The sequence below is a fragment of the Bacillus sp. ILBB4 genome (genome assembly GCF_035064545.1).
GTDB lineage: Bacteria > Bacillota > Bacilli > Bacillales > Bacillaceae_H > Priestia.
This window is the reverse complement of the sequence record NZ_JAIQVD010000003.1, coordinates 338144-449751: the sequence shown is the minus strand read 5'-3', so window position 1 is coordinate 449751 and position 111608 is coordinate 338144. Positions and strand designations below refer to the sequence as shown.

Annotated in this window: 135 protein-coding genes and 3 pseudogenes (1 of these 138 cut by a window edge); 51 read left to right on the top strand and 87 right to left on the bottom strand. The window is 38.6% G+C overall.

Annotated features, from left to right (window positions below; genetic code table 11):
- The first annotated feature begins 117 nt into the window (after positions 1 to 117).
- Entirely contained in the window at positions 118 to 951 is an 834-nt protein-coding gene (locus LAV82_RS14490) for an STAS domain-containing protein (RefSeq protein WP_029322709.1), read from the top strand.
- Between the two features lie 36 nt (positions 952 to 987).
- Here the strand turns inward: LAV82_RS14490 and LAV82_RS14485 are convergent, their stop codons facing one another.
- The 3 genes from LAV82_RS14485 to LAV82_RS14475 all read right to left on the bottom strand — a co-directional run bounded on the left by LAV82_RS14485 (position 988) and on the right by LAV82_RS14475 (position 2985).
- Positions 988 to 1464, bottom strand: a complete 477-nt coding sequence (locus LAV82_RS14485) for a hypothetical protein (protein WP_057273501.1) — start codon at positions 1462 to 1464, stop codon at positions 988 to 990.
- 137 nt (positions 1465 to 1601) lie between these two features.
- Positions 1602 to 2078, bottom strand: coding sequence for a hypothetical protein (locus tag LAV82_RS14480; protein WP_013057760.1), 477 nt, complete (start codon positions 2076 to 2078; stop codon positions 1602 to 1604).
- Positions 2079 to 2220: 142 nt separating this feature from the next.
- Positions 2221 to 2985 (bottom strand): GNAT family N-acetyltransferase, encoded by a 765-nt coding sequence (locus LAV82_RS14475; protein WP_211077886.1) that lies wholly within the window; start codon positions 2983 to 2985, stop codon positions 2221 to 2223.
- Positions 2986 to 3183: 198 nt separating this feature from the next.
- On the opposite strand from LAV82_RS14475, the gene LAV82_RS14470 reads away from it, so the two are divergent.
- Both LAV82_RS14470 and LAV82_RS14465 read left to right on the top strand, forming a co-directional pair.
- The gene (locus LAV82_RS14470; RefSeq protein WP_499716316.1) at positions 3184 to 3447 is read left to right on the top strand and encodes a GlsB/YeaQ/YmgE family stress response membrane protein; all 264 of its coding nucleotides are present in this window, start codon (positions 3184 to 3186) and stop codon (positions 3445 to 3447) included.
- A 157-nt stretch (positions 3448 to 3604) separates the two neighbouring features.
- Positions 3605 to 3790, top strand: coding sequence for an aspartyl-phosphate phosphatase Spo0E family protein (locus LAV82_RS14465; protein ID WP_013057763.1), 186 nt, complete (start codon positions 3605 to 3607; stop codon positions 3788 to 3790).
- A 43-nt stretch (positions 3791 to 3833) separates the two neighbouring features.
- Here LAV82_RS14465 and LAV82_RS14460 read toward each other — a convergent pair whose 3' ends face one another.
- Entirely contained in the window at positions 3834 to 4649 is an 816-nt protein-coding gene (locus tag LAV82_RS14460) for an STAS domain-containing protein (protein WP_013057764.1), read from the bottom strand.
- 349 nt (positions 4650 to 4998) lie between these two features.
- On the opposite strand from LAV82_RS14460, the gene LAV82_RS14455 reads away from it, so the two are divergent.
- The gene (locus tag LAV82_RS14455) at positions 4999 to 5268 is read left to right on the top strand and encodes a GlsB/YeaQ/YmgE family stress response membrane protein (protein WP_013057765.1); all 270 of its coding nucleotides are present in this window, start codon (positions 4999 to 5001) and stop codon (positions 5266 to 5268) included.
- 281 nt (positions 5269 to 5549) lie between these two features.
- Here LAV82_RS14455 and LAV82_RS14450 read toward each other — a convergent pair whose 3' ends face one another.
- The 4 genes from LAV82_RS14450 to LAV82_RS14435 form a co-directional block, all read right to left on the bottom strand.
- Positions 5550 to 5966: a YhfM domain-containing protein gene (locus LAV82_RS14450; protein ID WP_013057766.1), complete on the bottom strand. Its 417-nt coding sequence runs from the start codon at positions 5964 to 5966 to the stop codon at positions 5550 to 5552.
- Between the two features lie 161 nt (positions 5967 to 6127).
- A complete protein-coding gene (locus LAV82_RS14445; RefSeq protein WP_013057767.1) occupies positions 6128 to 6292 on the bottom strand; it encodes a hypothetical protein in 165 nt (54 codons plus the stop codon).
- A 12-nt stretch (positions 6293 to 6304) separates the two neighbouring features.
- Positions 6305 to 6886 carry an ATP-dependent Clp endopeptidase proteolytic subunit ClpP gene (gene clpP / locus LAV82_RS14440; RefSeq protein ID WP_013057768.1) on the bottom strand — a complete coding sequence of 194 codons (582 nt, stop codon included), beginning with the start codon at positions 6884 to 6886 and terminating at the stop codon, positions 6305 to 6307.
- A gap of 427 nt (positions 6887 to 7313) precedes the next feature.
- Positions 7314 to 7736 (bottom strand): MerR family transcriptional regulator, encoded by a 423-nt coding sequence (locus tag LAV82_RS14435; protein ID WP_013057769.1) that lies wholly within the window; start codon positions 7734 to 7736, stop codon positions 7314 to 7316.
- 248 nt (positions 7737 to 7984) lie between these two features.
- Here LAV82_RS14435 and LAV82_RS14430 point away from each other — a divergent pair, with 248 nt between their 5' ends.
- Positions 7985 to 8428, top strand: coding sequence for an HIT family protein (locus LAV82_RS14430; RefSeq protein WP_499716315.1), 444 nt, complete (start codon positions 7985 to 7987; stop codon positions 8426 to 8428).
- Between the two features lie 31 nt (positions 8429 to 8459).
- Here the strand turns inward: LAV82_RS14430 and aspA are convergent, their stop codons facing one another.
- The gene (gene aspA / locus LAV82_RS14425) at positions 8460 to 9890 is read right to left on the bottom strand and encodes an aspartate ammonia-lyase (protein ID WP_013057771.1); all 1431 of its coding nucleotides are present in this window, start codon (positions 9888 to 9890) and stop codon (positions 8460 to 8462) included.
- Positions 9891 to 9909: 19 nt separating this feature from the next.
- Complete coding sequence (locus LAV82_RS14420; RefSeq protein ID WP_013057772.1) at positions 9910 to 10893, bottom strand: asparaginase; 984 nt, start codon at positions 10891 to 10893, stop codon at positions 9910 to 9912.
- 267 nt (positions 10894 to 11160) lie between these two features.
- On the opposite strand from LAV82_RS14420, the gene LAV82_RS14415 reads away from it, so the two are divergent.
- Complete coding sequence (locus LAV82_RS14415; RefSeq protein WP_211077884.1) at positions 11161 to 11517, top strand: helix-turn-helix domain-containing protein; 357 nt, start codon at positions 11161 to 11163, stop codon at positions 11515 to 11517.
- Between the two features lie 23 nt (positions 11518 to 11540).
- Here the strand turns inward: LAV82_RS14415 and LAV82_RS14410 are convergent, their stop codons facing one another.
- The 3 genes from LAV82_RS14410 to LAV82_RS14400 all read right to left on the bottom strand — a co-directional run bounded on the left by LAV82_RS14410 (position 11541) and on the right by LAV82_RS14400 (position 14027).
- Entirely contained in the window at positions 11541 to 11933 is a 393-nt protein-coding gene (locus LAV82_RS14410; protein ID WP_499716314.1) for a hypothetical protein, read from the bottom strand.
- A 146-nt stretch (positions 11934 to 12079) separates the two neighbouring features.
- A complete protein-coding gene (locus LAV82_RS14405) occupies positions 12080 to 12250 on the bottom strand; it encodes a hypothetical protein (protein ID WP_013057775.1) in 171 nt (56 codons plus the stop codon).
- Positions 12251 to 12536: 286 nt separating this feature from the next.
- Entirely contained in the window at positions 12537 to 14027 is a 1491-nt protein-coding gene (locus tag LAV82_RS14400; protein WP_499716313.1) for an MFS transporter, read from the bottom strand.
- Between the two features lie 294 nt (positions 14028 to 14321).
- Between LAV82_RS14400 and LAV82_RS14395 the strand changes: the two genes are divergently transcribed.
- The 5 genes from LAV82_RS14395 (at position 14322) to aimA (LAV82_RS14375) (ending at position 18310) form a co-directional block, all read left to right on the top strand.
- A complete protein-coding gene (locus LAV82_RS14395) occupies positions 14322 to 14636 on the top strand; it encodes an ArsR/SmtB family transcription factor (RefSeq protein ID WP_499716312.1) in 315 nt (104 codons plus the stop codon).
- A 70-nt stretch (positions 14637 to 14706) separates the two neighbouring features.
- Positions 14707 to 15135: a DMT family transporter gene (locus LAV82_RS14390; RefSeq protein WP_028409192.1), complete on the top strand. Its 429-nt coding sequence runs from the start codon at positions 14707 to 14709 to the stop codon at positions 15133 to 15135.
- Between the two features lie 12 nt (positions 15136 to 15147).
- On the top strand, positions 15148 to 15597 hold the full coding sequence (locus tag LAV82_RS14385; protein WP_499716311.1) for a DMT family transporter: 450 nt from the start codon (positions 15148 to 15150) through the stop codon (positions 15595 to 15597).
- Positions 15598 to 15838: 241 nt separating this feature from the next.
- The gene (locus LAV82_RS14380; protein WP_014459377.1) at positions 15839 to 16294 is read left to right on the top strand and encodes a hypothetical protein; all 456 of its coding nucleotides are present in this window, start codon (positions 15839 to 15841) and stop codon (positions 16292 to 16294) included.
- A 393-nt stretch (positions 16295 to 16687) separates the two neighbouring features.
- Positions 16688 to 18310, top strand: a complete 1623-nt coding sequence (aimA, locus tag LAV82_RS14375; protein ID WP_499716310.1) for a glutamate/serine transporter AimA — start codon at positions 16688 to 16690, stop codon at positions 18308 to 18310.
- Positions 18311 to 18340: 30 nt separating this feature from the next.
- Here the strand turns inward: aimA (LAV82_RS14375) and LAV82_RS14370 are convergent, their stop codons facing one another.
- The 6 genes from LAV82_RS14370 to LAV82_RS14345 form a co-directional block, all read right to left on the bottom strand.
- Complete coding sequence (locus LAV82_RS14370; RefSeq protein WP_029322721.1) at positions 18341 to 18760, bottom strand: Rrf2 family transcriptional regulator; 420 nt, start codon at positions 18758 to 18760, stop codon at positions 18341 to 18343.
- Between the two features lie 99 nt (positions 18761 to 18859).
- Complete coding sequence (locus LAV82_RS14365; protein WP_029322723.1) at positions 18860 to 19504, bottom strand: hypothetical protein; 645 nt, start codon at positions 19502 to 19504, stop codon at positions 18860 to 18862.
- Between the two features lie 192 nt (positions 19505 to 19696).
- On the bottom strand, positions 19697 to 20062 hold the full coding sequence (locus LAV82_RS14360; RefSeq protein ID WP_013057784.1) for a hypothetical protein: 366 nt from the start codon (positions 20060 to 20062) through the stop codon (positions 19697 to 19699).
- Positions 20059 to 20364 carry an antibiotic biosynthesis monooxygenase family protein gene (locus tag LAV82_RS14355; protein ID WP_013057785.1) on the bottom strand — a complete coding sequence of 102 codons (306 nt, stop codon included), beginning with the start codon at positions 20362 to 20364 and terminating at the stop codon, positions 20059 to 20061. The genes LAV82_RS14360 and LAV82_RS14355 overlap by 4 nt, the downstream gene beginning before the upstream one ends.
- Before the next feature lie 164 nt (positions 20365 to 20528).
- A complete protein-coding gene (gene ystJ, locus LAV82_RS14350) occupies positions 20529 to 21761 on the bottom strand; it encodes an NADP-dependent malic enzyme (RefSeq protein ID WP_013057787.1) in 1233 nt (410 codons plus the stop codon).
- 258 nt (positions 21762 to 22019) lie between these two features.
- On the bottom strand, positions 22020 to 22817 hold the full coding sequence (locus tag LAV82_RS14345; protein WP_029322726.1) for an AAC(3) family N-acetyltransferase: 798 nt from the start codon (positions 22815 to 22817) through the stop codon (positions 22020 to 22022).
- 317 nt (positions 22818 to 23134) lie between these two features.
- On the opposite strand from LAV82_RS14345, the gene LAV82_RS14340 reads away from it, so the two are divergent.
- Both LAV82_RS14340 and LAV82_RS14335 read left to right on the top strand, forming a co-directional pair.
- Positions 23135 to 24139, top strand: coding sequence for a DUF3231 family protein (locus tag LAV82_RS14340; RefSeq protein ID WP_013057789.1), 1005 nt, complete (start codon positions 23135 to 23137; stop codon positions 24137 to 24139).
- 236 nt (positions 24140 to 24375) lie between these two features.
- Positions 24376 to 24906, top strand: coding sequence for a GNAT family N-acetyltransferase (locus LAV82_RS14335; protein ID WP_116327015.1), 531 nt, complete (start codon positions 24376 to 24378; stop codon positions 24904 to 24906).
- A 40-nt stretch (positions 24907 to 24946) separates the two neighbouring features.
- Here the strand turns inward: LAV82_RS14335 and LAV82_RS14330 are convergent, their stop codons facing one another.
- Positions 24947 to 25696: an SDR family NAD(P)-dependent oxidoreductase gene (locus LAV82_RS14330; RefSeq protein WP_499716309.1), complete on the bottom strand. Its 750-nt coding sequence runs from the start codon at positions 25694 to 25696 to the stop codon at positions 24947 to 24949.
- Positions 25697 to 25895: 199 nt separating this feature from the next.
- Between LAV82_RS14330 and LAV82_RS14325 the strand changes: the two genes are divergently transcribed.
- A complete protein-coding gene (locus tag LAV82_RS14325; protein WP_029322730.1) occupies positions 25896 to 26162 on the top strand; it encodes a hypothetical protein in 267 nt (88 codons plus the stop codon).
- 51 nt (positions 26163 to 26213) lie between these two features.
- Here the strand turns inward: LAV82_RS14325 and cysI are convergent, their stop codons facing one another.
- Positions 26214 to 27935 carry an assimilatory sulfite reductase (NADPH) hemoprotein subunit gene (gene cysI / locus LAV82_RS14320; RefSeq protein WP_013057793.1) on the bottom strand — a complete coding sequence of 574 codons (1722 nt, stop codon included), beginning with the start codon at positions 27933 to 27935 and terminating at the stop codon, positions 26214 to 26216.
- A gap of 22 nt (positions 27936 to 27957) precedes the next feature.
- A complete protein-coding gene (locus tag LAV82_RS14315) occupies positions 27958 to 29766 on the bottom strand; it encodes an assimilatory sulfite reductase (NADPH) flavoprotein subunit (RefSeq protein ID WP_499716307.1) in 1809 nt (602 codons plus the stop codon).
- Between the two features lie 618 nt (positions 29767 to 30384).
- Here LAV82_RS14315 and LAV82_RS14310 point away from each other — a divergent pair.
- Both LAV82_RS14310 and LAV82_RS14305 read left to right on the top strand, forming a co-directional pair.
- Positions 30385 to 30567 carry a YolD-like family protein gene (locus LAV82_RS14310; RefSeq protein ID WP_013057795.1) on the top strand — a complete coding sequence of 61 codons (183 nt, stop codon included), beginning with the start codon at positions 30385 to 30387 and terminating at the stop codon, positions 30565 to 30567.
- Between the two features lie 25 nt (positions 30568 to 30592).
- Positions 30593 to 30745, top strand: a complete 153-nt coding sequence (locus LAV82_RS14305) for a hypothetical protein (RefSeq protein ID WP_013057796.1) — start codon at positions 30593 to 30595, stop codon at positions 30743 to 30745.
- 34 nt (positions 30746 to 30779) lie between these two features.
- On the opposite strand, the gene LAV82_RS14300 is transcribed toward LAV82_RS14305, so the two are convergent.
- Together LAV82_RS14300 and LAV82_RS14295 are read right to left on the bottom strand one after the other, a co-directional pair.
- Positions 30780 to 32387, bottom strand: coding sequence for an MDR family MFS transporter (locus LAV82_RS14300; RefSeq protein ID WP_013057797.1), 1608 nt, complete (start codon positions 32385 to 32387; stop codon positions 30780 to 30782).
- Between the two features lie 22 nt (positions 32388 to 32409).
- Positions 32410 to 32862, bottom strand: a complete 453-nt coding sequence (locus tag LAV82_RS14295) for a MarR family winged helix-turn-helix transcriptional regulator (RefSeq protein ID WP_211077871.1) — start codon at positions 32860 to 32862, stop codon at positions 32410 to 32412.
- Positions 32863 to 33020: 158 nt separating this feature from the next.
- Here LAV82_RS14295 and LAV82_RS14290 point away from each other — a divergent pair, with 158 nt between their 5' ends.
- A complete protein-coding gene (locus tag LAV82_RS14290) occupies positions 33021 to 33770 on the top strand; it encodes a MerR family transcriptional regulator (RefSeq protein WP_029322737.1) in 750 nt (249 codons plus the stop codon).
- 252 nt (positions 33771 to 34022) lie between these two features.
- Here LAV82_RS14290 and LAV82_RS14285 read toward each other — a convergent pair whose 3' ends face one another.
- The 4 genes from LAV82_RS14285 to LAV82_RS14270 all read right to left on the bottom strand — a co-directional run bounded on the left by LAV82_RS14285 (position 34023) and on the right by LAV82_RS14270 (position 35563).
- Complete coding sequence (locus tag LAV82_RS14285; protein WP_211077869.1) at positions 34023 to 34556, bottom strand: GNAT family N-acetyltransferase; 534 nt, start codon at positions 34554 to 34556, stop codon at positions 34023 to 34025.
- A gap of 44 nt (positions 34557 to 34600) precedes the next feature.
- Positions 34601 to 34972 (bottom strand): hypothetical protein, encoded by a 372-nt coding sequence (locus LAV82_RS14280; protein ID WP_013057801.1) that lies wholly within the window; start codon positions 34970 to 34972, stop codon positions 34601 to 34603.
- A 42-nt stretch (positions 34973 to 35014) separates the two neighbouring features.
- A complete protein-coding gene (locus LAV82_RS14275) occupies positions 35015 to 35206 on the bottom strand; it encodes a hypothetical protein (RefSeq protein WP_098248097.1) in 192 nt (63 codons plus the stop codon).
- A gap of 84 nt (positions 35207 to 35290) precedes the next feature.
- Positions 35291 to 35563 carry a hypothetical protein gene (locus LAV82_RS14270; protein ID WP_013057803.1) on the bottom strand — a complete coding sequence of 91 codons (273 nt, stop codon included), beginning with the start codon at positions 35561 to 35563 and terminating at the stop codon, positions 35291 to 35293.
- 220 nt (positions 35564 to 35783) lie between these two features.
- On the opposite strand from LAV82_RS14270, the gene LAV82_RS14265 reads away from it, so the two are divergent.
- Together LAV82_RS14265 and LAV82_RS14260 are read left to right on the top strand one after the other, a co-directional pair.
- Complete coding sequence (locus tag LAV82_RS14265) at positions 35784 to 36017, top strand: hypothetical protein (RefSeq protein WP_013057804.1); 234 nt, start codon at positions 35784 to 35786, stop codon at positions 36015 to 36017.
- Between the two features lie 15 nt (positions 36018 to 36032).
- Positions 36033 to 37142, top strand: a complete 1110-nt coding sequence (locus LAV82_RS14260) for a GerAB/ArcD/ProY family transporter (protein ID WP_499716306.1) — start codon at positions 36033 to 36035, stop codon at positions 37140 to 37142.
- A gap of 20 nt (positions 37143 to 37162) precedes the next feature.
- Here LAV82_RS14260 and LAV82_RS14255 read toward each other — a convergent pair whose 3' ends face one another.
- Positions 37163 to 37879 (bottom strand): CPBP family intramembrane glutamic endopeptidase, encoded by a 717-nt coding sequence (locus tag LAV82_RS14255; protein WP_499716304.1) that lies wholly within the window; start codon positions 37877 to 37879, stop codon positions 37163 to 37165.
- Between the two features lie 219 nt (positions 37880 to 38098).
- Here LAV82_RS14255 and LAV82_RS14250 point away from each other — a divergent pair, with 219 nt between their 5' ends.
- Complete coding sequence (locus tag LAV82_RS14250; protein WP_211077868.1) at positions 38099 to 39286, top strand: macrolide family glycosyltransferase; 1188 nt, start codon at positions 38099 to 38101, stop codon at positions 39284 to 39286.
- A gap of 128 nt (positions 39287 to 39414) precedes the next feature.
- Here LAV82_RS14250 and LAV82_RS14245 read toward each other — a convergent pair.
- A pseudogene (locus LAV82_RS14245) lies at positions 39415 to 39519 on the bottom strand (DUF6584 family protein); the annotation flags it as partial.
- Between the two features lie 94 nt (positions 39520 to 39613).
- Here LAV82_RS14245 and LAV82_RS14240 point away from each other — a divergent pair.
- A complete protein-coding gene (locus tag LAV82_RS14240) occupies positions 39614 to 39892 on the top strand; it encodes an RNA polymerase sigma factor (RefSeq protein WP_499716303.1) in 279 nt (92 codons plus the stop codon).
- A 21-nt stretch (positions 39893 to 39913) separates the two neighbouring features.
- Here the strand turns inward: LAV82_RS14240 and LAV82_RS14235 are convergent, their stop codons facing one another.
- Entirely contained in the window at positions 39914 to 40231 is a 318-nt protein-coding gene (locus LAV82_RS14235; protein ID WP_013057808.1) for a hypothetical protein, read from the bottom strand.
- Positions 40232 to 40437: 206 nt separating this feature from the next.
- Between LAV82_RS14235 and LAV82_RS14230 the strand changes: the two genes are divergently transcribed.
- The gene (locus LAV82_RS14230; protein ID WP_013057809.1) at positions 40438 to 40557 is read left to right on the top strand and encodes a DUF4023 domain-containing protein; all 120 of its coding nucleotides are present in this window, start codon (positions 40438 to 40440) and stop codon (positions 40555 to 40557) included.
- Between the two features lie 173 nt (positions 40558 to 40730).
- A pseudogene (locus LAV82_RS14225) lies at positions 40731 to 41771 on the top strand (alkene reductase); the annotation flags it as partial.
- Positions 41772 to 41800: 29 nt separating this feature from the next.
- Here LAV82_RS14225 and LAV82_RS14220 read toward each other — a convergent pair.
- From LAV82_RS14220 to LAV82_RS14205, 4 genes are all read right to left on the bottom strand, one after another.
- Positions 41801 to 42523: a GDSL-type esterase/lipase family protein gene (locus LAV82_RS14220; protein ID WP_499716301.1), complete on the bottom strand. Its 723-nt coding sequence runs from the start codon at positions 42521 to 42523 to the stop codon at positions 41801 to 41803.
- A 245-nt stretch (positions 42524 to 42768) separates the two neighbouring features.
- A complete protein-coding gene (locus LAV82_RS14215) occupies positions 42769 to 45807 on the bottom strand; it encodes an efflux RND transporter permease subunit (protein ID WP_499716300.1) in 3039 nt (1012 codons plus the stop codon).
- A gap of 150 nt (positions 45808 to 45957) precedes the next feature.
- Entirely contained in the window at positions 45958 to 46377 is a 420-nt protein-coding gene (locus tag LAV82_RS14210) for a DUF6188 family protein (RefSeq protein ID WP_499716299.1), read from the bottom strand.
- A 33-nt stretch (positions 46378 to 46410) separates the two neighbouring features.
- Positions 46411 to 46986, bottom strand: coding sequence for a TetR/AcrR family transcriptional regulator (locus LAV82_RS14205; protein ID WP_499716298.1), 576 nt, complete (start codon positions 46984 to 46986; stop codon positions 46411 to 46413).
- Between the two features lie 260 nt (positions 46987 to 47246).
- On the opposite strand from LAV82_RS14205, the gene LAV82_RS14200 reads away from it, so the two are divergent.
- Positions 47247 to 47540, top strand: a complete 294-nt coding sequence (locus tag LAV82_RS14200; RefSeq protein ID WP_013083888.1) for a DUF3817 domain-containing protein — start codon at positions 47247 to 47249, stop codon at positions 47538 to 47540.
- 47 nt (positions 47541 to 47587) lie between these two features.
- On the opposite strand, the gene LAV82_RS14195 is transcribed toward LAV82_RS14200, so the two are convergent.
- Together LAV82_RS14195 and hutI are read right to left on the bottom strand one after the other, a co-directional pair.
- The gene (locus LAV82_RS14195; protein WP_029322762.1) at positions 47588 to 47962 is read right to left on the bottom strand and encodes a DUF7674 family protein; all 375 of its coding nucleotides are present in this window, start codon (positions 47960 to 47962) and stop codon (positions 47588 to 47590) included.
- 75 nt (positions 47963 to 48037) lie between these two features.
- A complete protein-coding gene (hutI, locus tag LAV82_RS14190; RefSeq protein WP_029322765.1) occupies positions 48038 to 49315 on the bottom strand; it encodes an imidazolonepropionase in 1278 nt (425 codons plus the stop codon).
- A gap of 413 nt (positions 49316 to 49728) precedes the next feature.
- On the opposite strand from hutI, the gene LAV82_RS14185 reads away from it, so the two are divergent.
- The gene (locus LAV82_RS14185) at positions 49729 to 49992 is read left to right on the top strand and encodes a hypothetical protein (protein ID WP_013057818.1); all 264 of its coding nucleotides are present in this window, start codon (positions 49729 to 49731) and stop codon (positions 49990 to 49992) included.
- A 31-nt stretch (positions 49993 to 50023) separates the two neighbouring features.
- Here LAV82_RS14185 and LAV82_RS14180 read toward each other — a convergent pair whose 3' ends face one another.
- From LAV82_RS14180 to LAV82_RS14170, 3 genes are all read right to left on the bottom strand, one after another.
- The gene (locus tag LAV82_RS14180) at positions 50024 to 50854 is read right to left on the bottom strand and encodes an LCP family protein (protein ID WP_029322768.1); all 831 of its coding nucleotides are present in this window, start codon (positions 50852 to 50854) and stop codon (positions 50024 to 50026) included.
- Positions 50855 to 50987: 133 nt separating this feature from the next.
- Positions 50988 to 51530 carry a GNAT family N-acetyltransferase gene (locus LAV82_RS14175; protein ID WP_211077862.1) on the bottom strand — a complete coding sequence of 181 codons (543 nt, stop codon included), beginning with the start codon at positions 51528 to 51530 and terminating at the stop codon, positions 50988 to 50990.
- A 101-nt stretch (positions 51531 to 51631) separates the two neighbouring features.
- Complete coding sequence (locus tag LAV82_RS14170; RefSeq protein ID WP_013057821.1) at positions 51632 to 52045, bottom strand: hypothetical protein; 414 nt, start codon at positions 52043 to 52045, stop codon at positions 51632 to 51634.
- 185 nt (positions 52046 to 52230) lie between these two features.
- Between LAV82_RS14170 and LAV82_RS14165 the strand changes: the two genes are divergently transcribed.
- Both LAV82_RS14165 and LAV82_RS14160 read left to right on the top strand, forming a co-directional pair.
- The gene (locus LAV82_RS14165; protein ID WP_025751115.1) at positions 52231 to 53010 is read left to right on the top strand and encodes an undecaprenyl-diphosphate phosphatase; all 780 of its coding nucleotides are present in this window, start codon (positions 52231 to 52233) and stop codon (positions 53008 to 53010) included.
- Position 53011: 1 nt separating this feature from the next.
- Positions 53012 to 53350 (top strand): hypothetical protein, encoded by a 339-nt coding sequence (locus LAV82_RS14160; protein WP_013057823.1) that lies wholly within the window; start codon positions 53012 to 53014, stop codon positions 53348 to 53350.
- 29 nt (positions 53351 to 53379) lie between these two features.
- Here LAV82_RS14160 and qoxD read toward each other — a convergent pair whose 3' ends face one another.
- From qoxD to LAV82_RS14130, 6 genes are all read right to left on the bottom strand, one after another.
- Positions 53380 to 53688 carry a cytochrome aa3 quinol oxidase subunit IV gene (gene qoxD / locus LAV82_RS14155; protein WP_013057824.1) on the bottom strand — a complete coding sequence of 103 codons (309 nt, stop codon included), beginning with the start codon at positions 53686 to 53688 and terminating at the stop codon, positions 53380 to 53382.
- A gap of 3 nt (positions 53689 to 53691) precedes the next feature.
- Positions 53692 to 54300 carry a cytochrome aa3 quinol oxidase subunit III gene (gene qoxC, locus LAV82_RS14150; RefSeq protein ID WP_013057825.1) on the bottom strand — a complete coding sequence of 203 codons (609 nt, stop codon included), beginning with the start codon at positions 54298 to 54300 and terminating at the stop codon, positions 53692 to 53694.
- Positions 54300 to 56243: a cytochrome aa3 quinol oxidase subunit I gene (gene qoxB / locus LAV82_RS14145; RefSeq protein ID WP_013083896.1), complete on the bottom strand. Its 1944-nt coding sequence runs from the start codon at positions 56241 to 56243 to the stop codon at positions 54300 to 54302. Before qoxB ends, qoxC begins: the two co-directional genes overlap by 1 nt.
- A 46-nt stretch (positions 56244 to 56289) precedes the next feature.
- Entirely contained in the window at positions 56290 to 57243 is a 954-nt protein-coding gene (gene qoxA / locus LAV82_RS14140) for a cytochrome aa3 quinol oxidase subunit II (RefSeq protein WP_013057827.1), read from the bottom strand.
- Positions 57244 to 57809: 566 nt separating this feature from the next.
- A complete protein-coding gene (locus LAV82_RS14135) occupies positions 57810 to 58388 on the bottom strand; it encodes a hypothetical protein (protein WP_013057828.1) in 579 nt (192 codons plus the stop codon).
- A gap of 307 nt (positions 58389 to 58695) precedes the next feature.
- Positions 58696 to 59043, bottom strand: a complete 348-nt coding sequence (locus LAV82_RS14130) for a rhodanese-like domain-containing protein (protein WP_013057829.1) — start codon at positions 59041 to 59043, stop codon at positions 58696 to 58698.
- 386 nt (positions 59044 to 59429) lie between these two features.
- On the opposite strand from LAV82_RS14130, the gene LAV82_RS14125 reads away from it, so the two are divergent.
- Positions 59430 to 59891, top strand: coding sequence for a hypothetical protein (locus tag LAV82_RS14125; protein ID WP_029322774.1), 462 nt, complete (start codon positions 59430 to 59432; stop codon positions 59889 to 59891).
- 57 nt (positions 59892 to 59948) lie between these two features.
- Here LAV82_RS14125 and LAV82_RS14120 read toward each other — a convergent pair whose 3' ends face one another.
- Positions 59949 to 60101, bottom strand: coding sequence for a hypothetical protein (locus tag LAV82_RS14120; RefSeq protein WP_013057831.1), 153 nt, complete (start codon positions 60099 to 60101; stop codon positions 59949 to 59951).
- 507 nt (positions 60102 to 60608) lie between these two features.
- Here LAV82_RS14120 and LAV82_RS14115 point away from each other — a divergent pair.
- The 6 genes from LAV82_RS14115 (at position 60609) to LAV82_RS14090 (ending at position 66080) form a co-directional block, all read left to right on the top strand.
- A complete protein-coding gene (locus LAV82_RS14115; protein WP_244856568.1) occupies positions 60609 to 61037 on the top strand; it encodes a PAS domain-containing protein in 429 nt (142 codons plus the stop codon).
- Between the two features lie 284 nt (positions 61038 to 61321).
- On the top strand, positions 61322 to 61681 hold the full coding sequence (locus LAV82_RS14110; RefSeq protein ID WP_013057833.1) for an ArsR/SmtB family transcription factor: 360 nt from the start codon (positions 61322 to 61324) through the stop codon (positions 61679 to 61681).
- Between the two features lie 31 nt (positions 61682 to 61712).
- A complete protein-coding gene (locus LAV82_RS14105; protein ID WP_499716297.1) occupies positions 61713 to 64274 on the top strand; it encodes a heavy metal translocating P-type ATPase in 2562 nt (853 codons plus the stop codon).
- A 58-nt stretch (positions 64275 to 64332) separates the two neighbouring features.
- Positions 64333 to 64953: a class I SAM-dependent methyltransferase gene (locus tag LAV82_RS14100; protein ID WP_499716296.1), complete on the top strand. Its 621-nt coding sequence runs from the start codon at positions 64333 to 64335 to the stop codon at positions 64951 to 64953.
- A gap of 80 nt (positions 64954 to 65033) precedes the next feature.
- On the top strand, positions 65034 to 65540 hold the full coding sequence (locus tag LAV82_RS14095; RefSeq protein ID WP_211077854.1) for a PCYCGC motif-containing (lipo)protein: 507 nt from the start codon (positions 65034 to 65036) through the stop codon (positions 65538 to 65540).
- Positions 65541 to 65762: 222 nt separating this feature from the next.
- Positions 65763 to 66080: a DUF3243 domain-containing protein gene (locus LAV82_RS14090; protein ID WP_013083905.1), complete on the top strand. Its 318-nt coding sequence runs from the start codon at positions 65763 to 65765 to the stop codon at positions 66078 to 66080.
- 47 nt (positions 66081 to 66127) lie between these two features.
- Here the strand turns inward: LAV82_RS14090 and LAV82_RS14085 are convergent, their stop codons facing one another.
- The 6 genes and pseudogenes from LAV82_RS14085 to LAV82_RS14060 all read right to left on the bottom strand — a co-directional run bounded on the left by LAV82_RS14085 (position 66128) and on the right by LAV82_RS14060 (position 71117).
- Complete coding sequence (locus LAV82_RS14085; protein WP_116299138.1) at positions 66128 to 66973, bottom strand: N-acetylmuramoyl-L-alanine amidase family protein; 846 nt, start codon at positions 66971 to 66973, stop codon at positions 66128 to 66130.
- Between the two features lie 227 nt (positions 66974 to 67200).
- On the bottom strand, positions 67201 to 67323 hold the full coding sequence (locus LAV82_RS14080; protein WP_274609572.1) for a hypothetical protein: 123 nt from the start codon (positions 67321 to 67323) through the stop codon (positions 67201 to 67203).
- A gap of 153 nt (positions 67324 to 67476) precedes the next feature.
- Positions 67477 to 68100 (bottom strand): LysE family translocator, encoded by a 624-nt coding sequence (locus LAV82_RS14075; RefSeq protein WP_013057840.1) that lies wholly within the window; start codon positions 68098 to 68100, stop codon positions 67477 to 67479.
- Between the two features lie 115 nt (positions 68101 to 68215).
- Positions 68216 to 68396, bottom strand: a pseudogene (locus LAV82_RS14070) (hypothetical protein).
- A gap of 137 nt (positions 68397 to 68533) precedes the next feature.
- A complete protein-coding gene (gene aimA, locus LAV82_RS14065; protein ID WP_013083908.1) occupies positions 68534 to 70177 on the bottom strand; it encodes a glutamate/serine transporter AimA in 1644 nt (547 codons plus the stop codon).
- A 382-nt stretch (positions 70178 to 70559) separates the two neighbouring features.
- Entirely contained in the window at positions 70560 to 71117 is a 558-nt protein-coding gene (locus LAV82_RS14060) for a thioredoxin family protein (RefSeq protein WP_211077850.1), read from the bottom strand.
- 349 nt (positions 71118 to 71466) lie between these two features.
- Between LAV82_RS14060 and LAV82_RS14055 the strand changes: the two genes are divergently transcribed.
- The 3 genes from LAV82_RS14055 (at position 71467) to srtD (ending at position 73802) form a co-directional block, all read left to right on the top strand.
- Positions 71467 to 71598, top strand: coding sequence for a hypothetical protein (locus tag LAV82_RS14055; RefSeq protein ID WP_013057845.1), 132 nt, complete (start codon positions 71467 to 71469; stop codon positions 71596 to 71598).
- Positions 71599 to 71941: 343 nt separating this feature from the next.
- Positions 71942 to 73075 (top strand): processed acidic surface protein, encoded by a 1134-nt coding sequence (locus LAV82_RS14050; protein WP_433781022.1) that lies wholly within the window; start codon positions 71942 to 71944, stop codon positions 73073 to 73075.
- A gap of 1 nt (position 73076) precedes the next feature.
- Positions 73077 to 73802, top strand: coding sequence for a class D sortase, LPxTATN-specific (gene srtD / locus LAV82_RS14045; RefSeq protein ID WP_499716295.1), 726 nt, complete (start codon positions 73077 to 73079; stop codon positions 73800 to 73802).
- A gap of 29 nt (positions 73803 to 73831) precedes the next feature.
- Here the strand turns inward: srtD and LAV82_RS14040 are convergent, their stop codons facing one another.
- Complete coding sequence (locus tag LAV82_RS14040) at positions 73832 to 74623, bottom strand: sulfite exporter TauE/SafE family protein (protein WP_013057848.1); 792 nt, start codon at positions 74621 to 74623, stop codon at positions 73832 to 73834.
- 312 nt (positions 74624 to 74935) lie between these two features.
- Here LAV82_RS14040 and LAV82_RS14035 point away from each other — a divergent pair, with 312 nt between their 5' ends.
- On the top strand, positions 74936 to 75505 hold the full coding sequence (locus LAV82_RS14035) for a GNAT family N-acetyltransferase (protein WP_013057849.1): 570 nt from the start codon (positions 74936 to 74938) through the stop codon (positions 75503 to 75505).
- A 208-nt stretch (positions 75506 to 75713) separates the two neighbouring features.
- Here the strand turns inward: LAV82_RS14035 and LAV82_RS14030 are convergent, their stop codons facing one another.
- Positions 75714 to 76538 carry a 5'-nucleotidase, lipoprotein e(P4) family gene (locus tag LAV82_RS14030; protein WP_499716294.1) on the bottom strand — a complete coding sequence of 275 codons (825 nt, stop codon included), beginning with the start codon at positions 76536 to 76538 and terminating at the stop codon, positions 75714 to 75716.
- A gap of 416 nt (positions 76539 to 76954) precedes the next feature.
- Here LAV82_RS14030 and LAV82_RS14025 point away from each other — a divergent pair, with 416 nt between their 5' ends.
- Entirely contained in the window at positions 76955 to 77587 is a 633-nt protein-coding gene (locus LAV82_RS14025; protein ID WP_013057851.1) for a YitT family protein, read from the top strand.
- Between the two features lie 40 nt (positions 77588 to 77627).
- On the opposite strand, the gene curA is transcribed toward LAV82_RS14025, so the two are convergent.
- Positions 77628 to 78626, bottom strand: a complete 999-nt coding sequence (gene curA, locus LAV82_RS14020; RefSeq protein WP_499716293.1) for an NADPH-dependent curcumin/dihydrocurcumin reductase — start codon at positions 78624 to 78626, stop codon at positions 77628 to 77630.
- Between the two features lie 128 nt (positions 78627 to 78754).
- Between curA and LAV82_RS14015 the strand changes: the two genes are divergently transcribed.
- The gene (locus LAV82_RS14015; protein ID WP_013057853.1) at positions 78755 to 78982 is read left to right on the top strand and encodes a hypothetical protein; all 228 of its coding nucleotides are present in this window, start codon (positions 78755 to 78757) and stop codon (positions 78980 to 78982) included.
- Between the two features lie 90 nt (positions 78983 to 79072).
- On the opposite strand, the gene LAV82_RS14010 is transcribed toward LAV82_RS14015, so the two are convergent.
- A complete protein-coding gene (locus LAV82_RS14010) occupies positions 79073 to 79507 on the bottom strand; it encodes a hypothetical protein (protein WP_499716292.1) in 435 nt (144 codons plus the stop codon).
- Positions 79508 to 79751: 244 nt separating this feature from the next.
- On the opposite strand from LAV82_RS14010, the gene LAV82_RS14005 reads away from it, so the two are divergent.
- Complete coding sequence (locus tag LAV82_RS14005) at positions 79752 to 80210, top strand: GyrI-like domain-containing protein (protein WP_499716291.1); 459 nt, start codon at positions 79752 to 79754, stop codon at positions 80208 to 80210.
- Positions 80211 to 80238: 28 nt separating this feature from the next.
- Here LAV82_RS14005 and LAV82_RS14000 read toward each other — a convergent pair whose 3' ends face one another.
- Both LAV82_RS14000 and LAV82_RS13995 read right to left on the bottom strand, forming a co-directional pair.
- Positions 80239 to 80712: a YwmA family protein gene (locus LAV82_RS14000; protein ID WP_013057856.1), complete on the bottom strand. Its 474-nt coding sequence runs from the start codon at positions 80710 to 80712 to the stop codon at positions 80239 to 80241.
- A 98-nt stretch (positions 80713 to 80810) separates the two neighbouring features.
- Positions 80811 to 80936 carry a hypothetical protein gene (locus LAV82_RS13995; protein ID WP_013057857.1) on the bottom strand — a complete coding sequence of 42 codons (126 nt, stop codon included), beginning with the start codon at positions 80934 to 80936 and terminating at the stop codon, positions 80811 to 80813.
- A 301-nt stretch (positions 80937 to 81237) separates the two neighbouring features.
- Between LAV82_RS13995 and LAV82_RS13990 the strand changes: the two genes are divergently transcribed.
- Positions 81238 to 82122: a YitT family protein gene (locus LAV82_RS13990; protein ID WP_013057858.1), complete on the top strand. Its 885-nt coding sequence runs from the start codon at positions 81238 to 81240 to the stop codon at positions 82120 to 82122.
- A gap of 39 nt (positions 82123 to 82161) precedes the next feature.
- Here LAV82_RS13990 and LAV82_RS13985 read toward each other — a convergent pair whose 3' ends face one another.
- The 9 genes from LAV82_RS13985 to LAV82_RS13945 form a co-directional block, all read right to left on the bottom strand.
- A complete protein-coding gene (locus LAV82_RS13985) occupies positions 82162 to 82920 on the bottom strand; it encodes a cytochrome c oxidase assembly protein (protein ID WP_499716289.1) in 759 nt (252 codons plus the stop codon).
- A complete protein-coding gene (locus tag LAV82_RS13980) occupies positions 82913 to 83395 on the bottom strand; it encodes a DUF2243 domain-containing protein (RefSeq protein ID WP_499716288.1) in 483 nt (160 codons plus the stop codon). Before LAV82_RS13980 ends, LAV82_RS13985 begins: the two co-directional genes overlap by 8 nt.
- Positions 83396 to 84472: 1077 nt before the next feature.
- On the bottom strand, positions 84473 to 84883 hold the full coding sequence (locus LAV82_RS13975; RefSeq protein ID WP_013057862.1) for a disulfide oxidoreductase: 411 nt from the start codon (positions 84881 to 84883) through the stop codon (positions 84473 to 84475).
- Positions 84883 to 85590 (bottom strand): DsbA family protein, encoded by a 708-nt coding sequence (locus tag LAV82_RS13970; protein ID WP_013057863.1) that lies wholly within the window; start codon positions 85588 to 85590, stop codon positions 84883 to 84885. The genes LAV82_RS13975 and LAV82_RS13970 overlap by 1 nt, the downstream gene beginning before the upstream one ends.
- A 45-nt stretch (positions 85591 to 85635) precedes the next feature.
- The gene (locus LAV82_RS13965) at positions 85636 to 86487 is read right to left on the bottom strand and encodes a M56 family metallopeptidase (RefSeq protein ID WP_013083927.1); all 852 of its coding nucleotides are present in this window, start codon (positions 86485 to 86487) and stop codon (positions 85636 to 85638) included.
- Positions 86488 to 86490: 3 nt separating this feature from the next.
- Positions 86491 to 86904 (bottom strand): BlaI/MecI/CopY family transcriptional regulator, encoded by a 414-nt coding sequence (locus tag LAV82_RS13960; RefSeq protein WP_013057865.1) that lies wholly within the window; start codon positions 86902 to 86904, stop codon positions 86491 to 86493.
- Positions 86905 to 86988: 84 nt separating this feature from the next.
- Positions 86989 to 87126 (bottom strand): YvrJ family protein, encoded by a 138-nt coding sequence (locus tag LAV82_RS13955; RefSeq protein WP_013057866.1) that lies wholly within the window; start codon positions 87124 to 87126, stop codon positions 86989 to 86991.
- 55 nt (positions 87127 to 87181) lie between these two features.
- A complete protein-coding gene (locus tag LAV82_RS13950) occupies positions 87182 to 87394 on the bottom strand; it encodes a DUF2922 domain-containing protein (protein ID WP_211077842.1) in 213 nt (70 codons plus the stop codon).
- Between the two features lie 15 nt (positions 87395 to 87409).
- Entirely contained in the window at positions 87410 to 87628 is a 219-nt protein-coding gene (locus LAV82_RS13945) for a DUF1659 domain-containing protein (protein ID WP_013057868.1), read from the bottom strand.
- Between the two features lie 118 nt (positions 87629 to 87746).
- On the opposite strand from LAV82_RS13945, the gene LAV82_RS13940 reads away from it, so the two are divergent.
- Positions 87747 to 88190 (top strand): hypothetical protein, encoded by a 444-nt coding sequence (locus LAV82_RS13940; protein WP_097812218.1) that lies wholly within the window; start codon positions 87747 to 87749, stop codon positions 88188 to 88190.
- 38 nt (positions 88191 to 88228) lie between these two features.
- Here LAV82_RS13940 and LAV82_RS13935 read toward each other — a convergent pair whose 3' ends face one another.
- The gene (locus tag LAV82_RS13935; protein ID WP_013057870.1) at positions 88229 to 88375 is read right to left on the bottom strand and encodes a hypothetical protein; all 147 of its coding nucleotides are present in this window, start codon (positions 88373 to 88375) and stop codon (positions 88229 to 88231) included.
- Positions 88376 to 88532: 157 nt separating this feature from the next.
- On the bottom strand, positions 88533 to 89855 hold the full coding sequence (locus tag LAV82_RS13930) for an AlbA family DNA-binding domain-containing protein (protein ID WP_499716286.1): 1323 nt from the start codon (positions 89853 to 89855) through the stop codon (positions 88533 to 88535).
- Positions 89856 to 90003: 148 nt separating this feature from the next.
- Between LAV82_RS13930 and LAV82_RS13925 the strand changes: the two genes are divergently transcribed.
- Complete coding sequence (locus LAV82_RS13925) at positions 90004 to 90558, top strand: HAD-IIIA family hydrolase (RefSeq protein ID WP_035439049.1); 555 nt, start codon at positions 90004 to 90006, stop codon at positions 90556 to 90558.
- Here the strand turns inward: LAV82_RS13925 and LAV82_RS13920 are convergent.
- Positions 90509 to 91084, bottom strand: a complete 576-nt coding sequence (locus LAV82_RS13920; protein ID WP_013057873.1) for a poly-gamma-glutamate hydrolase family protein — start codon at positions 91082 to 91084, stop codon at positions 90509 to 90511. The genes LAV82_RS13925 and LAV82_RS13920 overlap by 50 nt on opposite strands.
- Before the next feature lie 221 nt (positions 91085 to 91305).
- Here LAV82_RS13920 and LAV82_RS13915 point away from each other — a divergent pair, with 221 nt between their 5' ends.
- Positions 91306 to 91839, top strand: a complete 534-nt coding sequence (locus LAV82_RS13915) for a TetR/AcrR family transcriptional regulator (RefSeq protein ID WP_013057874.1) — start codon at positions 91306 to 91308, stop codon at positions 91837 to 91839.
- Positions 91836 to 92162, top strand: coding sequence for a DMT family transporter (locus LAV82_RS13910; protein WP_013057875.1), 327 nt, complete (start codon positions 91836 to 91838; stop codon positions 92160 to 92162). Before LAV82_RS13915 ends, LAV82_RS13910 begins: the two co-directional genes overlap by 4 nt.
- A 97-nt stretch (positions 92163 to 92259) precedes the next feature.
- Here the strand turns inward: LAV82_RS13910 and LAV82_RS13905 are convergent, their stop codons facing one another.
- Entirely contained in the window at positions 92260 to 93837 is a 1578-nt protein-coding gene (locus tag LAV82_RS13905) for a peptide chain release factor 3 (protein WP_013057876.1), read from the bottom strand.
- A gap of 242 nt (positions 93838 to 94079) precedes the next feature.
- Positions 94080 to 94277, bottom strand: coding sequence for a cold-shock protein CspD (gene cspD / locus LAV82_RS13900; RefSeq protein WP_013057877.1), 198 nt, complete (start codon positions 94275 to 94277; stop codon positions 94080 to 94082).
- Between the two features lie 327 nt (positions 94278 to 94604).
- On the opposite strand from cspD, the gene LAV82_RS13895 reads away from it, so the two are divergent.
- Positions 94605 to 95327 (top strand): DUF421 domain-containing protein, encoded by a 723-nt coding sequence (locus LAV82_RS13895; protein ID WP_231101754.1) that lies wholly within the window; start codon positions 94605 to 94607, stop codon positions 95325 to 95327.
- 302 nt (positions 95328 to 95629) lie between these two features.
- Here the strand turns inward: LAV82_RS13895 and LAV82_RS13890 are convergent, their stop codons facing one another.
- Positions 95630 to 97117 (bottom strand): hypothetical protein, encoded by a 1488-nt coding sequence (locus LAV82_RS13890; RefSeq protein WP_211077836.1) that lies wholly within the window; start codon positions 97115 to 97117, stop codon positions 95630 to 95632.
- 92 nt (positions 97118 to 97209) lie between these two features.
- Positions 97210 to 97386 (bottom strand): hypothetical protein, encoded by a 177-nt coding sequence (locus LAV82_RS13885; RefSeq protein WP_016764823.1) that lies wholly within the window; start codon positions 97384 to 97386, stop codon positions 97210 to 97212.
- 266 nt (positions 97387 to 97652) lie between these two features.
- Between LAV82_RS13885 and LAV82_RS13880 the strand changes: the two genes are divergently transcribed.
- The 3 genes from LAV82_RS13880 to LAV82_RS13870 all read left to right on the top strand — a co-directional run bounded on the left by LAV82_RS13880 (position 97653) and on the right by LAV82_RS13870 (position 99894).
- Positions 97653 to 98267, top strand: a complete 615-nt coding sequence (locus tag LAV82_RS13880) for an NAD(P)-dependent oxidoreductase (RefSeq protein ID WP_013057881.1) — start codon at positions 97653 to 97655, stop codon at positions 98265 to 98267.
- 22 nt (positions 98268 to 98289) lie between these two features.
- Positions 98290 to 98538, top strand: a complete 249-nt coding sequence (locus tag LAV82_RS13875) for a hypothetical protein (protein WP_029322842.1) — start codon at positions 98290 to 98292, stop codon at positions 98536 to 98538.
- A 276-nt stretch (positions 98539 to 98814) separates the two neighbouring features.
- Positions 98815 to 99894: a PrsW family intramembrane metalloprotease gene (locus LAV82_RS13870; RefSeq protein WP_013057883.1), complete on the top strand. Its 1080-nt coding sequence runs from the start codon at positions 98815 to 98817 to the stop codon at positions 99892 to 99894.
- 468 nt (positions 99895 to 100362) lie between these two features.
- Here the strand turns inward: LAV82_RS13870 and LAV82_RS13865 are convergent, their stop codons facing one another.
- The 8 genes from LAV82_RS13865 to LAV82_RS13830 form a co-directional block, all read right to left on the bottom strand.
- The gene (locus tag LAV82_RS13865) at positions 100363 to 100503 is read right to left on the bottom strand and encodes a hypothetical protein (RefSeq protein WP_013057884.1); all 141 of its coding nucleotides are present in this window, start codon (positions 100501 to 100503) and stop codon (positions 100363 to 100365) included.
- A 255-nt stretch (positions 100504 to 100758) separates the two neighbouring features.
- On the bottom strand, positions 100759 to 101613 hold the full coding sequence (locus tag LAV82_RS13860; protein ID WP_211077833.1) for a manganese catalase family protein: 855 nt from the start codon (positions 101611 to 101613) through the stop codon (positions 100759 to 100761).
- A gap of 272 nt (positions 101614 to 101885) precedes the next feature.
- Positions 101886 to 102728, bottom strand: a complete 843-nt coding sequence (locus LAV82_RS13855; RefSeq protein WP_499716285.1) for a manganese catalase — start codon at positions 102726 to 102728, stop codon at positions 101886 to 101888.
- Between the two features lie 543 nt (positions 102729 to 103271).
- Entirely contained in the window at positions 103272 to 104228 is a 957-nt protein-coding gene (locus tag LAV82_RS13850) for a siderophore ABC transporter substrate-binding protein (protein WP_057235103.1), read from the bottom strand.
- Positions 104229 to 104251: 23 nt separating this feature from the next.
- On the bottom strand, positions 104252 to 105010 hold the full coding sequence (locus LAV82_RS13845; protein WP_499716284.1) for an iron ABC transporter ATP-binding protein: 759 nt from the start codon (positions 105008 to 105010) through the stop codon (positions 104252 to 104254).
- The gene (locus tag LAV82_RS13840) at positions 105004 to 105951 is read right to left on the bottom strand and encodes an iron chelate uptake ABC transporter family permease subunit (protein ID WP_057273536.1); all 948 of its coding nucleotides are present in this window, start codon (positions 105949 to 105951) and stop codon (positions 105004 to 105006) included. The genes LAV82_RS13845 and LAV82_RS13840 overlap by 7 nt, the downstream gene beginning before the upstream one ends.
- The gene (locus LAV82_RS13835; protein WP_013057891.1) at positions 105944 to 106894 is read right to left on the bottom strand and encodes an ABC transporter permease; all 951 of its coding nucleotides are present in this window, start codon (positions 106892 to 106894) and stop codon (positions 105944 to 105946) included. Before LAV82_RS13835 ends, LAV82_RS13840 begins: the two co-directional genes overlap by 8 nt.
- Before the next feature lie 318 nt (positions 106895 to 107212).
- Complete coding sequence (locus LAV82_RS13830; RefSeq protein WP_013057892.1) at positions 107213 to 108019, bottom strand: cell wall hydrolase; 807 nt, start codon at positions 108017 to 108019, stop codon at positions 107213 to 107215.
- Positions 108020 to 108381: 362 nt separating this feature from the next.
- Between LAV82_RS13830 and LAV82_RS13825 the strand changes: the two genes are divergently transcribed.
- The gene (locus LAV82_RS13825) at positions 108382 to 108636 is read left to right on the top strand and encodes a hypothetical protein (RefSeq protein WP_013057893.1); all 255 of its coding nucleotides are present in this window, start codon (positions 108382 to 108384) and stop codon (positions 108634 to 108636) included.
- Between the two features lie 81 nt (positions 108637 to 108717).
- Here the strand turns inward: LAV82_RS13825 and LAV82_RS13820 are convergent, their stop codons facing one another.
- The 4 genes from LAV82_RS13820 to LAV82_RS13805 all read right to left on the bottom strand — a co-directional run.
- Positions 108718 to 108882, bottom strand: a complete 165-nt coding sequence (locus LAV82_RS13820) for a hypothetical protein (protein ID WP_013057894.1) — start codon at positions 108880 to 108882, stop codon at positions 108718 to 108720.
- A 317-nt stretch (positions 108883 to 109199) separates the two neighbouring features.
- Positions 109200 to 109544 (bottom strand): bh protein, encoded by a 345-nt coding sequence (locus LAV82_RS13815; protein WP_211077829.1) that lies wholly within the window; start codon positions 109542 to 109544, stop codon positions 109200 to 109202.
- Between the two features lie 42 nt (positions 109545 to 109586).
- Positions 109587 to 110618: a zinc-binding dehydrogenase gene (locus LAV82_RS13810; RefSeq protein WP_211077828.1), complete on the bottom strand. Its 1032-nt coding sequence runs from the start codon at positions 110616 to 110618 to the stop codon at positions 109587 to 109589.
- A gap of 5 nt (positions 110619 to 110623) precedes the next feature.
- On the bottom strand, positions 110624 to 111608 hold the 3' portion of the coding sequence (locus tag LAV82_RS13805; protein WP_098238977.1) for a galactitol-1-phosphate 5-dehydrogenase. 62 nt of this gene lie beyond the right edge of the window; only the last 985 of its 1047 coding nucleotides appear in the window; the start codon falls outside the window, past its right edge; its stop codon occupies positions 110624 to 110626.

Here is a 111608-nt window from a genome sequence, read left to right as displayed (position 1 = left end):
TGCGCTTCATAATGGATTTATTTATAAGCATCCTCACTCTAGATCAGGGGATGCTTTTATGCTTTTATGCTTTTATTTATAAATTAATTAGACTATACATATATAAGGAGAGTCTTCATGCATAAAAATCAGGACTTATATCATTTTTTCAAAGAACATTCTCTTCAATTAACTGAAGACTGGTACAATCAGCTCGACGATGAAAATGAGTTTTCTGTCTATTCGAGTGAAAATCCAGCAATTGTGAAAGAACTGAAACAGCAAAATCAAGATTATTTTCAGCATTTATTTGACGTATTTATAAAGGATGAGGAGTATTTTTTTTCAGATTTTCAGCAGTGGTCGATAGAACTAGCACGTGATCCAAAGCACTTAAGTACGCCTCTTCACTTTATTATTCGAGAATATTTTAATTCACAAAAAATTGTCGTTAATTATTTAAAGAAGTTTATCTCTTTGCATTCGAATGAGGTAAGCGTAGATAAGATATTTATGTGGTATGACATTATTGTTAAAGCTTTTGATCTATCTATTTATATCTTTATTCAAGAATATCATAAAAATACGCAAGAACAGCTGAACGCTCAGAAAGAGTTAATTAATGAATTAAGTTCTCCTGTCATCATGCTTCAAAACAAAGTTGCACTTTTGCCTCTTGTGGGGGATATTGGAACGGTCAAAAGTCAGTTTATTTTAGAAAATACGCTTCAGCAATGCTCGGAAAAAGGCGTTGAACATTTATGTATTGACCTGCTCGGTGTAGCTACGATTGATACGATGATGGCACAAGAGATTTTTAATTTGGTAAAAGCTCTTCGTTTAATTGGTGTGCAAACAATTTTATCTGGAATTCGACCGGAAATTTCTCAAACTGCCATTCGCTTAGGGCTTTCATTTGAACATGTTAAAACTACTTCTTCTCTTGCACAAGCACTTAATTCTATTAGTTAAGCATATGGCTCTCTATTACAGTATAGAGAGCCATATCTATGGCGTTTCAAATTTTACTGGAGTATAGTAGACACGCCCGATTAACTTTTTTCCTTTGCTATCTTTCCAGTCCGCTACGAGTATATACCGATCACTGCGGGAGGTAGAATCTACTGTAATAGCAGATGTTTTTTTTATGTCCTTTTTTTCTACTATGTTTTCGTAAATAGACTGATTGCGAATTTGTTTGTAATAAAGCGCATTAGGTTTTTTACCATCTATTTTAATGGACACTTGACCACCTTGAGAGACGGGAATACTATCTTTCATAACAATTTGTCTAAAATTTTTTCGTTCGCCAAAATCAGCTTCACATTCGGTCCAGCAAAAAAATAAAGGCTTGATGATGGCTTCTTTGCCTTCCGCTATTATTTTTATAGCGGGTGGATAAGGATCTTCAAGCGTTTCAGCTGTAGGAACCTGACATGCGGCTAATGAAAACAAACTAAATAGAATAACCACCACTTTTTTCATACTATGTCCTCCCTTTTTTGTAAACGTGGTGCACGTAAGTGAGTGGTGCATAGTATACTCTTTCGCCTGCAACCAAAAGATTCCTTTTATAATCAACAAAAAAACAGCTGCCTATTTGTTTAGGCAGCTGTTTTTTTCTATTTACTTAGCATGCTTATTTCTTTTTTCATATCTTTTTCTACATATTCCATTAAATCAGATACGTAGGTTTGAAGCGGTTTTGTTGCGTCTTTGTGATCATTCATCGTTAATTCATAAATGCTATCGATATTATCAATCATCAGTTCCATATCATCGATGACGCCGGTATGCTTATACATCGTTTTCATCGTAGGATCAAGGGAAGCTAATTCATTATATTCATAGTTTATAGTATTTGAAATATCATCGAGTTCATTGATAAATTGCTTTTTGGTTTTTTTTTCGGACATAAGCTGATTATACTCTTTAAAAGCAGTTTGAAGGTTTTTCTGAGAGGCAGTCAATACTTTCAGCTGTTCTCGTCCTAAATAATAATCATAAATACTAGTAACAGTAAAATATCCCCCAAATGTGAGCGCGATTCCGATAACCAAACCTATCCAAAACGTGCTCGTTTTAAAAAAATGTTTCATAATGACTCCTTTTATCTGTGTTCTCTGTACAACACTAGCTCATGCTGCTACTTTTTCCTAGGATACACCAAAAACGAAGTGGAAGCTACACTTTTTTAAAAATTTGTCGAAATTTGTCTCTTTTCTCACAAACCGCAGCACATTATGTTCTATCTCTATTTCTCCATCTATATACATCAAATTCGTTAACCGCTGTAAAACCAAGTTTTTCATAGGCTGGCTTTCCTGCATTTGTAGCATGCAAAATACACGTATCCGCCTGTTTTTTTGCTTCAGTAAGAACTTCCTTCAAATATGCGGTGGCCAGGCCTTTTCTCCTCATATGTCTAGCTGTAGTGATACAATACAAACCCGCTGTACCATCATAAAAAAAGAGAGATCCAGCTACAGCTGGCCGGTTGTGATAAAGGCCCAGATATAACTGATAGTGGTCAGTGTGCTGCATAAGCTCCCTAAACCTTTCAAGAAAGTCAGCTTGATATTCTTTTGGTTTTTGATAGCCGTCTATGTATACTGTTATCCATTCTTTCAATTCAGCTTCTGTGCGTACTCGTTTACATTGAAACCCTTCTACTCCTGTATGTATGTATTCTTTTTCTTGAATGTGCTGAATCATTCCAATCCATTTTTCATAAGGAACAAATCCATTTTTATGAAGAACTGGACCAAGGTTATCATATGAAGATGGACCGACAATCCATAGAGGTTCCTCCCCTTGCGGAGAGCATATTCCTAACGCAGGCTCAATGTGACGGGTTCCTGCATATATCCCCCGATTGTAAGGAGATGCAGAAATCCATTTAATTTCTGACGTATCCACTTTCACAGATTTCTTCGTATGCTGAAAATACATCCAGTGCTGAATCAAGTGCTGCTCTACTACCTCGCTTTGATTTTTTATTTTCACTTTATGTCTCCCTTCTCTTCTAAACTATGTTCCTTTTTCTATTATATACTAGTTAGTCTATTTTCTATGACTCTATCGCAGGTCTTAAATCCTTTTACAAGTTTTTTTATTTTTTTTTGCTATTCCGTGAATAGTTTTCTTTTAAGTGGGGTATTAACCTATATAAGCAATACATCATTAAAAAGGAGGATGATATTTATGTCATTTTTATGGGCACTTATTGTAGGTGGTATTATTGGGTGGCTTGCCGGATTAATTACGGGAAGAGACGTTCCAGGGGGTATTATTGGTAACATTATTGCCGGTTTTATCGGTTCTTGGTTAGGTTCAACTATCTTTGGAAGCTTCGGACCAGTTGTAGGTGGATTTGCTATTATTCCTGCTATCATCGGATCAATCATCTTAGTGTTAATCGTAAGTTTCATTATGAGAAAAATGCGTGGTAATCATAAACATGCCTAATAAATTATTATATTAGAAAAAGAACCTCTGTTGAAAAAGAGGTTCTTTTTTATATGAAAAATTCTTAAAACTTACTATTTTTAATTTCATAATATTGAAAAATAAACCTATTAATGTTAATTTAACCATAATCACTATAGAAAAAAGAGGAATTAACATGCTGCTTTCAACCCACTCAAAAGACAAATCCATGTACCAAATACTAATAGAAGAAATCGAACAGACACGAACGTTAATGATTCAAACGGCTGTCCGTGAAGGAATGACAAGTCCTAACACACTTCAAGTTAGTCAATCATTAGATGCTTTATTAAATAAACTTCAAATTTTCTTCTACCAATAAAAGCCCGTGAGTATGTAACCATCTCATGGGCTTTTGTGTTGTATTAGTCCGCTTGATTAACGTATTCCACTGCTTGGTGAAGGCTGCTGAAAGTCGTAATGTCAGCCAAATCTAACCCTAAGTTCACCATCGTCTGAGCAATTTCAGCGCGAATCCCGCTTAAAACCACTTGAATTCCTAATAATCTTAAAGCACCGATTACTTTAAAAATTTGGTCCGCTACCATCGTATCAATAATTGGAACCGCGTATAAATCAATAATCAGCCAATTTAGCTTGTAGTCGCTGCCGTGTTGAAGCGCATTTTCCATTAAAATTTGAGCGCGATTTGTATCTAAATCGCCAACAAGAGGAATCACGCCAATTTCTTTCGTAATGCGTACCACAGGAATTGAAAGTTCATCAATTGCATAACGAGCGGATTGAATTTTGTTTGCAAAGTCCGTCATATATGATTTACTAACCCAGTGTACAGCCTTGTCTACTACTACGTTGAAACGAGAAATAACTTGATAGAAGGCATCAAACGTAAACGTCTCAGCTTTTGCTTCTTCTTTAATAATTTCTCCGATAACATTTCGGTAATAGCTGATTTCTTCTAATGCTACATCCAACGGAAGCTGAAGGACAACGAGTAAATTCGCTACTTCTCTTCCCCATTCCTCAAGTACTTCAAAGTTTTTTGTATCATTTGTTGAGACAGAATCAGCATATATTTGAATTAAATGAACGCGCCACGGTTCTAGTTGTTGTTGAATATCTTTTTCTTCATATTTTTTTTGTTTTGAGAACTCTTCTTTTTTTTCTAAAATTAAATTCGTAATGTGTTTAAGCTTTTTATCTAATAATAATGACTCCATATTGTTCTCCCGTTAAGAATTTGTTTACTTAAAATGATATCACAAATACCGTTAAAAAAAGTAAAACTAAGGGAAAAAGCTTTAAAAAATGAACCGGATCTCCCCTTTTACGAATAGAATGAGCTAAATTGAATGTAAAACGTACACGAGCTGAACTTCTCTCCTTCATTTTATCGTTACTTTCACAGTGGATTCTCATACATAACTCTTCAATTTAATGTTGGGCTATCTTAGCATATATGATAAATAGATGAAAAAATGTAAAAGGGTATGCAGCAAGCATGTCGCATGACAAAGTGTGTTTTAGGAAAGACTGAAAAGGAATTCCCTATAAAAGGAGGTTAGGTATATGTCATTTATTTGGACGCTTATTGTTGGAGGACTTATCGGCTGGCTTGCCGGTGCGTTGACAGGACGAGATGTTCCAGGTGGAATTATCGGAAACATCATTGCCGGGTTTATTGGAGCATGGTTAGGCTCTCTAATTTTTGGAGATTTTGGTCCAGAGATTGGCGGATTCGCAATTGTTCCTGCTATTATTGGTGCTGTTATTTTAGTCTTAATTGTGAGTTTTGTTTTACGCAAAATGCGCGGAAATAATAATCATCGACATGCCTGAATAAAAAAGAGAAATCAGCGTCTTGATTTCTCTTTTTCCCTTACTTCTTATAGCAAAATGTTTTAACAATGAACCTACCTGTAAGTGTAACTCTTTATTGCTGCATTTAAAAATGGCTGCTTGTCACCTCTCACATTTAATAATTCTACACCCTCATATCAAGCGCGTTAGTAAGGAGCAGCTCTGTACCTTCGAGATCATCAAGCATATCGGTAGAAGATAGCTTCAATATGAACAAGTGCAGTTTTAGCTTTCATTGGACATTTTTTTATAGTTGCTTTCTATTTGGGCTCTACTAATTCAATAAATGATCTTGCTTGTTTGCCCTTTAACTGTGCGTAGTGTGTATCTGTAGCTAATTCAACGGTTTCGTTTCCTAAGTTGACCCACATCCGATAAGATTGTACCTTTATATCCTTTTTTGTTTCTACCGGTTCAAAGTGAAGAATGTAGTTAGGTTTTCGAATCATTTCAGCTTTTTCTTCTCTCCATGATACATCTTTTAACCACTGCTGCACTTTCTGTACTTGATTTTGGTCTTTCATTTTAACTGCATGGCCATATTGATTATCGGCTATGTATTTTTCGATTACGAGCTTTTGCTCAACAGTACCGCTTGAAGCACTGCTTTGCTGACATCCTGTTATCACCCAACAAATAGCAATGAGAACAACTAATCCAGACCATACTTTTTTCATTTACATCTACCTTTCTTTGTGTAATTGAAATGAGATGTTCTTGCTGAATGATGCTACCAGCTGCTCGTTTTTAAATCTCTTTTTGCATTCTCCTTTCTTCATATAAATCCCTGCTTCATTTGCTCAAAAAAACTGAATCCCCGAAAGGATCCAGTTTTTCGTTACGATTCGACATCTTCTATGACATGAACAGCGCGAATAGCGGCGTTTATTTTTGCATGTTGAATTCGCTCTTTTGCTTCTTGTATAGTCATTGCTTCTACTTCTTGATAAAAAATCACGTTCGCCCATTCATATTCTACTGAATAACGATTTGTTTTTTCCACACGGTATCCTCCTTATTGATGAACTAAAATTTGATCAATCATGCCATATTCTTTTGCTTCATCCGCTGTAAAGAATGTATCTCGATCAGTGTCTTTTTTAATCGTTGACAGCGATTGCCCTGTTCGTTCAGACAGCAGTTCATTTAGGTGGTCTTTTAACCGCAAAATACGCTTCGCTCGAATCTCAATTTCAGCTGCTTGTCCTTTTGCTCCTCCTAGCGGCTGATGAATCATCACTTCGCTATTAGGAAGAGCAAAACGTTTCCCTTTTTGACCGCCCGCTAGTAAAAATGAACCCATAGATGCCGCTAGCCCTATACACAATGTGCTTACATCTGCACGTATAAGCTGCATCGTATCAAAAATAGCCATGCCCGCTGTAATAGATCCTCCCGGTGAATTAATATAAATGCTGATATCCTTTTCTGGGTTTTCTGCATCTAAAAATAAAAGCTGAGCAATAATGCTAGTAGCCACCTCATCCGTAACTTCACCTGTGAGCATAATCACTCGGTCGAGCAACAGCCTTGAATAAATATCATAGGCACGCTCTCCTTTGCTTGTTTGTTCTACTACATATGGAGTTAAGTTCATGTGACCGCCTCTTTCCACTGAATTAGTACGAGCAAATTTTTTCACTTTTGCACTGATTTCATGATTTAAAAATGAATCCCCTATCAACTCTTCATCCGTAAATTTAATCATTAGAGAATGCCTTTCTTGCTGTATATGCAAGGTTTCATCGCGGTAAGTCACAGCAACTGTAATCTCTGCCTGTGGATATAAAACAGTCTCTTCCGTGTAGAGCTCTATTAATAGAGGTTCATCGTCGATATGTTTTACTTCGATTTGCCCCTGTTTGTTTTCCCGGTATCCATTTAAGTTTGTCGTTTTAAACAGACCTTCGGGCAGCTGAATATCAATCGTGATGTTTGTTACTTTTACTTGCGAACGTTCAAATGTAATACAAAGGTGGTTCATTCCTTCTTCTTTTTCCATCACTGATTTTGCCACAGCTAATTTAATCATGCGATGAATGATCCTTTAAAATTTGAGTAACAGACTCAATTACTTTTTGCCGTACGTCCGCTGATAAATTTCGATTCATAGCTACAAACACATCTTCATTGACTTGATGCATTTCTTGATTTTGAATTTGTTTGCTTTGGTAAAGAGGGAGCTGCGCACCGATGTTTTTTACTTCTTCATCACTCATGGAACACAGCGTTTTTTGAATGGAAGCTAGTGACTCACCTGCTTTTGATAATGTTAAAACGGCTCGAAAGTAGTGAACGTGCTGATCTGTATAGACACGCTTATTCCCTACTAGCACTAGCGGAGGAACAATTTCTATTTGCGTGTAATACCGTACCGTACGCAGGTTCAAGTCCGCACCTTCATTATTTAATAACTCCGTAATTTGCTTTCCTGTATATGTATTCAAACAATCCCCCCTTATTAGTTACAGTTAACTGTTACACTATCATTATACTGTAAATATTTTATTTTTACAATTAAAACCATGGTAAATTTTAGATAAAAAACTAACCATATAAAAAGAACAAAACAAAGAGCCCAGGTCATATATCCGGGCTCTCTTTACTAAGCGAAAAAATACCTGTGTATATTTCAAACTATTCCTCCTGATACTTTTCGTGCTACACTTTAGTTATCTTAAAAAGGAGAGAACGTATGATGGTGAATCCACGTATAGATTGCTTAGGGTGTCGATTAGCAAATAACCAAGAGAAATCGCATGTGATATTTGAAGATTCGTTTGTGACGTGCCTATTAGATCACAAGCCATTTAACGAAGGACACGTCTTAATTCTTCCTAAAACACATATAGTGGAAATCGACGAATTTGATACTGAATACATACTGGCCGTGATGAATGCAGCGAAGCTAATGACAAAAGCAGTGAAGACGCTCTTTGTTCCAGACGGAGTTACTCTCTCTCAAAACGGCGGGATGTTTAACGAGTTAACTCACTTTCACATGCACATCGTTCCGAGATATAAAGAGGAGTGTTTCGGAGGTTTTTATACGCAAATTCCTCAATATGCTGAAAAGGATGACGTTTTGGCTGCAACAGCTCAGAAAATGCGCCGCGTCATTCATCACATGTCTTCATAAAAAAACGGCTTCCATAAGGAAGCCGTTCTTTTTATTGTCGATCAAACAATGAACTTCCTGCAATACCAGGGTTCGTCATTTCAAATGGATTTAAAATGAGATCTAATTCCTCTTCTGTTAACACATCGTATTGAAGGCAAAGCTCACGAATTGGTTTTCCTGTTAAAATCGCTTCACGCGCAATACGCGATACGACTTCATAGCCTAAGTGAGGGTTAACAGCTGTAATAATTCCTACGCTTTTTTCTACATATTCTTTCATGCGCGTTTCGTTTGCTTCAATTCCTGCTAAACAGTGATCTGTAAAGCTTCTGAAACCGTTGTTCATGATGCTGATTGATTGAAGCAAGTTAAATACAAGCACAGGTTCCATGACGTTAAGCTCCATCTGACCTGCTTCTGAAGCAAGAGAGATCGTTTGGTCATTTCCCATTACTTGAAACGCAATTTGATTGATTAATTCAGCCATAACCGGGTTTACTTTTCCTGGCATGATTGAAGAACCAGGCTGACGGGCTGGAAGGCTGATTTCTCCTAGACCTGCACGAGGTCCAGACGCCATTAAACGCAGGTCATTTGCAATTTTAGACATATTCGTCATACAGATTTTAAGCGCTGCAGATACTTCTGTATAAGCATCTGTATTTTGAGTAGCGTCCACTAAATGCTCTGCATGCACAAGCGGCAGACCGCTGATATCGGCTAAGTGTTTGACTACATTTTCAATATAGCGAGGATCTGCATTTAAGCCTGTTCCAACAGCTGTCGCCCCCATATTTACTTCATGCAAGTGGTCACGCGTTGCGCTGATACGCTTAATGTCGCGCGCTAACACGCGGCTGTATGCTTCAAACTCTTGACCAAGACGAACGGGTACAGCATCTTGAAGGTGCGTACGGCCCATTTTAATTACATGATCAAATTCTTGCGCTTTTCGTTTAAACACATCATGCATGTCATTCATTGTAACAAGAAGTTTATTTAATAAGTTCAGCGTTGAAATATGAATAGCCGTTGGAAATACATCATTTGTTGACTGAGACATATTCACATGGCTGTTAGGACTTAATTTACCATATTCTCCTTTATTATTTCCCATAATTTCAAGAGCACGGTTCGCAATAACTTCATTGGCATTCATATTCATTGACGTTCCTGCTCCGCCTTGAATAGGATCAACAATAAAGTATTCATGCCACTGACCTGCTAAAATTTCATCAGCTGCTTGAACAATCGCATTTCCAATACCTTCATATAAGCGCTTTGTATCCATATTTGCAAGCGCTGCCGCTTTTTTCACAATAGCAAGCGCTTTAATCATTTCTTCATGTACTTTATAACCCGTAATCGGAAAATTTTCTACGGCACGTGCGGTTTGTACACCGTAGTATACGTCTGCTGGGATTTGTTTTTCTCCTAGAAAATCAGCTTCTGTACGATATCCTGCTGTTTCTTGTTTCATAGCTGTACCTGCTTTCTTTTTAATTAATATCTTCTGCAATCGACGTTTCCATCATCTTTTTAACTTGGTGAGGGTCTTTCGTTTGTCCGAGCACCCACATTAATTTAGGAACAATGGCTTCTGTGTTCATGTTTTTTGAGCGCACGACGCTGTCATGATTAATCATTCGGCCTACTTCATAAATGCCCATGTCTTCTCCTTCTTCAAGACATTGAGTCGTAATGACAACGGATACACCGTGGTTTGTTAACTCAACAAGCTTGGCTAATATGTTGCGAACTTGAAATGGAATGCCTCCACTTCCATAGCTTTCAACAACAACGCCTTGATATACATCCTTTAATCCATCGAAAAATTCAGGTTTAATGCCGGGAAACAGTTTAACAACTGCTACATCCGTACAAAGAGATGTATTAACCGTCAACTCTTCTTTACTAGAGCGAACGGGTTTTGTATATTCCACCGTATTATCATGGATAGACGCCACGTATGGATAATTAATGCTTTCAAATGCATCATAGCTTTTTGTACGAAGCTTGATTGCTCTTGTGCCTTGAATCACACGACCGTCAAAGACTACATAGACTCCGCCTGTTTCTTCACAAGCAAAGCGAATCGCATCTGCAATATTGCGCTTCGCGTCCGTTTTACTAAATGAAATAGGAATTTGAGATCCTGTAATCGCAATTGGTTTTTTAGAATGCTGAAGCATGTAAGAAAGAGCTGCCGATGTGTAGGCCATTGTATCAGTTCCATGGGTGATAACAAAACCATCGTATTCATTATAATGCTCTTCGATCGCTTTTGCCATCTCTATCCAACATTCTGGCTGCATATTTGTACTATCAAGATTCATAAGAGATTTGCTGTCAATTTGACAGTGTTCATTTAAATCAGGTATGTAGCTTAGTAATTGATCTGGCTCCATTCCAGGAACAAGTCCATTTTCACCTTCAAGTGAAGCGACCGTTCCACCAGTTGATAACAATAATAGTTTTTTCAAAACCGACATCCCCTTTGCTTAATTTTTGTAAAAAAACCTGACAATCTATCAAATAAATTATATTCATTTCGCGTACTTCACCTGTAATTATAGTAACCAAAAATCAATAAATCAAGAGAAAAATTATTCGTTTCGCGTACACTTTTCTCTGCAGCAATGATATAATGAATAAAAATGCAAATTAGCTCACGGTTTGATTACAAAGATCTGCGCGCGAGCTGAATGCCTCGGTTTTTTACATACTACACCTACAAAGGAGCGTCATGAATGTTAAGCAGATTAGCTCAACTCAGGAAAGAAAAAAAATGGTCTCTTCAATATACAGCTGACCAGCTTGAAATTGCTAAAAGCACCTACGCAGGATACGAATCTGGCTATCGTCGTCCTTCTCTTGAAGCACTCGTTACAATCGCAGAACTATTTGATACATCAACAGACTACTTGCTAGGTAAGGAAAAAGAACCTCACTCTCTTTCAGATGCACACATCGAATTAACATCGCCTCAAACTCATACGATTACGGTCGACGGTGCGGAACTATCTCAAGAAGAAATTCAGCAGCTGACGGCTTTTATTCGTGCTAAAAGACAAATTGAAAAAGAAACTGCACCTTCTTCAATTTAAAGAAGATTAGAAGCAGGGTGCTTCTAATCTTCTAGCTGCATTTCTAAATACCCTACTACTTCTTTTGTTATTTCCTCTTCTGTTTCTTCCAGCAGCTCTCCGGTTATCTTGCTGCCTGGGAGCTTCCTCGAAGAACGGATGCCCCAAAACGTGCGTACACAGTGCCAGATAGGAATAAAAAGACTGTCTAAAAACTTATCTTTTTCCAAAATACCCACTTGAATAGTGGCGTGGTAACCGGGCTGAAAAGGATTTTCCCCTTCACGGATCACACCTACAGAAAGCTCCATCCCTTTTTTTTCAAAAGCTTCTTTATATTGTGCATATATTGATTTGAGAAGTTCTTGCATAGATTTTTCAACTGTATGTATATGTTGTTCTAACTGCGGCGTAAATTGTTTTGCGGTGTATTCCATCTATTTCCCTCTTCTTTCGGTTCCCTATCCCTTATTTTAGCGACTTTCATTTTATTGTATCATAAGAAAAGCTTTTATCTGTCTAGCAGAAAACCCCGCTTTTTTATAGAAAAGCGGGGTTCATACGTACCTTTACGAGCAATAGCTTACATTGCTTTGTCTTGTTTAGAAGATGATTTTAATTTTTTATTTTTAGTTGGATCTGGCTCATTAGAAGACATGATGATGTTTCCTTCGCCGTTGCACACTTTGCACTTTATAAATCCAAATTTCTTACCGGCTCCTTGGCATTGTGGACAAACATATCGAATTGGCATAAACTGTACCTTCCTTCTTTCTAATTTATACCTGCGCCTTGAAAGCGCCTGTGGCTAGTTTATAGTTTTATTATAAGTTGTACAATCCGCCCTATCAAGACGTGCCAAATTGCACATCTTTAATGGTAAGAAATCCTTCCTTTCTAAAATTCACCTGAAAAATGAGTCGATAGACAGGAGAATTTCTTTTCTTGTCAAAAGGCAATACGTCAGAGGAAGTTTCTTATTGGATATAATTAGCGAATGTTTGCGCGGAAAATTTTGCGCTTTTTCGCGAAGTTCAAGGTTAAACAACCGTTTTATCTCGAATTTCTTTTGAAATGGTTACGTCTTTCCAAAGCTGTTCGTATTTATAACCCGTTAAACTTTCACAAACCGCTTGCGCTTCAGGAGTAACGTCTTTCGCTCGGCCTCCCTTTTTTCTTCTTTGAATTTCAGTTAATAAGATTTTGTGATTTTTCGGACTTATTTTAAACCATATGGTTGCGATAATTCCAGCGAGAATCAAAATAGCAGGTACAATCATGAACAGCTTTTGCAAGCCGGCTAGCGTAGACGCTGACTGCTCGGCGTTTGGTACATAGCCAACATTCTTTAAGGCAACACCAACCAGAAAAATCGCAAGCGCCTGAGAAGATTTTCGAATAAACGACATCAGCCCTGCATACACGCCCTCTCTTCTTTTTGTCGTAATCATTTCATCTACATCTGATACGAACGGCAGTACATTCCATGGAATCATAATCGCTCCAGAATGACCGCTTCCTAAGAAAAATGCTGCTAAATAAATAAGAACTAACGAGCTGTCTGTTGTTAGGAAACTGAATAAAACAATGCCCGTTCCCCAGATGATCATGCTGAAGTTATAGGTTAATTTATTTCCTAACTTAATGGCTATGTACGTAACAAGAGGAATAAATAGCACTTGTGTAATTTGCACAAAGCTTAGGGTGTCTGCATAAATAGCTTCGCGCAGCATGTAATAGGCAATAAAATAAAAGAAAAGAGCATTAAATACATCCATTGCAATGTAAGATGCTAAGTACATGGCAAGATACACGTTAAACGACTTATTTTTAAATGCACTTCCAAAACTGATAAAAAGCTGCTTAAATTCTAACCAAAATCCGTTTTTCTTTTTTCGTTCCACTACTTCTCCGCTATCCCAAGTTCCTTTATAGACAAAAATCCATGGAAGAGCAAAAAGAAGACCAAAGATAATGCCCATGATTAAATACCCTTGTCCACCTGGAAATGCATCAATGATTCGTTTTGGAAAGAAAGCGCCTAAAAATGAAGCACCTTGTGAAAAGACCATGCGTATTCCCGTCATTTTCGAACGAATACTATAATCTGTAGTCATTTCTGCTGCTAGCGTGTTGTAAGGGACCATCACCATACCAAACGCCGTGTTAAACAAAAGATAGGCTAAGATAAAATAGGTGTATTTGAACATATGCGAGCCTTCAATAGGAATCCACAGCATAGTGAACGTGATGGCAACTGGAATGATTCCAAAAAGAAAAAAGACTCTTCTTCGTCCTTTTTTTGTCTGAAGATGATCAGATATGTACCCAATGGTTGGATCTAACAAAGCATCCCACACTTTTCCAAGAGCTACAATCGTTCCTGCTTCTACAGGAGAAAGCCCGACTACATCCGTTAAAAAAACCATAAATAATGTGCCGATAATAAAAAAGGATCCTCCGCCAAACAAATCCCCAAATCCATACGCTACCATATTACGAAAGCGCACTTGTTTTGTTTTCCCTTGCATATGCAGCCCTCCCCCTGAGTAAATAGACTAGCTTCCTTTGTTATTCACTTTTTTCTATTTTACTAAACTACCCCTTGAAAAATAAGGAATATGTCACCTTTTCTACTCAAAAGAATAAGATACTTCTTGATCATATAAATAGAAAAAGGGCTGGGTAAACCGTTCTTTTTTATACTCTATTATAAGTTGACTTTTTTTCACAGCTGTTATAATTCAACCCATCGCTTTTTATTTAGCTATAAAATGCAAACTTGAACATTTGACATCTGAGCTGTGACGAATAAAATAATAAGTATGAAACCTATTGATATCTTTAAAGCATTATCTAATGAAACTCGATTAAATATATTGGAGTGGTTAAAAGAACCTGAAAAGCATTTTAAAGACAAACAAGCACATTTGCCTAAGGAGGTCAGCAGCAGAGGCGGTGTTTGCGTGGGAGATATTCAGGAAAAAGCTCAGCTGTCTCAGTCCACAGTGTCCAGTTATCTTTCCATGATGCAAAAAGCAGGTTTGTTAGAGTCAATTCGGTACGGTCAATGGACATACTATCGCCGAAATGAAGAAACGCTTCAAGAGCTTTCTTCATTCTTACGAAAAAAACTTTAACGAGTTTTTTTCACTCATTATATCTATTTTTCTAGATATGCAAATATAAAGAAATACCGGAGTGATAAACGTGAAGTTGTTGGTTTATTTGGTTGCGGTTCTAGGCGGCGCTGCTTTAAGTATGGAAGGCGCTATTGCCGGAGAACTCGGAAAAACAGTGGGAAAACTTGAAAGCAGTTATTATATTTTTATTATGGGAACGCTCATTTTAGGTCTGACCACTTTATTTGCTGGAAAGGGAGATTTACCTTACGTCTTAAAAGCGCCTAAGTGGAATTTAACCGGCGGTTTATTAGGTACGGTTTATTTAACAATTCTAGTGATTAGTATCCCCTTTATCGGAATTGGCGTTTCAATGGTTGCTGTTATTGTGGGCCAAATGATTACAAGCATGATCATTGAGCATTTTGGTTGGCTTGGCAGCAGCAAAATTAAAATTAACAAAGAACGCGTAATGGCTATTGTATGTATGGGAATTGCGCTTGTGCTTATTTTCTAGGAGGGTTTTACGATGAGTTTATTGATGGTGATACTTACCTTAATAGGAGGATTAACGCTAAGCGCTCAGTCTTCTATTAACGGTACACTAAGTAAAAAAACAGGTACGTTTGAAACAGCTTTTTTAACCTTTGCGACAGGTGCCATGATTTTAACGATTGTCGTTGTATTCTTTGGTCAAGGAAACATTCTCTCTGTTTTTGATGTCCCTAAATGGGAGCTTACCTGCGCTTTATTCGGAGCATCTTATTTATTTTTAACTGTTTTAGCTGTACCTAAAATTGGTGTAACAGCAGCTAATATCTCAACTGTTATCGGTCAGTTATTTGCAAGTATGATTATTGACCATTTTGGCTGGTTTGGAAGCAAGGAAGTACCCTTTGATCTATCCCGCTGGATTGGTGTAGCATTTATGCTATTAGCTCTTTATTTTATTTTTAAAGGCAATAAGAAAACAGCATAAAATGTTCATGAAAATAGCCAAGTGTCCTTATGTAAAGGCACACTGGGCTATTTTTTGTACGTAAACCACATCTGAATTTTCAATCAATTATTTAGAACATATTTTATTTAAACTAAATTGATTTTAAATAAGGTAAATTCCACAAAAAAAATTGTGCATACCTTCCTGCCTTTGTTCAAAAGATAAAGAGGCAGATCTAGAAAATCAGCTACATAAACGAACAGGTAAGGTGGGTTTTTTCGTGGGAAAATTTTTATTTTTAGCAGCATTTGTCTTTTTTTGTTTTACGCTTTCCATTTCCGCAGAAGAAAATATACCAGAAGAAAATATAGAATCACACGTAAGTCAGCCTGTTGTAAAAGATTTTATTTATCAATCTCTTGAACCTTGGGTCCATCAAGATATTACTTCTCATTATGAGAAGGTTTACGGTAAACAGCATAAAAAAGTAAAAGTTCGCCCGATTAAAAAAGATGATATCGGGATACAAATGGGTGAAATACAGCCCGGCAAAGGCGGTAAGTTCACTCATATTGTGCGGGTGAAAATCTTGAACTTAAAAGTAAAACCCGAGGGAGAAGATGAATTTTTTGCAACAGATACGCTTATTTATAAAGTGAATATCAACGAACTTTCTGCTGAAAATGATGTAGAAAACGTCGTAAAACTACTCGAGTATAAACATCAAGAAAGATAAAATTCCAACTCTCCCCCCTTTTGAAGGTATTTATTCCTCTATTCAAAGGGGGCTTTATTATGGAGTATGTTTTTTCTTCACGTATTTAGGGAATATAACTACCACTTATCCCCTAATTTTTTCATATTGCTAGTGCATAAGGTACGAAGTTGATAACTTTTTGTCGGATTGTATCTATTTCTGTAGGGTTTCCTGTAGGATAAAAAAGAAAGTAAAGCGCTTTAATTACCTTGGCAGAAAGGTTGAGGATAGCTGTCCTGCATAAATGGAAATCAATAGGTATCAAGAACTGCATGTAACGACAAAAGTTGACAATCAAAGATTTCAGAATAATAATAATAAAGCAACAACGTTTAATTGAAAGACTTATTTTATATGAAAGGTGTTAGTCAGATGAACAATTTACATCGAAGAATGGGAACATTCGCGTTAACCATGACGGGACTTGGATCAATTATTGGTTCCGGCTGGTTATTTGGAGCGTGGCGAGCAGCTCAAATTGCAGGTCCGGCTGCTATTTTATCATGGGTCATTGGAATGGTCGTTATTTTATTTATTGCACTTTCTTACAGTGAATTAGGATCCATGTTTCCCGAAGCTGGCGGGATGGTCAAGTATACGCAGTACTCGCACGGTTCGTTTATTGGTTTTATTGCTGCTTGGGCAAACTGGATTGCGATTGTATCCGTTATTCCAGTCGAAGCAGTAGCTTCTGTACAATATATGAGCTCATGGCCTTGGAAGTGGGCACAGTGGACAAGCCACCTCGTAGAAAAAGGAACGTTAACTGGCGAAGGATTAGCTATCGCTACTGTGCTATTGATTATTTACTTTTTACTGAATTATTGGACAGTTGGACTATTTTCCAAGGCCAACTCGTTAATCACTATTTTTAAAATTGTTATACCGGGACTTACAATTGGAGCACTTTTATTTGTAGGCTTTCACGGAGAGAACTTCACTTCTGGAAGCAGCATCGCACCAAACGGCTGGGCTAGTGTGCTAACAGCTGTTGCTACGTCTGGAATTGTGTTCGCTTTTAACGGCTTTCAAAGCCCCATTAATATGGCTGGAGAAGCAAAGAATCCTGGAAGAGCTATTCCGATTGCGGTTGTAGGCTCAATTTTAGTGGCTACAGTCATTTATTTGCTTCTTCAAATTGCTTTTATCGGTGCGGTAAACCCTTCTGATATTGCCAAGGGATGGAGTCATTTAAATTTCAACTCTCCATTTGCAGATTTAGCCATTGCGCTTAACATCAACTGGCTTGTAATTGTCCTGTATGCAGATGCGTTTGTTTCACCATCTGGAACAGGTATTACGTATACAGCTACTACTGCTCGAATGATTTATGGTATGGAACAAAATAAATATTTGCCAAGTGTTCTAGGACGCCTTCATCCTATTTATGGTGTTCCGCGTCAAGCCATGTTTTTTAACTTAGCTGTTTCTCTTGTCTTTTTGTTTTTATTTCGGGGCTGGGGCGTGCTTGCTGAAATTATTTCAGTCGCTACGCTTATTTCTTACATTACAGGTCCTGTTACAGTTATGACGCTAAGACGAACTGGAAGCGATTTATATCGTCCCCTTCGTTTAAAAGGATTAAGCATTATTGCGGCGCTCGGCTTTATTTTTGCTTCATTAACGCTATATTGGGCGCGCTGGCCGCTAACTGGACAAGTTTTGTTTATTATTTTAATCGGCCTGCCTATTTATTTTTATTATCAAGCAAAGGCTAAATGGAAAGGCTTTCGACAGAACTTCAAAGGCGGCGTATGGATGGTTGTATACTTACTTTGTATGATGACTATTTCATGGCTTGGAAGCGAAAAGTTTGGGGGCCTTAATGTCATTAAATATGGATGGGATATGGGAATTATTGTTGTTGTTTCTCTTCTCTTCTACACATGGGCTTTAAAAAGCGGCTTCAAAACAGAGTATTTAGAGAATGGAAGAAAAGTAAATGACGGCTTAAAAGCAGCAGCGGCTGAAACAGCCGCTTCCGAAGAGTCGTAACAAAAGCACCTTGCATGAGCAAGGTGCTTTTTAGTGAGCAGTTCTAACTTTTTTCAGCACGTCTTCGATCGTAATTTGATCTAAATGCCTGATTACGCTTTGCTCACTCTCTGTAAAAATGTCGTCCATCACTGTTTGAATGTTTGATTTCACAATACAGTCAGCGTCAGGGTCGCCGCTGCACCAGTGAGGCTTCAGCGTTCCTGTCGATATAACTCGGTAAATCAATCCAAGACTTATTTCAGCAGGGCTGCAGCCTAAAGTATAACCGCCGCCTAGCCCTTCTTTTGTCCGAACCAAGTTGTTTTTTCTGAGTGTACTCATTATTTTCCGAACCCGTGCAGGATTGGTACAGATGTTATAAGCAATCAATTCACTGCTTGCTCGGTGATCTGGTAAATTTGCTAGGAACACTAAGCTGTGCACGGCAATGGTAAATTCACTGTTCATCTTCCATAAACCACCTTTTTTCTTTCTCTACTGTAACGTTAAGTGACACAGTTGAAAAAGTCAAGAGAGCAAGGAGGGAAAGAAGAACTGTAGCTTTATTTATTCACGGTCTTCTTTTTCTATACTTTCTACTTCATTAGCTGAGTTGATTTCAAGGTATACCGTCTTTTCTTTTAAACTGCCCTTTTCTTCTTTTTCAAAGTCTGTGCTTTTTTGATACGTTTTTTTGCCGTTTGGAACTTTTACCGTTATATGTTTGTTACTTTCTTCTATAAAAACACCTACAATTTTACGTTCGTCTCCATCTTGTTCATACACGCCATTTTTATCTGCTTTTGCTTTTGGAGTTAATTCAATACTAGTTGCTTCTTGTTTAGCTGCGTCAATTTCAGCTTCTACTTCTTTATTAATCATATCTTTTAGCTGTGAGCCTTCCACTTCCATCCCAGAGCTTTTTGGTACTTTAACGAGTTGATCATCGATATTCAGCGTCATTTCTTTTTCAGCGTCTTTTTTTAACGTACCAATCAAGTCAAAATCTTCATCTTTCCCCTTTTTAATGTCTGGGTCGCTCGAATACTGCTGTAGCTTTGTCAATTCTTGACGGTCTTCAATTGGTTTTTCCTCTGCTTTATGATTATCAGATTTTGTCTTGTTAGCTGGTTCACCTGAACAAGCTGCCGCACTTCCAATCATACATAGAGTAATTAAGAACAGGATTCCTTTTGTTAGCTGTTTTTGCATATGTATTCTCCTTTTTCTTTTTTATTTCCACCTTTATACATATGTAAAACAAAAAAAGTGAGACATAACTACATACAGGAAACCAACGTTCACCCTACCCATGAAAAAATCCGAACAGATTGGATTCTCTAACAAGAATCAAACCCGTTCGGATTTCCCTTCAACTAAAACACTTTTGTCCTAGCCTCTTTTTTAAAGCTGCTGTTGCTTCAGTATATGATTTGCTTCTTCTAAGTAAGTCACATACGCCTGTACTTGTTTATCACCGTAATTATCTAATTCAAACAGCGCTTCTTGTATAAAATTAAAATTATCAATAATATGCTGTGTTTTCATGCCTCTACTTGTGAGTAAATTGTTTAACCATAAGGCATAGTCCGTAAAAATTTTCAGGTTGTCTAACTTATATGTTGTCTCAAGATACTTCATATGATAATGATTATCTTCATGGCATCTTTCTTTACCGCGCTCTCCGAATTTTTCGAGCAAAGAAGGTTCTAACTCGTAGATTTTCTCCGTTACTCTTTCGACGATCTTATTAACGGGAAGTGAACTCATCGTGCCACCACTTTGTACTGAGAAACTTTTGGGATGACGGCTGCCAGTTCCTGATCAGGGTACTTTTTCTCTAAATCATGAATACGCTTGAAATCTTCGCTTCGTACCCAGCTTAAATAATTCTCTTTCGTATCAAATGTAAGCTGAACGGTGAGCTCCCCTGCTCGCTTATCGTTTTGAAGAAGTAGAAAGTCTACAAATCCTGGAGCCTCGTCGACTGATTTTGAACGATTTTTATAAATTCCAATCACTTCTTCAGCTTTTTCATCCGGTACATTAAATGTTGAAAATACGGTGTACATCTTTGTTCCTCCCTTTATGATACAAAACCTGGGTTCTTTTCTCTTTATTGTACATCATATGGGAGATGAAATGGTGTTACGTTTAGATTTCACAGCGGTTACAGCAGGTCTTTAAAACAAAAAGCCCTTTGAAACAGCGTTTCAAAGGGCTTTTTTACCCGTTATTAGTTTTCGATTTTTGTTAATTGTTCTGTATGTGTTTTTACACGTGCTGGATCAATTGTAATGCGGGCAACGCCTGAATCCATTGCCGCTTTTGCTACAGACTCTGCTACAGCTGGCGCTACGCGAGGATCAAATGGTCCAGGGATAACGTAATCTGCGTTTAGCTCTTCTTCTGTAATAAGGGCTGCAATTGCTTCAACAGCAGCTTTTTTCATTTCTTCGTTGATATGAGTAGCGCGAACGTCTAACGCACCGCGGAAAATTCCAGGGAATGCAAGAACGTTATTTACTTGGTTAGGGAAGTCTGAACGACCTGTTCCAATAACAGCCGCTCCTGCTTCTTTTGCAGCGTCTGGCTTGATTTCTGGATTAGGATTTGCCATCGCAAAGATAATTGCATCTTCATTCATTGATTTAACCATCTCTTGAGATAATGCATCTGCTGCAGATACACCGATAAATACATCTGCGCCTTTAATTACATCGCTTAGCGTACCGCTTTCTTTATTTACGTTTGTATAAGAAGCCACTTCAGCTTTCACTTTGTTCATACCTTGAGAGCGGCCTTCATAAATAGCACCTCTCGTATCACACATAATCATGTCACGTACACCGTAAGAATAAAGAAGCTTTGTAATGGCAATGCCGGCAGCTCCTGCTCCGTTTAAGACGATTTTTAAGTCTTTCATTGATTTATTGACAATTTTCAGTGCATTTACAAGTCCTGCTACCGTTACGATTGCTGTGCCGTGCTGATCATCATGGAACACAGGAATATCTACTTCTTTTTTCAGGCGCTCTTCAATTTCAAAGCACTGTGGAGCTGCGATATCTTCTAAGTTAATGCCTCCGAATGTATGAGCCATTAATTTCACAGTTTCAACAATTTTATCTGTATCTGTTGTATCAAGTGTAATTGGGAATGCATCTACGCCTGCAAAGCTTTTAAATAAAATTGCTTTTCCTTCCATAACGGGAAGTGAAGCCGCAGGTCCGATGTTTCCAAGGCCAAGAACAGCGGTACCATTTGTCACAACGCCGACCATGTTTCCTTTCATTGTGTAATCATACACCGTTTCTGGATGTTCATGAATTTCTTTACAAGGTTCTGCTACTCCCGGAGAGTAAGCTAAGCTTAAATCTTGAGCGTTTTGAACTTCAACTTTTGATTTAACTTCTAACTTACCTTGTTTTTCTTGATGCATATGTAGTGCTTGATCACGTAGTGACATAATTGTATTCTCTCCTTTTTTTCTATACATTTAAATTTTTTAATGAATTTATTTAACACTTGCTTTTTATCTCCATAATTGTAAGACAACCTGACCGAATAAATTCACAGACAAGTGCCATTATGAAACAAGGAACATAAAAAGTAAACTATCTTGCTTGAATGACTTCTGCGCTTGTTTAATTTAGATTCCAGAGGGGTCGCTGGCTCTCACGTTAAGTTGTCTGATATACAGACAACTTTAAAAGCATACAACCACTTACTGTAGCGCTTTCAAATACGTTTCAGCAAAATCGACGGCTTTAGGCATTGAAAAGAAGTATGCACGTGCTGAACCGATTTTTTCAGCTTTTATTCCTTTTGCTTCAATAAACGCTTCACCTATCTTTTCAAACAGCTCTTCTCGAAACTCTAATTCTTTATATGTCTTCCATACTCGCTTTCCTGCATCCATAACTGGAGACCCTTTTTGAATCACGTTTCGATATGGAATACGATATTCCGCTAGATGAAAAGAAGTATTGTTCCCAAACCCGACACCTAATAATAAAACAAAGGCATGTTTTTTGTAAAGCCTTTCAAGAGGAGAATTTTCGCCTAAACTGAATTCAAGGGGATGATCTCTTAAGAGGTCTTCGCTGTCCTTTCCCCAAGCGGCGAATGAATACATTGGATGGCTGCTTCTTCTTACGCCAGAGTACGTTCGAAAAGTTTCCACGATTTGTCCCATCCCGCTTGTTGGCGTGTGGGCCGGATCATATGCAGGCATCGTTTCCCGAATAGTTTCCCACCACTCTTTTGGCACAGCCGGATTGCCCCATTCTGATGGATCCGAAAGATCGACCGACTGTGACGGCATCACGATCGTTCCTTCCTCTGTCACTGTCTCCATTAAAGCTTGAACAACGGCTACTGAACCTCCGTTTACCCACCCTAATGAAGATAGCGAAGAATGAACGATGATAGTCATCCCTTGTGTTATGCCTAACCTGCGTAAATCTTCTTTTAATGTGTCTTTCGTTCTAGGATGATCTGTTGCTTGGACAATGTGCTTCATCGTAAGCTCCTTACTTATAGTGCTGCGAGAATGTGTTGCCGAACTCTAGCAATATATGTAAAACTTATGTTTCCATAATAGTAAGAATAACATCAATTGTCAAATTATTTAAAGTAATAGAAAAACTTAGTTTTATTCATATCAGTTATCATACAACTGACTTGTTGGTAAGCTTTATTTCCTTCAATTATCTTACTATAATAACGGCTAATGAAGCTTTTCAATAAATTAAAAAGAAGAATATTCCTATAAATAAAAGAAATACTAATGAAGCTATAAATATTTACCTATCACTATTTTCAGGAGGAATGTGTACAATGAGCACATCAAAACTTCCGCCGCTCACGTCATCGGAGCTTGCTAACTTATGGATGACTTATCAGGAAAAAACGATGATTTTGAGGTTTCTAGAATATTTTCTGGAAGATAAACAAGATTACAAAGAACTTTTTGAGCTATATTATAGCCGATCTTTAAAACGTGTAGCTCGAATTAAAGAAATATTTGAGAACGAAGGCGCTGTTATCCCAATTGGTTTTACGAAAGATGACGTGAATATAGGAGTTCCTAAACTATATGACCACATGTTCGAAGTCATGTATATACGCTTAATGTCTCAAATTGAAACAGGACTGTTTGCTTTGCATTCGACCATGTCTTACCGAGAAGATGTCCGAAATTTCTTCGTAGAGGCAACAGCAGAAGCACAGGACATATACAATCAATCCACACAAGTATTGTTAGAAACGGGTGTCATCGCAAAACCCCCATACGTTTCTATGCCTAAGGAAGTCCATTTTGTCCATGAACAAAATTATATAGGCGGATTGAGCTGGTTTAGCGAAAAAAGATCGCTGAATACCATTGAAGTGTCACTTATTCAACATGCTGTTGATACAAATCTTGTAGGAATGCAGCTGATGATTGGTTTTGCTCAAGTGGCCAACAACAAAGAGGCACAGCAGCATTTTGTCAGGGGTATGAAGCTTTCGAAGAAAATTGAAACAGAACTAGGTGATATTTTACGCCATAGCTACATAGAACCCCCGGCTACTCATGCCGGAAAAGCGACGAATTCAACCGTTCCTCCTTTTTCAGATAAGCTGATGATGTACAATACGAGTCTTTTGAGTACGTTCGGTCTGGGGAGTAATGCTTTAGGAGGAGCCTTTAGTTTAAGAAGTGATTTGCCATTAAAGATGCTCCAGCTTGCAAAAGACATTTACAGTTTGGCGAAAGAAGGCGGCAAAATTATGATTCAAAACGGATGGCTTGAAGAGCCTCCTCAAATTGAAGATCGCAATCAGTTAACTAAAAAATAGGTTCTTTCCTACAGGAAAGCTAGCTGCTCTACGTGCAGCTAGCTCTATTTGTTTTTTTAGTATACTGTTTTCAGTGCTAGTATGTAACAACTGTTTGCGTTATTTAGAAGTTTTTCCTGTCTTTTTCTCAGTCGTTTAGCTCGTATTTCCACTTAATTTATAACAGAAAAATAAAATAAAAGGTATTTTCTCTGAGCTGACGAAATCTTTCTATATAAAATAGAAAGGAGAAAAGTATGTTTCCTATTCTTCTTACACCTCGCACTACACTGCGTGAAATAACAGAAGTCGATGCAGATACTATTTTTGACTGCTTCTCTCAGAAAGAAGTTATTAGATATTACGGGCAAGAAAAATTCACAACTATTCAAGAAGCTCTGGTTCTGATTGATATTTTTGCTGAAAATTACAGAACTCAAAAAGGCATGCGCTGGGGAATTGAACGGCTCGATACGGGGGAATTAATTGGGACAGTTGGATTTAATCAGTGGAACCAAAAGCATAAGCGCGCGGAAATTGGCTATGAGCTGCACCCTCAGCACTGGGGTCACGGCTATGCTTCGGAAGCTGCTTCGGCTGTTATGGCTTATGGCTTTGATACCCTTCAGCTAGTGCGGATTGGAGCTGTTGTGTTTCTTGAAAACAAAGCATCACAGCATGTGCTTGAAAAGCTCGGGTTTCAAAAAGAAGGAGTGTTAAAAAACTATATGTATCAAAACGGAAAAGCTCACGATACGTTTGTTTATAGCTCCCTGCCTACTACATAATAAAAAAGGATTCTTTTCTTAAAAAGAATCCTTTTTCCTTTTATTTAAATGCCGCATACCCATCATCAGCCATGATGACGCTGCCGTTTACAGCTCCCGCTTCTTCTAAGGAAAGCAAATAAACCATATCTGCAATTTGTTTTGGTGTAGTGAGCTCCCTGCTCATCGTTTTAGCTTTCATTCCTTCAACCATACCGTTGTCTTTATAGCCTTGAATAATGGGCGTATCAACAAATCCTGGCGCAATGGCGACGACGCGAATGCCGTATTTAGCGAGATCTAGCGCAGCTGATTTCGTCATCATCACAACAGCTCCTTTTGTTGCGTGATAGGCATAGGTACCGGGTGAGGCTAAGAAGCTAAAAATAGATGCCGTATTGATAATGACGCCTTTAATACCTAACTCTCTCATTTTCCTGCCCGCTGCCATAATCCCATATGTAACGCCGTGCTGATTCACGTCAATAATACGGTGATATTCTTCTAAGTCTTGATCTAAAATAGATGTAGGGCGTCCAATACCTGCATTGTTAAACATCACGTCAATTCGCCCAAAGCGGTTCACAGTTTCCTCAATCAGCGCTTCCACTTCTTCAAACTTTGTGACGTCTGTTTGCACAAATAAAGCGCTCCCTCCAGCTTCTTCAATTTTTTGAAGGGTCTCTTTTCCTTTCCCTTTATCATAATCAGCAATGACCACCGCGTCTCCTTTTTGCGCAAACTTTAAGGCAGTTTCTTTGCCAATTCCGCTTGCTCCCCCTGTAATAACCACTACTCGTTTTTGCTGCATGTTTCTCCCTCCTTGATAAAAATTCCTTTCTTTTACATTATAGCATTCTTTTTTTCTGCCAGCTGTTTCTATTGATCACCTCATTGCTATGAAATCAGCCGAGTTAGGCATAAGTGAACGCCTTTTTTAATAAAAATCAGCGTGTGTACAAGCAGTCTGCCATTTTTTGCATTTACTATAGTGTAAGGAGGTGATGGCTATGCATGAACACACAGGTAATGTATCTATCCCACGTCCTCCGGATGTGGTGACAATTCTGTGGGAGCGAAATCCTTTGGATAGACAAGCTCCTCGTACTGTCGTAGAAGCAACAGTAATCGGCAGCGCAAATCCTTGCGGACGCTTGTTAGCTCAAGGTCAGCGCTACCGAAGTGCAGCACATTGTTTACTTGATAACGGATTTGAACAAATTACCGCTGAAAGATTAGGAGTATTTGGAGTAGCAGTATTTGTTAGAGAATATTAAAATAGAAAAAAGGGACCTTTCTGTAAGTTTAGAAAGGTCCCTTCATACGTATTATGCGTGGAAATTCGTGCCGTCTGTTACAGCTTCGATTACACCAGCGCGGATGACATAGTCACCAAAGTGCTCGCCTTCTTCTCTCTCTTTTGCATAGCGAGGAAGTAAGACGCGCAGTTCGTTTAAGATTTGTTCTTCACTGATATTTTCACGGTACATTTTACTTAAGCGGCTTCCATCAAATGCTGCTCCAAGATACATATTGTATTTGCCCGGTGCTTTACCGATAAAAGCAATTTCACCTAAAGCAGGACGTGCACAGCCGTTAGGACAGCCCGTCATACGAATGGTGATTTCTTTATCGCGAAGGCCGTTTTCATCTACAATTGCTTCAATTTTCTCAAGAAGAACTGGGAGATAACGCTCAGCTTCCGCCATAGCAAGCCCGCAAGTTGGAAGCGATACACAGGCTAATGAGCTGCGGCGCAGAGCCGAATAATGCTTGCCGTCAGTTAGTCCATATTGTTCGATGAGGTCACTAATTTGTTTTTTCTTTTCAGTTGATACGTTCGCGATAATTAAATTTTGATTGGCCGTTAAACGGAAATCACCGCTATGAACTTTTGCAATTTCACGAAGACCCGTCATAAGCTTATAGTCTTCAAAGTCAGCAATACGTCCACCTTGAACAAAAAGAGTAAAGTGCCATTTTCCTTTTACACCTTTTTCCCAGCCGTAGCGGTCGCCGTTATGATCAAAGTGATAAGATTTTGCTTCGTCTAAGCTCCAGCCCAGACGATTTTCAAGCTCTTCTTTTACCGTTTCTAATCCAAGACGATCAACCGTGTATTTAAAACGCGCGTTTTTACGTACAGAGCGGTTTCCATAATCACGTTGAATCGTAATGACTTTTTCAGCTACTTCTAGAATTTGATCAGGTCGACAGAACCCAATCACTTTTGCAAGCTGAGGGTAAGTTGCTTTATCTCCGTGCGTCATACCCATACCGCCGCCGATTGCTACGTTAAACCCAACAAGTTTCTCGTCTTCTAAAATGGCAATAAAGCCAAGGTCTTGTGAATACACGTCAATATCGTTAGACGGTGGAACAGCTACGCCAATTTTGAACTTTCTTGGCAAATAGAGCGGACCATACATTGGTTCCACTTCTTCTTCCACTTCCGGTGTGCTGATCACTTTCTCTTCATCTAGCCAAAGTTCGTGGTACGCTCTTGTACGAGGCAATAAGTAATCACTTAATTTTTTTGACCATTCGAATACTTCAGCGTGCACTTCTGACTGATACGGATTTGGATTGCACATTACGTTACGGTTTACATCTCCGCAAGCTGCAATTGTATCTAATAAAGAAGCATGAATTTCTTGAATCGTTTTCTTCATGTTCCACTTTAAAATTCCGTGCATTTGGAATGCCTGACGAGTTGTCAGCTTTAACGTTCCATTTCCGTATTTTTGTGCTAAATCATCCATCACTAGCCACTGTTCTGGTGTTGAAACACCGCCTGGCGTACGGACGCGAAGCATGAATTGGTAAGCTGGCTCTAGCTTTTGTTTTTGACGTTCATTACGAAGATCTCGGTCATCTTGCAAGTAGCTTCCATGGAACTTCATCAAACGATTATCGTCTTCAGAAATACCTGAGCTGATGCGGTCGAGCATTGTTTCTCCTAATGTACCGCGCAAATAATTACTTTCATCTTTTATGCGCTCAACGTCACTTGGAGGACCTTCGGGCGCTTTTAAAATTTTGTTTACCATGTTGAAAATCTCCTTTCAATCCTCAGTATACATCACGCTGATAACGTTTTTGTTTCTTCATTTCAGCAAGGTAACCTTCCGCCTGTTCACGGCTCATGTTGCCTTCTGTTTCGATAATTTCAACTAGCGTGTTGTGCACGTCGCGTGCCATATTTGTTTTATCTCCGCACACATAAAAAGATGCGCCTTCTTCTAACCATTGGAATAATTCTTTACTATGCTCGAGCATACGGTTTTGTACGTATACTTTTTCTTCAGCATCGCGTGAAAACGCCACGTCCATTTTTGTCAGTACGCCATCTTTTAACCACTTTTGCCATTCTGTTTGGTAAAGGAAGTCTGTTACGAAGTGCTGATCTCCAAAGAACATCCATGACTTGCCTTTTGCCCCTGTTTCTTCACGCTCTTGCATAAATGAGCGGAACGGAGCCACACCTGTACCAGGTCCTACCATAATAATTGGCGTTTCTTGATCTTGAGGAAGCTTAAAGTTTTTATTGCTTTGAAGATATACAGGAATCGTATCGCCTGGCTGCAAACGTTCTGAACATAGGACGGAACAAACACCTTTACGCTCGCGTCCATGCGCTTCGTAGCGTACCGCTCCGATTGTTAGATGAACTTCATCAGGGTTTGCTGATAAGCTGCTTGCAATCGAGTAAAGGCGCGCTGGCATTTTACGTAAAATGGCTACAAACTCTTGTGCCGATACGTTCCATGGGCCGAAGTCACGAACTAAGTCAATCACATCACGGCCTTGTGTGTATGCTTTCAATTCCTCGCGATTTTCTACAAGCGCTTTTAACTTATCGTTTCCAGTAAGCTCAGCTGCTTGCTTTAAAAGCGGCTTTGTTAAAACGGTAATTTCAAAATTAGAGATTAGCGCTTCTCTAAGAGGACGCGTTTCTCCTTCTTTATTAACCGTTACATTTTCACTTGCATCCCACTTGAATTCGTTAAGAAGAAGATCAACAAGCTCCGGGTCATTTTCAGGATAAATACCTAAACTGTCTCCTGGTTCATACGTCAAACCTGAACCTTCTAGAGATAGTTCTAAGTGTCGCGTTTCTTTATTTGATCCGCGGCCGTTTAAGTTTAAGTTCTCAAGCACTTCTGCTTTAAAAGGATTTGTTCTTGAATATGGTGAAGTTCCTGCAGGAGCTTCCGCTGGAACAGCTGCCGAAGCGCTGTGTCCTTTCGCTTCGCTTAATCCGTCAATAACACCTTTAAGCCATTTATTTGCGGGCTCTTCAAAATCTAAATCACAGTCAACGCGCGGATACAGTCTTTCACCGCCAAGTTCTGCTAAGCGCACATCAAATTCTTTTCCTGTTTGACAGAAAAATTCGTATGAGCTGTCTCCAAGCGATAAAACAGAGAAACGGAAGTTCTCAAGTTTTGGCGCTCGACGGCCGTGAAGAAATTCATGGAAAGATAGCGCATTATCAGGCGGCTCTCCTTCTCCGTGTGTACTTACGACAATTAATAAATTTTCAAGTTTCTTTAAATTATTTGGTTTGAAATCATTCATAGAAGATACGGTTACATTAAAGCCTTTTGCTTCAAGCGTTTTGCCTGTATTTTCAGCAAGTCCTTGAGCATTTCCTGTTTGTGATCCATAAAGAATCGTTACGTCTTTTGAAACTGTCTGTTTCGTTTGAGCAGGCGCTGCTGTAGAAACGTCTGGCGTTCCTTCGGCAGACGTAGATTGAGATGCTGTTAAATAACCGCTCAACCACATTTTTTGTGCTTCTGTTAATGTCGGCAGAAGGCGATTAAGCAAATCTGCTTGTTCTTGATTAAAAGGGCTGTTTACTACCTTAAGTTGCAACACTGTCCACCTCACAAAAATATATAATTTAAATATGTATGCTTTTACGAATCATCTTCAACAACATTTAATACCTGTGTCTAATTAATCAATGATGTTTCCCTTCATACATTATTATTCCTATAGATTATATCAAATTTAATTATATAAATCATTAGAAAATTCTTATCAAATTCGTCTACCTGCATTTTATCGGAGAAGAATAAATTAGTAAAATACATATAATTGATAACTAGTATTAAGATCATTAATAATTGAAGCTGTAGTTACGTTTTTTATAAACACAGTTACTTCTATATTTGTTCATTCTACATCCTTCACATGAATATGAATATTTTGTAATTTTTAGAGAAGTTTTGTAGAAACGGTTTTCTTTCTCATCAGAATGTTACATAATAAATGTAACATTAATCCTTTTAAAAAACACTATACGGAAAAGACAGTATATTCTGAAATTTAGGACAGTTTATAGGTGGGCTAGCAACCTTTTATTCGATCTATTCATACACGTTGGAGAATATAAAGGGAAGCTTGCAGTACATACAATTCCCTTTTGCTCATCTCAAATGAAAGGACTGGCTTTTAAATCAGGTAATCTCTTTTAAGGAGGCTTCTCGAATGTTTTTACGAGAATTAACGAAAAGTGGGACGATAACTGTTTCTTACTATAAAGATGGAACGTTGCAAACGTGCAAAGGCCGCGTGCACAACTTAAATCTCCATCAGCAAATTCTATCCGTAAAAGACGAAAATGAAGCCGTTGTTTCCCTTCAGCTTTCTGATATTAAATCCATTCATTAGTATGTAAAATTAAGGAGGAATTACCATGTGGAAAGATAATAAGCAAGCGCTTACAGATTTTGTGTCGGAAGATCGGTTTGAACTGAACTTATATCTAACGTATTTGCTTGATCAAATTTCGTATGACACGTCTAAACAATCTCCTTTTCTTCGTAAGCCTAATGAAACAACTAGTTAATATAGAAAAAAGCGCACAAATTTGTGCGCTTTTTTTAACGTGATGGCTCTACTTCAGCAATGCCTTCTTCTGGTTTTTCTTCGGCTTTTTTATTTGAAAGCTTGATCTGCCTTAAGAACAATGTGCATACCGCTCCTAAAATAATAAAAGCTAAGCCCATGAAAAAGACGCTGTGCAATGCGCTCATTAGCGAGGTCTTCAAAATTGGCACAATGCTGTCTGAAAGGGCAGCTGGGATACTTTTTAGCGCTTGGGGGCTAAACAGCATCTGCAGCACACTTTCAGGATTCGTATCAATCGCTTTTTTAAACCCGTCCGCAAAAGCACTTGCTTGAGCAGGCAATGTGTTTAAATATGGAACGAGTTTGTCAGTAAGAAGCGTACCTGATTTTGCATTCATCACCGCTCCTAAAATGGTAATACCGAACGTTCCTCCAATTGAACGGAAAAATTGACTTGATGATGTAACCACACCGAGCTCTTCTTTTGAAAAGCTCTCTTGAAGAGCAAGTGTTAAAATTGGCATCACAAGACCCATTCCTAAACCGATTATGGCCATATAAGAAGTGGCAACAAGTTTGCTAGTATGAAGGTCTAATGTTGTTAACAAGAAGAACCCTCCTGCCATAATGAGCATACCCGTTACGATTTGAGGCTTGATTCCAACTTTATAAACAAGCTGCCCTCCAATAATACTTGTTACAATCATTGAAATCATCATCGGCGTCATAATGGTACCGGATTCCGAGGCGCTGACTCCAACGATTCCTTGCATAAAGAACGGAACAAACGTAATGGCTCCGAACATGCCGATGCTCATAAAAAAGCCAATGATATTTAAAAGCGTAAACGTTCGGTTCTTAAATAAATACATCGGAAGAATCGGCTCTTTGGCTTTCGTTTCCACAATAATAAAGCTTATGATCCCAACAACAGCCAGTGTAAATAGACTAACAATTTGCCAAGAGTTCCAGTCGTAGTCTTTTCCTCCAAAGCTCAGGGCCAGAAGCAAGCTCACTACTCCGATAACCATTGTGAACATACCCGCTACATCGAATTTCACAGGTCCCGTATGTTTCTTTCCTTGAAGTCCCAGTGCAATAAAAACGGTAGCGAGTATCCCTACCGGCAAGTTGATGTAAAACACCCATTTCCAATTCAGTGAATCAACAATCCATCCGCCAATTTGTGGACCAATGACAGAAGCAAGGCCGTAAATTCCTCCGAATACTCCTTGAAATTTTGCTCGTGCTTTTCCTGTAAATAAATCACCGATTACAATCATTGCCATCGGCATCATAACGCCACCGCCAATTCCTTGTAATGCACGGAATAAAATAAGCTCTGTCATGTTATTTGCCATTCCACATAGAGCAGAAGCGACCATAAAAATAATAAGTCCTGTAACATAAATTACTCTGCGTCCTACTAAATCAGCGAGTTTCCCTGCAATCGGAACAACCGTTGTCGACGTTAATAAATAGGCTGTTGTCAGCCATGTCATCATGCTCAATCCACCAAGATCTCCTACGATTCTTGGCATAGCTGTTCCGACAATGGTTCCATCAAGTGCAGAAAAGAACATCGCAATAATTAACCCAATTAATAAGAGCGTGCGCTTTGAATTTTTTTGATTTTCCATCGTGTGTCTCTCCTCTTTTTTGTTACTGATGCTTATCTTTATAAGAAGCAGCTGACGTTGCAAGCTTTTTCGTAATAGAAGCCATCATAGAAAGCTCTTCTTCTGTTAAATGCAAAAGATAGCGGTCCATAATGGCTTTTCGACCATTCAGCACATCTTCAAGCTTGCGATGCCCAAACTCCGTTAAGGTAATATCAACGACTCGTCTGTCCTCTTTATTATGTTCTCTTACAACAAAATTGTGTTGTTCAAGACGATCTACTAAAAGAGTCACGGCGCTCGGTTTGACATCCATGAGTTCTGCAATTTGAGAAACCTTGCTGCTCCCTACTTTCTTTAAATAAGAAAGAACAAATAATTGCGTAGGAGTCATCTCATGCTCATTTAGGCTCTCCATCATTTCAGGCTGCATTTTTTCAAATAGCACTTGAAGCGATGAACGAATCTCTCCAAGATACTGATTGCTTTTTGTCACATCTATTCCTCCAGGCTTGCTTATTTATTTCATGTTATAAATAGTTAATGCTAATTAAATATAAATGCATATAAACTAAAAGTCAATTATTTCTTTTTTAGTATTGACCCTTACGCTGCGTTATATTTTATAGTAGATTTCAGAAGGGAGATGAAAGAATGAACAGAAAAGTAAAAGAAGTTGCTGACTTAGTAGGAATCAGCGTCCGCACGCTGCATCATTATGATGAAATCGGGCTATTAAAACCTGATGCCGTTAGTGAATCCGGCTACCGGCTTTATTCACCGGCTAATCTCGATATGCTTCAGCAAATATTATTTTTTAAAGAACTTGGCTTCCCTTTAAAACAAATTCACGAGATTATAACAGATCCGACGTTTAATCGCACAGAAGCGTTGATACTGCAAAAAAACATGCTGATTGAAAAACGCAGTCGGCTCGATCAAATGATTGTAACCATTAATAAAACGATTCAATATGAAAAAGGAGCGATTGAAATGAACGAAAAAGAGCGATTTAAAGGACTGGATTTTTCGCATAACCCCTATGAAGAAGAAGCACGGAAGCGCTGGGGAAATCAGCGGGTAGATGAAGCGAATGAAAAAGTACAAAGCTTCTCACAAGAAGAACAGCAGCGCATATCAAACGAATGGGAAAGTATCTACACTCACTTAGCTTCGCTTCGTGATCTGTCACCATCCTCTACAGAAGCTCAAAAAGCTATTGCGACATGGTATCAATTTTTAAATGAGAACTTTGGAACATATTCATTAGAAGCCTTTAAAGGTCTTGGAGAAATGTATGTGCAAGATGAGCGATTTACAACTAACATTGATCGCTATGGAAAAGGATTAGCCAAATTTATGAACGAGGCGATGAGTGTATTTGCGGAAGCTAAAAAACAATAAACAAAAAAAGAGTGAGATATAACTACGTCAATTCAATCTAAAGACGAACCATTGGCATACATGATCTGACCTGCTTGTTCCGCCGCCATTGATTTCCGTCCAAGGCTTCGCGTTCCGCGGGCGCCGCTGAGCCTCCAAAATCGTTAGAAGCATCTGCCTATAGGAAGCCTATGTTCATCACCACAATGAAAATCCGAACGATTCATCGTTCGGATTTTCATTCACTTAATATACTTTTGTCCCAGCCTCTTTTTATAAGTGAAGACCCATAAGCATTGTATTATAGTACACGCCATTTATATAGGTGTCTTTTTCTTTTAATCCTTCTGTTTGAAACCCTAGCTGCTTGTATAAAGAAATAGCTCTTTGGTTATCTTCTCGCGTCACAAGTTCGATTTTTTTTGTTTGTTTATTCGTACGTGCCCATTCAATCAGCTCAATCATTAGCTGTCTGCCTAACCCTAGCCCGCTATAAGATTTCTCTACTACAATACCGAGGATTCCCACATGCTTATTACGCGGGTTTTGAGACGAGGTGATGGATGCAATACTAATGATTTTCTCTTCTTTTTCAGCCACAACTATAAGAGCATTTTGCTCTTGTTTTACAGAAGCTAAAAACAGTTCGTACTCTGAAAGAGGTGTAAGAAACTCACCTTCTCCAAATGAAAGAAAATCGCTTTCTCCTCCTACCCGGTTGTAAAAAGCAATCATTTTCTCTGCGTCTTTCGGTACTGCTTCTCGAATGCTGATGCCTATACCGTTCTTTAATGTACATAAACTCATATATCCATCTTCCTTTTGGTTATTCTTGTTTGCTTAGCCCAATTTTAGCGCTGTTTTTCTCTCCACTGATCTAACCACATGCGATTTCCTAAAGCTGTAAAATCATTTTCGTCGGCGTAGCGTTCAATGACGGAAAGCGCGTTGTCCTCAAGCATTGGTGAATAGCTCATGATTTCTAAAATATGATGTGCAGCCCATAGGTCAATTCGATAAGTAGGATTTGTCAGCAGTGTTGCAAATTCAAACAGCATGCCTGGATAATATAAATGAATGAGCTGCGCAATTTTTTTCATATCTTCTGCAGCTCGATTGCCTTTTTTTACAGATTTTTTATCTCGATAATCGATTTCATAATGAATTTTGGCGCTTTTTTGATAAAGATCAACTAGCGTTTCATACGTACGGTGTTTCCGCATTTCTCATCTTCCTTTGCTTCTAGATTTCCTCGTTTGAAGATGCTATAGTTCATTTTTAGGTTTCATATATTCAAATAAATGCAGCAAAAATATGATACTTCCACCAATACACATCACAAAACTTAACGTAGCAGGATACTTAATAAAGAAACCGACAACACCAAAAATCAGCATAGCAAGCGCTCCTATCATCATAAACAGATGATAAGCCGGTGTATTTTCTTCATTATTCATACATAACTCCTTTTCACTATTTTTTAAGTTATTAAAAAGATATGACACTTCTTTTGGACTATGATCTTTTATTTTGCTGCCGCTTTATTTCTTTAGTTTAGCACGAAGTAACGTGAGAAGGCCTCCTCCAAACATGACGCCACCCACAATTTGATACAGATGTATGTAGCTTTTTATCGTTTCAAGATACAGATCCGTGTCTGCGTTCCCTTGACTTTCTAGCCATTTTTCACCCATGGCCTGCCCTGTTGCAACGCTTTTTAACAAAACGACCAGGCCTCCAAGCATGACAACAGCGGCGATAATAAGCTGCACCTTTTCTTTGTCATCTAGCATTTTTTTGAGCTCATCTGCCATATATATCTCTCCCATCCTTACCTTGTTATGTATCTACTTGTTTGTAATCATGCTGTTTTTTCTATTATAACGCTCAACTTGGTCATTATAACACGGTTTTGCCCTGGCTTTAGTCTTACTTTTCATAAATCAAGCCTTTTTGGATCATACTATATTTGAAACACAGGCGTCTTTAACATCCCTTCATCATTTTTAAAGGGTTACTAATTGAGGTTGATACATGCTTATATTTTTAGGGATTTTTTTACTTTGTGCAGCTGTTTGTTTAGTAGAAATACCTTATTTAAAAAAAGTGAACAGTAAAAAAGAAAAGCAAATTTTTTGGAGTTTGTTCATAGTAAGTATTTTAATTGTTAGTTTAAAATACGGCGGTGTGGAGGTTCCTAACCCCGGGGACGGCATTGCTTTTTTATTAAAACCTTTTAGTGATTTTTTGTTCAGTCTGTTGAAATAAAAGGAAGTGAACAATGTGCATAGTCAGATGAATTTATCCGCAGCACAGTTTCGAATACTCGTCATTTTTTATAGTTTAGGCGACACCATTTTAGTCGTTCCAGGAAGCTTAACGGCTGATTCTAAACAAGAGGCATGGATTCCAGCTATTTTAGGCGTAGGTGTAGGCGTTTTTCTTGTATGGATGTATATCAAACTTTCTAGCCTTTATCCTAATAAAACGCTCATGGAACTAAACGAAGCCATTTTAGGCAAGTGGCTAGGAAAGTTTGTATCTCTTTTATTTGTCGCTTCTACTCTTCTTTTTTGCAGTCAAGTTTTGTTTTACGTGGGCTCGTTTCTAACAACTCGCATTATTATTCAAACACCTATGCTTGCTGTTCATATTTTGTTTATGGGAATTGTGATTGTCGGCGTTCGGCTTGGCATTGAAACGATTGCCCGCTGTGCTGAAATTCTCTTTCCTTGGTTTGTTATTCCGTTCTTAATCTTAGTTTTTTCGATCTTCCCTCAAATTCATTATGAGAATTTGCAGCCTTTGTTAGAGGTAGGCGTTAAACCTATTATCAGATCTATTCTGGTATTTACAAGTATTACTTCTCTCACTTTTATTGTATTGCTAACCGTTTTCCCTGCTCACGTAGCGGAACCAGATCAGCGAAACCGCGCTTTTTTTACGGGAAGCTTAATCGGCGGAGGCATTATGATTATTATCTTATTGCTTGGCATTCTTGTACTTGGAAATACGTATACACGTATTGCTTTATATCCAAGCTATGAGCTTGCAAGACGGATCGAAGTTGCGGATTTTCTGAAAAATATTGAAGTAATTATGGCTATTATGTGGTTTTTATCTCTTTATTTTAAAACGTCTCTCTACTATTATGCGACCGTTTCTGGACTCGCTCAAATTCTTGAATTAAAAAACTACCGAATTTTAACTCTTCCGCTAAGCATTATTGCCGTTACATTTTCACTTATCGTGTATCCAAGCATTCCATATGAACAAACGTGGGACAGAGATACGTGGATTCCGTATAGTCTGTTATTTGGACTATTTTACCCTCTTGGATTATTAATTGTTGGGAAAATTCGCGTAAAGCATTCTGCATCTTTATCCAAATAAAAAAGCCGCTTAAGCGGCTTTTAAAAGAAGACGGTTATACTCACTAATCCATTCCACAGCATATGTAAAATCATAGAGGGAAAAATAGATTTTGTTCGATAATAAATAATGGCAAAGACAAGTCCCATGACGGTAGCTGTAATCGGAAAGCCAATATGTAACAGACCGAATACAATAGCGGAAACGAAAATGCCTACAGACACGTGATGGCGTTTGGTTAAAAAACCACATAAAACACCTCTATAAAGCAGCTCTTCTTTAATAGGCGTAATGACTGCTACACTTATAAAGAATATCCAGCTTGAAAGCAGCGTTTGATTAAAACTGCCTTGGTTTAAATCTTTTTGCTGCTGATTTGCGCTTTCTACGTTTAAAAATGAAAGCATCACGTACTGCACCGCGGCTACAATTAAAAAGCCTACCACAATATATACATACGTTTTTCTTTCTTTTAATACTGAGACGTTCCACATAGGCTTTAAAAATCTGAGCACAGGCCTGTACAGCACCGCAACGCCTAGAAAAAACGCCGCGTCTACCAGCAGGGCATATGGCCCTTCTAATAAAATTCCCGTCATATTTGAACCCGTAACTTCATCGTAAATAGCTACTCCAATTCCGGCTATAATCTGCAGGCCAAAGCCTAACACGATAAATAGAAGCAGCGTGAAGTAAGTAAACTCTTTTTTCTTTTTAGGCTTTAAAACCGGCTCTGAATTTGTTGATAACGTACTCAAAATAGCAACCTCCAAAAATGATTCTTTCTCTCTAGTGCTCTCAAAATTCTACCATAACCTCCGCTTAATGATGTTATTTTTTAGGAAAAAAGTTATATTTTTTCACATTTTATACACAAAGTTAAGGTTTTAAAAGATAAATGCGCTAGCCAAATTAGTTGTCAACTTCCTTATATTTGATTACGCTTGAAGAAATCTTACCGAAAGTGAAGTGAAAAAATGGCAAACATTTTAATGATCAATTTTCCCGCTGAAGGTCACGTAAACCCAACGCTTGGAATGGTAAAAGCTTTTTCAGATCGAGGTGATGCCGTTCATTACATTACGGCCGAGCGTTTTAAAGAGCGTCTTGAAAACGCCGGGGCTATCGTACACACTCACCGGGACTTATTAAGCGGTGTATCCATCAAGCCTGAAACTGCTCAAGGAATCAACGCCTTTTTAAATATCCACATCCAAACGTCTTTAGATACGCTGAAGCTTGTTCATTCATTATCAAAAAAAATTGACTTTGACTTTGTGTTTTACGACAAGTTTGGAGCAGGGGAATTAGTACGTGATTATTTGCGAATTCCCGGGATTGTATCATCTGCTTCTTTTTTAATGCCAAAAGAACGCTTAGCAATGATGCCTCTGCATCCGGATTCAGATGTTCCATTTAAACCTGACGAAAAAGCTCAGTACGGGCTCAGCTTGCTCAAAAATCAGTTTGGCGTAGAACCTAAAAATCTGCTTCAATTTATGAACAATGAAGGCGAATTAACGGTCGTATACACAAGCCGCTTTTTTCAGCCGCTTCATGAACGTTTTGATGAATCCTGTTTATTTATTGGGCCAAGCTTTCCAAAGCGTCACACCTCTCATGATTTTCCGTTAGAAAAGCTAAGAGATGAAAAAGTTCTTTATGTTTCAATGGGAACAGTACTCGACGATGTAGAAGGCTTTTTTAACCTTTGCATCGACGCATTTAGCGACTTTGATGGAAAAGTTGTGATTGCAGCAGGAGACCGGGCTGATTTTAAAAAGATAAGAAAAGCACCAGAGCATTTTATTATTTCGCCCTATGTTCCTCAGCTTGACGTGTTAAAAGAAGCTGACGTTTTTATCACGCACGGAGGCATGAACAGTGTAAATGAAGCTATTCATTTTAACGTACCGTTAGTCGTTTTACCTCACGGAAAAGATCAGCCGCTCGTTGCTCAAAGGCTCGTGGAGCTAAACGCCGGGTATCGCTTAGCAAAAGAAACGGTAAATGCCTCGCTTTTAAGGAGTGCCGTTGACGAAGTCATACATGACGACCGCTACAAGAAAGGGATAAAAGAAATCAACGTAAGTTTCGAACAGGCAGCTGGACCCGCCGCTGCAGCCGAAAAAATTGTAAATCACGTAGTGAAGCAGCATTCATAAAGAAAAGGTGCACATCTGTGCACCTTTTCTTCATGAAAACAGCCATGTACAAACTGTATATACGCCAATGATTAGTAAACTGACGACTGTAAGGAAAATCAATGCACATCCAGCTACAATAAGTTTATCAGCTCATTTGGATACGTAACGAGCAAACTGTGCAGGCGGTCTCTCACTTTCCCCAAGTTCCCTTGTTCGATATCTCGTTGAATATTTTGCCTTGTTTTTTTGATACTACATCGCTCATAAGCCTCTCCTTTTTAGGTGTTTATACTCATCTTAACGAGGGTACAATGAACTATAATTGATTTTCGAAGGGGCTCGGTTATGAACAATGATCTTTTACTCATTCAAGAGATAAAAATCCGAAAGAAAGAAGCACTTCATCAGCTTTACAATCGATATGAATCGCTTTTGTATCGTCTTGTCTATTCAGCAGTAAAAGATCCACATGCTTGCGAAAGCATCTTAACAGAGCTATTCAAAGAAATTTGGCATTCCCCTGATCTTTTGGTCAAAGAACGTACGCTTTCTCTTTCCTTGTGCAAGCAGGGTGTAAAAAATATAAAAAAGCACAGCCAGCACTCGGAGAGGATATCGTGGTAAATCATTTGTTTGCTGTACATACTATGAATACAAATCCATATGACTAAAATAATCGAAAATATGATTTAAATCTGTAATCTTTATGCTATGAGTGCTGTAAGCAACGATTATTTCAGCCAGCATAAGAACGAATAAAATGGCCAAAAGCACCTTAACAAGCGGAAATTGTCGGAACTGAGGAGAAAAAAGCAGTTTACTGACTGTATACAAAAACAGCAGGATAAAGTAGATCATCATGGCATTTGTCGCTTGAAGGGGCACATTCCAGACAAATATGTACACGCTGAATGTCAAAATCAAAATAAACGACATTTCTTTCCCGCTAAAAAAATCACTCATTGCGTAACACCTTTTCTTGTTCATGAATGAATAAGAAATTATAAACTCACGAAACATTAACGTTATTTTTACAACAGTATACACGATTTTCCTGTTGATTTCTATATACCAGTGCACATATGAAGTTGCTTTTAACGGATTCGCGTCATGTTTTTACGTGCAATGGGTTATAGTAACAGGGAAAGTTCATAAAGGAGGTTTGGATAATGGAAAACACAAATGAATTTGTTCAAAAACTGAATGACAATCAAGAAAAGCAGCGTAAAAACAAGCAGGGTCAAGCTACTGGGCATCCTGAAAAAAAACTTCCTAACAAACAGCATTAATGTTGTAAAAGTTGGCTGTAAAGACAGCCGGCTTTTTTTTTCTGAACTTTTTCGGAAGTCGAAATGTTTGAAGATAAAACAAATCCCCTGTTACAATAAACTGAACCCGCTGCAAAACGTTCGCAGCTATACTTTCCTCTTAAGGAGCTGAATATAAAATGAGTAAATTTGAAAAACTATTCCAACCAACAAACATTGAAGCATTTGATTTACACACTCGTACAGCAATGGCACCGATGACAAGATGCTTTGCTGATCCAGAGACAGGCGTAGTCGGTCAAGACGTTGTAGACTATTACAGCCGCCGCGCAAAGGATGGTATTGGCTTAATTATTAGTGAAGGAATTGTTATCAGCGAACGCGCAAAAGGAAATCCTGGCGTTCCGGGTATCTATACCCAAGAACAAATTGATTCATGGAAGCCTGTAACAGAAGCTGTTCATGAAGAAGGCGGCACGATTATCGCTCAAATTTGGCACGTTGGCCGCTTGAGTCATTCCGGGTTAATCAATGGACATAAGCCTCAGGCCCCTTCCGCTATTGCAGCACAAGGCCAAGTGCCTCGTTTCCGCAAGCCCTACGAAGAGCCTGAAGAAATGTCAAAAGAAGATATTAAAGAAGTTGTAGAACAGTACGCCCAAGCCGCTAAAAATGCCATTGAAGCAGGATTTGATGGCGTTGAAATTCACGGTGCTCACGGCTATTTAATCGATCAGTTTAATTCAGACTGGTCTAATAAACGCACTGATGAATACGGAGGCGACCTTGCACAGCGATTAACGTTTATGAAAGAAGTGATTTCGGCTGTTATCGACGCCATTGGAAAAGAGCGCGTTGTGATTCGTTTCTCTCCTCATAAGCTTGATAAACCAGACTACCGCTGGGATGATACTGAAAAAGCTATTCAAACGTATACAGAAGCGTTTAAAGAAACAGGAATTGAGATCATTCATCCATCTATGCTGGATTTTTATGAAGATGTTCAAAACGGTCAAAATCTTTATGAAATTACGCGTAAGTACTGGGATGGACCGATTATCGGCGTAGGTGACTTAACGCCTGAATCAGCTGAAAAAGCGCTGCAAGCCGGCTGGATCGACGTAGCTGCTATTGGCCGCCCGCTTATTTCAAATCCTGATTATTTACAGCGCATCAAAAACGGAGATGCTCTTGTCGAATACGATGCTAAAAAACATTTACCAGAGCTTATCTAAAAAAAAGCGCTCCTTTCGGAGCGCTTTTTTTATTGATTTACGTATGCCTGAACCTCTTTTTTCCAAATAGCATAGCCTTGGCCTTTTAAATGAAGACCATCAACCGTGAAATTACTTTTTAACTGATTATGTGTAGATACTTTCGAATACAGGTCAATGTAAGAATCGTTGTGTTTCTTAGCTAGACGCTTTAAATAGTTATTTAATGCGATAACATCTTTATTGTCCACTGCGTCGCCGCATTTTTTATTGTTCACGGGCAGTACACTTTGAATATAGACTTTTGTATTGGGTGATTCTTTATGAATACGTTCAAGAATTTCAGCGTAATTGGCTTTGGTTTTTTTTACAGATTTTTGCTCATTTAAATCGTTAATGCCAATCATTAAGAAAATCTTTTTTGGCTTAGCATCTGTAATACTTTTTAGACGATGCAATACCCCTTCTGTTGTATCATCGGCTACGCCTCGATTGACAATCTGCTTATTATGAAAAAGTTCGCTCCATTCAGAGCGCTGGGTAATGCTATCACCGAGAAATACGATTGACTCTTTAGGAATACTTAATTGCTTGAACAAAGTGGTCCGTTCAATGTAATAAGGATTATCTCTATAGCTTTGCTTAGACGAATCCTTAGATGACAGCGGATTTTTCATCGCGCTGCTGCTTGTTGCATAAAAAGCAAAAACACCTATGAAAAGGACATTTAAGATAAGGGAACTGATAAATACAACTTTCTTTGTTGAACTCACGAAAACGACACTCCTGTACTTTGTATGTTTTTTAGATAACTCTACGATGATATAGTAAAGCTTCCTGTTAACACTCTTTCCCTCCATACAAGACATTTAATCATTTTTTGTAAATAATGACTTTACATAAAAAAGAAGCGGCGCTTGAAAGCGCCGCTTCTTTTTCTATAATATAAGGGGTTAAAACGTACTTTTATTATAACATATAGTCTATGGTCATATTTTCCTCTATTAGAAAATAGTTCTTATGTCGTTTCTTTTTCCAGCTGTTTTTCTCTTTTCACTTGCTTTGCGAAGAAGAGTTCGTATACCACTGGAATAATAATTAAGGTAAGAAGGGTAGATGACGCAAGCCCTCCGATCACCGTGATAGCTAAGCCTTTTGAAATCAGCGTTCCGCTTGATGTAGTAAGCGCCAGCGGAATTAATGCAGCAATGGTAGCAAACGCCGTCATTAAAATTGGACGCAAGCGCGTTTTCCCAGCTTCAATAAGGGATTGGCGGATCGTCATGCCTTTTTGTTCACGATTTTGGGTAATTCGATCTACAAGTACAATCGCGTTTGTTGTAACAATTCCAATCAGCATTAAGAATCCAATCATGACGCTGACGGACAGCGGTTCTTTTGCAAGTACTAGACCAACTAACGAACCGATTGGCACAAAAATGAGTGACGATAAAATGATAAATGGAATACGCGCTTTTCCAAACGTAACGAGCATCGTTAAATACACAAGGCCGATTGCCGTTAAAATAGCTAGACCTAGAGATTGGAAGACTTCCACTGTCTCGTCGCTTCCGCCTCCACCGTCCAAGCTCACATCTTTTGGCAAGTCTAACTTTTTCACTCCATCTACAACATCTTTGGTCACAGCTTGAACATCATCGCCTTTAATATCTGCTTCCACTCGCGCAAATACTTTGCCGTCAAGCTTTTGAATAGAAGTGAACGTATCAATTGTACGAACGTCAGCAATATCTTTTACTAACACAGGCCCTCGTTCTGTAAATACTTGAAGATCTTTAATTTCTTTTACTGAACTAAGGTCTTTATCGTACGAAAGCTGAACCGCTCGTTTTGTATTATCTAATTTTAAGTCTCCAACGGATACTGGTTTGGTTTGGTCTGAGATTGTACCAAGCAGCTGAAATCCAGATACTCCGTACTCTGCGGCTTTATCAGGATCTACTTCTACTACAAGCTGCTTTTGCTTATCTGAGAAGTTATTTGTTACATATTTAAGACGTTTGTCTTTGTTTAAGTGGTTTTCCACTTGCTTAGCTGCCTTTTGCAAGTCATTTAAATTAGAAGAATATAAATCAACCGTTACGTTATTATTTGTAGGAGGCCCTCCTGTTGATGCTTCTTGTACATTAACTGTTGCTTTAGGCGATTCTTCTTTCGTGATGCTTTCCATTTTCTTTTGAACTTTATCAATAAACGTATCGACATTCACGCCTTCTTTTACGTTCAAGAAATAGCCAACTTGGTTTGGGCGTTTTACACCTGTTGAAAAGTCGCGTGATCCAACTTCCGTAGTCACATCTGAAATTTCATTTTGATTCGCAAACATCTTTTCAATTTTTAAAGATACATCGTTTGTTTTTTCAAGTGATGTAGATGCTGGTAATTGAACGTTGGCCTGAAGCATTTTTTGTTCTTCATTTGGAATAAACGTAAAGCCAAGTGAAGGAACAAGTGCAAATGAGCCAAACAGTAAAATAAAGGATAAAATTAAAATTTTGATTTTATGATTAAGCGACCATGCAATCGCTTTTGCATATCCGCGCTGCAGCTTTCCTTCTTTTTCTTCAGGCGGGACTTTTTTAAATGCAAACTTTGCTAGAATCGGCACGATTGTAATCGCTACAAGAAGAGATGCTAACAGTGAAAAAACAACTGTTAAGGCAAACGGCAAGAAGAACTCTCCTGTAATTCCTCCTACAAAGCCGATTGGCAAGAATACGACAACCGTTGTAATGGTAGACGAGGTAATGGCTTTTAAAATCTCTTTTGTGGACGATTCGACAAGCCCGTTGCTCATGCCTTCTTCTGAACGGCGAACGCGTCTAAAAATATTTTCAATCACAACAATACTGTCATCCACTACGCGCCCAACGGCTACAGCCATTCCGCCTAGTGTCATAATGTTAAGTGAAATATCAAGCTGGTTTAAGAAAATAGCTGATACTAACAGCGATAATGGAATCGATATAATGGCAATGATTGTAGCGCGGAAGTTACGCAAGAAAATCAGCACGGCAAGTGACGCAAATAATGCTCCGAGCAATCCTTCGCGCACTAATGTTTCAACAGACTTTTCAATGCCGTCAGCTGAGTCAAAGCCGATTGCGTAGTCTAACTGATCGTCATATTTTTTCAAAATTTTCATCGTTTCGCTCGCCACTTCAACTGTATTAGCATCTTGTTTTTTTGTGATGGCCATCGACAGTGCATCTTTGCCGTCATAGCGTGTATATTCGCCTTGTTCTGTTACGGCTTCGACTTTGGCAATATCGCCAAGCTTCACAGGCTTTGCTTCAGGATTCATCGTAGATTTCAGCTGGATTTTCTTTAATGCATCGATCGTCGCAACTTTTTCTTCTACTCGCACTGGAATTTGAAGCTCTTTTCCGTTTAATGTTCCTGCTGGGAATGAAACAGCTTTTTGATTAATTTGTTCTTTCATCCCATCAAGCGTTAAGCCAGCTTGAGCTGCTTTTTCTTTATCGACCGTAATTTGTAAAAGGTCCTCTTTCACGCCGCCAACTGAGACGGAGTTAATACCTTGAATTTTATTCAATTCAGGAATCACTTCATCGTTTAATACTTTTTCAAGATTTGCATCATCTTTCGCAAACAGTGAAATGTTGAAAATCGGGAATGAACCAAATGAAAAACGGTTTACGTCTACATTTGATGACTCTGGTAAATCTAATTCTTTTATCGACGAGTTAATTTGCTGTTCAATTTTATCTAAATCCGTATTAAAAGGGAATTCTAAATTAATAATACCGACGTTTTCATACGATACGCTTTGTACGCTTTTAACGCCTTCAATTCCTTTCACTTGGTCTTCGATTTTCGACGTGACGCTTTCATTTACGTCATCAGGAGAAGCCCCTGGATACGTTGCTTCAATGGACAGCTGCGGAAATTCGATATTCGGCAGTAAATCAATTTTTAGTTTTGAAAATGAATATAGCCCCGCTAAAATAAGTAAAAATGAAACGATAAACACAGCTACCGCATTTTTTAAACTAAATCTCGTCAAAAAATTCATCTTTTTCCTCCGTTACGTAACTAAGTTATTTGAAAAGCCTTCATCCTTTAATAGCTGCAGACCCGTTTTATTTTTTTTAACAATTTTAGAGTACCCGCGGGTCAGTTTTTCGTAAAAAAACTCACCTCCTTTCATGTGCTGATGAGCTGTCTATACAAACTGAAATTTGATGGTCGCACGCTCCCCCTGGCAGGGAGATAAAAGAAAAGCCGTCTTGACCATATAAATCCCAACCTTCAAAAAAGAGCTGTCGTGAAACATATCTAGCGCATACCCATTAGAAAATGTAATTCGAAGTATACCGATATCTTCATACCACTGTATAGAGATAATGTGCTGGCCAAGCAGCAGTGCTTCGACTTGCTGACGCTGCTCGGCAGAATGTAGCGATTTCCAGTCCGCTTGACCAAGCAAGATGCTGCGTTTGTTTTTTAGTCTCCATGGACATTCTGCCACAAGTCCACCTTTACTAAATCCAAGAGAAAACGGCAGGGTATTGTCTGTGTTAACCTTGGTAACGGTTTGTTCTTGAAAATATGAAAAATTAATTACTGTGCTGCTGGTATTCATCATATCCCTCCATTATCAACCAGTACCGACGAGTCATTTTTGGGTCTCAAAATAGCAGCCTTCAATGTATAAGTTCACAATGAACTCCGCATAGTTCGTGATATCTTCTTCTGTTATATCATCATCGGAAACGATATCCATCCTATACCCATTTAACATACTGCAAAACGCTTTTGAGTGTAAGAAAGCATTTTTTATTTTCTCCTCTTCAATCAATTTAGCAACAAGCCCGTGATAATCCTCAAAAAATTGATGAAGACGACCCATCATTTCTGGCATTTGGTGAGGGGCTTGCCAAAAAGAGTCCGGATATTTTTTAGTTTCGTAAAAAAAGAGCAGGTGATGCTTCGCAATTGAATACAGCTTTTCATGAAACGTTTGGCATTCATCCGTTCTTCGCTTTGCATGATACAAAAACTCATCAAACGAACGATTGTTCACAGCGATATAAAGCGACTCTTTAGACGAAAAGTACAAGTAAAGCGTTCCTTTAGATACACCCGCTAGTTTAGCAATATCAATCATTTTTGCTTCATAGTAGCCTTTGGATCCGAACACTTCAAAAGCAGCACCTAAAATTTTCTCTCTCTGCTGTTCTCGGTTTGTCATGGTAAAAAATCCTCTCATACGTTTTCGATACTATACATATAAAATAATTAAAATAACTTGTCAACACGTAGTGTGCTCTTTTATCCCTTGCATCACAAGAGTATGTCAGTTTTTCAAACAAAATACTTCTATAAAGCAAATTAAAGCGTTTTCGACTTTTTTGTGACAGATACAAATGATGCTTGTATATGAAGAGCTCGCTATGGTACATTTTTGTCATTGATACAGAAATTTATTCCGTCGTTACGGGAGGAGAAAACATGGTTCTTACATCACCAATCGGTCGCCTGCGTTTAGTAGGAATTTTAGAAGGAATTTCATTTTTACTGCTGCTTGGCATTGCTATGCCGCTAAAATATGCAGCAGGCATACCCGAAGCTGTATCAGTTGTAGGCGCAGCACACGGTGCACTTTTTGTGCTGTACGCTCTTGCAGTCGTTCATGTGAAATTCGCGCATAAATGGTCAATCGGCCGCTCTTTATTTGCATTTCTTATGTCGGTTATTCCATTTGGTCCTTTTATTTTAGAGAGACAGTTGAAAAAAGAACAGTAAAAGAAAAGAACGTCACGGACATCATGTTTCCATGACGTTCTTTTTCCTTACTGTTCAGCACTGTTTTCGCTAAAATGGTCAATCGTTTTCCACCACTTCAGTGAGTGAGGTTTTAATAGCATTCCAATTTCTTCTGGGCTAATTTGCTGATCTATAATCATTTCATGCATTGCTTGAAAGAGTCCCGTTGTAACAGCTTCTTTCACATCAGCTTCACCTTCTATATACAGCTGTTCAATCGCTTCAAATACGTCCGGTTCACGCTGGAGCTGGCCGTTATATTCAAGAGAGATTAAATGACCCGCAACACGGCTTAATTCATGCTGCAGCTCGTCTTTATCGTTGAGGTCCACTTCTTCGCTTGGCTCAAAAGATGGGCAAGCTTCTTTTAGTAATGGAATAACATTTTGTTTTGTAATCATATCTAAATTCCCTGCCTTTGCATGTGTGACAAATTCTCTATTCTTTACCCTTTTCTCTTTTTCTATAAACTTGTTTTACAAAACTTTTCCGTTTTCTACAACTACTTCTCCTTTTTTTACTACGCAGTCAATATGATTTAAGCCATACTGATATTGAAGGGTTCGATAACTAGAGACATTAAAAATCGCTAGGTCAGCCTGTTTTCCGGCTTCAATACTCCCAATCTTATCTCCTTGATTAATAGCATGAGCTGCGTTAAGAGTTGTGGCTACAAGCACTTCTTCAGGACTCATGTTCATATTCATACATGCCAGGTTCATCACAAATTGCTGTGAAGTCGTTGGAGATGAACCTGGATTGCAGTCTGTAGAAAGAGTAACCGGAACTCCTAAATCGATCATTTTTCTAGCATCTGGCCATTTCATTCCAACAAATAAGGAATTCCCGGGTAAAAGTGTGGCTACGATCCGTTTTTCAGCCAGTTTCTTTAATCCTTCATCAGAAGCATACAAAAGATAATCTGCTGATATCGCTCCTACCTCTGCTGCGAGCTCCGCTCCTCTGCAGTATTCAAAGGGGTCGGCATGTATTTTAGGAAGCATGCCATATCTTTTCCCGGCTTCGAGTATTTCTTGACATTGTTTGAATGAAAAAGCATTTGGAAGACATACAGCATCATTAAATGCTGCAAGGTTATAAGAAGAAATTTGAGGAATCATTTCGTGAATAAGTAAATTGACGTATTTCTGCGTATCTTTTTTATATACAAGAGGTACGACGTGTGCGCCTAAAAAGGTACTTACTACATCAACTGCATGCGTATCATTCAGCATTTTAGCGATTTGCAGCTGCTTTAGTTCTGTTTCTAGTTCTAAGCCATACCCGCTTTTAACTTCTATAGTTGTGACTCCGTGAGCTAGAAAAGACGTAAGACGCTCATAGCTCTGCTGATAAATCCGGTACGCATACTCTTCCTGTGTTTGAACGACAGTGGAGTGAATACCTCCACCTTCTTCTAATAAATCCAAGTAAGAAGTTGGCCTTTCAAACCGCCTATAAAATTCTTCTTCACGCGAGCCAGCGTACACAGCGTGTGTATGGGGATCAATCAGACCCGGAGTCACAATTTTATGAGAAGCATCAATAATCGTTGCGTCATTTCTTTCCCTTTCATATTTTTGTTCTAGCTCTTTTGTTGTACCTACGGTCACAATTTGATCTCCTTCTATCCAGACTGAGCCATTTTCAATCACCGTCAAGTTCCTCATTTCTTTTCCAGCTAAAGGACCTTTATTTTCTTTGGCCGTTACAACTTGCGAAGCATTTTTAATCCATAGCGCTTTTTTTGACATCGTTGAATTTCCCCCTTTTCTAGCATGTACCACGTTTTGGGGCCTCATGTTTACCGTAAACTCATTTAGATTCACCTACACATTTCGCACCTCTGCCTTCTTTCTTGTAGGTAGAAATTTGAAAAAGCATGTCCATGGTCTGAAAAGCGTGTTTTTAAGTCTTTAAAGCTAGATAACTTATATTTTTTTCAATTATATACGCTTTTAGACCCTCCTTTTCTCCGTTTTCTTACTTATCGACTCTCGTTTTATACAAATATATCCTTATATACTAAATCTTTTATCACATGTATTTTATAAACATCACGGCGAGTTCCCCTCAACAGGATAAATAATAGATTTCTAGGAATAGAACGTTTATAATATTCTTTGAAGTTTTACTTTTAGAAAGATTCACTAATGGAGGAAGAAATATGATTGTCAACTATAAAAACCAAGCAACCGGTCATCGCATGAATAACGGCTGGAATCTTTTCTACGCGTCAAACTTAACGATGTGGCGCAAAGATGAAAAGTATTTGCTTTTAGATGAAAACCAAGATGTAGTGATGATCTTTGGCTTTAAAAAAGACGAAATCATTCTAGATAAATTGCAAACGTGGGGCTATACATTTGGTGTCCATCCAGAGAAAAAACAAATTTCCTGCTTGCAGCGTCAAGAAGAAATTGGTGAATAAAAAGAGGGCTGAATTTTTTCAGCCCTCTTTTTTATTCATTGGTTTGTTGAAACATAGCGCTCAGCTGTTTTTTTTCAGATGGTTTGACAACATAATACCATGTACCATCTACCATTTGCCCTTCTCCTTTTACCGTTACCGTTTCGAAATCAGGCCGGCCATTCTTAATGATGTTATACATCGTAAATGCATCGCTGACATCAATATTCGTTCGAATATGCTTTTTTACAAGCGTGAGGAGACTTGGAATGTTTTTCACCGTTGACATGTTCATTCCTTTATCTAATAGAGCTTCCACTACTTGGCGCTGGCGATTATTTCTTCCTAAATCTCCTTTTGGATCTTCGTGTCTCATCCTCACATAAGCAAGAGCTTTTTCGCCGTTCAACGCATTTTCTCCTTCAGGAAAGATAAATGAATCAAACACAAAAGGAAACGGGTTCTTAACGTTCACTCCGCCAAGTTCATCTACTACATCTTTAAAGCCTTCCATATTTACTTTCACATAATAATCGACATCGATATCTAAGAATTTCTCAACCGTGCGCACGGTTAAAGGAATCCCTCCGTATCGATAAGCATGATTAATTTTCTCATCCGTTCCTTTTCCATCAATGTGCACGCGTGTATCTCTAGGGATCGGCATAACTTTTGCTTTATTGTGGCTCGTATCTAAGTTGACCACCATTAATACATCTGAGCGGCCTGTATCTCCCGGCCTTTCATCTACGCCCATCACCAGTACATTAAACGAGTGAGACTGCTCTTTAGCAGATGTTTGCTGTTGATAGGCAATTCCAAATCCAGCGGTTCCTAAAAGCAAAATACATGCCGCTAAGATCCCTATTTTGTATTTTTTCATTCATATGGTCTCCTTTACACATCACTTACTCTCTATATGCCTTAATGAATGAAAATTTATACCTTTTTAGAGAAATTTAAGCACATGTCAAAAAAGCCTGCTTGTTGAGAAGCTGGCTTTTCACTAGTAGATTTTAGCTTGATTTTTGATGCACATCACGCTGTGCCCATTCACTGTCTAACATACTCATTTCAATTAAGCTCCAGTACTGTCCATCTACAAGCCGGACATCTCGAAGAAGGCCTTCGCGTGTAAAGCCAATTCGTTCATAGGACTGAATCGCCCGCTCGTTAAAATCAAAGACGCCGAGCGAAATTCGGTGAAGACCCAGTTCTTCAAAACCGAAAGCTAACACTTTTTCAAACATGTGCGAGCAAAGCCCTTTTCCTCTATACTTTTCACCAAGCAGTACTCGGCCAATTCTTCCTGTTTTATGATAATAATCAATATGAGCAAGAGAAATATGCCCAATAAGCTGTTCATTTTCATCTATGACGGAAAAAGCATAGGTAGAAGCACCATCTTCATTTGCATATCGAATGTAGTGTTTTAACTGTCTAGGAGTAAGCGGAAAAGAAAAGCTAGAGCCGCTCCATTGCACCATAAATGACTCGGAGGGAATCCAATCCATTAGCTGTTTAAAGTCTTTTTTGGAGAACGGTCGTAGAGCTATCACATAATTCTCCCCCTTATTATTTCTGACTTTTCTAAATATATTACATTTATCATAATAAACTGTCAACTTTCTATGTAAAAAAAAGCCATCATTTCGATGACTTATAGCTGTAATGCTTTTCTGAGAAGAGTTAAATCATGAGTGAATTCAAAAAAATAGGTTCTATTTTCATTGTCAAATACCATCATGATTGGCTTTTGATTCGGCTCAAGAACAAAAATAACTTCACTTGCCAGCGTGTTGACCGCACTATTTTCAATTTTTACGGCTGGATCAAGAGGTACTTTAACAAGATAGCCTTTTTTAGGAAGCGGACTTGCCTTTTTATATAAACCAGTAATGGACGCAATACTTTTTTCGGCTTCTTTTTGAACACTTGGGGGTTTGAGCGTTGAACGAACGACTCTGCCCGTTTCAATTTGAAATATCTCTACTTTTGGCTGTTCAGCACTTACTGCCTGCGGAAAAATAAAAGCAGCGAATACGACGCATACAGCAACCCATTTTCGTATCATTTTTAGCACCTCTTTCCATTCATTGTGGATGAGATGGAGATAAGAATGGTCGTCTCTTCTTATACTATGACCTATTTTTATGTATTTATTTCACTAAATGAATGCCTATACTTCCATGTTTTTGTCATGTTCTCAGAACTTCCTCTATACACTACTAATAAGGACACGCTGTATGAGGTGATAAGATGTCGTGGTTTGAAGCATTTATTTTGGGAATCATTCAAGGGCTTACAGAGTTTTTACCGATAAGCAGCACGGGGCATTTGTATTTAGGACGCCACTTATTTGGCTTAGACGATGCAGGACTGTATTTAGATACGATGCTGCATATGGGCACTCTGCTTGCTGTGTTTGTCTTTTATAAGCGTGAGCTATGGCATATTATTCGTCATCCCTTTAGCAAGCTTACAGGGCTTTTAGTGATAGGAACAATCCCTGCAGTTGCGATTGGTCTTTTGTTCAAAGACTATTTTGACAGTATTTCTAAATCTGGCTTAACGATTGGCTGGGAATTTCTTGCGACGGGACTGCTTTTATGGTTTGGTGATTCCGTAAAAAATGGCTATAAAAAAATGGATCATATTTCATACGGAGATGCCTTTTTTATCGGCTCGTTTCAAGCAGCTGCGATATTCCCTGCTGTATCTCGATCGGGCTTAACGATGGTAGCTGCGTTAATGCGAAAATTAGACCGTGAAACAGCCGCTTACTTTTCATTTTTATTGTCGACTCCCGCTATTTGCGGAGCGGTGTTACTTCAGTTAAAAGATGTAGTCACAGGTGAAGTCGAGCAGCTTTCCGTTTTCTTTTTATTCGTCGCCACCCTTTCATCTGCTTTATTTGGTTATGTAGCGGTAAAATGGATGATCAATTATTTAAAGCATCATTCATTAAAAACGTTTGCAATTTACGTTTGGATATTAGGTGCAGTCGTGCTGGTTTGTCAGTTTACGGGGGTGTTTTAAGATGAAGATGAAAGTCCGGACGCTTTTTTTAGTATTGTTTTTTGCCGGCATTTTAGTCGTGACAAGCTATGTTGATAACAATTCCCAGCAGTCGTTTGACAGCTTATCTCACCTTTCACTTGATGGAGGAGCTGTTGAAACCTCTGCAGATGAAGGCGAGGCGGAACAATTAAACATGTCGGTCAAAGAAGTTCATGTTAAAACAGAAAAAAGAGGCGGATACCGAATTGAAGTGTACGAACAAGTAAATGTTTATAGAGATGATAAAGGAAAAGTAGTAAAAAAAGTTCCCACGGGAGAATATCAAACGTTGAAATATAAACTGAATGAAAAAAAATAAACCACTTACCGAAGTAAGTGGTTTTATTTTTAATGGTTAAAGTGAGCTGCAAGAATCCACAGTGTACCAACAACGATACAAAGTGCAATAAAGAAACTGTAAAGAATGTTTGCAACCTGGACTTTACCATTTTCACTTTCAGTCATGTGCATGAACATTACTAGCTGCATTGCTGCTTGTAATAACGCTAGGATCATGATAAGAGTCATCGTAATGCTTCTTGATAGATCAGCTAGCACTACTAAACCAAGCGCTGCGAATGTTAAGGCTAGTGAAAGGATAAGCCCAAATACATGACTAAGCGGAAAACCTGCTTTTTGGCCTTGTTTATTTTCCATGTCTTATCCCACCAATCCGTTCAAGTATACAAGCGTAAAGATGAAGATCCATACAACATCAAGGAAATGCCAGTATAAACCGATAATAAATACTTTACGAGCAGTAACTGGTGTTAATCCTCGTCTTACTAATTGAATAATAATACTGATTGCCCAGAATACACCGACTGTTACGTGAAGACCGTGCGTTCCAAGTAGTGTAAAGAACCCTGATAAGAAGGCACTTGTTTGCATTGTTGCACCTTCGTGAACTGCGTACATGTAAAACTCACGAATTTCGTAGAAAAGGAATCCTCCACCAAGGACAAGCGTAATAACGAACCAAACTAAAAGTCCTTTTAAATCATTATTACGCATTTTAAAGATGGCAATTCCCATCGTGAAACTACTGAATAGTAGTAACAGCGTTTCGATCATAAAATCTTTAACAACGAACAGTTCTTCTGCAGTAGGGCCACCCGCTGTACGCGTATGGTACGTTAAGTACGTTACGAACAGCGTAGAGAACAACGCGATCTCGGCACCTAAGAAAATCCAGAATCCAAGGATATTCAGGCGACTTTGTTCTTCTTGGTATTCTAACGGCAATGATTTATCTAAATGTCCTGCCATTATTTGTCACCCCCTGTAATTCCTTCAACCTTCTTGATTTCATCTACTTTTACATAGAAGCCCGGATCATAATCAAATGAACGAGCAAGCATACAAGCAAAAATACCTGCTAATCCAACGATTGCCATTGGAATCCATTCAAATACTAAGCCAAATCCACCGATAAACCAGAAAATACCTGAGATAAACGGCACACCAGAATTGCTTGGTAAGTGAATTGGTTTTAAGTCTTCTGCTTTAATTTCTGTTTCATTACGTTTTTTCATGTGCCAGAATGCATCCATTTCTTTCACATGAGGAATTACTGCAAAGTTGTAAGCTTGAACTGGTGATTTAGTCCACCACTCAAGTGTACGACCATCCCAAGGATCGTTTGCAGTGTCGCGTTTGTTTTTCCATGCACTGTATAATAAGTTAACTACTAATACGAAGAAGCCAAGACCCATTAAGAATGCACCGATTGTTGAAACTAAGTTTAATCCGTTCCAGCCAAGGTTGTCTGCATAAGTTTGCATACGACGAGTCATACCGTCTAAACCTAGGAAGAATTGTGGGAAGAAACATACGTTAAATCCAACAACAAAAATCCAGAATGAAATTTTTCCTAATTTTTCGTTCAACGTGTGACCGAAAATTTTTGGATACCAGAAGTATAAACCTGCGAAACAGCCAAACACTGTACCAGAGATTAATACATAGTGGAAGTGAGCGATTAGGAAGTAACTGTTATGATATTGATAATCGGCTGATGCCATCGCAAGCATAACCCCTGTTACCCCACCGATTACGAAGTTTGGAATAAACGCTAATGACCAAAGCATCGCAGTCGTAAATTTGATACGGCCTTTATACATTGTAAAGAGCCAGTTAAAGATTTTAACTCCGGTTGGTACGGCAATTAACATCGTTGTGATTGAGAAGAACGAGTTAACTGACGGTGAGTTACCCATTGTAAAGAAGTGATGCACCCATACAAGGTAACTTAAGAATGCGATACCGACCATTGATACAACCATTGCTTTATAACCGAATAAGTTCTTACGAGAATGTGTACTGATAACTTCTGAGAAGACACCGAATACCGGTAAAATAACGATATATACTTCAGGGTGACCCCAAATCCAGAATAAGTTAGCCCACATCATTGGAAGACCGCCGTTAGCCATTGTAAAGAAGGCTGTTCCGAATACACGGTCAAGTGTCATAAGTGCAAGCGCTACTGTTAATACAGGGAACGCGAAAATGATAATAATTGATGTGATGAAGATTGACCAAGTAAACATTGGCATTTTCATCATTGTCATGCCAGGAGCACGCATTTTTAAAATTGTTACAAAGAAGTTGATACCAGTCATTAATGTACCAGCACCAGCAATCTGTAGTGAAACGGCATAGAAGTTATTTCCGATGCCCTCACTGAATTCTTTACCTGCAAGCGGGAAGTAACTTGTCCAACCTGCATCAGGAGCTCCTCCGATTACGAAAGAAAGGTTAAATAGCATTGCTCCCATAAAGAATGTCCAGAAACTAATTGCGTTTAAGAACGGATATGCTACGTCACGCGCACCAATTTGTAATGGAACGATTACGTTCATTAGTCCGATAATAAATGGCATTGCCATGAATAAGATCATGATAACACCGTGAGCCGTGAAGACTCCGTTGTAGTGATGTTCATCTAAAATGTTCATACCCGGGAATGCAAGCTGCATACGCATCATGATTCCATCGATTCCGCCGCGGAAAAGCATTAATACAGCTGAAAGGATGTACATGACACCGAGTCTTTTATGGTCAACTGTTGTTAACCATTCTGTCCATAACCATTTCCATTTCTTGAAATATGTTAAGACAAAAACGATACCGATGACCGTCATAGCGATTGCTGCATCAGCAGCGTAAATCATAGGTTCGCCAGTGACGAAAAATTCATCTAGCTTCATTATGTCTTCCCCCAATCATTACGTTATTTAGTGTAATAAATGAATGTTATTCATGATTTGAGTGATCCATGTTTTCCATTTCTTCATTACTCGTTTTTTCGTCTTCTTTCATCTTGCTGTGATCATGTCCTGTACCACGTTCTAGCTCTTTGCCAGGAATGTATACATCTTTTGCATGGTCAATCCATTTTAAATGTGTACCGTTGTAAGTTTGACGACCAACAACGCCTGGGCTTAGGATTTGATCATATTTCTTTTCAGTCAGTTTACCAGCTGTGCCTTTTACGTCGCTAACCCACTCTTTGAAGTCTTTGTCCGTTTGAGCTTGAACTTCGAACTGCATTTGAGTGAAATGTTCACCAGAGAAGTTAGCACTACGTCCCATATAAGAACCAGGCTTATCAGCTTCTAAGTATAATGGCATTGACATGTTGTTCATCGAATATTTTTGTCCGCCAAGTTCTGGTACCCAGAATGAGTTCATAGGCCCTTGAGCTGTTAACTCAAATTTCACTGGCGTATCCGCTGGAATGTTTACGTAGTTAACCGTCTCGATATTTTGTTCCGGATAACTGAAAATCCATTTCCAGTTTGCAGATGTAACGTGAATCACGATTGGATCTTTATCCTTTGATTCTGCCGGTACTTCTTCTGCAGAATAGATCGCTTTAACAGTTGGCACTGCTAATAGAATTAAGATGATGATTGGGAATGCTGTCCAAATAACCTCCATCTTTAAGTTACCTTCTTGCTCAGGTGGCTCATAGTCCATGTTTTCAGGTTTTTCACGATATTTGACAAGAACAAATATAAAAATAGCAAATACGACAACAACCACGATCAACATCATCCACATAGACCAAATGATTAAATCAGATTGCGTTTTTGCAACAGGACCTTGCGGGTTCAATACAGCAAGCTTTGAACAACCGCTCAAAAATACTAGTGAAAGCGCAGATAGTAAACCTACTAGCTTCCAAAATCCTTTTTTTGGTTTCACTTAAAACTCTCCTTTCTAACAACACATGATGCGAAGCCTATATTGATGAACATTCAAAATGCGCTATCTTTCGCTAGATAACGACATTTTTATACAGACTCTCTTCCCCCTTATTTGTAGGCCACTACTATTGTAATACAAAATGACATTTTTTTCGTCCCTTTTGCTTTATTTTTTTATATTAAAAATATTCTAATATAGTGACTGTACCAATGGGGTTAGAGTGCTTCAACCTTGCGATATTCTATCACATAATTTGGTATGAATAAATGTAAATAAAAGGATCTAGCTCCCATTTCTTAACTATTTCTTTAGGAATAACTGCAAAATTAGCTTTGTATGTTTGCTTCAACATTGATATATCAATACACATCGACATAATTGAATATTTTGTGACAAATTTTCAAAGAAAATGTGACGCCTTGTATGAAACTTATTTTGCCCGTTAATTCCCCTTTACTTTGTAGCAAATATTTGATTTTTTTGCTTAAAATTCTTTCTTTCGAAAATATGAACAAAACGTGAATTTTTTTTAAAAGCTTTTTATTATAGAAAAGAGCTGCGTGTTATTCACGCAGCTCTTGATCCATAAATTCTTTAACCGTGATATCATCCCCTGCTTTATCTAGCAGCGTTGTCGTTGCTGGAAACGGATGTTTAATATGACTCGGTATCTTTTCATACAGCACAAAATAATCACTTTTTGGGACCGCGGCATCAATTGTATATGTATCGTGCACCAAAGCCGCCTTTACTCGCTCAATTTGTTTACTTCTATTTGTTCCTGTAAACAGCGCATATGTCCCTTTATTTGTATGGATATCATCATAATCCACTAAATTGCTCATTTTGGTACTGACTTCAATACGCAGGCGTTTGTTCCATCCTTGCTTCAATACGGCCATTCCTTCTTTATCACCAGGTATGGAGAATAAGGCTATGTATGTATTAGAGTGATCAACCCGTTTAAAATCTTGCAGCGTAATCCTTGCAGAACCATCAATACTTTCTTTATGCTCCCAATTTCGCAAATGCTGCTGCACACTTGCAGCATTGTTTTCAATCGGATATCGAATCATCTCATACGCAACAATTACAACCGCTATACAAATGAACAGAAATAGCAACCGCTTTATCTTTCGCACATCTATTCACCTTCCTTAGCTTACTCCCCTTTTATGTAATTGCCTAAATTATAACTTCCTATTAAACCTCTGTCTATGCACTAGGAGAACTACGTTTTTTTTTACCACAAAAGGGATTTTTCAAACCTTTTGTCATAAAAATACGCTAAAAGACTCAGTAGCTGTTGAACCAAAAGAAACCGATCCCTGCCCCCTTCTCGTCTTCATAACAAAAAAAGATACCCGTTTTGACACAGGTATCTTTCAGCTTATATATCACAGCTTTCCAAAAGGAAACCCTATAAAGGGTCTTTTGCTGTTCTTTTTATTACACACATCTTTCCGCACACATGTATCCCTTGACCTGATACCCATGCTTTTTGAGCTGCCGAATGCTTAAATTTCGGGAAATGCTGTCAGGAACAATTACGACCACTTCTTTATATGGAATTTCTGCATGCTGTCTCTCTAAATAAGGAAGCGGAATATGGATTGCTTTTTGACAGGGGTTTTGTTTCATTTCATGAAAATGACGAACATCTACATACGAAATTGTTGTAGAAGCACAGTCGACGGTCGTCACTTTCTTTATTCCCTGCACCGGCACATAGCGTTTATAAAAACTGTAACAAATTAATAAAAGTAAAATACCTATGCTCATATATAGTATCGCCATGTTTTCCTCCCAATTAATTTCTATACCCCTGTATGTATACTATATTCAAAAGAAAGAATCAACACAGAAGCACTCTATCTCATTTCTCTCTGAAAGAAAAATGGTCTTTTTACACTTTATTATGAAAACACAATAAAGTGACGAAATCAATCATTATTTATTTTGATTTTTCAAAAGATTTAAATACTAGTAAACAGATCGTTTTTTCTTATTATAATGAAGAAACGCAGAATTTTTATTTTCATTTCCCCTTTTCTTTCCCGTTAAAACTGAGGTTCGCTTATGAGTAATACATTAGAACCAATGTTGCACAAACGTCAGAAAAATGATTCTAAAAGTGAAGGATGCGAGATAGGATAGTATGAACACGTGAAGGGAGAGATATGATGTTTGATTTGTACTATGTTGTATTATTTACAGATCAAGGTGAGGTAGCAGGCACCTGCCCCATCTATATAAGTCCCGAAGAAGACGTTGAAAAAGAACTGTTAAAAAATATCACTTTGCATAAACAAAGGCTGCAGTCAAAAAAAGAAAAAGTGTTTTATTTTGACCGGGATAAAGAGGATATGACGGATTTATCAGGTCACTATGCACACATCCTTACATTTGCTAACAACGACAGTCAAATTGCAAAATGGCTGGAAGAAGCACATGAGAAGCTGTGCAAAGCCGGGGAACTTTTTGTGGAGAACGGTTATTTTCAAAGCGTTTTTATGCAATATATTAATCAAAAAAACAATGTTTTAGAAAATTATTCGTACGAAGTTTGTGAGAAATCGGTAAAATTCATCTATCAAGCGAGAGACTATATTGTGATTGGCTCAGAAAAATACGAGTTAACTTAAAAATGCGATATACACAAAAAAGGAAAGCTTCGGAAACGAAAGCTTTCCTTTTTTAGATTAATCTCCATCAAGGTTTGCCCGACAATTATTATGAGACAAAGAGGTACTTTGTGCTTCATGCTGTTTTTTCTCAACCTGCATTGTCATATCATCTTTTTCCGTTCTTCCTTTAGCGATGTGTTTAGTTTTATTTCCTTGGTTTAATGTCATGTTCATTCCCCTTTCTGGTGGATATAGTGTATGAAAATAACTCACACGCCATAAGAGGAAATGATATGAAAAAGCCCCTCTTAAATTGAGTGAGCTTTCTGCCTAAAACTGCTTTTCCTTTTATTGCTGAATCCGCATGAAAGGATATTCTCTATTTTAAACGTTCGTTTCTCGTTCCTTAGTAAGCACCAAGCTTTTACGCTCTGAGGATAAATTTTATACACAATAATAAATCGCTGTGTCAAACATCCTTTATCGTCCATATAAATAATTTCAACAGGTCGTTTTGAAGAGTAGCTTTCTTGAAGTAGCTGTCGCATAGAATTCGCTCCTTTAATTTTTAGTTTATCGAACGTATGTTCTTTTTTCAAGTGTTTTAAACTGAATAATTCTTTAGCTTTTACAGCTTAAAACGGGGAAAAGCATGGGGAAAATAATAAAAATCATACAAATATTAGGTAATTGTGATATGGTAAAAGGAATTACTTAAGTTGGGAGAGGTGCATGATGGAAAGTAACATACTTAAATGGATCCCCGTTCCTTACTTTCAATTAAATCAAGAAGGTGAAATCCTTCATTTTTCTAGTCAAGCACATTCTTATTTTTCTTCAGTCTCCAGTCTGTGGAGCATTATTCATAAAGACGACCGGAAACAAGCAATGTGGATGCTGTCTCAGCACTCCTCACCTAACCCCATCATCAGGCATTTGCGTTTGAGAACGACCGATAATACATTTGTGAATTTTAAATGCACGATTCATTGGAAAAATGGTGTAGGGCATTTAGTATGTACCGAAAAGAAGAATGTCAAGGATCCGTTAGATGTTGTATTATCTGCTCAATCCTATTTAGAAAACTCGGACAAACGATTAAAAGAGTCGGACAAGGTGTTAAATAATTCAGCAGATTTATTATTTAACCGATTAAAACGCTAATTAAGTAAACAAAGTCTAAGCTATATTCCATTATTTCTATCATTTTTAAAGTCATTAAAAGGCTACCTACAGGGGTGGCTTTTTGTTTTGGCCTGCATGTAAAGTCATTCTCTTTTCGCCCGCACCATTTAGTACAGAGTACATACACTAATAGGCATACTTTCTATATTTATGTTTTGCTCAGAAAAAAATTCCGAATAATCAATAAATGTTTGAACATTTTTTGAAATTGACATATATTATAAACAAACAATCATTTGAATGTTTGAATGAAGGAGGAAATCATGCCAAAAGACCGCTGTGATATTTATTGTTTTAATGAAGAAAAAGTAAATCGTATTAAGCCTGCTATCGATGCCGAAGCTGTTCAAGGTGTTTCTGCCCTGTTCAAAGCGTTAGGAGATGAAACGAGGCTTAAAATCGTCTTGGCTCTGTATAAAGGCGAGGAATTATGTGTATGTGACGTAGCCAATATTGTAGGCTCTACAGTTGCGACTGCTTCTCATCACTTAAGACTGCTGCGTAATATAGGAATTGCCAATTATCGCAAAGAAGGAAAGTTAGCTTTTTATTCTTTAAGGGATGCACATATTAAACAAGTAATTGATATCATGTTTGCTAAAAAAGAAGACGTAACCATTTAAGTTTTTCTTACCGTATAGGGAGTGGGACACAATGAAACACGAAGATAAAAAAAATCATCAGCATACCGGAAGCTGCTGCAGCGGATCTTCTTCACCAGAAATTGAAAGCAAGACCTGCTGCTCCTTTTCTTCAGAAGCCGCATCTACTGAAGAGCCTTCTTCCTGCGGCACAAAGAGTCATGAACACAGTCACAGCTGCTGTTCAGATACCATTGCGTTAACGACCGACAAAGGCCAGCATTCTTGCTGCAGTGATCACGATATAGTATCAGGCGACAGTGACATAGAAGAAACGGCTGAATACCGCGTATATGGAATGGATTGTCCTTCCTGCGCCGCGACGATTGAAAAAAGTTTAAAAACATTAAACGATATTCAACATGTAACCCTCAACTATAATACAGGGAAGCTCCAGGTAGCGGCAGCAAGTGAGTCAGCTCTGTTACTCATTCCAAGCTCAGTAGAAAAACTAGGGTTTAACATTGAGACTATCCAATCAAATAAAAAAATGAAAACGTATTTGATTGAAGGAATGGACTGCGCGGCTTGTGCGAACACAATTGTGAATCATTTAAAAACAGTTCCTGCTGTCAAAGATGTACGCGTTAACTTTTCAACGGGAAAGGCACAAATTGAGCACGATAACGAAGCGGATGACATTATTAAAGAAGTATCTAAAGCTGGGTATACCGCTACTTTAGTAACCAGCAGCAGGCAGTCTGCTGAGTCGCGGCACCATAAAGGCCAAAATGGACCGATTGTTTTTTCGGGTATTCTCATCGCATTAGGTTTTATCGGTTCTCATACAGGGATTGCTTCTTATATGACAACTGTACTCTACGCTATTGCCATGATTGTTAGCGGATATAAACCGGCTAAAAGTGCTTATTACGGAATTAAAAGCCGTTCTTTAGACATGAATGTTTTAATGACCGTTGCAGCACTTGGAGCAGCTGTTATTGGTGAGTGGCTTGAAGGTGCTACGGTCGTTTGGCTATTTGCTTTAGGTGTTGCTCTACAAACAAGGTCGATTGAACAAACAAGAAACTCGATACGAGGTTTGATGGATTTAGCTCCTTCTGAAGCATGGGTGAAAGAAAACGGCCAGCTGATTAAAAAAGCAGCGGAAGATATTTCAATCGGCACTACGATTGTCGTAAAGCCAGGAGACCGAATTCCGCTAGATGGTGAAATTATAAACGGCGAATCCAGTATCAACCAAGCTCCTATTACAGGTGAATCTATTCCAGTTGATAAAGTAATCGGTGATGCTGTTTATGCAGGCACCATTAACGAAAGCGGATCGTTAGAAATTAAGGTAACAAAGCTAGTCGAAGATACGACTATTTCTAAAATTATTCATTTAGTGGAAGAAGCACAGGAGAAAAAAGCGCCTACTCAAGCATTTGTTGATAAATTTGCAACCATTTACACGCCTATCGTCTTTATTTTAGCTTTATTCATTATGGTCATCCCTCCCCTGTTTGATGGTGCATGGAGTGAGTGGTTTTACAAGGGGCTTGAATTATTAGTTGTGGCTTGCCCATGCGCGCTAGTCATTTCTACTCCCGTCGCCATTGTATCTGCGATTGGAAACGCGGCGAAAAATGGCGTGCTCATTAAAGGCGGGACGTTTTTAGAAAAAGCTGGTGCAATCAATGCGATTGCTTTTGATAAAACAGGAACGCTAACAGAAGGTAAACCAGCCGTTTCAGAGGTTGTTTCCCTTGCTGTTGAAGAAAATCAGCTTTTAGCGATAACAAAAACGCTTGAAGACTATTCGAATCACCCCATTGCCCGTGCTATCGTGGATTATGCAGCGGAGAAAAAAGTCGATTCTTTGCAAGGATCAAATTTTAAAATCCTTACAGGAAAAGGCGTTCAGGCAACAATTCAAGAAACGGTTTATTACGCAGGTAATGCAAAATTATTCTCAGATTTAGGAACACCTCTATCCCACTGCTGGTCTCATATTGAAAAGCTTCAAAACGAAGGTAAAACGATTATTATTGTCGGAACAGCTAAAAGTGTTCTAGGTATTATTAGCGTAGCTGATACCATCAGACATACAACCGTATCTGCTTTAGAAAACCTCAAACAAAACGGAATGCAGCAAATTGTGATGTTAACCGGTGATAACGAAGGAACAGCTAAAATGATTGCCTCTGAGTCGCGGGTAGACCGCTATTTCGCCGATTTGCTGCCTGAAGACAAAGTAAAAGCCATACAGCAGCTTCAACATGAAGGGTATCAAACGGCTATGGTTGGAGATGGAATTAATGACGCCCCTGCCCTCGCAACTGCTGATCTTGGCATTGCAATGGGCGGTGCTGGTACTGATACGGCCATGGAAACAGCTGATATTGTTCTCATGGCAGACAATTTAGAAAAGCTTCCTCATACGATGAAGCTAAGCCGCAAAGCGTTAGCCGTCATCAAACAAAACATTTGGTTTTCTATTATTGTTAAAGTCATTGCCTTAGCCTTTATCTTCCCAGGGTGGCTTACTCTGTGGATTGCCGTTTTAAGCGATACAGGAGCAGCGCTACTTGTTATTTTAAACAGTCTTCGCTTACTCAAAATGAAAAAATAAATATAATCCATAAGCTTTCCAGCAGGCGTTGGAAAGCTTATTTTCTAGGAGGGTTTACATGAATAACTGCTGGAATCAATTTATTTATAAGTGTTGGGCCCCTTTTTATGATGCGTTTTTTAATAATGGGATGTTTTATCAAGCCAGAAAAAAAGTCTTTCAAGACGTCCACTTTTCATCTGAACAGCGCATTTTATTTGTAGGTGTTGGAACGGGTGCAGATTTAGCTTTTATTCCTCATGAAGTAAATGTAACCGCCATCGACTATTCCAGTGAAATGCTTCAAAAAGCAAAAGATAAATACAAAAATCCATCTATAACCTTCCACCAAATGGACGCTCAGCAGCTAACATTCGACTCTTTTTCATTTGATGTAGTTGTAGCAAGCTTAATTCTTAGCGTAGTACCTGATGCGGAGCAAGCTTTAAAAGAAATGACAAGAGTAGTAAAGCCTAAGGGAACTATCCTGATTTTTGATAAATTTGAAACTAAAAAGAAATCAGCGGCTTTTGCTAAAAAAATATTCCGCCCTTTCGTAAAATTACTAGGAACGGATATTGGACTCTCTTTTGAACATGTGTTTGAAGCAAGCCGGGATCAGCTTATCTTAAAGGAAAATTCAAGCGTCATGTTGAAAGGTATGTATCGGAAAATTATTTTGCAGAAAGTTGATGAATGACTTCAAAGACGAATAATGTCTTTTTCACATGATGGATGTACATATTATTAGCTTTAATTGAAGAAAGGATGAACATTTTGATGATAAAATCAAAGGTCATAACAGTTGTCCTTGCAGCAAGCATGGTCTCCGGCTGCGGAAACGAAAGTAAAGAAAGTTCAGGCAGCAAACGTACAGAAGCAACACAACATGAAGAACATCAGCAGCACACATTAGGTGATAAACGAGAAGAAACAAAAAATAGTGAAACTCTTCCCTCTTTTCTGAATGACAAGCCCGAAGACATGCAGCTTATTTATGCAGCCGCTGCTAAGCATCAAACCTTACTAGAAAACATTCCTTGCTACTGCGGATGTGGAGAAGAAGCTAATCATCAAAACAACTACGACTGTTTTATCTTCGAAAACAAAGGAAACGGCGCAGTGACGTGGGATGATCACGGAACAAAATGCGGCGTCTGTTTAGAAATAGCGGCTCAAGCTGTAGTAGACTACAGCAAAGGCAAAAGCATCGAAGACATTCGCCAAGAAATCGATGATAAATATAAGGAAGGCTATGCTACGCCTACTCCTACGCCCGAGGTATGATGCTTCAGTATAAAATAAAAATTAGTAAAAGACTTTGATTTCTTTATTCAAAGTCTTTTTGTCATTTTATTATTGGTTGATAAACTCTCGGTTGACCTCACCTTTTTAAGTCCTTGTAAAATGTCATAATGTAAAAATAACACATTTGGACGTTTATTTACTGAATCCTCAGGGAATATGCTTTCTAACACCCAAATATAACCATGAGAGGAGAAAAAAACTATGAGTAATTCTGTAGAAACAAATCATTCAGCAAAAGTTGAAGGAGCAATTAATTCTATGAGCGAGGAGAAAAAAGAGGATATTCTCTCTAGCTTCGAAGGATTTAAAAGTTATCTAGGGGACAAGGTCTCAAAAGGCGAAAAGTTAGGGATGAATGAGGAACAGCTGGCTAAAACAGCTCAGAAAGTAGCTGATTACCTTGCTAAGCATGAAGAGCCGCGCAATCGAGAGGAAAACCTGCTTCACGAACTGTGGAAGGTTGGAGACAAAGAACAGCAGCATCACCTTGCCCATATGCTTGTAAGATTAGTTCAATAAATAAAAAAGATGACACGCTGCCGTGTCATCTTTTTTATTTACAGATATTAAACAGCGGGAATGATAATTTGCTGACCAATTTGTAAGTTTGTAGGATCTACGCCGGGGTTTGCATCCTGCAGCTGCTGAACGGTCATGCTGTATTTTTTCGCGATGCTATAAAACGTATCTCCTGCTTGTACAGTATACGTAGTGACAGGAAGAACAATTTGCTGACCAATTTGCAGTTTTGTAGGATCTACGCCAGGATTTGCATCCTGCAGCTGCTGAACGGTGATATTATACTTCTTTGCAATGCTATAAAATGTATCTCCAGATTGAATGGTATAGAATGTAACTTGATTAGAAGGTAAGTTTAAATAATTAGCAATTCCACGCGCGTGCGCTTCTCCCACTTCCCGAAGAAACGTAGCGTTTTTTAATTTTTCAGCGTCGGCTGTCGTATCGATAAACAAGTTTTCTGTTAAAACAGCTGGCATATTTGTTTCACGCAGTACAGCGTAATTAGCCGTTTTTAAACCGCGATCTGCAATCGTCCCAAATTTCCGCATGATTGTTAAAATCTCTGTGTGCAGCTCTTTTTGTAAAAGAGAAGATTGACTTCCCTCTTGTGATGGATACCGATACGTTTCAAATCCAGTACCGCTGCCAGCATTGATGTGCATAGAAACAAAAATATCCGCTCCCCATGCATTAGCCCGGTTCGCTCGATCTGATAATGAAACAAACACATCGGTTGAACGGGTTACTTGAACATCTACGGAATAGTTATGTTCTAAATACGCCCGCGCGTGTAGTACAAGCTGCAGCGTAATATCTTTTTCACGCAAATTATTTCCTAAAGCGCCTGAATCTGTACCGCCGTGTCCTGCATCTAGCCATACTTTTTTCATGTGAACCTTTCCTTTCAATCATAATATGAAAGAACTTGTGATTAACACCGGCTTTGCCTGATGTTTTATCTCTCATTCTATATATATATGTGATTGGACAAGAAGGGTTCGTCCCCTTAAAACATTCGAGAATATTCACTCAAAAAAGCAGGATTTTGCCAGGCACTGCTGTTTTAAAGCACAAAATAAAGACGGATAAATGAGCTAGCGTGAATCTCGTTACACCGCTATTGATTTCCGTGCAAAGCTTCGCTTTCCGCGGGCGGTGAGCCTCCTCGTCGCTTGCACTTCTGCGGGGTCTCATCTATTCCGCTTTTCCCGCAGAAGTCTTCGCCTTGCCCTCCAATCACCAGCTAGAAGCAACTACATACATGAAACCTACTTTTACTATAGACATAAAAAATCCGAACGAATTGGATTTATCGTTCGGATCTCCCTTTAACTAACCTATGCCCACGCCTTTTAATAGAGATAAAAAGCAGGTTTACCGTCTTATCTTTTGCTTATTTCTCACTGAAAGCAATTTTTAAGCCAATAAGCGTAAAGATAGAGCCTTGCACAAGATTAAGCCGCTTAGACAGCGCCGGAGATTTTCGCAAAAACTCTCCTACTTTCCCTGCAAATAGACTAATTAACGTAAAAATAATCAGCGCTTGAACTAAAAACACGGCTCCATAAACAAGCATTTGCTGTGTGGCGTGTCCGGTTGAATGATTAACAAACTGAGGTAAAAGAGCAAGAAAAAAAAGCGAAACTTTTGGATTTAGCAGATTCATAATCACTCCTTTTTTATATAGCACCTTGTACTCAACGGCTTCTTTGTTTTCAACAGCGAGAGCGGAATCTTTTGCTGTAAACGTCTTATAAGCCAGATATAATAAATAAGCTGCTCCAGCGTATTTTACAATAGCAAACGCTAAAGCCGATTGATAGATAACAGCCGATAGACCCAATGTTGCTGCAGCTATATGACCAAGCAAGCCCGTACAAAGCCCTAATGAAGTCGAGATTCCTGCATATCTACCGTTTGATATGCTTTGTGCTAAAACAAATAAGTTATCAGGTCCAGGCATAACCGTAAGCAAAGCGGCTACGCCTAAAAAAGAAGTGATTGATACGATATCCATAAGTCGTTCTCCCCCTGCATGATTTTGCCCACCATTATAGCATTTTTTACTATCTAGTATTCAAAAAAATAAAATTTATCCACAAAAGAAGAGGCTGGAACATAACTAAATCAATCTAATCTAAAGACAAACAAATTGGATACATGAGCTGGACTGCTTGTGACACCGCAGTTGATTTTCCTTGCAAGGCTTCGCTTTCCGCGGGCGGCCGATGAGCCTCCTCCTCTCTTGCGCTCCTGCGGGGTCTCATCCCTTCCGCTTTTCCCGGAGGAGTCTTCGCCTTGTCCTCCAATCAACTGCTAGAACCAACTATACACATAAAATCTATATTCAACATAACAACAAAAAAACACGAACTACCAATCAAAAAATAATTAATAGTTCGCATTTGACTTCAACTGAAATACTTTTGTCCCAGCCTCATTTTTACTACTTATTTAATTTGTTTTTCTATGATCTGTTCTTTAGCTGAGGCAGTCTGTGCTTCCGCTGCTTTCATTTCATTATTAACATTGATTGCTTCTTTTAAATACTCGGTTTTGTATCCGCTTTTAAGTGCCCAAGCATAAAAGAAAAGTGCAACAATTGCAATCAGACCCATATCCCAGCCGTATTTAATAATATTGAGTCCCCCGAACTTTTCACTTCCTATCCAAGAGATTGTCATCATACATAATAAGTAGACAATCATCCAAACGCCAGCTCGGAAGTTTTGACCAAAGCCTTTCCATTTTGATTTTGCTTGGTAATAAAAATAAATTGGCAAACCAATTAAAATAATAAATAATACCTGTCCAGTTAACGGCCATCTTGCCCAGTAAAGAGTAAGTGAAGCAAAAATAAATCCAAGAGGCGCTATTACGTTTAACCCTTTTATACGTAAAGGTCTATAAAGATCGGTCCCCGTTTTTCTTAACGTCATAGCGGTAATAGGACCGGTAAGATATGAAATTAATGTAGCTACAGAAATAATTTCGGCTAATATTCCCCAGCCTCTAAATAAAAATAAAAAGATGAATGAGACAAATAAATTAAAGAACATGGCTTGACGCGGAACTCCGTAAAGCGGATGAACTCGTCCCAGTATATTCGGCAAATATTTATTTTTTTCCATACCATAAATCATGCGTGACGTGGTAGCTGTATACGTAATACCTGTTCCTGATGGCGATACAAAAGCATCGGCATATAAAACAATAACAAGCCAGTTAATATTTAAGGCAATCGCTAGATCGGCAAACGGCGAATTAAAGTTAAGATGACTCCATCCTTTTACGATTTCTGAAGGATTTACCGCTCCAATAAACGCAATTTGAAGCAATACATAGATCACGGTCGCAATTAAAATGGATCCTACTACCGCAATAGGAATAGAGCGTCCCGGGTTTTTCGCTTCTCCCGCCATATTAATGGGGCTTTGAAAACCGTTAAAAGCAAACACAATCCCAGACGTAGCAACAGCTGTCAAAACGCTTGCCCATCCATTTGGAGCAACGCCTCCTGCAGAGGAGAAGTTTCCTCCGTGAAACCCTGCGAATAAAAGAGCACCAATTGTAAGCCCTGGAATTACAATCTTAAAAACGGTAATAAGCGAATTAGCTTTTGAAAATAAGCCTACGGTCCAATAATTTAAAAGAAAATAAATGATTAATAGTCCTGTAGCAATAGCCAAGCCTTTTCCAGTAAGAATCCCATTTTCTACTAAACTGCCTGTCCATTTCGCCCACTCCCATGGCCATGAACTCATATACTGAACAGAAGCAACCGCTTCAACAGGAATAACCGATACGATTGCAATCCAGTTTGCCCAAGCCGCAATAAAGCCAAGAAATGAGCCGTGCGAGTATTGCGTATACTTAACCATACCTCCTGCTTCTGGAAACATAGACCCTAGTTCACTGTAAGAAAGAGCTATAAATAAAATAACAACCATTCCAATAATCCAAGAAGCAATTGCTGCCGGGCCTGCAATTTGAGCAGCTCTCCATGCCCCAAACAGCCATCCTGATCCAATAATAGATCCAAGACCGACCATCATGAGAGAAAACGTTCCCATTTTTCTATGTAAGTTATTCATGTATCTAACACCTTTCTTCTATATTTTCTGAGAAGTTAGTTATTAAGCGCTTTCATTAAATTTAAAAAATAAAATTCATGTTGAACTCTAAAAATGCTGCTTAAAAATACTGACCAAAAGCTTTTCCATTCATTCACGCGTCCCCTTTCTTCATTTATTATTTGTTATTATATCATCATCAAGTTGAAAAGTACGCGTTTTGAATAAAAAATATTTTTATTTTTAGAATTTTGTACGTTTTCTCAATTAAAAGTGCGCGTTTTGAACACTAACATTCATAAGAGCTGCCTTTCCATTAAAGTGATATACAAACGATCTTGTTGCAATAACCAGAAAAAAAGCAAGATAAAATGAGCGCTTCATTTTATCTTGCTTTTTTAAGTTATTTCACAACAGCTAATACCGTTTCTTTAAAGCTGTTATAAACATACGACCAAAGAGCCGGTTCTTCTTTATATCTTCTTCGTAACGAAGAAAAGACTTCTTTTTGTTTTTCTTCAAACGAAGGGTCTTCTTTTGAAGGAAGCGTGGCACGAAGCTCATCGACGATTTGCTGAACTTCAGGAGCGCGAGGACCCCATTTTCCTAGTAAATTCCCCTCATTATTAAAAATTAAAATAATCGGAATGGCACGTCCTCCGTTTGTTAAGTGGCGGTCAATTAATTCGGTGTCCGCATCTCGCAGTGCAACGCGCACATCGATACCGGCAGCTTCCGCTACTTTACGAATGATTGGGTTAATCATCATCGCATCTCCGCACCAATCTTCAGTAATTGCTAAGAAGTGAAGCTTGCGAGCCTTTAATTTGTCAGCGAGTCCATCTTTAGGAAGCTGAAATTGTTCATAAACAGCTAAACTTTCCTCTTTTAATGTACTCATGTCGTTCATATATGTTTGAATTGATTTTCCTTCTTCAAAATACTGCTGTTCTGTTTTCATCAAAATCCCTCTTTCTTTTTTGTATACGAATAGATGAGATGTAAAAATTCGGTTTACTCTTTTCTATACGCACTACTAGTATAGCTTTTAAGCACAGCGAATCAAAATATAAAAGTCAGCGCGTTTTTTTAATCCCGTTTTTTAGCCTGCGACAGGATTTACAACACTTCAATTTAAAAACAGCACATTGAGATGTTATAAAAAAAGAGAATGGGGTACATGTACACTATCAATGTAACAAATTTTAAATCTTTGTGAATATTTGAGAATGTTTATTGTGTAACCGTCATCTTTTGATTATGATAATGATATGTTAGCTACTTGACTAAATATGGAGGATGAGGCAAATATGAATCAATCCCCGCATGAAAAGCGAAAAAAACGCAAACAGTTTGTAGAACGTTTAAGGCTAAAAGGAATCAAAATAGAGCTGACAAAACCGCGCTCTCACTTTTCTTCACTATCCTTACTAAAATCATAACTCGTAACCACCTTTTTCTAAAGCGGAACGGTATCGAATTTCAACTATCTATGCTAAGGCTTACATATCATTTCAAAAAGAACAGCTTCTAAGTGCTGTTCTTTTTTGGTACTTTTTTATATTTCTGCCTCTGTCAAAAAAATTATAAACCTTTTTCTTTATTTCCTCCTTTTTCTATCTGGGGCTTTCCGCTCCCTTTCATACGGGATTCTCAAAATCTATAGTTCTATAAATCCCTTAAATTACCACTATATTCAAGCTATATATAATATAAGTATATATTGTAAATTTATAACTCTTCCTATATAATCTTGTAGAAAACGTAAAAAAAAGGAGAAAATTGATGAAAAAACTGGGGGCAATACTATTATCATTTCTGCTGTTTGTAGGCGTATTTCCAACGTCTTCATTCGCAGCAGCGTCAACATTTGACGCAGATTTCAACAAGTATTTAAAATCGGTAAGCCAAACGCGAGGCTTTGAAGTAACCAAAGACGACGTTGAATATTCGCTTTCACTGTACGATGAAAGTCTTGAAAACTTCGATACAATCGCAGATTTAGAAGACTTTTTAGGTGAACCAATTGCAGCTGACTTACATAACGTGCAAGATGTGTATGCAGATTTTGACTTAGACAAAACAAGCTTAAATGCGTTATTAAAAGAGAATGGCCAAAGCTTAGACGATTATGTGTACCTAGATGATTTATATGAGGATGTTGGCTTCTATCTAGAGGGCGACGACTGGTATAAAGATGATGAGTCATATGACGAAGAAGACGCTTCTTACGATGATGAATTAAGCGAAGAAGATTTAAGCGGCTTACTATCGTTTATGCAGTCTGAATTAGGCTTAACTTCAGAAGAGTTAAATCGAATTGAAGCACATTTTACATCGTTAGAAGATGAGCTTTCAAATGAAGCAACGCTTAACCGCTTAGATCAATTAGGCGAGCGCTTAGCGGCATTCGAAGATTTTGATACAGCAACAGAATTATCTGCTGATCAAATCGCTGAATTAATGTCTATTTATAAAGAAATGCTATCAATCTTCCATTTAGACGCTAAGTTTGCACTTGTACAAGGCGGAAATGAAAGACCGCTTTCTCTTACTGATTTAATCAACTTAGAAGAATTAAAAAATGCAAGTCTAAAAATTTCTCTTTATACAACAGACGGTAAATTTTTAGCAGACATGGTGATTACAGGCGATATGTTTAATTCTGATATCATCACAGACACAGGAAAAGAAGTAGAAAAATCTGCTGAAGCTGTAGCAAAACCAGCTCAAGCGCAAAAACCAGCAGTAGAAAAGAAACAAGAACCGGTGAAGAAACAAACGAATGGCGCTGTACAAAAAACAGTTAAAGGTGGAAAACTTCCCGAAACGGCTTCTAATTATGTAACAAATACATTAATTGGATTAGTGCTTGTAGCAGCTGGCTTTGTTCTTTTCCGCAAAGTGAGACGCGCATAAAATGGAACCAAGAAAAACAAGAAGAACAATCAATCGCAAAAAGCGGTTGATTGTTCTTTCCCTTTTAGCCGCCGTCATTTGCTTTGGTCTTTGGTTTACAACAACAAACGCCTATAAATTTGCAAGAGGCTATTTGGCATTTAAAACAATGGATACAGAAGAACCAGCCGCAGCTTCAGTTTCTAAAAGCAAGGACTCTTCAACAGCAGACTCTTCTGCTGAAGCTTCTTCTGTTGAAGCTAAAAAAGCGGTACACTCTCGTACTGCTAGCTCGGAAAAAAAGCCGAAAGTGTCAGATGTGTCTTACCCGAAACAGCCAAAAATCGGTGATTTAATGGGAGAATTATATATTCCTAAATTAAACGCTAAGCTGCCGATTTATCACGGTACGAACGAAGATGAATTAGAAAAAGGCGTGGGTCATTTTGCAGGAAGCGTGTTGCCTGGTCAAAACGACAATTCTGTTCTATCAGGACATCGCGATACGGTTTTTCGTAAGCTTGGCGACGTGGGTGAAGGCGATTCGCTCGTGGTGAACACGGCAGCAGGCACCTTCACATACAAAGTGAACAAAGTACGAATCGTTGATGCGGATGACCGGACTGTTATTGTGCCAAAGCCTAGAGCCACTTTAACCGTCAGCACCTGTTATCCATTTAACTACGTTGGTTCAGCACCTGAACGCTATATTTTAGTCGCTCACCTTGTGTCATCAACAACAAAATAAAAAAGCTGTCCTTAAAAAGGCAGCTTTTTTTAATGAATAGATTTCATTAGTAAATCAAACCATATTTTCAGCGAAGTCGCCGTAATAACGATCGCTAAGATAACTTGCAGCGACGCTACCTTCGTCTTTTGCCCGACAAAAGCGCCGATTGGAGCTGCTAGTAAGCTTGCTCCAATAATCATAAGCGCCGGAAGCAAAAGGACTTGATGCGTCATTACTTTACCGAATGTTGTTCCCATAGACGAAATAAACGTCACGGCTAATGAGCTTGCAATCGTTACGCGCACAGGAATTTTTAACACGGTAATCATAATAGGAACAAGTAAAAATGCGCCCCCTGCTCCGACAATCCCCCCGCAAATTCCAACTAAAAACGCCAGAGCTGCTGCCAAAGGTTTTGAAAACGTCACTTCGAATGAATCGGCCGCTGGATTATTTTTTTTGGGCATAAACATTAATCCTGCAGCAATTGTTGCCATCACGCCGTAAATGAAATTGATCATTCCTTCTGAAAACGAGTTTGATAGCGTTGAACCAATGAGACTGCCAACTAAGACGCTGATACCCATATATAAAATTAACGGTTTATTCAAATAGCCGCCCTTTTTGTAAGCAAGAGCTCCTGAAACAGACGCAAACAGCGACTGTACGGCTCCTATACCAGCTACTTCGTGCGCGCTGAACATTCCCACTCCTACAAGAGGCGGAACAAATAGCAACAGCGGGTACAAAACAACTGATCCTCCAATTCCAAGCATACCTGCTAAAAATGACCCGAAAAACCCGAGTGCAAATACCGTTATTAATAGTTGTACATCCATGTTTTTACCACCTGCTTTTATCAATCCAATATCATGTTTGTTATAAAGTATGTATACATACAACGCCTTATCTCTTCTTCCATTGTATCACTGTATATGCTTCTTTTCTGTAAAAATATTGATAAAAGTGCTTTCAATTATTAATTTTTTTAATCATTAAAATCCTATCGACTTTATGCGTTATTTACTTTTAGCCTAAACTTCCTCGTTCTCCTCTCTGTTACTTGTGGTAGAATAAAGAAAAACTAGATGTTAGAACTGCCTACACGCTACGCTTATCTCAGCAGGCCCATCATCACAGGAGGCTTTCGTATGTTTGAATACAAAATTGATGACGAAGTTAGTTTGCATTTGATTGAATCAACTGACGCTTTCCCCTTGCTTTCTCTTATTAACGAGTCAAGACCTTACCTAAAAGAATGGCTCCCATGGGTAGATAGCATGCAAAGTATTGCTGACTATGATGAACTTATCCCTGAATGGAGAGCTCAATACTATAATAACCAAGGATTCCAGGCCATCATTCGGTACTACGGAGAAATCGCCGGGATGATTGGTTTTCACGGAATTAATTGGGGAAACAAAAGTACAAGTCTCGGCTATTGGATTGGACATGATTTTCAAGGAAAAGGTATTATGACAAGAGCCGTACACGGATGCCTGAACTATGCATTTAATACGTTAAACCTTCATCGAGTCGAAATACGCTGCGGCGTTAATAACGAAAAAAGTAAAGCCATCCCTACGCGTCTAGGTTTTACAGAAGAAGGCCTTTGCAGAGAAGGTGAATACCTATATGATCACTACCACGACCTTGTGATTTATGGCATGTTAAAACACGAGTGGAAGCAAGCTCCTTATGCTCCTTGGCTTCTTTCTTAAAAGGCAGGATCAGTTGGACAAGCTATAGTAAAAAGATTAAAAGAAGCTGGGACAACAATATGTGAGTTGAAGAGAAATCCGAACGAGGTTGATTCTTAATGGAGAATCAACCTCGTTCGGATTTTTTATTGTGATGGTGAACAAAGGTTTCAATGCAGGTGCTTCTAGCTGTTGATTGGAGCGATTTCGTTATGTCTCCATCTCTTTTTTAGTTGAAATACTGAAGCTGTTCGCGGCGAAGCTTATCTTTTTGTTTGTCCGAAATTGAGTAGTCGTAGTTATAAATAGCTCCTTCCCAATCTCCATACATTGGATTTGGAAATACGATTAGCTTTTGGCCAAACGCTTCTTTTTGCTCTTCTACAAGCTTATTTCGATCAGTAATGGACTTTTTATCAAAGCCGCTAAAATCAGATAAATTATCCCCAAACAGCAGGACTACATTATGATTCGTCGCTACTTTTTGACGGCGCGTTTCTTTTCCTTCATCTTTTGGACCCGTTAATAGCACATGGTCTTTGGTTGCTTGAGGAATATGTAAATTCTTTAGGTTTTTAATTGTTGCCTCAAGCTGAGAAGTTGTACGGCCTGAAATATAGTAAATATCTACGCCTTTTTGATCCGCATACGTCAAGAAATCAACAGCACCTGGTACTGCTTTCGCTTTTGCTGCTTGCACCCACTCATCCCACTTATAAGGAAACCCTTTGCCGGTTTTGATTGCTGATGCTTGAAATGGACTATTATCAAACACGGTCTCATCTAAATCCAAAATAATGGCAGGCTTTTTATCGGTACTTTTTGCAAGCGCCTCATCTAAACGAAGCTTTCCTGTATTATAGCCTTGGTAATACAAAGCTTTCATTTCGCCGGATGTTTGGTACCAAGCGTCGGCCATGATTTGCTGATCAGCGAGGTGTTGAGGGGGTTCTTTTTTCTCAGCAAACACTTCTTTTTCCTGCTGAGGGGCACATGCTGTCATTGAAAAAGCAAGTACAGCCACCCCTGTCAACGCTGATAATTTCTTATTCATTCCGCATCCACTTCCATCTCTACATATTTTCATGGTAATAATGTTATATATTACCTCAATCAAACAAAAAATCAACAAAAATCCGAACTACATTTTAATTTTTGTTAAAATTGTTCGTTTAAACTAATATTTCCTCCCTTTTTTTAACCATTATCCAAATATTTGTTTATACATTTTCCAAAATCCGTTTTTCTCATTCTTTCTTTGTAATCTTTTTTTAGAAACATATTGGTTTATCGCTCATTCGCTTCAAAAAAACTTAATAAATCTGAATTATCTAACTTTTAATCTTGTGTTAGATTCTCTCACAAAAGTGCTTTTTTTTGAAAAGATATATAGTAAAATAGATTTTGTGAATTAAAAGACGGTGTTTTCTATCGAAAGTATTGTATAAATATACAAAAGGGGATGGAGATATGAATCACGTAAAACAATGGGGATGGATTACCTTTGGCTGTTTGTGCGTTGCCATCGGAATTCAATTTTTAACCGCTTCTAACCTCGTTATTGGCGGAACAGCAGGACTTGGAATCGTCCTGCAGCATTTAACCGGTATTTCATTTGGGGTATTGTTCTTTATCATCAATTTACCATTTTATTTTATGGCTCTTACGCAAATCGGGCTGCAATTTACGATAAAAAGCTTCATCAGCGTTAGCCTGATGTCAGTGATGTCCGATTTATTAGCTGCCAACTTTTCGTTTGAGCTTCCGCATCCGCTTGTAGCTGCGATTGTGGGCGGCATTATTGTCGGCATTGGACTGATCTTTTTGTTTCGCCACGGCTCTTCTCTTGGCGGAATCAACATGCTATGCGTGTTTCTTGATAAACGCTTTGGCATTAATCCAGGTAAAACAATGCTTTTGACAGATGTGTTGATTGTAGGCTCTGCAACAGTGGTATTCGGCGTAGTTCAAGTTCTTTATTCGTTAATTGGTATCTTCATCATGACAGGACTGCTTGGACGCTATCACAAACGCTCGCCAATCGAACGAACTGGTGAACATATGGAAGAAGAAGCGAAACAACAAACGGCTTCAACGATGTAAAAAAACCCGTGCGGGATTATTCCCGCACGGGTTTTTACGCTTATTCTGCTACTTTTACAAGCTGTTTTCCTAAGTTTGCTCCTTCAAATAAACCAAGGAACGCTTCAGGTACATTTTCAAAACCTTCTACAACGTTTTCGCTGTACTTGATTTTTCCTTGCTGCACCCATTCGCCTAACTGCTTAATGCCTTCAGGGAATTTGTCCGCATAGTCGGCTACAATAAAGCCTTTCATTAACGCACTGTTAATTAATAAAGGTGTTTGAACACGCGGTCCAACATCTTGTTTTTCTAAGTTATACAGTGAAATTTGGCCGCAAAGCGGAATGCGCGCAAACTTATTTAATAAGCTAACAACTGCATCTGAAATCTCTCCGCCGACGTTTTCAAAGTAAACATCAACGCCATTAGGACACGCTTCTTTCAACGCTTCTTTCACATTTCCTTTTTTATAATTAATCACTTCATCAAATCCGAGCTCATCTTTTAAATAAGCAATTTTATCTTCAGAACCTGCGATGCCGACAACACGTGCGCCTTTAATTTTAGCGATTTGACCAACAACAGATCCAACAGCACCTGCTGCACCGGAAACGACTACTGTTTCGCCTTCTTTTGGCTGACCGATTTCAAGCAGTCCAAAGTAAGCTGTGAGACCAGGCATACCAAGAACGCCGATAGCCGTTGTAATTGGCGTTAGCTCTGGATCAACTTTCTGTAAGTTTTTTGCTTCTGCAGCTGAATAGCGTTTCCAAGGAAGCATTCCCGTCACGATATCGCCTTCTTTAAAGCGATCTGATTTTGATTCCATTACGCGTGCTACAATGCCGCCTGCAAGCGGTGCGTTTAGCTCAAATGGAGGAACATATGATTTTGTATCGTTCATGCGTCCTCTCATATACGGATCAACAGAAAGGTAAAGAGTTTGAACAAGTACCTCGCCTTCTTTCGCTGTAGGCATTTCAATTTTTTCGTATTTAAACGTATCTTTTGTTGGCATTCCCTTTGGGCGTTCTGCTAATAAAATTTGTTCATTCATCGATATCGCTCCTTTTTATTTCTCTGTTTTTTGTAAAATGTGCTAAACTTACCTTTGTTATTTTAAATTATATATTGTGCACAACGCAAAAAATATGATTGTGCAATAACATCAAAGGAGAAAAAGACATGGAGCTAATTCGCTGTAAAGAAAATGTTGTTAAAAAACTAAACGAGTTTGTTGAAGTAACTCCCCCCGTTATTTTGTTTAAAAAAGGCAATATGTATCCGATTAAAATGGATATCAACTATAATTGGATTGCCACGGATGAACAAGGTCATGAGCATATTGTCGCTTCAAACACAAAGAATGTGCAGGACGACTACTGGTTTAGCTACCATTTTGACTTATATTAAGGAGTTTCCCGGATTTCCTCTTCATAAACGTTATATAAATAAAGTGTTGCATCAGTAAAAAAACAGCTCCAGAATTCTGGCGCTGTTTTTTTATGTAGTAATCGCAATTGCACGTGTATTTGTTTGAGCAGTCACCCCGGTTGAAAACCGGCTAAAAAACTCTATTCTCACTGAGTACGTGTATGTACCAATTGATGTTACTGTATCTACCCATGTAAAAGAAAGAGCGTTTTGCTGAGTAAATGATAGTGTTAAAACGGCTGCAGCTCCCTGCTGTAAATTCTGTGAAAACAAAAGCTGAGAATTTCTATATACTCTAAGTGTTACTCCATATTGATAACTAGTTAATCCAAGGGGAATACTTGATTCAATTGTAGCAAAACCGTCTATTTTCATCTTTTGGTTGGGTTTTTTCGTCTCAGCGTCTACACTTAAAATGCTCGTTTCCGAACCATAAGTCAATGTCTGCACGTTTTGAGACTGCGCTGAAAATATGTTCAGCTGACCTTGAATTACGTCTCCCATCTTCCTACCTCTAATATGAATTACATGGTATTAAAGTATATACTCTCCTTTTATTTAACATAACTAAGAGTTTACTAATCTCCACTAATCAGCTTGCCAGAACTATCTCTTGATTCACAAAAGCTATCTTTTATAATGTTCCATTTTCTGCATCGATATCTACTTAAGATTATGTTACAATCACGGTAAAGTAATTTATGATTGATAGAATAAAAGCTAGAGCTTGAAAAATTCGAGGTGGATTATGCAAGGTAAAGTTGTATATAAAGAAGGATTTTCAGTGATAGGCATAGCAAAAAACGGAGAGTATCAAAAAGAGAATCTTTTGAAGCAAGTACTTAAAGAAAAAGAAATGATTAGCTCTTCAAAAGAACCTCATATGGTTACAGGCATTTGCATGGCTCCGAAAAAAGAAAATTATTTTTATATTGCAGGGACAGAAGTGGCTGATACGGCTTGTATTCCAAACGGTATGAGCGTTCATACGTTTCCTTCGTTTACATACCTGCAGTTTAAACACAGAGGTCCCATTACATCGCTTGGGTCGACGTATAACAGCATCTGGAATGAATGGCTTCCGAACTCTCCTTACAGCATGATTGAAGGTCCTGCTCTTGAAATTGTAAATACAGCTATACACAGCAATTTATATAGTGATACATATGAAATGGATATTTATATTCCCATAAAGCTGGGACAATAAAAAAGGTGAACTTAAGTTCACCTTTTTCCTATTTTTGCAGCTGTTTATATAAATGATAAAGAGTAAAAACGCACTCTGGATGACGCTCTTTATGGTTAAAAAATCCATGGGGAAACATGAGTGAAAGATTCCCTTTTTCAATTCCGGTCACATACTTGTTTTCCATAAGCGGATATTCTTTCACAACCCAGCGCGCTTCGTCAATAGTAGACGTAACCACTTCACCAAAGTATACGCCCATGCACTCTTCGAATTCTTCTTTTGTCATCGAAAAATAGTCAAAACAATTGCTGTCTTCTAGATCATAGTAAAGAAGCTCTAATATTTTCAAGCTTTCATCTGTAAAATCAACGGTGAATTCATCTACCGCTTTGCTTATTTCATGAATGTGATTCATGCACTGTTCGCGCACTTGATGATAGTAATAGCTAGCTTCAAACTGATGTTCACACGTCACTAACGATTCTCCGTATGATGCTGTTAGATCATGATGCTTGCTCATGCTGACACCTCCACGCTAAGCTTATGAAGCAAGTATAACATTAACCAAGCAGCTATTGAGCATCTTCCATTAACAACCTATCCGTGGCAATATTAGGTTCACTTTTTGCTCATTATTCTGCCGTACACAAATCCTCCGCTAACAAGAAGAATACCGCTAATTAATACGCTGCTTAAAAAGGTTTGCGAATGCATCAAGTGATTATACATCATCCACACGCTCATTTCGTCATCTCCTTTTGGCTTTTTTAACTAGTATCCCCGATTTTCTTACCGCACATGCCGGCGTTTTCACTGTTTTTTCATCAAGTTTCTATATAGTTAAAGCCGTGAAGCCAACTATCTTTTTTCATCGTTTTACTCTTTAAAAAGCCTGCTTATGACTCTAAAGCAGGCTTTTTTTACATGGTGAAACAAGTAATTAAGCCGTCTATCCCCACTAATTGTGCATAGTAAGGTATAATTAAAGATAGTTTCACTTTTCTAAAGTGAGAAATACATATGAGGCATCAAAGGAGACATGCAAATGACAGAACTCGAAAAAGCGAAAATTCAGCACCGAAAGCTGTCCAAGGGACAGGTATTTGGAAGGGCCGTCGCCATTGCAATCGGTGCGCTGCTCATGGCCACAGGACTTGAAATTTTCCTTGTCCCAAACCACGTTGTCGACGGAGGAATTACCGGTATTTCCATCATGCTTTCGCATATTACTGGCGTAAATCTAGGAATCTTTCTTTTTGTACTAAATCTTCCGTTTGTATTTATCGGGTACAAGCAAATGGGGAAAACATTTGCCCTTTCCACTATTTTTGGCATACTGGTTGTATCCATCTTAACTTCTATGTTTCATGAAGTCCCCGCGTTTACCGCAGACGTTCTCCTTGCTACCGTTTTTGGAGGAATTATTCTCGGAATTGGAATTGGACTCGTAATTCGCTACGGCGGAGCGCTTGACGGTACAGAGATACTTGCCATTTTAATCAGTAAAAAAATTCCGTTTTCTGTGGGAGAAATTGTGATGTTTTTCAACTTCTTCATTTTAGGAGCAGCGGGATTTGTGTTCACGTGGGACCGCGCCATGTATTCCATCCTTGCTTATATCATTGCAGCTAAAGCCATTGATACGGTTGTAGAAGGATTGGAAGAATCAAAATCAGCCTGGATTATTAGTGAATATTCCGACGAAATTGGCGATGCGATTAATGCGCGTCTAGGTCGAGGCGTTACCTATTTGCACGGTGAAGGTGCTTATACGGGCGATGATAAAAAAGTGATTTTCTGCATCATTACGCGCCTTGAAGAATCAAAGCTAAAAACCATTGTTGAAGATTTTGACCCTACTGCCTTTTTAGCCGTTGCAGATATTACCGAAGTCCGCGGCGGACGCTTTAAAAAACGAAACATTCACTAAAAAAACGCGCAGAAAGCATGATGCTTTCTGCGCGTTTTTTTATATAAGAGATACTTTTTGAACCCGCTTAAACCATTCATAACAAAGAAGCACAATTAAACATAAGTCGATTAAATCGCCTCCGTAATACATCAGCATAGCCCCTTGCTGCGCCCCTTCCGCCGAGACGTGCATAGGCGGGTGAGCGTACACATATTTTGATAAAATACCGTGAGCGGCAAGAGCAAGAACCAATACGGATGCTCGGTGCGTAAAAGTTTTTTGATGCGGCGAAGGATCAATTGAAATCATCGATACGGTGAATAAATAGCCGGCTAAAAATACGTGAATATGTACAGCGACATACACGAAAAAAGAGTGATGCATCATGCCATACAGACTTGTTGTATAAAGAATCCAAAGTCCTCCTACGTTAAGAACAGAAGCTGTCACCGGACTGCTGATGAACCGAACAAACCGTCCTTTTAAAAGTTTTGACACTTTTCTGGCTGCATGAACCGGAAGCGTGCGAAGCAGCAGCGTAAGAGGTGCTCCTAACGCCATTAAAAGCGGAGCTAGCATACCTAAAAGCAAATGCCCCGTCATATGCGCGGTAAAGTCCATATGAGCACGGGCTGCGAGCGGTCCTGCTACAGAAGATATGGCGCATAAAATACCAAGTGTCCAGCTGGACGTCCTATATAATGACCATTTTCTATACGTCGCATTCGAAGACGCTACAGCCCACATATATAAAAAAAAGGCAGCGGCAAAAGGCAGAGCTAATAAAAGCTGAGACAATACTTCATATTTAATCATGATGTGCACCTTGTTTACGTGTAAACCATATTAAAATGATGCCAATAAGCAGCATCAAACATGCAAGTACATTCCACGTAATGTCGTAAGGTGCAATCTTCACTCCGTATCGGATTTGATGAAGTCCCATAAGCTTGTGCTGCACGGTCCCGTCATAAAGCTGAAACGCACCGGCTCCAAGCAATACTCCTCCTATCCACCTTTTCACCCACCAGCCGCCCCGGCGCCTAAGATCCGCCACCATAAAAAGTGATGCAATTGTAGCGAACCAGCTGAATGCATGAAACAAACCGTCCGACACTAAACCAGCGGACGTTGTGGACTTATCATAAAAATGATGCCAATGAAGCAGCTGATGAAACACTGCTTCATCAATAAAAGCAACTAACCCTACGCCAAACAAAAAGCCTGACCAGCTATTTCGAGCGCGGTGAACCACGCGCTGATTTGTAGTTGCTTCGTGTTTCTTTTCCATATATATACCTCCCTGGCAGCTCTTTAAGTTTATATCGATTCTAATGAACGTATACCCTATTAAAGAGAAATGAATCTATAATATGGAAAAATAGGAGCTATATCCTAATATCGTTTTCACTATCTTTTCATCATAAAGGTATAGGATAGTACTTGCGAAGCCAATTAGCATATTTTTTTCATAGTTTTACTCCTTTTGAAGATCTGCTTCCCCAGAGCAGGTCTTTTTTTATATCCCGCTTCTCTTTTCATCATTTTTTCACCATAAAGGTATAGGATAGTACTTGCGAAGCCAATTAGCATATTTTTTTCATAGTTTTACTCCTTTTGAAGATCTGCTTCCCCAGAGCAGGTCTTTTTTTATATCCCGCTTCTCTTTTCATCATTTTTTCACCATAAAGGTATAGGATAGTACTTGCGAAGCCAATTAGCATATTTTTTCATAGTTTTACTCCCTTTCTAATGACCTGTTTCCCCAAAACAGGTCTTTTTTATATCCCGTTTCTCTTTTCATCATTTTTTCACCATAAAGGTATAGGATAGTACTTGCGAAGCCAATTAGCATATTTTTTTCATAGTTTTACTCCTTTGTGAAGACCTGCTTCCCCAGAGCAGGTCTTTTTTTGTTTGATGTTTCTTTTCACTGTTTTTTCACTATTGGGCGGTAAGATAGTATGTGTAAAGCCAATTAGCATATTTTTTCATAGTTTTACTCCCTTTCTAGTGACCTGTTTCCCCAAAACAGGTCTTTTTTTATTTTTTCTAAAAGCTTCCATCTTTTCACCGTTTTTTCACTTTTCTTTTGTATACTAAGTTTGTCAAAGCAATTTCATCATTTTTCATAAATGACCCCTATTTATTCCCCGCTTTTTGTGAGCGGGGCTTTTTTTATAAGAAAAGCATATTTTCCTCTTATTTTTTAAAAAAGCTTTTCTCTTTTCACCGTTTTTTCACTTTTCTTTTATATACTGTTCTTGTCAAAACAATTTCATCATTTTTCATAGATGTACCCTATTTGCACCCGCTTCTTGTAAGCGGGACTTTTTTTATTTCCATACAAAAAAGCTTAACCTCGAGGTTAAGCTTTTTTCGTCTGCTTGCGAAGAACAAGCATCATAATCGTAATAATGGTAAACGCAATAAACGCTAAAAAAGGAATGGTGATAAACCCAAGCCAGTTAATATATTGACCTGAGCAAGGAACACCGCTTGTACACGTTTCAAATGCTTTAAGAGCCGGTATCTTCTGCAGGCAATAATGATAGCCTGAAAGCGCCATACCAATCACCGAAAACGGCAGGACGTATTTGTAGATGAACGTATCATTCCGATACACGGCTATACCTAGCACAATCGCGAGCGGATACATTAAAATTCGCTGATACCAGCAAAGTTCACACGGGATAAAGTGAAGAACTTCACTAAACGTCAAGCTTCCAAGCATCGCGATAAGCGCTGTAATCCACCCGAAAACCAAAGACTTGTTCATTATTTGTTCTCCTTAGCCGCATCTTTGACCATTTGATCAAAGTCATCGATTGTTTTTCCTTCGAATTTTTTGCCGCCTACATAAATGGTTGGTGTACCTGTGATGCCTAAATCATTGGCTGTCTTCATATCTTGATCAAACGCATCTTTTCCTTTTCCGTCTTTAAATGCACTCGCTACTTTTTTCGCATCGGCATCGCTAGATACTTCTTTCAGCGTATCTTCTAAGTAAGATTCCGTTAAGACATCTTTCTTTTCGTCCGCTGCGTTTTGCTTTTTATAAAGAAGTTCATGGAATTTCCAAAATGTATCGTTTCCAAGCTCTTTATATACCGTCTCGGCAAACTCTGCTGCACGAGATGAGTCATTGTTGATAAACGCATAGTTCATAAAGTAGAATTTGACTTTGCCCGTATCTACATAATCTTTTTGAATCAGCGGGAAAAAGGATTCCGTGAAGTTTTTACAAGCCGGGCATTTGTAATCTCCAAACTCTACTACTTCTACCGGAGCTGACTCTTTTCCAAGATACGGCTGATTATCATATGTAAGAGCGGCCCTTTCATCTCCTCCGCCCTTTGACATATTAGAAAGGACGATTAACCCTAAAATGCAGACCGCAATAATTCCAATCACCCAAAAAATCCACTTGCTCGAGGACGTTTGCTGATTGGGCGTTACTTTTTTCTTTTTCTTTGCTTTTGACACAATCTCATCTCCTTCTTTTCCTTCTTTTCTTTCTCTCTTACAAACTTACAAAGCTGTTAGAGCTGTAAAAATTAGCGCACACAAAATAAAAAACACGTATAGCGACGTCAGCGTTAAAATAACAGGAGGCTGCATCGGCATTTTCGTTTCCGGATTTAAAATATATTGAATGCGATAATTAACCGACGTATCAGCAAACGATACGTGCGCACACGAAAGACTTGTTTGTCCCGTTTTAACCATTTTCAAAAGGGCGCTGCCGATGTGAGCAGACGTGCCATTTTTCACAATGGCATCTTGATCAGCCAGCACTTCACGCATGACTTTGAAACGTTTATGGCTCCATTTAATAAACGGAATATACCATAATGCAGAAGCAAGCGTGCTTAGTAAAAATGTTTTGAGCGGATCTTTGTTTGCAACGTGTGACTGCTCGTGGTAAATAACAGCTTCTAGTTCATTTTCATCAAGCACCGAGAGCAACCCTGTAGACAGAACGATGTGCGGTGTGAACAACCCCATTGTTAATGCAATGGGCTGATCTGTTGTTAAAACTGTTAAATTCTTTCCGTACGCTTTTTGCAGGTGAGCCGTTGTTGTTTCATTTCGCAGCTTCGTAATCATTTTACGGACTTTCCGCATTTGAATCACTTGCTTTACAGCTTTAATGAACAGTACAAACATCGTATGAAAAATAACCGCATTCAGCATGTATTCAATAAAAAACAAGCCGAAAAAGTGGGCTACTTTGTTACAAAGTAAAATTAAGTTAAATGATAAATTCCATCCAAACAGCAAATGCAGCACATACATGCCCATTTGCATAAGCAACGTCACGGCAATAAAAAAGCACAGGTTAAAAATAAGCTTAGAACGCTTTAGTATTCCTTGATTCATTGATTATTCATCCTTTTTTAACTGTTTGACTTTTGATTCGAGCATGCTTAACAGTGAATCATCGACTTCTTCTAACGCATCAAGCATATGAGTAACAGCAAGCGAGCCAAATTCGTCGATCAATTCGTGCGTTAACTCTTTCGACTGAGCGTCGATAAATTCCTCTTTAGAAAGAATCGGCTGATACATCGACGTACGTCCTTTTAAACGCTTTTGCAACACGCCTTTTTCCACCAATCGATTCATAACGGTCATAACGGTGTTGAAGTTAACTGCTTTTTCTTTCTCAAGCACGTGCTGCACATCTTTAATGGACATTTCACTTCCGTTCCATAAAGCCGTCATAATTTTTGCTTCAAGCGGGCCAAAAAAGCGATTAAGGCCGGTTTCGTTAAATTTGAATTTTTCAATTTTCATATTTGACACCTCACACTACCAATTGTAGTGTGAGGTGTCAAATCCGTCAACTTTTCCCTGACAACTGCCTTACAATTGTCATAATCACTTTTTTACTTCATCGGTTAAATGCTGAATGGATAGCACAACTGTATCGAGCTTGGCTTCGATTCGGTGAAGTAAATAAAGCGTCACCACAACGGGAAAACCAACGTCTGAGACAAGCGTAAACCACTCTGTCATCTTCCTCTCTCCTTTTAAAAAAGCCCTTCGCACCGAAGTGGAAGGACTCTCATTTTTAAATCGTAAATTCGGTTACATTTCGCTCGACGATTTGAGCGCCTTTTCTGGCAACGAGCGCTCCGCCGCTTGAAGTAAAGACATCGCTTGCGATCAGCGCATTCATTGCTGCTGTAATGGCTGCCGCGTTTAACGTATCTTTTGGTGATTCAATCGATAGGCTTACTGCTTTTTGTGACTCATTCAAAAACTGCATCGTTAAAGTTTTCATACTCTACCTCTTTTCTTATTTTAAAAGTGAAAACGTGACAACTTCGTTGATTTCAACAAGCGGCAGTGACTGCAGGCTGGCAATGGTTTCACTTGCTGTAATGAGTGCATCTGCAGAACTTCCAGGCTGAATGTTCATATAGGATTTTGTCTTTAAATCGGGTTTTCCATCCTCTTTTATTCCTTGTTCTAATACTAAGCGAAGCTGGCTTGAATGCTGAATTTTTTCTGCCATCTTTTATTCCCCCTTTCACTTTATATATAGAAATGGAAATAGGAAAGAGGGATGATGGAAACATAAAAATTTTTGGTTTATAATGGGAGATAGTCTGAGTTAGAAAGAGGCTTTGGTAATGAGAAAGTGGAGCTTTTTATTTTTTGTTCTAGCATTCATGCATCCAGCTTCAGCACTTGCTGACGAAGGTGCAGATGAAAAAAAGCTTGGTCCGTTTTACTACACGGTTTCTCATGATTATAGTCGAGAAAAATGGGATGTAGGGGTGTTAAATCAGCAAGGCAAAACAAACATTCCTGAGACTGATTTGAACGATGAAACGCTAAAATTGTTTCAGCGTACGGTTGATGATTTAGCAGACCTCGCGATTCGATTTGCTGCTATGAGCGTACTGCTTGTATGTTCACTCGTTGTTTTTACGTACTTTCGCATTCAAAAAAAACGCCCTTTTCTCCGCTTGTTTTTTGTTTTTTCAAGCGTTGGCTTTCTATTTTGCGTCTATACATCATTGGAGTTATTTAAAAAAACTGAACAAGCAAAATCTTTATTTTACTTACTATGACTTGAAACCCAAAAAAACCAGCCGATCGGCTGGTTTTTTCATGCATTTCTTACGGTTATGTACTTCTGTTCATACGTCATTTCTTCCGTTTGCTTTTGCTGCTCCAAATGGTAATAAGCAGCGCATACTCCTCCTAACCCAGCCAGTGCTAGGACAATTAGAAGTATGGATGTCGCTTTTTTCATTGCCTTTTCTCCCCTTATGTTTAACCCTACCTAGCAACGGCATCCGTGAAAAAGAGTCCCCTTTCTCTTCTTTACTTGCTCATTACTTACGAAAGATATTATCATACTTTTTTTCACTTTTGTCATTTTTTTAGTTATTGTCAAAAAGTTGTATATTTTATCCTTGATTTAATGAGTGTTTAAGAAAGTCAATGGACTGGTTTTTTGAAAGGCCAAACGCTGTCACGATATAATCAACGTAGGCAAGAAGCTCCAGATTACCTCCCAATTTTGTCGTTTTAAATGATCGATTAAATCGGTATTGCTTTTTATCTGAAAAGACGAGCCCTTCTTCTTCTAAAAATGTTTGAAATTGCTCATGCGGAAAGTAAAGCACATCGTTTCGAACGTTCTCTAAGTCAATCACAATAATCATATCTTCCAGCTCTGCTTTTAATTCCATCATACAATCAATGTATCCGCCGATGCAGCTGATTAAAGATGTGAGAAAAAAGGGTCCGTTTATATATTGAAACTGCTCAAAAATCGTCTCATCGATGTAGCTTGAAATACTTGACTTTAATACGTCATGAATTTGTTTTGATTCTTCCATGTACGGAATAGGAATATGAAACTTAGCTGATCCGTTATAAAACTGCTCCCACGCAATTGTTTTATCATACGCATCAATCACATCTGTGCTTCGAAAAATGATGGATTCCGCTGAATAAGAGGCTTTAACAAACGGTGTATGCAGCATCACCGTACTCTCGTCGTCCAAACGATAGTGTTTTGGCTCGCTAGACTTGCTTAAAATATATTGTTTTAACCGTTCTTCGTCCATTTGTTCAACTAAATGCAAATCATATAGTGGCAGCACGTACATATTACACATCCCGTAATGAATATAGCTTTTCCCATGCATCGGCCATTTTCTGTTATAGATAGACAGTTCTTTTGTGCAAAATTCCTCTATTCGCTGCGTTTGATCCTCGGATTTTTGATAGAGTCGATCTAAATGATAGCGATCATCGATTTCCGTAACCGGAGATGTGCCGCTTCCAATTCTTCTGTAAATTTTCCCGTAAGACATGTACGGAGGGTTCGGACCTTCGGGGATCCAAATGACAAAAACACCTTGCCTGGGGTGATCTTCAGGTGATAAAAAACGCGTAACGATACGAGGAATGGGATTGGTGACATCTTTAAGCATATTATTAATAAACAGCTCATATTCCTTGCGCTCGAGCAGGTTAATGGAATGGTCGTCTTCATCTACGCCAAAAATAAGCCACCCTCCTTTTTCATTGGCAAACGAAGCGATGATATTTGGGATTTTCCGTTTGACCGTTGAGCTTACTTCGCGCTTGAACTCAAGCTGATAGCCTTCTTCTAAATGTTTTTCCATCATGCGCTGCACATCTGAAAACTCAATTTCTCCAATTGTTTTTTTCTTTCCGTCTTCGCTTATAAATGGTGAATAAAACGATTCTTCGTTCACTTGTCTTCCCCTCCTCACCACTTCTATTTAACTTATCCATATGATGAGAAGTAAAAAGACAGTCATATTTCTTTGATTTTTTTCAAAAAACAATTTTTTTACCAAATTAATCCTGTTTTATATTATGATAGAAAAAGAGGTGATTAATATGATTGAAGCAATATTTTTAGACCGAGACGGAACAATTGGCGGCAGTAATGAAATACAATATCCAGGTGATTTTCAGCTATTCCCCCAAGCAAAACAAGCGATTATAGACATAAAGAAACAAAACATTCCGTTGTTTTCCTTTACGAATCAGCCCGATATTGCAAAAGGAAAGGTAAAGAAATCAGACTTTATCTCTGAGCTTTTAGCTTTTGGATTTGATGATGTTTACCTTTGTCCTCATGAAGATTCGGACAATTGTTCGTGCCGCAAACCAAGGACGGGCATGCTGTTAAAAGCAGCCGAGGAGCACAGCTTAAATTTGGCTAACTGCATCGTGATTGGCGACCGGTGGAAAGACCTCGTAGCGGCTCGTGCAGCAGGAGCACAATGTATTTTAGTGTTAACAGGAGCTGGGCACGACACGTTACATGCACGGGAAAAATGGGCTGACGTACAAGCAGCCTTTATTGCAGCCAATATACAGGAAGCTGTTGAATTTATCTTTACATCACTGAGTTCACAGCCGATACTACCGCATTCACATACTCGTTAAACAGCTGATTATCCTTCAATAATTGTTCATACTGCGGAGTGGTTATTTCAAGCTGCAGTCCTTTATGCCGCTGATTGCCGTTTGCGATATTTCGAGGTGAAACGCCTTTTAAATGTACGGGCGTTTCACTGATCGGAAAACCTGAGAGTGCATGACGCACCGCTTTTTCTAACTCTTCGTCTCTTCCTCCGATATAAGTCGTGCAGACGTCGCTGTAGGCACCGTGAAGAGAAATTGTGACCGCTGATTTTTTAACAAGATGACGCGCCATTTCTTCATCGTAGTTTGCAGACGTAACATGCAATTCAAACGGATTTTCTGTTTTCAGCGTTTTAAATACGTACACCGTTGCGTTCAGCTTTTCTGCTATTTTTTCTGCTACTTCTTCTGTCCCAATTTCCATCGTTCCTCCGTGAATAGCAAGCACGACAATTTCTCTCCGGCGAATGACACATTCTATTTCGTAATCAATTCCCGCTCGTTCACACTGTGATAGTTCTTGAAAACTTTGATACACATCCCTCATCTGTTTCTTCACACCTTTCTTTCATATACCCAGGCTTTATTTTTTCTTTTTCTTCATATAGTAAAGGTATTAACCCTTTGTTTACTCGTTTATTTTTGTTTTTATACTTTATATTTTAGTGTGCACAAAAATTTTTTTTGAAATTCGAAATAAAAGTATTGCCAAACAAACCGTCCAGACGGTAAAGTATTCTAGGGAAAATCAATAAGGAGGAAATTCACGTGTCTACATTTGATGATATATTGCTTGCAGCTACGCAGGTTGTACAGCGCGACGGTGTTGGAAAGTTAACGCTTGAAAAAGTAGCAAAAGAAGCCGGCGTCAGTAAAGGCGGTTTGTTGTATCACTTCTCTTCAAAAGATGAATTGATTAAGCAAATGCTGTATTCAGTCACAAAGAAATATGATGACGGACTAAACGTACAAGTTGAACATGACGATTCTCCTGGCAAATGGAGCCGGGCTTATCTCTCTGAGACGCTTCATGATTTGCAGCGTGAACAAGTGATGAGCGCGGGATTACTTGCAGGTATTGCAACCAATCCTGAACTCCTGCAGCACTTTCAAAAGCAATACGAAAAGTGGCAGCAGCACATTGAACAAGACGCCATTGATCCAGTCCTTGCTACCATTGTGCGCTTAGCAGCTGACGGATTATGGTTCAGTCAAATGTTTGGGCTCGCACCCGTGGATCCAGACATGCAAAAACAGATTCAACAACAACTTCGGAAATTAACAGAGGAGGGTTTTCGATGAAAGCCTATTTATTTTTAGCCATTGCAATTAGTTCAGAGTTATTTGGTACATCTATGTTAAAAGCATCAAACGGATTTACAAAATTTTGGCCTAGCCTTGGTGTTTTATTAGGGTTTGGTCTTGCTTTCTATGCGCTTTCCACATCGCTTCAGCACATTCCACTCAGCGTTGCGTATGCCATTTGGTCTGGCGTAGGAACTGCTGTGACAGCTGTGATTGGCGTAGTCATTTGGAAAGAAAGCGGCAGTCTCACGATGGTATTTGGCATCGTATTAATCATTGCAGGAGTCATTCTTTTAAATTTAAAATCAGTGGCTCACTAAAAAAAGAGCCAGTAAATACTGACTCTTAAGCAAAGGAGGAAAATCGACTGTCTACTTATGAAAGTAGTATGTATCGTTTTCCTTTTTTTATACTCTTTTATAGATTAAACGGATCTAGGAATTTAACAGATGGATATTTGTCCTGGAACAAACGCCATACAAAATCGTTTTCAAACATAAGAACGGAATGCTTATCACGATCTTCTACTAGCATCACGCGAGAATCTAGCATGCGATCTTCAATTGTTGATTTGTCTACCCATTTTGCAATGTTATGAGACATGCGGGTGAATTCAAGATCGACATTGTACTCACCTTTCATACGGTGTTCAAACACTTGGAACTGAAGTTCACCGACTGCTCCTAAAATATAATCTCCAAAGAACGGCGTACGGTAAAGCTGTACGGCTCCTTCTTGTACAAGCTGATTAATCCCTTTTTCAAAGTGCTTGGATTTCATTGCATTTTTCGCACGAACTTTTACAAACAGTTCAGGCGGGAACTTTGGAAGAGCATCAAATTCGAATACTTTTCCCTCTCCTACAATGGTATCGCCAATTTGATACGTGCCTGAATCATACAAGCCAATGATATCCCCTGGATACGCTGTGTCTACTGTTTCACGGCTTGATGCCAAGAACTGATGAGACTGCGCAAGCTTCATTTTACGGTTCGTTCTTGCTAACGTCACGTTCATTCCACGCTCGAATTTCCCTGAACATACGCGTACGAACGCAATGCGGTCGCGGTGAGCTGGGTTCATATTCGCTTGAATTTTGAAGATGAAACCTGAGAAGTTTTCATCCGTAGGCTGAACGGTGCCATTCGTTGATTCACGAGGCTGCGGCGGTGATGTTAATTGTAAAAATGAATTAAAGAAAGACTGTACACCAAAGTTTGCAATCGCACTTCCGAAGAAAACAGGTGTTAATAGGCCTTGCTTTACTTTTTCAATTGAAAAATCATTACCTGCTTCGTCTAATAGAGATAAATCATCCACTAAGCCTGGTAAATACATTTCATCGACGTGTTTTTTAATTTCATCGTCGATATTTTCACCGTCAAAGTCTGCAAAATAGGACTCTTTATTTCCTTGGTATACTTCAATTTGTTTTGAAAAACGGTCATACGTTCCTTGGAATCGTTTCCCCATGCCAATTGGCCACGTTACAGGGTATGATTCAATACCGAGTACATCTTCAATTTCTTCAAGCAGCTCAAGCGGCTCTTTTCCTTCACGGTCTAATTTATTGATAAACGTTAGGATGGGAATACCGCGCATACGGCAAACTTTAAAAAGTTTAAGCGTTTGTGCTTCAATCCCTTTTGTTCCGTCAATAACCATGACCGCACTGTCTACAGCCGTTAAGGTACGATACGTATCCTCACTGAAGTCTTCATGTCCTGGTGTATCCAAGATGTTAATAAAGTGATCTTTATACTCAAACTGCATAACACTTGATGTAACCGAAATTCCACGTTGTTTTTCGATTTCCATCCAGTCAGATGTAGCAAACTTGCCTGATTTTTTTCCTTTAACCGTTCCGGCTGAACGAATCATTCCGCCCAGTAACAGCATTTTTTCTGTTAACGTTGTTTTCCCGGCATCCGGGTGAGAAATAATGGCGAATGTACGACGTGAATCGACCATCGTTTCTTGAAGTTGGTTGCTCATACGTTTTAAAATCCTTTCTGCTCTACAATTCCTATTTTCATCATTTCATTATACGCTTTTTTTATACTGCGTGACTAGTTTTTTTCATAATTGAATACTTCTACAAAATCAAAGAAATCGTCAACAAGGTGTAAAAAGCGAACAAGAAAAGACCCCTTTTATAAAAGGGGCCTTCTCCCAGTTTAGTTTAACGAACGACCAGAGAAACGTTCTGCTGATCGGCTTAAACTTTATAAAAAAAATTACTTTTGAACGTTAGCAGCTTGTGGTCCACGGTTGCCTTCAACGATCTCAAATGTAACTTCTTGACCTTCTTCTAAAGTTTTGAAACCTTCGCCTTGGATAGCAGAGAAATGAACGAATACATCGTCTTGTCCTTCTACTTCGATGAAACCGAAACCTTTTTCAGCGTTGAACCATTTTACTTTACCTTGTAACATATCTCTTTTCCTCCTTGTGTGACAATCCACACATTGTGTATTACTCTATTCCTGCTCTTACAATAAGTCAAGACGAACACTTCGAACTATCCTTACCGAACAAAAATAAGCACCTTTATTGTAACAAATCCTCCAAAAAAATTCAAAGGAATTTGCACATTCTTTTTGTTTGCTTTGATCCCTTACCTACAGCCTTTCCGCCCCTTTTTAAGCAGCCGAAAGTGAACGCATTATCCGCCCTTCTTCTTGATGTTTTTTCTTGTATAACGATCCTTTAAATGGATAACGCTATAGAGATAGATACTCTTTCTATTTATGAGAAAGCAGGTGACATCACAACCTATGGAAGACATTCTCATGTCCCTTCTTAGAACCTTTGTTTCTTTTATTATCTTAAGCATTACAACTTTCCTGATTGGAAAACAAATTAACACGCATAATAATCATTTTACATTTGCGATGTCCATCATTATTGGGTCGTTCATTGCAAATATGGGATTTGATTTAAAATTAAAATTTCTGCCGATGTTCGCTTCTTTTGCTTTTCTTGTGGCCATTCATTTTCTTTTAGCATCAACAGCTCTAAAAAGCAGACGCTTGCGAAAATGGATTTCAGGTCGCCCGACGGTTATTATGGAAAAAGGAAAGCTTCTTGAAGCAAATATGAAAAAAGTCAAATATTCTATTGACGACTTGAATCAGCATTTACGAGAACTAGGAACATTCAACATTGCTGAAGTAGAATTTGCTGTTTTAGAAGTAAGCGGCAAACTGTCGGTATTAAAGAAAACTGCTTATCAAAACATTGCCAAACAGGACGTTTTGTCTAAGCCGTTTAAAGAAATGAATTTACCGGTAGAACTCATCATGGACGGAGAAATTATTCATAAAAATTTAACATCTCAATATACCGAACAGTGGATCAACCTTGAGCTTTCAAATCGTCAGCTTCAGTTGAACCAAGTGCTGTATGCAGTTGTGTCAACAAACGGCATGCTCTATGTAGATGAGTATAAAGATCAGCTGTCCGCTCCTACAGACAGAGAATAAGATTGAGACATAACTAAATTACGCCAATCTAAAGACAGACAAATGAGGTGAATGAGTTCGTATGGATCCATCTTGACACGGCTGTTGATTTCCTTGCAGGGCTTTGCTTTCCGCGTGCGGCCGGTGAGCCTCCTCGTTGCTTCCGCTTTTCCGGCAGGAATCTTCGCCTTGCTCTCCTATCAACAGCTAGAAGCAATTACATACATAAAACCTATGTTCATGACTACCATGAAAAAATCCGAACGAGTTTGATTCTTGATGGAGAACCAAACTCGTTCGGATAAAATATGTTTGTCCCAGTTTCACTGTGCCATTTCTTCAACGGTTCCTTCTTTTAAGCCATAGTAGTTCCGTTCTAATCGCTTTATTTCTTGATCATAGCGGCGTACTTTTGCATCGGCTAGCTGGCGGCTTTGTTTTGTTTCTTCAAGCAGCTCGACCTGCTGATTAATTTGAAAAATAGTCGTCGTCAGCTCGTCTTGATAATCATAAATTTCATTTTGAATATCCACGCATACGGGCAAGCGATTTGCTAAAATAAAGTCCGTCATTTGCATAAGCACTTTTTTACGCTCTACCTCTTTCACTTTGCTTTTGACGGCCCGTTCTGCAGAACGGAATGTCAGCCTTACTTTAGAGAAGAAGTCACCTTTAATCGAAAGCTTGCGCTGCAGTTCTTCTACATCTTGTTTTAATGATTCATGCTCTTCAATCATTTTTTGAAGCACAAGCCCTCCGTTTAACGATGTGAGCTCCATTTCATCAAGCTGATGGCGGATGGCTGTTTTGAGCGTTTCAATTTGTTTCACCGTCTTTTTCTCCGTAGCGCGGAGCTGCTTAACATACTGCTCTGTTTTATAAATAAAGCTGTCTAACCGTTCACGGTCAAACAGTGACTGCTCTTTCTTTTTCATGTAATCTTGATACCCTGTGTGTACAGATGACCACTTGATCAGCAGAGACTGATAATTCAACAGCTCATCCTGATGCTCAAGCTTGTACGTCCACATCAGCTGAACAACTACTAATAACAGCGGTAAAAAAGTTCCAGCTTCTTTGCGTTTTGCAATAATTTCATGACTTTCAAAGCTCGCCATTAAAAACAGCGGCGCATTCATACTAAATAGCAGTGCTGGCGGGTAATTAACGGGAATAAAGATACTCATTACGGTTGCCATAAGGCCTGAAACAGCAGGGTATGCGTGCGGAGGAAGCTGTTTGTATAGCTCGATTGTCCCTTTTTTTTGCAGCAGTTTCACAAGCGCTTCCTGCTGATATTCTCCTAATGCATCAATCATTCTTTCCTGATACATGGGGGGCAGCTGTTCAATCCAATTCATCAGCTGCTGCTGAAACACAGCTTGCTGACGATTTGTAGCAATCATGTATTGCGAATCAATTAGATGAAAGAACAGTCGGATTTGATGGCGCATTACGTCTTCTAGCGTATGACAGCGTGCAATTGAAAACAGCTCATTGTATTTAGATACAAGCAAATTTCCAATGTTATCACTTAACTCGTACAGCTCGCCATTTGTTGTAGCATGGGAAACAGGAAGTTCAAAAAACTTCGCCATTTCAAGCAAAATATGCAGATGCATGTCTACTTCAGGCTGTTTTTCAAGCAATTTCATTTCTTCTACCAATGACGCTTGAAAATCCGTATGCTCCGTTTGCTGATACTGTGCTGACATTTCCGTATAAATGCGGTGGTCACATAACACATAAGCAGCTCTTAGGATATCGCCTTTAGACGTAAGCAACCCATACAATAACTGTTGTCCGTTCATCTTCACACCGTCCTTCATTAAATTTTCTTACTATAGCTTTCTATCATTTTATACTTTTTCTATAAATTCGATGCAATAGTTCAAATTTCCTGTTATCTTTCTTCTTGCTTCCTTAATACAAAGAGTGCCGTCCAACATGACATCAGTGCCGGCGGAATGGTCCAAGTCATATATCGCCACTCACCCGTCACAAGTGCCATAATGAGAAAGATGAGCGGAAAACCTATTAGTACTATGATAACACGTGCTCGGCTTACCGATTTTTTCATAGTGCATCGCCCCTTCTGTTCGTCCCTTATTCCTATAATACCCTTTCGCTTCTATAGCATTAAACACCTTTATAAACCGTTCGTACATTTCTTTGTTTTCTAGACAGTCTATGACATAAGTTTTAAAAAAGAACGGAGGATACCTCTTACTTTGATGAATCTCGTAAGCAGCTTTTATGTTTTGACAAGCTAAATCGAGAAAAATGTGTTATGGTAAAAGAAAATTTCGTTTTTACTACCTACATTGAAACGAAAGGGTTGATCGTATGAACATTTTTTTGATTGGCGCAAGCGGCAGGACCGGACAGGAATTAATAAAGCAAGCGATTAAAAACGGACATTATGTAAAAGCATTTGTGAGAAATCCATCTAAGCTTAAGATAACGCATGCGAACGTACACATCATACAAGGCGACGTGCTTGATTATTATGAAGTGTGTCAGGCCATGCGAGGGTGTGATGCAGTAATTTCTTGTCTTGGGACCGAAAATCTAGGGCATTCTACCCTTTTAGTAGAAACGACAAATCTGCTGATTCAATGTATGAACGAAAACGGAATTCAGCGTATCGCCTACACGGCTTCTGCCGGAATCGACGGAGAAATTCCAGGCATGACGGGCTGGCTTGCTCAGCGTATTTTAAAAAATGTGCTTCGCGATCATTACGAAGCCGTGAAGCTCTTGAAGGTAAGCGGGCTCGACTGGACTGTTGCTCGGCCAATGGGGTTAACGAGCGGTCCATTAACTACGTATTATCGTATAGGAGAAGCTAGCGTACCAGAAAACGGACGCAACATCAGCCGTTCTGACGTCGCTCATTTTCTCCTTCAAGCCGTAGAAAACAACAGGCACATAAAAAAATCACTAAGTCTTTCGTATTAAGTGTTCTAAAGGAGTGTTGATAGTGAACCTATCAAAAATTTTTCTAAAAATAAGTCTTGTACTTTTAATGGCATGCGTCTTTATTGAAGGTAATTTTCAGGTGGCGCTTGGCATCTTTGCTGCTGTTTGCATGCTTGTCATAATTTTTGCCAAGCCTCTTTCAAAATCGCTGCTTCCTGCTAATAAAAAAACAGGAAAAAAAGACCGCGAAATATTAATGATGGTCATTGGTGTCATCGTTTTTATTTCAGGAAGCTTTTTTATTGCGTAGAAGCATTGTAAAGAAAACAGGCTTAAATCCACATTTTTAATCATATAAAAGGTTGTGCTGTAAGTCGAATGTTCGGCTTATGACGCAGCCTTTTTTTGGTTTCATGAGGTCTCTTTTAGCAATAGCTTCTGTCTTTTATATACATACCATTCCATTATTTAAGCAAATTACCTATCAACCCCTCTTATGCTTTTTTCATCAGTTCACATAATATATGTAGAAGATGTCATAAGACAAGCGTCAAACGATTTGTATCTAGAAAAAGGAGGAAGATAAATGAAATGCCCCCATTGCGCTTATTCTAATCCGGAAGGGGTAAAATTCTGCTTAAATTGCGGCCATGAAATCGTGGACCGTGATGAAAACTACAGCATATTCTACTTGTTTGCCCATCGTGTTGATAAAATACCAAGAAATGAACGTTCGGTTGAACCTAAATTTCGAAATATATTCTCTCGAGTCTTCCGACAGCACAGTGAAATGGAAGCTGAACGGCTTTTTATTGTAGGAACAGGACTTACGACTCCTAAAATAGAAGAAGTTGTAAACACATGGCCAAAGCCTTGGCTTTTTGCAAGGGTCTTTCTTATTGCGCTTATCGCATACTTAGGGCTATATCTAGGCGTAAGCTTGTTCGAAAACATCAACTTCATACCCGGTCTTATTGTAGTCGGTGCTTTTGCAGTGCCATTTACTACGCTCATTTTCTTTTGGGAAATGAACGCTCCGCAGAATATTGCTATTTACAAAATTGTTTATGTCGTTTTTATTGGCGGAATCCTCTCACTTTTATTAGCACTTGTGTTTTATGATATTCTTGGAAATAACACAAACGTGATCGTGATTGGAATATGCGAGGAACTGGCTAAAGTTATCGCGGTTATTTATTTTGTGCGCAATCTTAAATATAGATATATCCTTAACGGACTCCTCTTGGGAGCTGCAATAGGAGCTGGTTTTGCTGCTTTTGAAACCGCTGGCTATGCTTTACGGGCACTTCTTTCCGGCAGCTTTCACATGCTTTATTCTACAATACTTTGGCGCAGTATTTTTGCTCCTGGAGGACATGTAGCTTGGGCTGCCTTGACTGGAGCTGCCGTCTGCATCGTCCAAGGAGATAAGAAATTTCAGTGGAGCATGTTGATAAAACCAAAATTTCTCGGTGTATTTTTGCTTGTCGTTTTTATGCACGCTCTTTGGGACTCACCTATACTAGGTATTTTGCCCGCTGGACATACAATTTTAACGGTTATATTATGGATTTTAGTATTCAGTATGATTCGTATTGGGCTAAAAGAAATCGCAGATAAAAAGTTGGAGTTGACCTACTGCAAAGAAAAACCTACCCCCTCATAGGAAATGTTCAGCTTGCGTTAAGCTGCTCGTTTTAACTTTTTATTACCTTTATGTTTCATTTTGAAAATTGTTGTTACAAATTGTAAAAAAAAGCATTCAAACTACCTGTACATGGTATGATAACTTCAATAACATGAAAGGGTGACTTGGTGGATGAACCTAACTGAAATTAAGCACATGATAGCAAATTTAGTAAATTATAGAGATAGCGACATTACTTATACTCTTGCCAATAGGTTTACACTAAGTTATTCAAAACAATTAAACAGTTTTCAAATCTGCGACATTGAAAACGATATCATTTATCGTTATGAGGAACCAGAAACAACTGCGTTAGCTCTGTTTAACATGGTCCATAATCTTCCTGAGACTATTTATAGACATACTAATTCGTTTGAACAAGTTTAAAGCAGCAAAAAAAGCTCATTTATTAACTAACATGAGCTTTTTTGCCGGTGTTTATCTATTTTAGTTATTTATAACCTTCTTCAAAAGAAGAATATCCTTTTTAATTGCCCGTCTAATTTCTTCAACTTTACAGCGTTTGTATTCTTGTACTAAGCGATAGAGCTCTCGTTTAAATAAAAATTCATCTTTTTGGTTACTCATAGCAGCATACCCCTTATTAGCTTTCTATCACAAGCGATTAAAGAAAGTATTCCCTTTTCTTCTTGTAAAAAACAAATAAATTCACAAACAGATGTAAAAAAGCCCTTTATCATGCGCTTACAGGAATGGCGAGATGTGCTTTGCGCTAGACAAATGAAAGAATTTCGCTAAAGCAAATAAAAAAACATTGACTACTAGCTCCCAGTCAATGTTTTTTATTTTAGCTTTGTTTAATTAAAGTCGATTCACATACTTTTATGCGTTCATATCTCCTAAACCTGGAGCATGCTCATTTGGCATTTCGGATAAATGAGGGACTGGAAAAGCTTCCGGTGGAGGTGTTACGCTCAAGTCTCCGCCATTTCTGCTTGGCGTCTGCCCTTGGAATATTTCTCCCATTCGGTGCGGATCTAACCTAAAATCAAATTGCGTGTTATGATACCCCATCTCGACAAATTTTCTGCATTCAGGGTATTTGTTAATATCATAATTTGGTACAGGGAATAGTTTTCCCCAGTCCACGCCTAATGTTTCAAGAGCTTTTGCAAACGCATTTTGATGAGCATTATCTCGAACAATTAAGAAACCTAGCGTTTCTCTTAACGTTTGGTTAGAACTCATTTCGTATATTCTTGTTTTTTGTAAAACACCGGTTGATTCTAATACAACGTTATTCAGTAAATCAGCCACTAGATTTCCGTGATTATAAACCCACGAGCCGTTCCATGGATTTCCGCCCGCATCTACTGGCAGTGAGCTTTGAGCGCCCATGATATAGTGATGAGGATTAGCATGTTTTACGGCTTCATCAAGAGGAGCCTGATCTGAACCTTGACTTCCTACCCCGGCTCCGCCAGATTCATCTAACAATGCATTAATAGTATTTTGAACGAGTTCTACGTGAGCAATTTCTTCTAAAAAAACACCTTTCATTAAATCGCGATACTGCGTTTCTTTTCCTCTGAAGTTAGAGCTTTGAAAGAAATATTGCATCATCGTCCGCATTTCACCAAACTGCCCGCCTAAGGCTTCTTGCAGTACCTTCGCGGCCGCAGGATCGGGCTTACCCGGTTTAATGCCATTGATTAATCCTTCTTTGTAATAATACATATCAAACACTCCTTTTATTGACATTGCTTGTTTTTGAACTAACTTATGTAGATTTTTGTCCGCTATAGGATTTTTCACTTACAGTACCTGTTGCTTTTCTTCCTAACATATTCCTTGGTGACATCTTTCTAACATATGCACATACCTACTGTTTCCATATGCGGCTGTTTTATTCTAGATATTAAAAGATAACTTAATTGAAACACGTAGATAACACCCTTTGTTATAAGCAAAAAAAGACCTCTCGAACATATCGAGGGTCTTTCTTTCTTTTATTTAGAGAAAACTTTTTTACGAGTTAAATCATGATGCAACGAAGTATCAGGAATTTCCGGATTGGGAACTTGTCCTTTTGCTACAGGATCTTTGATATATACATATTCACCGCTTCCGTCTGGGGCACTTCCAGTAGCCCAGGGTCCCTCTTCTGATTCAGCGCCTTCTGAAAGGTTCCAAAACTCATAAGCTTGTGGCTGTGATTCTTTTTCAGCCTCAGGAGGGAAAGATGCAGGAACAACTACTCCATTTTTTTCTTCTAGTTCGTTTATCGCTTCCATCCACTGATACTGGTGATAGCGATCACGCGCTAGCATTTTTCGGAATGTCGCGCGTACACCTTCATCTTTTGTCATATGGTATAACCTAGCTACTTGAAGTCTGCCTTGGCTTTCTGCATGCAAGTTCGAACGCATGTCTGCTAATAAATTGCCGCTTGCTACGATATATGAACCGTTCCATGGAACTCCATTTGAATTAGTAGGCAAACCACCAAGCCCGCTCACTAATAAATGCTGAGGATTAATTCCTCCCATGATAGCTGCTGTTGCAGGATCTTTCGCAGCTTCTGCTTGATCTTCTGAAGAGGCTCCATCAAGTAATTGACTAATAAGTGAACAAAGCATCTCTACGTGTCCAATTTCTTCTGTACCTATATCCATCAGCATATCTTTATATTTTTCTTCTCCTCGACAGTTAAATCCTTGAAAGAGGTATTGCATCATCACCGTCATTTCACCGAATTGTCCACCTAGTACTTCTTGAATCTGGCGAGCAAGCATCGGATCGGGGCGATCTACTTTGACTTCAAATTGCAGTTCTTTTTGATGACGAAACATGTTAACTCCTCCTTTAATATAATAAATTCCTTTTAGAGATTTTTTCCTCTTTTTTCCGTTCCCTTTTCCTATTCAATTAATCACTAAACTTGTACCTTTTTTCGTCTAGAACGAAAATGGATAAAAATACCTATTAATAAACTTAATTTAATTAAGTAGAAAGACACCTAAAGAAAAGGAAATACCTGCACTTTGCTCTTTAGTATTCGTTCAGTTTATAACGTTTTATAGTCACAACCACTGCCAGATAGAAAAATGTTCACTAAAAAATGAGATTGAGACATAACTAATCACTTCAATCTATAGACGAACCAATTGGATAAATGATCTAATATGGATTACGCCTCTGTTAATTCCCGTACAAGACTTCGCTTTCCGCGGGCGGCAGGAGTCTTCGCCTTTCCCTCCAATCAACAGCTAGAAGCAGCTACAGATATGAAACCTATTTTCTCTCCACAACAATAAAAAAATCCGAATGATTTGATTAATCATTCGGATCTACTTTCAATTAAAATACCTTTGTTCCAGTCTCTCTTTTCGCTATTACTTCTCTATCCCTGCTTTGATTTCTTTAATCATGCCTGCCATTGACTCAAGGCCTCCTCCAGATAAATACCAAAGGCCTGGATCAAGATATACAACGTGATTGTTTTTTACTGCATTGACTTCTTTTACGTACTCATTTTCAACAATTTGTTTAGCGGATGATTTTTCACCAATTGCGGCGCCGCGGTCAACTACGAATAAGTAGTCCGGGTTTTGCTTAACTAAATACTCATATGCAATGCTTTGACCGTGCTTAGCCGATGGATCTAGGCTGTCGTCTGCTGCTTTGATACCGAATACGTCGTGGATTAATCCGTATTTAGAACCCGGACCAAACGCTGTCATTTTGCTATCATTTGCCATCATTACAAGCGCTTTTTTATCTAGTTTGTCCGCTTGTTTTTTCAAATCTGCAATTTGCTTATCAATCGCTGCTAGCTCTTTTTTCGCTTGATCTTCTTTATCAAAAATTTGTCCTAGTACTTTTGTGTTTTCTTTAAATGACTTCATATAGTGCTGGTTGTCTGTATCGATATAAATCGTCGGCGCAATTTTTGAGAATTCATCAAATGAATCGGCTTGGCGCCCTTGAATAATAATTAAATCTGGCTTTAATTCTGCAATTTTTTCAAAATCAGGCTCTTTTAAGCCACCTACATTTGCGTACTTATCATCTTGATATTTTGATAAATACTCAGGAATCGCTTGTTTTGGTAAGCCCGCTACTTCAACCCCTAGTTTATCTAGTGTATCAAGTGCACCCATGCTGAATACTACAACTTTTTTAGGGTTTTTCTTAATTTTAATTCCGTCTTTATTGAACTGATCGGTTACTGTTACCGTCTCTTTTTGCTTACTTTCTCCACCTGTTGTTTCTTTTGCTCCTTGATTACCGCAAGCAGCTACAACAATTGCAGTTAAGACTGCTACAAACATTAATAACACTTTTTTCACTTTCGTCACCTCATGAATAAATTTTATGAAAAATACACGCAAATACGCTGTCCGCCAACCGTTTCGATTGGAATATCCATATCGTATATATCCTTTAATACAGACGTTTGAATGATGGCTTCTGTTGGGCCTTCACGGATCACTTCACCGTTTTTAAGCGCCACGATGTAATCCGAATAGACAGACGCAAAATTAATATCATGAATGACAATCACAATGGTTTTGCCTAAGTCTTCTACGAGACGTTTCAACAGCTTCATAATTTCAACAGAATGCTTCATATCTAAGTTATTGAGCGGTTCATCTAAGAAGATATACTCCGTGTCCTGTGCGATGACCATAGCGATAAAAGCTCGCTGACACTGTCCCCCGCTCAGTTCATCCAAGTATTTATCCTGAATACTTTCAAGCTTCATGTAACTCAGCGCCTGATCAACCGCTTGTTCATCGCTTTTTGTTAACCGGCCTTTTGAATAAGGGAACCGGCCAAAATTTACGAGTTCACGTACGCTAAGCCTGATATTGAGCTGATTGGACTGTTTTAAAATACTCATTTTTTTGGCTAAATCTGAGCTGTCAATATTCTCTATATTTTTTCCTTCTATTGATATTGATCCTGAGTCGGCTTTAATGAGACGGCTCATAATTGAAAGCAGCGTACTTTTCCCCGCTCCGTTCGGGCCGATAAATGACGTGATTTTCCTTTTTGGAATCACGACGGATGTTTTTTCTAAAACGGTTTTTTCTCCGTATGTTTTACTGACATTTGTTACTTCTACCATGATTTATTCTCCTTTAGCAGCAAATAAATAAAGTAAATTCCGCCGGCAAAGTCAATGATGACGCTCAGCGTGGTGCTGAAGGTGAACACTTTTTCAACGATAAACTCTCCTCCGACGAGGGCTATAACACTAAGCAGCAGTGATCCCATCATTAAATAGGTGTGCTTGTACGTTTTGAACAGCTCTCTCGCAAGGTTCACAACAAGCAGTCCAAGAAAGGTGATCGGTCCAACTAACGCTGTAGCCACTGAGACAAAAATGGCAATCACAATCAGCATTTTTTTGACGAGCCCGTCATAATCAATCCCTAAATTTACCGCATGTTCTCTTCCTAGCGACAGTACATCAAAAATGGATGTAAAGCGCCACACGTAAATGCCAAGCAGGATAAATATGACGGCTGCTATGTATAGCAAATCGGTATTAACATTGTTAAAGCTTGCAAATGATTTATCTTGTACAACTTGAAATTCATTGGGATCAATCAGCATTTCCATAAATGAAGACATGCTTTTAAATAACGTGCCGAACACAATTCCAACCAGTAAAATAAAGAAAATATTCTTACCGGCTTTTTTGAACATCAGTATGTAAAGCAAGACCGAAAAGATAATCATCAGCGAAACGCAAAGAAGAAAATTAAGATTTTTGTTCATGATGATAATATTCGTTGAGCCAAAGATGTACACAATAAACGTTTGCAGAAATAAATACAGTGAATCTAGTCCTAGAATACTAGGAGTTAGAATTCGATTATTGGTAATCGTTTGAAAGATAACGGATGAAAACGCAATGGCTCCTCCAGTTAAAACAATCGCAGCGACTTTTTCAATTCTTCGCGGCAGCGTGTACTGCCAGTAGCCTAAATCATAGCTGATAAACAGCGCCACTGATAAAATGGCCAGCGCGGCGAGAATGATAATTTTATGTTTGTTATGCATAACGACCTCTCCTTATCAGCATAAAAAGAAAGATCGCACTTCCTATTACACCTACCATTAACCCAATAGAGATTTCATATGGGAAAATAATGACTCTGCCTAAAATATCGCACGCAAGTACGAACACAGCTCCAAGAAGCGCTGTATGAGGCAGGCTTTTGCGCAAATGATCTCCACGGTAAATCGATACGATATTTGGGATGATTAATCCTAAGAAAGGCAGCATGCCAACGGTCAAAATCGTAATCGAAGTAATAAGCGAAACAATGACTAATCCAATGTTTACGATTTGTTTGTATTTCACGCCTAAATTGATTGAAAAGCTTTCTCCCATACCAGCAACTGTGAACTTATCTGCGTAAAGATAAGCAATTATTAAGAGCGGTATACTAAGGTATAAAAGTTCATATCTCCCCTTGACTACTAGCGAAAAGTCGCCTTGCAGCCATGAAGAAAGGTTTTGAATCAAATCGTATTTATAGGCAATAAAGGTAGCTAAGGAACTTACGATACTACCGAGCATTAAACCGACTAGTGGAATATAAATCGTATCGTTAAATTTAATTCTGTCTAGTATTCTCATAAACAATAGATTGCCCGCCAGTGAGAAAATGAAAGCAATGCTCATTTTTAATAGAGGACTTGCTGAAGCAAATACTAGTAGAGAAATCAACACACCAAGCCTTGCCCAGTCCATCGTTCCTGCCGTTGTTGGAGATACAAACTTATTTCGCGTAATTTGCTGCATAATTAATCCGCAAATACTAAGGCTCATTCCCGCCATAATAATACTCAAAAGCCTAGGAAAACGACTAAAAAACAGCGTTTGGCTTTCTTCTTTTGTTAAATGAAACAGATCCATCGCTGACAGATCTTGTACTCCTACAAAAAGAGACAAAATCGATAGTACAGCAAACACAAGAATTAACTGATAAAACTTCAACTTTCCTTACTCCTTTCTTCCCTCTATAAGTCTAGTTATCTCCTCCTTCATCATATGTAAATGATTATCATTATCAATTGACTTTCTTTATCATATCATTATTCTCTAAATAATCAATGGTTTTCTCAAAATTTAAGCAAAAAAATACCTTAACAGATGGATCTGTTAAGGTATTTTAAGGTTCAATTAGACTTAAAAATCCAAACTATTAATATTAATAGTTTGGATTTTACTTTAACCAAGATACTTCTGTAGCAGACTCTTTGCATTAACATTACATATATATGAAATATATGTTTATATTTGAGAGAAATCTACTTATTTTGCAAATACATGGTTTCCAATAACTGCCGTTACTTGCTGCGTTGCAACCCATTGGCTTTCAGCGATTTTCGGATTATAGAAAAACAGCGCATCGTTTTCATGCGGGTTTGATAATGCTTCGCTTACCGCTCGTTTTGATTCTTCTGATGCAGGCTGATTAATAGCTCCGTTTGCTACTGGTGAAAATTGATATACGCCGTTTCCTAGCTGCTGATAAATAACGTCGTGAATGTTATTTGGGAATTCCGGTGAAGCTACACGGTTTAATACCACAATTGCTACCGCTACTTTTCCTTGGTACGGCTCACCTTTTGCTTCTGCCTCTACTAATCTAGCTAGTAAATCTTGATCTTGTGCAGAAACCGATGTAGACGGAGCAGTTTGTGCCGGCGCCGGTGCTTCTCCTTGAAGTTTTAATGTTTGTCCGATGGTAATGATATCACTTTGTAAACCGTTAACAGCTTTTAACTGATCCACAGTCATGCCGTTTTGTGTTGCAATATGATATAACGTTTCGCCTTGTGCTACTGTATGTACAGATGTTGCCGGACTAGCGGCAGGTTGTGCTTGTCCCTGGTCAGGAATCGTTAATGTTTCTCCAACGTAAATCATGTCGTTTTGGCGGTTATTAGCACCTTTCAGCTCATCTACCGTAACCCCATTTTGTTGGCCAAGCCCCCACAAGGTATCTCCTTTTACGACTTTGTGCGAAGCTGCTGCTGATGCTGTTCCTTGACTTGCTAGAAATGCTACAGACGCTGCAGAAGCAACTGCCCATTTTTTTACACGTTTTTTACTCACAAAAACTACCTCCTAAAATTTGAACCTGTTATTACCTTAGCACATAGATTCGCCTTTTCATTAAAAAAAACAGTAACATTTGTTCTAATTGGATTAAGTTTCTTACAGTGCCATTCATTATGTTACAACTTTTACATGACCCTTAAAGAATATGTAGAAATATGACGATTTCATTGCGAAACGAGCTTTTTATCTGTTTACTTACATTCCTCTTTCTGTAAAAAACTTGATTTAATTATGATTAATCGCAGAGATAAAAAGGAAAACAGCAGTTAAATAGAGAAATAGTGTAACTATTGAGGAATGGTTCAGCGCTTCTTTGTCAATTTACGTTTGTTTATTAATAAAGGAGGTCTATTTGGATGTGTGCAAATAAAATGTATGTGACGTATAACACGGAGAAACCGGCTATTACAATTCAAGGAGCTTTTTATCATACGGGAGGAACGCAGGAAGAGTTTTTGCGGGAATTCAAGTACTGGCTTGAATCTCACGGCTGGTCATTTATGGGCGTAACAAATGAAACAACGATGACAACGGCGAACAAAGAGTTAAAAGAAACGATGGAACAGCATAAAATAGAAGGCAAAAAAGTTCAAAGACTAGAAGATTTATAACGATTGCTTCTATAATCCTTCACACATGTCCAAACGCCAATACGTAAAAAAGCCTTTAGATGAGCTAAAGGCTTTTTTACATTAACGAGAAAGTGCGACCACCTTCTGATTTTCTACTCTCTCTTCAACAGGCTTTCTCATTTCTTTTTCCGTCCATACGCCAATGCGTTTTTGTCTTTTCCCAAGAGGCTGTTTTTCACATGCATAGCAAATTTCTGAAATATCATCAAAATGAGCTAACGACATCTTTATCCCTCCTTTTCTAAATATACACAGGCAAGTTAGTATGCTTCTTCCCTTATTTTCCAAAGCTAAACTGCTGCATCTTATATTTAAACAATTTATAAACAAACGGAATAAATAATTTCTACTTCATTATCATTTAGATTGTTTTATTTAGATATAGACGGGTAAACAAAAACTATCCCACCTCACACCCTGAAGTTTGAAACTGTCACGTAAAAAAGCTGCTTTCTATACATCTAATGTATAGAAAGCAGCTTTTTTATGTAGCTAGAAAAAACGCATTGATGCACCAGCTATAACAACAGGCAACCCGCCCTTTATTTTCTAGCAGTTCGTTTTTTGTAACGGTGAATAGTATGCATAGATTCATTAAAATCTTTCATTAGACGATAAGGCTTGCTCACTAACCTTATCGGAATTCCAGTTAAAAATCTATTTATATCTTTTTTATATTCTTTTGATACTCGGTTAGGTTTAGTAAAGACACGCTTGTAGACCTCTTTATAGAACTCTTTCAAAACATCAACTTTAAATACCATTGTACGCCTACATTCTTGACACTCTACGCGTACAATTTTGCCGTTAATATAATAAATGTGGTGTGGAAGCTCTTCTTTGCAACTGTTACAATATAAACCTGCTTCCATTTGGGTATCTTTCACACTTCCTCCCTCCCTGATTTACATTATTTATATAGTTCGTTTCTACGACTGAACAAGCACTTTTATTTCATTACCTGATAGAACGGCTTCGAATCCTTGACGCCAATAATCAAGAGGTACAATTTTAGTGATCATTTTCTCTGTATTAATTTTCTTTTCTTCAAGAAGTTTCAAAGCAATATGCCAAGAACTTGGTTTCTGAGAACGCGTTCCAATATATGTAATTTCCCTTTGAATGATAGATTCTTGATCTAAAAGGTTTAATTTTTCGGAGAAAATCCCTACTTGTACAAACGTTCCTTTTTTCTTAACCAGAGGCAACCCTTGGTTTAACGCCTGGACAGCACCTGAACACTCAAATAACTTGTCAACACCGTATCCCTGTGTATAGGTTAGCACAATTTCTTCTAAGCTTTCATTTTGGATATCTACAGTTACGTCGATTCCTAAAGACTTAGCTAACTCTAAACGCTTCTGATCTTTTGTTATACCTGCTAATATAACAAACGCTCCTTGTGCTTTTACAACTTGCGCTTGCAGTAAACCAATGGGACCTGGACCAAAAATTAATACTTTATCTTCTTTTTTAACAACTGTTTTTTCTAAAGCTGCATGAACGCAGCAAGCTAGAGGCTCAGTTAAAGCAGCTGCTTTTAGGTCGACTGCATCTGGTAGCACATGGACACTTTCCTCACGTGAAATAACATATTCAGCAAAGCTGCCGTTTATTTGTGTGCCTATTCCTTTTCGATGAGCGCACAAATTATAGTCTTTTTCTAAGCAATAATCACACTCTCCGCACGTCACAAATGTTGTTTCACTCGTTACTTTATCGCCAACTTTTACTTTTGTTACAGCTTCCCCTACTTCAACGACTATACCGGAAAACTCATGCCCAAGCACAACCGGCGTCTGGGAATTTTTATATTGACCTGTAAACGTGTGAATATCCGTACCGCATATTCCGGTATACGCTACTTTAATCTTCACTTGGTTTTTCTGAACTTCTAATTCAGGGATTGTTTTTAACAGCATCTTATCGTAGCCTGGCTCTACCTTCATGACTGCCTTCATTTTTTTCACTCCTTATTTGGAATTATTAACACTTTTCCATAAGCTTCTTCTCGATTAATAATCATATTAAATGCTTTTTGCGTGTCTTCTAACTTGAATCGATGAGAAATTAATTCTTTTAATCTAATCTTTCTATTTAAAATAAAGTCAACGCTTGTTTTCCACTCTTTCCCGGGAAACGGTGCAGAATAAGAGTTCCAAAAACCTTGCAATGTAAGCTCTTTTCTAAAAATACTCTCAAATGCTGCTTCAGATAAACACACATCTGAATAAGCAATACCTAAATATCCAACCTTCCCTTTTTTACGAGTAACGAGCAGGCACTGCTCTTGAGTGAAAGGGGAACCTGCACATTCGAGTGCAAGATCCACCCCTCTTCCTTTTGTATAATCATTAATTTTTTCAAGGACATTTTCATAACGGGCATGAATCACTTTTTCACAACCCATGGCCCTCGCTTCTGCAAGCTTTTCACTAGAAATGTCGATGGCGATGATTTCTTTTACACCCGCAATTTTCAACCATTGAATCGTCAGCATGCCAATGACTCCTGCTCCAAAGACCGCTGCAGTGTCTCCTATTTGCGGATGAATATTAAGTACTCCATGAAGCGCTACTGCTAAAGGTTCTATCATAGCTGCTTCTTCAAAGTCCATCTCTCCTACTTGGATAACATTTGAAGCTGGAATATTGACATACTGAGCAAATCCGCCAAATGATTGCGCGCCAATCATTCCGTAGTTTTCGCATAGTGAATACTGCCCTTTTTGGCAATATTCACATGCGCTGCACGGTTTAAACGGAATAGCAGCTACTCTGTCTCCAACGTTCAAATCTACTACTTTTCCCCCTTTTTCAACGATATACCCAGCAAATTCATGTCCCATAATGGCAGGCAGCGGATACTTCCATCTGCTTGTCATTTTGTGTGTATCCGATCCGCATATTCCTGCTGCCATTACTTTTATTTTGACTTCATTCGCTCGGCAG

Bases quoted from the DNA above. Each gene is read 5' to 3' on its own strand.
- LAV82_RS14490 (WP_029322709.1), top strand. From the start codon at position 118: ATGCATAAAAATCAGGACTTATATCATTTTTTCAAAGAACATTCTCTT.
- LAV82_RS14485 (WP_057273501.1), bottom strand. From the start codon at position 1,464: ATGAAAAAAGTGGTGGTTATTCTATTTAGTTTGTTTTCATTAGCCGCA.
- LAV82_RS14480 (WP_013057760.1), bottom strand. From the start codon at position 2,078: ATGAAACATTTTTTTAAAACGAGCACGTTTTGGATAGGTTTGGTTATC.
- LAV82_RS14470 (WP_499716316.1), top strand. From the start codon at position 3,184: ATGTCATTTTTATGGGCACTTATTGTAGGTGGTATTATTGGGTGGCTT.
- LAV82_RS14465 (WP_013057763.1), top strand. From the start codon at position 3,605: ATGCTGCTTTCAACCCACTCAAAAGACAAATCCATGTACCAAATACTA.
- LAV82_RS14460 (WP_013057764.1), bottom strand. From the start codon at position 4,649: ATGGAGTCATTATTATTAGATAAAAAGCTTAAACACATTACGAATTTA.
- LAV82_RS14455 (WP_013057765.1), top strand. From the start codon at position 4,999: ATGTCATTTATTTGGACGCTTATTGTTGGAGGACTTATCGGCTGGCTT.
- LAV82_RS14450 (WP_013057766.1), bottom strand. From the start codon at position 5,966: ATGAAAAAAGTATGGTCTGGATTAGTTGTTCTCATTGCTATTTGTTGG.
- clpP (WP_013057768.1), bottom strand. From the start codon at position 6,886: ATGAACTTAACTCCATATGTAGTAGAACAAACAAGCAAAGGAGAGCGT.
- LAV82_RS14430 (WP_499716315.1), top strand. From the start codon at position 7,985: ATGATGGTGAATCCACGTATAGATTGCTTAGGGTGTCGATTAGCAAAT.
- aspA (WP_013057771.1), bottom strand. From the start codon at position 9,890: ATGAAACAAGAAACAGCAGGATATCGTACAGAAGCTGATTTTCTAGGA.
- LAV82_RS14415 (WP_211077884.1), top strand. From the start codon at position 11,161: ATGTTAAGCAGATTAGCTCAACTCAGGAAAGAAAAAAAATGGTCTCTT.
- LAV82_RS14410 (WP_499716314.1), bottom strand. From the start codon at position 11,933: ATGGAATACACCGCAAAACAATTTACGCCGCAGTTAGAACAACATATA.
- LAV82_RS14405 (WP_013057775.1), bottom strand. From the start codon at position 12,250: ATGCCAATTCGATATGTTTGTCCACAATGCCAAGGAGCCGGTAAGAAA.
- LAV82_RS14400 (WP_499716313.1), bottom strand. From the start codon at position 14,027: ATGCAAGGGAAAACAAAACAAGTGCGCTTTCGTAATATGGTAGCGTAT.
- LAV82_RS14395 (WP_499716312.1), top strand. From the start codon at position 14,322: ATGAAACCTATTGATATCTTTAAAGCATTATCTAATGAAACTCGATTA.
- LAV82_RS14385 (WP_499716311.1), top strand. From the start codon at position 15,148: ATGAGTTTATTGATGGTGATACTTACCTTAATAGGAGGATTAACGCTA.
- aimA (WP_499716310.1), top strand. From the start codon at position 16,688: ATGAACAATTTACATCGAAGAATGGGAACATTCGCGTTAACCATGACG.
- LAV82_RS14370 (WP_029322721.1), bottom strand. From the start codon at position 18,760: ATGAACAGTGAATTTACCATTGCCGTGCACAGCTTAGTGTTCCTAGCA.
- LAV82_RS14365 (WP_029322723.1), bottom strand. From the start codon at position 19,504: ATGCAAAAACAGCTAACAAAAGGAATCCTGTTCTTAATTACTCTATGT.
- LAV82_RS14360 (WP_013057784.1), bottom strand. From the start codon at position 20,062: ATGAGTTCACTTCCCGTTAATAAGATCGTCGAAAGAGTAACGGAGAAA.
- LAV82_RS14355 (WP_013057785.1), bottom strand. From the start codon at position 20,364: ATGTACACCGTATTTTCAACATTTAATGTACCGGATGAAAAAGCTGAA.
- ystJ (WP_013057787.1), bottom strand. From the start codon at position 21,761: ATGTCACTACGTGATCAAGCACTACATATGCATCAAGAAAAACAAGGT.
- LAV82_RS14345 (WP_029322726.1), bottom strand. From the start codon at position 22,817: ATGAAGCACATTGTCCAAGCAACAGATCATCCTAGAACGAAAGACACA.
- LAV82_RS14340 (WP_013057789.1), top strand. From the start codon at position 23,135: ATGAGCACATCAAAACTTCCGCCGCTCACGTCATCGGAGCTTGCTAAC.
- LAV82_RS14335 (WP_116327015.1), top strand. From the start codon at position 24,376: ATGTTTCCTATTCTTCTTACACCTCGCACTACACTGCGTGAAATAACA.
- LAV82_RS14330 (WP_499716309.1), bottom strand. From the start codon at position 25,696: ATGCAGCAAAAACGAGTAGTGGTTATTACAGGGGGAGCAAGCGGAATT.
- LAV82_RS14325 (WP_029322730.1), top strand. From the start codon at position 25,896: ATGCATGAACACACAGGTAATGTATCTATCCCACGTCCTCCGGATGTG.
- cysI (WP_013057793.1), bottom strand. From the start codon at position 27,935: ATGGTAAACAAAATTTTAAAAGCGCCCGAAGGTCCTCCAAGTGACGTT.
- LAV82_RS14310 (WP_013057795.1), top strand. From the start codon at position 30,385: ATGTTTTTACGAGAATTAACGAAAAGTGGGACGATAACTGTTTCTTAC.
- LAV82_RS14305 (WP_013057796.1), top strand. From the start codon at position 30,593: ATGTGGAAAGATAATAAGCAAGCGCTTACAGATTTTGTGTCGGAAGAT.
- LAV82_RS14300 (WP_013057797.1), bottom strand. From the start codon at position 32,387: ATGGAAAATCAAAAAAATTCAAAGCGCACGCTCTTATTAATTGGGTTA.
- LAV82_RS14290 (WP_029322737.1), top strand. From the start codon at position 33,021: ATGAACAGAAAAGTAAAAGAAGTTGCTGACTTAGTAGGAATCAGCGTC.
- LAV82_RS14285 (WP_211077869.1), bottom strand. From the start codon at position 34,556: ATGAGTTTATGTACATTAAAGAACGGTATAGGCATCAGCATTCGAGAA.
- LAV82_RS14280 (WP_013057801.1), bottom strand. From the start codon at position 34,972: ATGCGGAAACACCGTACGTATGAAACGCTAGTTGATCTTTATCAAAAA.
- LAV82_RS14275 (WP_098248097.1), bottom strand. From the start codon at position 35,206: ATGAATAATGAAGAAAATACACCGGCTTATCATCTGTTTATGATGATA.
- LAV82_RS14270 (WP_013057803.1), bottom strand. From the start codon at position 35,563: ATGGCAGATGAGCTCAAAAAAATGCTAGATGACAAAGAAAAGGTGCAG.
- LAV82_RS14265 (WP_013057804.1), top strand. From the start codon at position 35,784: ATGCTTATATTTTTAGGGATTTTTTTACTTTGTGCAGCTGTTTGTTTA.
- LAV82_RS14250 (WP_211077868.1), top strand. From the start codon at position 38,099: ATGGCAAACATTTTAATGATCAATTTTCCCGCTGAAGGTCACGTAAAC.
- LAV82_RS14240 (WP_499716303.1), top strand. From the start codon at position 39,614: ATGAACAATGATCTTTTACTCATTCAAGAGATAAAAATCCGAAAGAAA.
- LAV82_RS14235 (WP_013057808.1), bottom strand. From the start codon at position 40,231: ATGAGTGATTTTTTTAGCGGGAAAGAAATGTCGTTTATTTTGATTTTG.
- LAV82_RS14230 (WP_013057809.1), top strand. From the start codon at position 40,438: ATGGAAAACACAAATGAATTTGTTCAAAAACTGAATGACAATCAAGAA.
- LAV82_RS14215 (WP_499716300.1), bottom strand. From the start codon at position 45,807: ATGAATTTTTTGACGAGATTTAGTTTAAAAAATGCGGTAGCTGTGTTT.
- LAV82_RS14210 (WP_499716299.1), bottom strand. From the start codon at position 46,377: ATGAATACCAGCAGCACAGTAATTAATTTTTCATATTTTCAAGAACAA.
- LAV82_RS14205 (WP_499716298.1), bottom strand. From the start codon at position 46,986: ATGACAAACCGAGAACAGCAGAGAGAGAAAATTTTAGGTGCTGCTTTT.
- LAV82_RS14200 (WP_013083888.1), top strand. From the start codon at position 47,247: ATGGTTCTTACATCACCAATCGGTCGCCTGCGTTTAGTAGGAATTTTA.
- LAV82_RS14195 (WP_029322762.1), bottom strand. From the start codon at position 47,962: ATGATTACAAAACAAAATGTTATTCCATTACTAAAAGAAGCTTGCCCA.
- hutI (WP_029322765.1), bottom strand. From the start codon at position 49,315: ATGTCAAAAAAAGCGCTATGGATTAAAAATGCTTCGCAAGTTGTAACG.
- LAV82_RS14185 (WP_013057818.1), top strand. From the start codon at position 49,729: ATGATTGTCAACTATAAAAACCAAGCAACCGGTCATCGCATGAATAAC.
- LAV82_RS14180 (WP_029322768.1), bottom strand. From the start codon at position 50,854: ATGAAAAAATACAAAATAGGGATCTTAGCGGCATGTATTTTGCTTTTA.
- LAV82_RS14170 (WP_013057821.1), bottom strand. From the start codon at position 52,045: ATGATACGAAAATGGGTTGCTGTATGCGTCGTATTCGCTGCTTTTATT.
- LAV82_RS14165 (WP_025751115.1), top strand. From the start codon at position 52,231: ATGTCGTGGTTTGAAGCATTTATTTTGGGAATCATTCAAGGGCTTACA.
- LAV82_RS14160 (WP_013057823.1), top strand. From the start codon at position 53,012: ATGAAGATGAAAGTCCGGACGCTTTTTTTAGTATTGTTTTTTGCCGGC.
- qoxD (WP_013057824.1), bottom strand. From the start codon at position 53,688: ATGGAAAATAAACAAGGCCAAAAAGCAGGTTTTCCGCTTAGTCATGTA.
- qoxC (WP_013057825.1), bottom strand. From the start codon at position 54,300: ATGGCAGGACATTTAGATAAATCATTGCCGTTAGAATACCAAGAAGAA.
- qoxB (WP_013083896.1), bottom strand. From the start codon at position 56,243: ATGAAGCTAGATGAATTTTTCGTCACTGGCGAACCTATGATTTACGCT.
- LAV82_RS14130 (WP_013057829.1), bottom strand. From the start codon at position 59,043: ATGGCGATACTATATATGAGCATAGGTATTTTACTTTTATTAATTTGT.
- LAV82_RS14125 (WP_029322774.1), top strand. From the start codon at position 59,430: ATGTTTGATTTGTACTATGTTGTATTATTTACAGATCAAGGTGAGGTA.
- LAV82_RS14120 (WP_013057831.1), bottom strand. From the start codon at position 60,101: ATGACATTAAACCAAGGAAATAAAACTAAACACATCGCTAAAGGAAGA.
- LAV82_RS14115 (WP_244856568.1), top strand. From the start codon at position 60,609: ATGGAAAGTAACATACTTAAATGGATCCCCGTTCCTTACTTTCAATTA.
- LAV82_RS14110 (WP_013057833.1), top strand. From the start codon at position 61,322: ATGCCAAAAGACCGCTGTGATATTTATTGTTTTAATGAAGAAAAAGTA.
- LAV82_RS14105 (WP_499716297.1), top strand. From the start codon at position 61,713: ATGAAACACGAAGATAAAAAAAATCATCAGCATACCGGAAGCTGCTGC.
- LAV82_RS14100 (WP_499716296.1), top strand. From the start codon at position 64,333: ATGAATAACTGCTGGAATCAATTTATTTATAAGTGTTGGGCCCCTTTT.
- LAV82_RS14095 (WP_211077854.1), top strand. From the start codon at position 65,034: ATGATAAAATCAAAGGTCATAACAGTTGTCCTTGCAGCAAGCATGGTC.
- LAV82_RS14090 (WP_013083905.1), top strand. From the start codon at position 65,763: ATGAGTAATTCTGTAGAAACAAATCATTCAGCAAAAGTTGAAGGAGCA.
- LAV82_RS14085 (WP_116299138.1), bottom strand. From the start codon at position 66,973: ATGAAAAAAGTATGGCTAGATGCAGGACACGGCGGTACAGATTCAGGC.
- LAV82_RS14075 (WP_013057840.1), bottom strand. From the start codon at position 68,100: ATGGATATCGTATCAATCACTTCTTTTTTAGGCGTAGCCGCTTTGCTT.
- aimA (WP_013083908.1), bottom strand. From the start codon at position 70,177: ATGAATAACTTACATAGAAAAATGGGAACGTTTTCTCTCATGATGGTC.
- LAV82_RS14060 (WP_211077850.1), bottom strand. From the start codon at position 71,117: ATGAAAACAGAACAGCAGTATTTTGAAGAAGGAAAATCAATTCAAACA.
- LAV82_RS14055 (WP_013057845.1), top strand. From the start codon at position 71,467: ATGAATCAATCCCCGCATGAAAAGCGAAAAAAACGCAAACAGTTTGTA.
- LAV82_RS14050 (WP_433781022.1), top strand. From the start codon at position 71,942: ATGAAAAAACTGGGGGCAATACTATTATCATTTCTGCTGTTTGTAGGC.
- srtD (WP_499716295.1), top strand. From the start codon at position 73,077: ATGGAACCAAGAAAAACAAGAAGAACAATCAATCGCAAAAAGCGGTTG.
- LAV82_RS14040 (WP_013057848.1), bottom strand. From the start codon at position 74,623: ATGGATGTACAACTATTAATAACGGTATTTGCACTCGGGTTTTTCGGG.
- LAV82_RS14035 (WP_013057849.1), top strand. From the start codon at position 74,936: ATGTTTGAATACAAAATTGATGACGAAGTTAGTTTGCATTTGATTGAA.
- LAV82_RS14030 (WP_499716294.1), bottom strand. From the start codon at position 76,538: ATGAATAAGAAATTATCAGCGTTGACAGGGGTGGCTGTACTTGCTTTT.
- LAV82_RS14025 (WP_013057851.1), top strand. From the start codon at position 76,955: ATGAATCACGTAAAACAATGGGGATGGATTACCTTTGGCTGTTTGTGC.
- curA (WP_499716293.1), bottom strand. From the start codon at position 78,626: ATGAATGAACAAATTTTATTAGCAGAACGCCCAAAGGGAATGCCAACA.
- LAV82_RS14015 (WP_013057853.1), top strand. From the start codon at position 78,755: ATGGAGCTAATTCGCTGTAAAGAAAATGTTGTTAAAAAACTAAACGAG.
- LAV82_RS14010 (WP_499716292.1), bottom strand. From the start codon at position 79,507: ATGGGAGACGTAATTCAAGGTCAGCTGAACATATTTTCAGCGCAGTCT.
- LAV82_RS14005 (WP_499716291.1), top strand. From the start codon at position 79,752: ATGCAAGGTAAAGTTGTATATAAAGAAGGATTTTCAGTGATAGGCATA.
- LAV82_RS14000 (WP_013057856.1), bottom strand. From the start codon at position 80,712: ATGAGCAAGCATCATGATCTAACAGCATCATACGGAGAATCGTTAGTG.
- LAV82_RS13995 (WP_013057857.1), bottom strand. From the start codon at position 80,936: ATGAGCGTGTGGATGATGTATAATCACTTGATGCATTCGCAAACCTTT.
- LAV82_RS13990 (WP_013057858.1), top strand. From the start codon at position 81,238: ATGACAGAACTCGAAAAAGCGAAAATTCAGCACCGAAAGCTGTCCAAG.
- LAV82_RS13985 (WP_499716289.1), bottom strand. From the start codon at position 82,920: ATGATTAAATATGAAGTATTGTCTCAGCTTTTATTAGCTCTGCCTTTT.
- LAV82_RS13980 (WP_499716288.1), bottom strand. From the start codon at position 83,395: ATGGAAAAGAAACACGAAGCAACTACAAATCAGCGCGTGGTTCACCGC.
- LAV82_RS13975 (WP_013057862.1), bottom strand. From the start codon at position 84,883: ATGAACAAGTCTTTGGTTTTCGGGTGGATTACAGCGCTTATCGCGATG.
- LAV82_RS13965 (WP_013083927.1), bottom strand. From the start codon at position 86,487: ATGAATCAAGGAATACTAAAGCGTTCTAAGCTTATTTTTAACCTGTGC.
- LAV82_RS13960 (WP_013057865.1), bottom strand. From the start codon at position 86,904: ATGAAAATTGAAAAATTCAAATTTAACGAAACCGGCCTTAATCGCTTT.
- LAV82_RS13955 (WP_013057866.1), bottom strand. From the start codon at position 87,126: ATGACAGAGTGGTTTACGCTTGTCTCAGACGTTGGTTTTCCCGTTGTG.
- LAV82_RS13950 (WP_211077842.1), bottom strand. From the start codon at position 87,394: ATGAAAACTTTAACGATGCAGTTTTTGAATGAGTCACAAAAAGCAGTA.
- LAV82_RS13945 (WP_013057868.1), bottom strand. From the start codon at position 87,628: ATGGCAGAAAAAATTCAGCATTCAAGCCAGCTTCGCTTAGTATTAGAA.
- LAV82_RS13940 (WP_097812218.1), top strand. From the start codon at position 87,747: ATGAGAAAGTGGAGCTTTTTATTTTTTGTTCTAGCATTCATGCATCCA.
- LAV82_RS13935 (WP_013057870.1), bottom strand. From the start codon at position 88,375: ATGAAAAAAGCGACATCCATACTTCTAATTGTCCTAGCACTGGCTGGG.
- LAV82_RS13925 (WP_035439049.1), top strand. From the start codon at position 90,004: ATGATTGAAGCAATATTTTTAGACCGAGACGGAACAATTGGCGGCAGT.
- LAV82_RS13920 (WP_013057873.1), bottom strand. From the start codon at position 91,084: ATGAGGGATGTGTATCAAAGTTTTCAAGAACTATCACAGTGTGAACGA.
- LAV82_RS13910 (WP_013057875.1), top strand. From the start codon at position 91,836: ATGAAAGCCTATTTATTTTTAGCCATTGCAATTAGTTCAGAGTTATTT.
- LAV82_RS13905 (WP_013057876.1), bottom strand. From the start codon at position 93,837: ATGAGCAACCAACTTCAAGAAACGATGGTCGATTCACGTCGTACATTC.
- cspD (WP_013057877.1), bottom strand. From the start codon at position 94,277: ATGTTACAAGGTAAAGTAAAATGGTTCAACGCTGAAAAAGGTTTCGGT.
- LAV82_RS13890 (WP_211077836.1), bottom strand. From the start codon at position 97,117: ATGAACGGACAACAGTTATTGTATGGGTTGCTTACGTCTAAAGGCGAT.
- LAV82_RS13885 (WP_016764823.1), bottom strand. From the start codon at position 97,386: ATGAAAAAATCGGTAAGCCGAGCACGTGTTATCATAGTACTAATAGGT.
- LAV82_RS13880 (WP_013057881.1), top strand. From the start codon at position 97,653: ATGAACATTTTTTTGATTGGCGCAAGCGGCAGGACCGGACAGGAATTA.
- LAV82_RS13870 (WP_013057883.1), top strand. From the start codon at position 98,815: ATGAAATGCCCCCATTGCGCTTATTCTAATCCGGAAGGGGTAAAATTC.
- LAV82_RS13865 (WP_013057884.1), bottom strand. From the start codon at position 100,503: ATGAGTAACCAAAAAGATGAATTTTTATTTAAACGAGAGCTCTATCGC.
- LAV82_RS13860 (WP_211077833.1), bottom strand. From the start codon at position 101,613: ATGTATTATTACAAAGAAGGATTAATCAATGGCATTAAACCGGGTAAG.
- LAV82_RS13855 (WP_499716285.1), bottom strand. From the start codon at position 102,728: ATGTTTCGTCATCAAAAAGAACTGCAATTTGAAGTCAAAGTAGATCGC.
- LAV82_RS13845 (WP_499716284.1), bottom strand. From the start codon at position 105,010: ATGGTAGAAGTAACAAATGTCAGTAAAACATACGGAGAAAAAACCGTT.
- LAV82_RS13840 (WP_057273536.1), bottom strand. From the start codon at position 105,951: ATGCATAACAAACATAAAATTATCATTCTCGCCGCGCTGGCCATTTTA.
- LAV82_RS13825 (WP_013057893.1), top strand. From the start codon at position 108,382: ATGTGTGCAAATAAAATGTATGTGACGTATAACACGGAGAAACCGGCT.
- LAV82_RS13820 (WP_013057894.1), bottom strand. From the start codon at position 108,882: ATGTCGTTAGCTCATTTTGATGATATTTCAGAAATTTGCTATGCATGT.
- LAV82_RS13810 (WP_211077828.1), bottom strand. From the start codon at position 110,618: ATGAAGGCAGTCATGAAGGTAGAGCCAGGCTACGATAAGATGCTGTTA.